Raw genomic sequence first — 115343 nt, forward strand, 5'->3', positions numbered from 1 at the left:
GAACTCGTTTACTCTTTTTTCTCGTTCGCTCTGTTTCCCAAAGCGGCTGCAAATGTACAACCTTTTTTTAACCTGCCAAGCTTTTTTTTGAAAAAAAATGTTTTTTCTTTTTTACCTGGACAAGCGGGACAACATCTCAATGAACACGGTGCCTCTAGCACCTCGCCGCCCTACTTCGCAATTGCTCCGTTAGCGGGGTGCAAATCTACCACCCTTTTTTAAATCCACAAGCGTTTTTTGAAACTTTTTTCGCTTTTTTTTCGCAACAAAACACAACCCTTTAAGTAACAATACATTATGTCTTAAAAAAATCACCACAAATATCTAGCCTAGAATAACAAGATAAGAAATGCTGCAAAAAACATGCACATCATGCCAATCAACAAACCTTTATTGGACATATTAAACAAAAAACACCACCTATATATATTATTGTCCTTTTATAGATACTGCACAACAGGCATAACCAGCAATTACAGCTACCACAACACAAGGCTCTCCCCCTAGACAAAAGAACAATAAGGGCATCCATACAACTAAGCAGTTGGGATAGCGCAGAACCTAGCCAGAGCAAGAAGAGAATCCTCCCCAAAATACTAACTAAAAAAAATGATATCAGGAAAAGAAATTCCACACCAAACCAAATCGTATCACGAAATCCCTATATGGATAGTTGGGTGCAGAATAAAAGTTGTTTTCGGTAAACGCTGAGTTAAAGTGCTCGGCCTTGAGGAATATCCTTGTTTGCTGAACACGGGCATTGATAAAGAAATCCAACATTGGGAATCCACCCAATTCTTCCTGGGATTGGGAATAGAACTCCCCCAAGACCGGATTATAGGCATCTGCCTTATATGCCGTAAAATATTTAAAAGTTACCCCGGTTTGCAGGTACATTGCCTTCTTAAACACAAAGCTGGAAAAATACAAGGTATTCCTAGTTACCAATTCCGGAACATGCAACACATCATTGGTCTGTGAAACATTTTGGTACATAACCGTATTGTTCAGCGCAAAACCTTTCCATTTAAATTCCTTGGCGTATTTAATCTTTATTAAATCTATGGCATTACCCTCCTGGAAGGGTTTAATAAATGCCTGCTCACTCCCCTCCTCTATGGTTGCACTGGGATCGGAAGCAAAATAGGTATAGTTATCCAAAGAAGTATACTTGGCCATTACATCACCTAGGACACTAGACTCAAGGTTAAATTGAAAACCAATGTTGTTCTGCTTATTAAAATCATCCGTATGTTGCCAATTATAATTTTGGTAATCACTTTGATATAATAAAAAATTAAAATCCGGCATTCTTGAAGACGAGTGAACGGAAAACTTAAGCTTGTTGTTCTTATTAATATCATAACTTGCAAAAGCATCCAACAAGCTTCCGGATAAATCCCCGGAGACATTGGCCTGGGCTGATCCGTTTAATTGAAACCCTCCAATTTTCTTCACGTATTTAGCCCCCACGGCAATCTCCTCCCCGCTCAATTGACTTTGGATCAATTGGGTTTCGGTCTGCAGAACCGAGTTAAAGAAATAATTATAGTGATAGTGATTTATATGACCGGTAAGCACACCCAAGGTTTTATTGGCAAATTGTGCACTCAGCTGATTAAAGGTAGTCTTTAGACTGGATTTATCACTAATTGCCGTCTCAAAGCTATCTCCAAAATAATCGTTTTGCCCACTTTGCTTGTACTGGTAATATTTGGTCTCATAACTAAAATCGTGCCCCAAGGTCAGCGAGGTCGTTCTTGCTTGGCCCGTATCGCGTTTTTTACCAAACAAGACATACCTATGATCCATATAATAACGTTTTCCCAATACGCGGTTAGTAGCATCCGAAAAAAGAACATCTATCCTGGAACGATCCGTAAATTCTGAATCCCCTGATTCAAACTGCAACTCCTTATTGGCAAGTCCGCCATTTTCTTCTGACTCCATATTCTGAGCCGCAATATGCGCCCGTAAACTATACCTCTCATCTTTGGTCTGGTAGTTGGAGGTTAGCTTAAAGTTTCCAGACTCAGCTTCATTATATTGATATTTCCCCAGAGACCTAAACCCTTTATATCCCAGCGAAAAGTTTAACCTTCGAGAGGTATTAAAAGCCAGAAGGGCATCTAAAAGCTGCCCTTGTTCAAAGGTTGTTTTAAACATTAGATCGGACATGGGGGTTGCCACATTGTAATATTTTACATCCCGCGCCTCCATGTAATTATAATGTTTAGCACTGGCCCCTATTTTGGGATACATATCCCGTTGATCAAAATTGACCCCCAGTTTATTGTAGGGTTGGCCCACATTGGCAAAAGGCATTAGCTCAAAATCATCCCTTCTTAAAAAGTTGTATTTATATTCCTTCTGTATAGAAATAGTGGTATCCAAAAAGGTGGTGTCCCGCTCATACCCAATAATCTTATAATCTTTAATGGTAATCTCCTGGGTGGCAACCTCTCTATTTTTCTTAGGTGGTATATTTTTAGTTGGGCGATCCACCTCTGAATCATCCCCATCCCTTGATGGAGGAATAGGGTTATCTTGGGCATTAATGGCTTGACTAAAAAACACTATTAAAAGTGTCACTATATATCTCATGCTACAAACTTACATTGACAAAGTTAATTTTTTTGTCCTTAATGAAATGTGAAAGTTTCAAAAACTAAAAAATGACCTTACCGCTGAAGCCACAAGAATCCCCGTAAACGAACATCTCCCTAACAAATGAACGACCCATGACACAGTAACCCCTCTTAGTTCCACAAAAAAAACCTGCAGGTTCCCCTACAGGTTCGCATTAAAGAAATTAAACTTGCTCTAGTTCAAGTCCCAGAACAACTGTGTTTCTGCTTCATCCCCACCTATAGCAGAGGAGGCAGAACTATAATTATCCCCGTTCAGGGACTGCTCAATAATTGGATAAGTATATCTATTTGGAAACCCGGAAACAGCCTCTACCGGAGTGGCCATAAGTGGATAATCCAATAATCTAATGGAAGTCCAAGCCTCTAATCCCCTATTAAAAAGAGCAATCCATTTCTGTGTTCCAATCACTTCTTTCCAAGGCATATCGGCAGTGCTGGCCAATATAGCCAAATCATAATCCACAGTAGGTTCTGCCAAATATGCCGCAGCCTCGGCTTCAGTACCTCCCCAGTCCAAAATGGAAGCTGTAATAGCGGCATCATAATGTTCTTTGGCAGTCCCTCCAACCTCAAATGATCTTGCTCTTGCCTCTGCCAATAAAAATCGTACTTCGGCATAGTCCAAGATTATTCCAGGAAAGGTAGCCTCCTCTATTTCGGCAGATACATGGGTATGTGAAGCGTAACTAGCAGTATTTCCAATTTCCCCTCCAAAATACACCACTTGTTCCACTGTAGGATCTGCATCCACGTTGGGAGCAAAATAATATTTCATCCTAGGGTCTGTAACCGTAACAGATCCCGGTACTACGCTTCGATCATCATCTTCATTGATCTCCCCATCCTCATTGGAATCTTCCAAGTACTCATAACTTCTGGGCTGCATAATATCTATAATAGTTGTTGCCGCAACAAAATCCTTTCTTCCACTTAAAACCAAATTATCATGTATAGGATTTGTATTGGGATCCGAACCTAAATATTCATACGAGGCATTATCCTCATTACCGGTAAACACCCCTGTATCCACAGCACTCTCTACCGTACTTTTGGCAAAGGCAGGATCTACATCAGATAAAAGTATACCCATTCTCAATTTTAAGGAAGCAGCAAATTTTTTCCATTTTACTACGTCACCTCCATAAATCCGATCGGCATCACCAAAACTTCCTGTACCCTCGTCCAAGGCGCCTATTGCAGTGGTTAACCTTGCCACCAAATCCTTATAGATTGTTTCCCCATCATCGTAAACAGGAAGTAGATTATCTATATCCAAAGCCTCTGAATAGGGAACATCTCCAAAAGTTTCCACCAAAAGAGCATAAGTATAGATATTCAAAATCTCAATAACTACAAGCTTATTCGGCTTTAAAGCTTCCAGTTCAGGAGTGCTGTAAGTGGTTGCCTCAATGACATTCTTAGCTTCATCCAAATCCTTTAAAACATCCTTATACAATACACTCCAATGTTTTTCAGGAATGGTTCTAGTAACCTGATCATAGTTACTTTCGTCCGTATAAGTGGTTTCTTGTAAATACTGGGCCCAAAGTTTAGTATTGTTGTTGTTCACATTAAGATCAACCACTTGGTCCACCAAGTTTTTCTGGGCTCCGGTAAACAAACTTTCACCCGGTACAGCCAATGGATCCTTGATATTCTCGTTCAGACTTTCCAAATCACTGGAACAAGAAGCAAAAATCACGGCGGTAATTAATATTGCTAATTTTTTCATATTTATTTTTTTTAAAATTGTAATTTAAGATTGACTCCAAAATCCCTTGTAGTGGGCAACGACCCAACAGAATACCCTTGCAGGTTACCAGCAGACAAACCTCCTTCCGGATCCTCATGTGGAATATTTTTGTTAATTATCCATAAGTTAGATCCAATAACACTTAAACTGGCATTGGTCAAAAAGGTATCGGCCAATAATTTACCGGGAAAGTTATAGACAAGTGCCACTTCACGTAATTTCACGTAGCTGGCGTCATAAACAAATGCACTGTCTGGCAAACCTCTTCTATACCCGAAAGCCCCAAATCTGTCGGCCCTTATCCTAGCCGTGTTTGTAGCACCATCTGGATTTACACCTTCGTTGATAAAACCACCACCATCAGCCAAGGAATTCCTGACGGGGTTACCCAAGTCATTAATAAATACGGTCTCCTCATACAGACCGGTTGCACGACCATAATATTGGTCCAATGAAAATATACTTCCTCCTTGTTGAATATCGATCAAAAAGCTCAAGGAAAAATTTTTGTAGTTGAACTTATTGGATATACCCATTAACCAATCCGGGTTGGTGTCTCCGATAGTCTGATCTGAAGTAGAGGTTTTAATATATTGCCCGTCCGAGGGGTCAACCACTCGCTCTCCATTTAAATATGTATAGTCTGTTCCGTAGATAAGTCCATAAGGCTTACCAACTTCCGCATTGATGGTTACCCCTCCTTGAAAATCTCCCAATTGCAAGGTTTGTATTCCATCTTCCAATGACACCACCTCATTTTTGTTTTTGGTCCAGTTAACACTTGCTGTCCAATTAAAGTCCTCCGTTCTTACCGGATTCCCGGAAATAGAAAGCTCTATACCCTTGTTTTCAATTTCTCCTGCATTAAGAATTTTTTTCTCAAAACCAGTTGCTCTTGACACAGGCACGCCAAAAATTTGATCAACGGAATTGGTTTGATAATAAGCCAAATCAAAACTCAATCTATTTCGCAAGAATTTCATCTCCAATCCTAGCTCAATGCTCTCCGTTCTTTCAGGCTTTAATTCTGGATTCTTTTTTTGATTATCCACAGAAGTACTTGGCGCCCCTGGCGGAATGTTTACATTATAGGTATCATACAGAAAGTCGAACGGCGCACTATTACCTACTTCTGCATAGTTGGCTCTCAATTTACCAAAAGAGACAAAATCAGCATTTAAAAGATTGGTAAACACAAAACTGGCAGCTATGGATGGATAATAAAAAGTACTATTGTCCTCTGGCAAGGTGGAAGAGTGGTCCCTTCTTAGCGTAGCATCAAGATAAAGCATACTTCTATATCCCAGGGATGCACTTGCATAAACCCCATCTACTCCAATTTTTTCATCCCTTTCAACAGGTAACGAAAGCGGACCGGTACTGTTTTGCAGTGAATAAAGCCTAGGAACACTCAGCCCACCACTTGTAGCCGAGTAAATAGATTGAAAATCATTCCTTCTAATATTGGTTCCTAAAATTGCCTTTAAATTAAAATCATCGGATAAGTCTTTTTGAAAATTAAAAAAGAAATCATAATTAGTCTCAGTAACATCCAGATTTCTTCTTCCGTAACCGGAGTCTACATTCCCCCTATTACCTGCGCTATCAGGAATACCAAAGCTTGTTGGAACACTACCATTGGCCCTTCTTTCCTCTTGCAATTCAGAATAGGTATCAGTAGCCACCCTTGCGGTAAAGTTCAGCCAGTCCGCAAACTCATAATTTAATGAAACATTACCTATAAATCTATTCCTACCGTCGTTTTGATAATTCTCGTAACGGGTCCAATATGGGTTATCCCAAAAAATAGGTGCCGAACCAGCATCACTGGTTGCCGGATTCCAGGTAACATTTCTTTTGGTTGCAAAATAAATTTCTTCCAGGTCTTTTATATCCACATTGGTTTGCCACCATTGCTTAAAATTACTGATAATATTATCATTATAACCCGTAGAATTACGACCCAATGCTTTGGTATTTATATAATTGGCATATCCAGTAATGGTTAAACGATCGGTCAACTTAAATGAGCCGCTCATTGAGAAATTATGCTTTTTAATGGAACTGTTCGGCATTAATCCACTTTGATCAAATCGAGTATAGTTCAATCTAAACGATCCATCATCCTCATAAGATCTCGCAAAAGAAACCGAATTAGTAGTTGTTATGGGCGTTTCAAAAAAAGTTATTGGTCCGTTTTTGGCATTTACCCAAGGGGTAGCTGTTCTGTAGTTTGGCGAATCCGGATCAAAAGAATCCCATTGATATACCATTAAATTGGAATCAAAGGGTGCGCCATAGGAAGCATCTTCCGTATATACCACTACCTGATCGTCATTGCCGTCTCCTGTAATATCTTCCTCATACCAGAATCCACCAGGCCCATCATAATAAGCCCCATAACCAGCGCCGTATTGATCTTGATACTTAGCAAAGGTACTTTTGTCTATAGAACCAATCGTGATCCCAGAATTAACGGTTATTCCTATTCCGGCAGCGTCCTTACCTTTTTTGGTAGTAATCATAATAACCCCATTGGCAGCTCTGGAACCATAAAGAGCAGAAGCAGCCGCTCCTTTTAACACGTTTACCGACTCAATATCTTCAGGATTAATATCGGAGGCAGTATTACCATAATCATAATAGTTACCACTTGCCTCGCCTTGATACTCTGAATTGGAATTCGTATTGCTTATAGGCACACCATCAACAACGAACAACGCTTGGTTACTCCCGGTCAAGGAGGCATTACCCCTAATAACCACATTGGTAGACCCCCCCATGTTATTGTTTTTTCTAATCTGAATACCAGCGGCCTTTCCAGAAAGTGCATTTACAAAGTTACCGCTCTTCACCGTGTTCAATTCCTCCCCTTGAACCTCCTGCGTTGCATATCCCAAGGATTTTTTATCCCGGGAAATACCCAAAGCGGTTACTACCACTTCTTCCAATGCTTCGGCATCCTCCTCCATAACTACATCAATAGTAGACGTTAAGCCAATTACCTTTGAGATACTTTTCTGTCCAATATAACTGAACACCAGTGTCTGTCCTTCTGATCCCGTGATGGTATAATTACCATCAAAATCGGTTTGTGTACCATTTGTAGTCCCCTCCACCACAATGTTTACACCTGGTAGTGGCATCCCCATTTGGTCTGTAACCGCACCTTTGATCGTCTTTTCCTGTGCATAGGAAAAACTCATGAACAACCCCAAAACCGGGGCTAAAATCCAAGTTAGCTTTGATTTCATATAGTTAATTTTTATGAATTAGTTAATCACAAACTTGTAAAAAAAATGTTAAAAATCCTAAATTTTATCACATAATATTATTTTTTTGTACCACTAATAACCGTAAGGTCATTGGATATTATCAAATTTTTGCGTATTGAGCCACCTATTTCCTATTCGATAAACTCTAATAAAAATCAATACAGTTTTAAGTGCTATTTCCCTCAGCCAGCATTCCACACCACAACTTATCTAATAGTGTGGGCGCTCCCCACTTTCTACTAGCCTTAAAAAAGCTTCTTTCTTATTTAAGAAAAACTGATAAGAGTAAACTTCCTTACTCTTTACCTCATAATTTGTACGCAACAACCAATCATCGCCATTAAATATTTCTAAATTTGACAAACTCTTAGGAAAGAGTAGGAATAGTGTACCAAAAATAGTCAGGACGGTCTGTTGTATAATTAGTGATTGTTGTTCTGACGACAAAAGAGTGTCCAAAATGTTAAAAGCCTATTACAAAACCCATCTTGAAGCAGGTACGGACGAGGCCGGTAGAGGCTGTTTGGCCGGACCTGTAACTGCGGCTGCAGTTATTTTGCCCAAGGATTATAGCAATGACATGCTAAATGACTCCAAAATTTTGACCGAGATTAAACGCAATAACCTAAAACCCATTATAGAAACTGATGCTGCCACTTTTGGGATTGCCCAAGTATTCCCTGAAGAAATTGACGATATTAATATCCTCAACGCCTCTTTTTTGGCAATGCACAGGGCTTTGGACCAGTTGACCACAACCCCAGAGTATATAATAGTGGACGGCAATAGATTTAATCCCTACCCAAATATACCGCATACCTGCATTGTAAAAGGTGATGGAAAATATTTGAGTATTGCGGCAGCCTCGGTACTCGCCAAAACGTACAGAGATGCCTATATGGAAAAAATTCACCTAGAATATCCAATGTACAACTGGAAAAAAAACAAAGGTTATCCCACCAAGGAACACAGGGAAGCCATAAGGCAATACGGTATTACCAAATACCATCGTAAAAGTTTTAAGCAATTGCCAGACCAACTAAAACTAGACATTTAAAAATATTAAATTTGCTGAAAGTTTTATTTATGAAATATAGATTACTCCTAGTATTTTCTTTATTCATTTTTACAATAGGGTGCGAAGAACAAGGCACCACCACCGACCCACTACTCCATTATGTTCCCCGGAATAGCTCCATAATCATAAAAATAAATGACAAGCCCTCCTTTTCTAGCGAACTGGAGAATAGCGACCTACTAAAAACACTATCCTCTACAACAACGTATAATGCCGTTTTGGGCAAACTAAAGTCGCTACAATACATACACCCCTCTGGAGAAAGTATATTGGCCTTCGTTGAATTGGGGAAGGAGAATTTTGAGCTGCTCTTGGTTGCAGAAAACACTAATGACCTTTTCCAAATATCCGAGGAGCCCAATGTTGTGGTTGAAAGCATAAACTACGAAGGAAAAAGCTTTGATAAATACAATATAAATAATACCAACTTCTTCTCTACCGTAATAGACAACAAAATTATAGTGGGGTCCTCACAAATATTGATTGAAAACCTAATAAGAAACAACAAGGAGCTTAATGTGGCGGAGCCCCTAACCAAGCTCTACCAAATAGCCAGTAGTCAAAGTAGTGCCAACATTTTTATAAATGCCAATAAAAGCAATTCACTACTTCACCACATCTTAGCCGATGCCTTTAAGGTGAAAATTTCTAAATTTACCGATTGGATATCCATGGATTTTAATACCAACAAGGACCATTTAAAACTTAATGGAATAAGTATGGCCCAAGACTCTATTATGAGTTTTGGAAGTCTTTTCAAAAACAACCACGCCCTAACCCCTAGGACTCCAAATATAGCGCCAATGGGGGCCGATGCCATACTGGCCTACACTTTTGACGACTATGAAGCCTTTGCCCAAAATCAAAAAAAATATTTGGACAGATCAACTGTGTTGGATGCAACCTTTAAAGCCGTAGAGGAAGTTGGCCATGTCTTTTTGAACAATGACAAAGCCGTAATACTTCATACATATGGCTCTGAGGATATTCTTAATTTTTTGGACAGCATTAAAAAATCATCCCAGGAATATCAAGGCAATGAAATTATAGCCCTAAGTGAATCGGATTTTTTAGACATGTACTTCACCCCATTGATAAACGGTTACAAGGCTAATTATTATACCATCATAGAAGACGCTTTTGTGTTTGCCAATACTACGGAGACCCTTAAAACCATTATAGGCAATTTTAAAAATGCTTCTACCTTTGAGAAGACCTCCACCTACAATACTGCAAAGGCACAGTTGGCGGATGAGTCCTCCATACTGTTTGTTTCCAAGGCCGAGGGAATTGAATACTTTTTAAATGAGTATTTTAAAGAGGACTTAAGAAAGGATATTAAGATCAAAGATCTTGACGAATATTCTTTTGCCAGCCAATGGGTTGCCGATGATAATTTTCATCATACCAACATTCTTTTTCAAAAAATTGCCCATGAGACCACACTCAATAAAACCATACCGTATTTTACACTACAACTAGAAACGGAAATTGCATCCCTACCCCAGTTTGTAAAAAACCACAGAACCAACAAAGACGAAATTGTAGTTCAAGATAATGACAACAATCTTTATTTAATCTCTACTGACGGCAAAATTATATGGAAGAAAGAATTGAAAGGCAGAATACAAGGACGAATAGAACAGGTAGATCTTTACAAAAATGGCAAACTGCAATTAGCCTTCACAACCAACAACCAATTTTTGATATTGGATCGAAATGGCAAGGAAGTACTGCCTTTCAACCTCACTTTTGATGGCGGCAATTTAAATCCCCTTGCTGTTTTTGATTACGACCGGAAAAAAGACTACCGCTTTGTTGTGACCCAAGGGAACAAAGTGTTCATGTACAATCGTCAAGGGCAGATCGTAAAGGGCTTTAAATACACTAAGGCAGAGCAGCCCATCATTGGAACACCTAAGCACTTTAGGGTAGGAAGAAAAGATTATCTAGTGATGAAACTGGAAAGTGGTGAACTAAAAATACTATCAAGAACCGGGGACGTGCGCGTACAAGTACCCAATAAGATTGATTTTTCCGATAACGAAGTACTCCTTCATAAAAACAAATTCACAGTAACCGACACCAAAGGGCGACTATACCAAATTGATCAAAAAGGAAAATTGACCACTGCCAATCTAGACTTGCTCCCCGATCACGGCTTGGATGCCACCACCAATACCTTGACAGTGATGAACGACAACGTACTAACCATTAGAAGCAAGAAAGTAGAATTGGAACTTGGAGTGTATTCCAAGCCCCGAATTTTCTACTTAAACGATAAGATCTATGTTAGTGTAACAGATATTCAAAGTCAAAAAATATACCTTTTTGATAGTCAAGCTAAGTCTATTTCCAACTTCCCAGTGCCAGGGAATTCACTTATTGACCTTAGCGATATGGATAGAGACCACAAATTGGAACTGGTAGCCAAAGACCAAGATAACGCCATTATTGTTTATAAGATCAACTAACTTTAGAATCTAGCTTTAACACTACTATAAGGTATAGGTTTTTATAATTTTAGAAACTCCAGAGTGGCCGCGTAAAGACCATACACCAGCCCTAATATGCCTAAAACAAACTATTTGTTGGTTTTATAACGATTTGTGATAATATCTTCGAGAGACAACTAAGTAGTCACCGGGGCCATTAATACAATAAACCAAGCCACTTATACACCTGTATAACGATAAACCCCTATTTTTTTTATTTTTAGTATAGGGTTAGTCTACAATAAGTTATAGACACACCCTATAAGGCAACACTAAAAATAAAGATTATGAATCGCTTCAAAATTTTCCCCAAAACACTTCTATCCTTTCTATTCATATTTACATTCTCAACTACAGTTCAAGGACAAATTTTAAAAAAATTGGGAAAACGGGCCCAAAGAGCTGCGGAACGCACCATTGAAAGGCGTGTAGACAAAGAAACTACCGAAAAAACGGACCAGGCCCTGGACAGCATCTTGGAGCCAGGCAGCAAGGGTCCTTCCACCAATCCGCAGGTTGGAGATCCGCTACCTCCATCAGGACAGGGAAATCCTGGGGTTAGCAGTGGTAATAGCGAAGGGACGTTCCCTACTAGTGGTGAAAAAACCATTGAGGTATATAGCAAGTTTGATTATGTACCAGGTGACAAACCCCTTTTTTATGATGATTTCTCCAATGATTTCATTGGCGATTTTCCATCCAAATGGAATACCAATGGAGGTGGGGAGGTAGTATCAACGAATAATTCTGAAGTTAAGTGGCTGGAATTAATTTCTGGATACAACATTTATTTTATTCCAGACGTCCCTAAACTTCCGGAGGATTACACCATTGAATTTGACATCATGGCATTGGGCCTGGACAGACAAACTTCCTCCACTGCAAAGCTAAGGATAGCCCTGAGTGATGACAACAAATTTAAGAATGGCGCTAACTTTGTTCACGCATCCATACCTTTCTGCCAATATTCCCCTATAGGCATTACCATGTCCAACCATATAAACAACAAAAGGGAAATTTACAGTGTGGTCCGGGCCGATCTTAGAGATGAAATAATGGCTGGCCCGCACATATCCATAGCAGTCAACAAACAGCGCTTTAGACTATGGGTCAATGAAGAAAAACATATAGACATCCCAAGGATCGTTCCCCAAGGAGGTATTCTGAGCACTTTAAAATTCAATATGAATAATTTTAAGGACGGTAAGGAGCGTGTATTTATAAGCAACCTTAAAGTAGCGGAAGGAGGACTGGACCTACGCCGTACACTTATTTCTGAAGGGGAAGTATCTACCAACGGTATCCTATTTCATTCCGGTTCTGCAAATCTACAGCCCCAATCCATGGGCATTATTCGGCAAATTTCCCAAGTACTTCAACAAGAAAACAGCATGAATCTTTTAATAATAGGACATACAGATTCGGACGGACAAGAAGACACCAATCTAACCTTGTCCCAAAAACGCGCCTTAGCGGTAAAAGAGGCTTTGGTGAGTGTATACGGTATAGATGGCGGTAGGCTACAGACAGATGGTAAAGGTGAAACGGAACCTGTAGGTGACAATACTACCCCTGATGGCAAAGCACAGAATAGAAGAGTGGTTTTTAAAAAGATATAAGTACTAATAATAATTTTATAGAGAACACATGAACTACCTAAAAAATAACCTAAGAAACTTCGCAATACTTTTAGTTTTTAACCTCTCCGGAGCATCCTTTGCCCAAATGTGCGATACCTTTTTCCCCATGAGGGAAGGCGTGCGTATGGAATATACTCTCCATAACAAAAAAGGAAAAGTTGAAGGCTCCCAATGGCAAGAATTCAGAAACGTACAGAAAACGGCCAACGGAACGGAAGCAGAAATCCATATGGGATTTATGGACGACAAGGGAAAAAATCCGTACGAAATGACCTATAACATGACCTGTGATGGCAATATTATCCGTATCGATTTCAAATCCCTACTATCAACGCAAATGATGGAGCAGTACAGTGAAATGGAAGCGGAAATCACCGGTACGGATATCGAGTTGCCAACACAACTAAAACCGGGCATGGAACTACCTGATGCCGGCGTAAGCATGAAAATTAATATGGGGGCTATGAACATGAAAATGGAGGTGGAGATGACCAACAGGAAAGTTGAGAAGAAAGAAACTATTACCGTCCCAGCAGGCACTTTTGATTGTTATGTGATCTACAGTGACAATCGCTCTAAGATGATGATGGTAGACAAAAATTACCCGAATCGTAGCTGGATTTCGGAAGGGGTGGGCACCGTAAAGACCGAATCCTACAATGGAAAAGGAAAACTTTTGAATTCCACAGTACTCAGTGCTATAAAGGACTAAATCTTGGTCTTTGCAAATAACCGATTCCTAGATTGCAATAAAGAAAATACCAAGTGCCGATTTCTTTTTGGGGTTATGCTTCAAGCATTAAGGCTCCAAAACCATACAGCCTTCAACGGAATTGTCCTGGATACCTAGATGACACTTCATGGGGTGCCCGAAAAATCCACCCTTAGATCCATTTACAGGTGACCTAGAATAAAACTGGGTATAGGATAAGGTTATTTACCTCTAATAAATTCTTGGGTTAATAAGGCCTATCCTGCGTTAACATTTCAGCCTCAAAAAGATGTGAAAAGTGTTTCAACAATTTTTCCTTAACCTCATCCATGGACACCTCTTTCTTCCCTAATTCCACATTCAATGACGTCACGGCTTTCCCCTTAATGCCGCAGGGGATCATCAGGTCAAAATAACCCAAATCGGCATTTACGTTTAAGGCAAAGCCATGCATGGTTACCCATCGACTGGCCCGTACACCCATGGCACAAATCTTTCTAGCAAAAGGGGTCCCTACATCCAACCATACCCCGGTCTCGCCTTTGGAACGTTCCCCTTTTAAACCATAGTCCGCCAAGGTTAAAATAACCATTTCCTCTAAAAACCTCAGGTATTTGTGGATATCGGTAAAAAAATTATCCAAGTCCAAAATGGGATACCCCACAATCTGGCCCGGTCCGTGATAGGTAATATCCCCTCCCCTATTGATCTTATAAAAGGTAGCTCCTTTTTTTTCCAAGAAATCCTGATCTACCAAAAGATTGTCCATATCCCCACTTTTCCCCAAGGTGTACACATGGGGGTGTTCTACAAACAAAAAATGATTGGGGGTTTCCAGTTGGGATCCCTCCCTTCTGTTCCTTATTTTCAGATCCAAAATAGATTGAAACAATTCCTCTTGGTAGTCCCAAGTTTCCTTATAGTCCCGCTGTCCTAGATCTTCTAAGAGAATCCTTTTGTTCATCTTGCAAAGATACAAACTCCACCCGTAAACCAAGTACCCGGAAGCCTAATTTGGATTATTAAGAATGACCAATGCGGCAATCACTCCAGGGACCCATCCACATAGCGTTAGCAAAAAAACAATAACAAAGGAACCACAACCTTTGCCCAAAACAGCCAAAGGCGGGAAAATTATGGCCAATAAGACCCTAAAACAGCCCATTCTTTTACATATTTAATAGTCCATCTATTAATTAGACCCAATTAGAGGTAGATTGTTACAGGTAAATTCAAATAATTGATACGCCCTCACTTTAAAGCCAGATTATTGTTGTTACCATTATATATTATGTGTTGATAGATTAAGCCAGAGTACCTATATTTGCAGCCTTAATTTATAAGTATTATGCAGCTTTCGGAACAAGAAGTAATTAGAAGGGAAAAACTAAATAAATTACGGGAGATGGGGATAGACCCTTATCCCGCCGCTCTTTACCCTGTAGATAGCACTTCTAAAAATGCCAAGGAAAATTATGTGGAAGGTAAAAAGGTTACCCTTTCCGGAAGACTAATGTCCAGAAGAATACAAGGTAAGGCGTCTTTTGCTGAACTACAGGACAGTGAAGGCCGCATTCAGGTTTATTTTAACAGGGACGAAATTTGTACCGGGGAAGATAAGACCTTGTACAACGATGTTTATAAGAAATTGTTGGACATAGGTGATATTATAGGTGTAGAAGGAGAACTTTTCACCACCCAAGTAGGGGAAAAAACCGTAATGGTGAAGAATTTCACCATTTTAAGTAAATCCTTACGCCCTTTACCCCTGCCAAAAGTGGATGCCGACGGAAAGGTATATGACGAGTTTAATGACCCGGAATTGCGTTACCGCCAGCGTTATGTGGATCTAGTGGTTAATCCGGATGTGAAAAAGAATTTTATTAAACGGACCAAGGTAACCAATAGCATACGCCAATTTTTTAACGATGCCGGTTATTTGGAAGTGGAAACCCCTATTTTACAGCCCATCCCAGGTGGAGCTGCTGCAAGGCCGTTTATTACGCACCACAATGCCCTAAACATGCCTTTATATTTAAGGATAGCCAATGAGTTATACCTTAAAAGATTAATCGTTGGTGGCTTTGATGGCGTTTACGAATTTGCCAAGGATTTTAGAAACGAAGGCATGGACCGTACCCATAACCCGGAGTTTACCGTAATGGAACTTTATGTAGCCTATAAGGATTACAACTGGATGATGGACATGACCGAAAGGCTCCTGGAAAAGGTTGCCATTGATTCCAACGGTACTTCAAAAGTTACCGTAGGGGAGAACGAAATTGAGTTCAAGGCCCCTTACCCTAGAATCCCCATTTTAGAAGCCATAAAGACCCACACAGGGTTTGATGTGGCCGGGATGGATGAAGTGGAACTTAGGGAAGTTGCTAAAAAATTACATATAGAGGTTGATGAAAGCATGGGTGTTGGAAAGCTCATAGACGAGATTTTTGGTGAGAAATGTGAACACCATTACGTGCAGCCTACCTTCATTATAGATTACCCAAAAGAAATGAGTCCACTTACCAAGGAACATCGAAGCAATCCGGATTTAACGGAACGTTTTGAACTAATGGTCAATGGCAAGGAATTGGCCAATGCCTATTCTGAGTTGAACGACCCCATTGATCAGCGCGAAAGGTTTGAAGACCAACTTAAACTTTCTGCAAAAGGTGACGACGAGGCCATGTTCATTGATCAAGATTTTTTAAGGGCTTTGGAATATGGTATGCCGCCTACCAGTGGTATAGGGATCGGAATTGATCGCTTGGTGATGCTATTGACCAATAACGCTTCCATACAGGAAGTCTTGTTCTTCCCCCAAATGCGTCCGGAAAAGAAACAACTGGAGTTAAGCGAGGAAGAAAAAGTAATAATGGAATTATTAAAACCAGAAGGAAAGTGGCCATTGGCCGACCTTAAGGCCAAAGCTGGACTAAGTGGCAAAAAATGGGATAAATCCATGAAGGCACTAGCCAAACATGAACTAATAAAAGTGGTTGCCGAAGAAGATATTAAAATGGTGGTGTTGAATAAGTAATAGAGGACTAGGGTAAGTTTCTCTATGGACTGTATCCGAATCAATTAAAAACGCCTGCCAATATAGCCCTATAGGCCAGGATTTGCAGGCGTTTTATTTTTTATCGGCTTTCTTTCTAATCAGTTACCACCTCAAAGCCATTACAATTCATTAACAGCTACCTCATTGCCTAAATAATCATAAAATACAACCTTATCTTCCTCTCCGTATAGAAATAAAGTCCGACTGGATTGAGACAGATAGGAAGAGCCATAATAGAACTCTTGTAGGCGTATTTTCCCGTCCTTATAAGTAATAATAGCCTTTGCTACATTTGGCAAAACATCCATAAAAGTGCCTTTAGTAGGTTGGACTTCTGACACGTACACTTTTGGCCCATTGGAATTCCTGCCAAACAGATATGCCTGACGGTCATTAACCTTAATTGAAACTGCCCCCCTATTATCCCCGTTCAACCATAGTCCACTTTCCCTTGAAGGAACACTCTTAAAGTGGCCCTTTCCATCCCCTTTTAAAAATACCCCTTTAGAGGCATCGTGACGTCCAACTCCAACTTCTGTCCCGTAATTATTTCCGGATAACAGCACATCCAAATATCCATCCCTATCATAATCATTGATAAGAATACCGTACACCGGGGCTATTTGTGCCTGCATGGGAAGACTTTTGATTTCAAATTTACCATTACCATTATTTTGGAGGTAGACAGAAGCAAATAAAAATGCCTTAGCAATATAAGAACTAGCTTTCTCCTGATTAGACAACACATCCGCCATGGTAGCATGGGCATAACTGTCATAATCAGGAAATTTTTTCTTCATCTGTGGAATCTGTTTAATGAGGTCATCCCTTGAATGAACAGGATATTCATTACCATTATTATATGATGACATAATTGGATCTAAACTGCCATTATTGTCGTAATCCATGGCATAAACAGTTAATGGCTCGTTGGCGGAAACGCTATATTTTGTATTCAAACCTATGTTACCCAAAATATAGTCCATATCCCCATCATTGTCAAAATCACCGCCATTTATACTGTTCCACCATCCAGAAGTATAGGTTAATCCAATTTTTCCCGAACTATTCACAAGCTTCGCATTTTGGTTTTCAAAGAATTGGATTGCCATAAATTCACCTACAACTATTAGATCTGTATCTCCATCCAAATCATAATCCGTCCAAAGCGCATCGGTGACCATTCCCACCTTTCTTATAGATGGCGCCAATTTATTGGTGGCATCCGTAAATTTTCCATTGTTGTTCTCCAGCAAATAACTATTGGGCGGCAATGGATACTTTAGGGGTGTTAATCGACCACCTATAAAGAGGTCAAGATCACCGTCCTTATCAAAATCCGCAGCCCTCACGCAAGACCCACTGGCCACAATTTTTGGCAATGCCTGTTTATCCAAGCTAAAGTTTCCTTGTCCATCATTGGCATACAATCTATCCTGATAATATTCCGACCCCTCATAAAACTCATTGCTTCCACTAGTAACGTATAGATCTTGATCACCATCCCCGTCATAATCAAAAAACAATACACCGGTATCTTCCTCATATTTTTCATTTTCATTGGGGGTCAACAATTCTTTTCTAAAGGTACCATCGGCCGTACCGTAAAAAAGCGTTCCACTACTATTGTATCCTCCTCCAACAAAAAAATCATCCCTACCGTCGTTGTTAATATCTCCAACTGCCAACCCAGGTCCTTGATTGGAATGCTTATGAGGGAGTAAAAACTGTCTGTTAAAATCATAGTACACCTTGTCCTCATGTAGATGATCCAACTTTAAATTGGTGCTAATCTCTCTAAACAAACTACTATTTCCTACGGTATTCTTGGAAGCTAAGTCCTCAGAAGCCTCGTCTCTACTTATGGTAATTTCCCGATCTGGTAGTGGATTGAGTACTTTACCCACTGCACCATCGGGCCAACTCACAAGAATACTATCTATCATTTCCGTATCACCCAATCCAAAATGCACTATCTTGTCCACAGATGATTGATACCCCCTTGTTAAGGCCTGTCTTACTGTTTGCTGTTTACCCTTCTGAAACAAACTTACCTGTGTTCCCAAACCTATTGGGTTTAAACTATCGCCTTTTAAATGAATATTCAAGTAGTGATTCTCCAAAACAACATTGGATTTATTTTCAAATAAGAAAGCAGCCTCGTTAATATTGTTCACCACTATATCCAGATCACCATCATTATCCAAATCTGCATAGGCCGCACCATTGGACAGGGATGGTATTTGAAGGCCCCATTTCTCCGTAACATCCTCAAAACTTAAATCTCCCCGGTTCTTGAACAAAAAATTTGACAGTTTTATGGAAGGCATTTCCCTTGCCTTCTGTTTTAAAACGTAATCAAGGCTATCCTTTGAGACATTGGCCGACAAGGATCCGGTGTAGTTAATAAAATCTAGGTCCGTAATATCTCTTAAATACCCATTGGTTACATAAAGATCTTTAAAACCATCGTTGTCAAAATCGGCAAAAAGCGGTGCCCAACTCCAATCCGTTGCATCTATATTAAGCAATTGTCCAACTTCTGAAAATGACGGATGACCATTTAAGGAGGTTCCATTATTTATTTGAAGGGTATTCCTCATGTATTGAGGCATATATCCCTGCTGCAAGGTGCGCTCAAATAAGTCAAAATTTAATGGACCAGACATTTTTTTTTCATGAAAATTGTCTCTGGGGCGCATATCCATGGTAACAATATCCTCCAATCCATCATTGTTAAAATCGGCAATATCGTTACCCATGCTAAAATGACTCACATGATCTAAATAGGTTTTAGACATTTCTTCAAATGTCCCATCTTTTTTATTGATGTAGAGGTAGTCATTGGATATAAAATCATTGGTAACCAAAATATCTTCCCATCCATCTCCATTTACATCGGCAATGCCAAGGCCAAGACCGAGGCCATCGTAAACGATACCAGCTTGTTTACCAACCTCGGTAAAGCGTATCCTTTTACCCCTAGATTCCTCATTGCGATATAACTTATCATTGGCTGGGCCAGTACCGTCTTTTACTAGAGGTCTTACATTATTAGGATCGCGTATTTCATTGGTATGATTAAGCAAGTACATATCCAGATCACCGTCTTTGTCATAATCAAAAAAGGCTGCCTGAGTGGAATAGCCTGTGTCCGCAATGCCATAGGTTTCGGCCTGTTCCTCAAATTTTAGATTTCCCTGATTAACATACAAAAGGTTCTTGCGTTTATCCTTATTGAAATTCCCGGACCTACACACATAAATATCCAACAGTCCGTCATGATTAACATCCACCATTGTAACACCAGTAGACCATCCTGGAATAACGATTCCTGCACTGTCTGAAATATCTTCAAAATTAAGCCCCCCCTTGTTCAGATACAGCCGATCGCCAACCATATTCCCACTAAAGTAGATGTCTGGCAAACCATCATTGTTAATATCTCCTATGGCTACCCCACCTCCATTGTACACATAAAAAAAATCGACCATATTAAACTTATCATTTTCCTCAATATGATTGTTAAAGGAAATGCTGGTAATAGTAGCCGGCACCAATTCAAATAATGGTTTTTGCGTTGTTTCCTTTTCATCTCCAGCCTTTTTATCCACACAGGACGATAATTGAATGAACAAGAAAGGCAATAAGGCTATTTTAACTAACTTTAGCATCATTAAAAATTAAGGATTCTCCTATTAATATTACCATTTAATAATCAAAAAACCTGTCGGTGAGGACAGGTTTTTCTAAAAAATCTCAACTAACTCAAAAAAAACTACTGATATTGAGGATTTTGGGTAACATTGGGGTTACCTAACACCTCGTTTAACGGTATGGGTAGCACGTAATCCTTAGCCTTAAGCGTACGGTCCACATCATAAGTATCTATAAATTCTTGGATATAATCGCCCAAATAGTCCGGCGAACCTCCGAAAGTACTTTTTCTTTTAAGTTCTGGATAAACCTCACACTCCATCGCAAACTCCAATACCCTTTCATTTACAATAGCATCCCTTAAAGCCTCTTGACTAAGCCCTGAAAGAGGAGTTAGTCCCGCTCTATCCCGCACCAAATTTATACCCAAATAAGGGTCTCCGGTACCACTCTCGTTGGCCGCCTCCGAATGGCCCAATAACACATCGGCATATCGCAGATATACTATATTTTTCTCGGTTAGGTTTGCATTGGATATGCCCATTTCTGTGTATTTAGCTGACCAACCATTACCAAAAATAAGTTCATCTGGATTATTGGGATCAGCATCTGCAGAAACCATTCCTCCAAAACGACTTAAATTATACGATGCATCGGCACTCCATTTAACAACTGGTCTTTCACCACTACTATTTGGCCCTACCCTAGTTGTAGGATACTCACTAATAAAAGTACCCGCAATTCTCTTGTCATTTGGATCATATTTTTCCCTGAATGCCTGAGTAGAATTAATCCAATGCCATCCTACGCCTCCAAGATCATTGGGAAGATCTCCTGGAATAAAGTGCTGATGATAGTTCTGGTTTTCACTGGCATTGGCCGAGGCGGAGACTTGTGCTTCAAAAATACGTGCACCTGAATTTTCTTCGGCTACGGCGAAATTTTGGGAAAAATCATCAAAAAGTACCATGCCACTCTCGTTCATAATGGTTTCTGCCGTTACTCGGGCCTCATCCCATTTTTCATCCTGTAGATAAGCTTTCACCAATAAGGCCAACGCAGCCCATTTAGTGGCCCTACCAATATTTCCAGAATCGTAGGATTCCGGTAATAGGGAAGCTGCCATATTTAAATCGGCTTCAATTAAATCCAATGCCAACCTTTTTCCATTTTCATTGGAAGGAAGGTCTTTATCACTCTCGGTCTTTTCCGTGGTTACAGGTATATTGTCAAAATATCGAACCAAGTTATAATAGTAAAAGCCCCTTAAAAACATGGCTTCCGCCTTTACCCTGTCTATCAAGGCGGTATTGGGCGCCCCGTCCGCCTTAAGTTGATCTGCCTTTTGGATAAGAGCATTGGCCCTATTGATATTTTCATATGATATCCGCCAGTAGGCCGCTATGTAATCATCACCCGGGTTTACATTTCCATTCTGAAAATCCAAGGGTCCCTTTTCCCAACCAACTTGATATCCAACAAGACATTCGAACACAAATCGATCGTAATAATGGTTAAACCAATCACTTCCATAACCAATCCCGTCATAAACCGCATTGACTCCAAGCTCCAACTGCTCTGCTGTGGCAAAGAAATTATCCTGAGTGGTAAAGTCGGGATTCTCATCTAAATCCGAACACCCCACAAGCGCTATTGCCAAGGCAAAAAAGAAGAGGAGCCGATTATACCTATTACTTATATATGTCTTCATAATATACTTTTTTTCTTTTAATTAATATACTAAAATTCTAGGTTAACTCCTACAGTTACTGTTCTAGAACGGGGGTAGGCGTCATAGTCATCCCCTCTGTTCAAATTATTCTGCCCTCTATTGTTCACCTCAGGATCAAAGCCACTATAGTCCGTTATGGTAAAAAGGTTTTGAGCACTTACAAAAACCCGGGCCTTACTAATGTACTTTTGGATATTGGGAACAGTATATCCTAAGGAGATATTCTGTAGCCTTATAAAGGACCCATCTTCAATAAAATAATCGGAATCCCTATAAGAATTTGCAAAATCCCTGTTCCCATCTATTACAGGTCTTGAAGCGCTTGTATTGGACGGTGTCCAAGAATCAGTCAATATATTTGCAAGCTGATTTATTTTCTGCACCCCATCTCCTATTTCCGAAGCCTGTAGGTTTCTTACATCAAAACCTTGCGACCCCCTAAAGAAAATACCCATGTCAAAGTTCTTGTAATTTAAGGTCGAATTTAGGCCCCATGTAAAATCGGGATTGGGATCTCCCGTAATTACATAATCATCCGGGGTAATTTCCCCATCACCATTCACATCCCTATATTGTGGATACCCAGGCTTATCACCAGATCTAGAAGGATTACTTGCGATTTCCTCCTCAGATTGAAATATACCGATGTAATCATAACCTTTCCAAACACCAATAGGATTACCTGCTTCTACCCAACTGCCGTCAACACCTAGGTGACCACTGGTAGAGCTAGAGAAAAATGGGGTGCTATCCCCAAGATCTAGGAGTTTATTTCGCAAAATGGAAATATTTCCTGAAACGTTCCATTTAAAATCATCACTGTTAATTACATAACCATCCAGACCAACTTCAAATCCTCTGTTTTCCAATGAACCAGAATTTTTCAGGATAGATTCGAAGCCTAAACTACTGGGGATGGTCACAAAAAGTAATAAATCTTCTGTTTGATTGTAGAAATAGTCCAAGGTTAGGTTTAACCTGTCATTAAAGAAGGAAGCATCCAAACCAATATTGGTCATGGTGGTAGATTCCCACTTTAGGTCTGGATTTCCCAATCTGCCATCTGCAAGTCCCAAAACCAAACCACCATTGAACACGTAATTGTATTCGTTAAGGTTGGCCAAGGAATTATAAACGGGAATTTCAGAGTTACCCGTTAATCCCCAACTACCTCTTAACTTAAGATTGTTTATACTTTCGGATAATTGGGAATCCTCAAAGAATCCTTCGTTGGCAATATTCCAACCTAATGCAACTGATGGGAAATTTGCCCACTTATTTTCCTTACCAAATCTGGATGATCCATCCCTTCTAAAGGTAACAGTGGCCAAATACCTCCTATCATAGTTATAGTTCACTCTTCCCAACAAGGATTCCAACAACCATTCCCTTCTATTAGAAAAAGGTGTTAGTATATCCGGTCCTCCCTGCAGTGTAGCCTGGTCAACAGATGCTGCAGTTATACCCCTTGTGGTGGTACTCGTATATTTATTAACTTCTTTTTGAAAGGTATACCCAACAACGGCATCAATGGAATGCTTCTCGCCAATTTGCTTATTATAGGTAAGAATATTCTCATTCAAGAAATTGGAAGAATTTCTACTTGCCAAGGTAAGCTCTCCGGCATTATCCCTACCCAACCTTGTGTTGACGGAAGGAAAGAAACTGGTACGATTTACATTAAGGATATCGGCCCCAATACTAGTCTTAGCCTTTAAGCCTTCCAATATATTAAAGGTAAAACCAGTATTACCCAAAATTCTCGTAGTAATATCCTGATCAGTGGCAAATTCCAATTCCTGCAAAGGATTTATAGAAAAACGTCCGTCGTAAGAAGCCAAGGCAAAGGTTCCGTCCTCATTGCGCACGGGAACGGTAGGATCTAGCCCCAAAGCCGTGATAATAATACCGCCTGGACCTCCACGATCTGTAGGGGCATTATTGGACTCCGTACGGTTAATTGCCCAACTGGAGCTTATATTAAGGAAATCGTTCAAGGCATTGTTGTCTAAATTAAGCCTAATACCATACCGCTGGAAATCGGTATTTTTAACAATACCGTCATTCTCGTGATAATTTCCTGTCAAGGCATAACGAGAGTTCTCGTTTCCTCCAGAAAAAGTAAGTTGATGATTTTGAATGATTCCAACCCTTGTAACTTCGTCCAACCAGTTGGTCCCCTCTCCAAAAGCATCTATCTCCTCTTGTGAATATATAGGCGCACCTCCTTGACTGGTTTCAAGTGTATTTAAATAGGTCGCGAATTCAGAACCGTTTAAAACGTCTATGGAATTGGTAATTGTCTGAGTGGAATAGGACCCTTCATAACTAATTTTTGCCTTTCCTTCCTTTCCTCGTTTTGTTGTAATAAGAACCACCCCATTGGATCCCCTTGAACCATATATTGAAGTCGCCGAAGCATCTTTCAACACTTCAATGGATTGTATGTCATTTGGATTTATAGAGGAAAGTGCATTGGAAGCCCTTCTATTACCCCCAGCACCATAGGCATCGTTGTCCGGGTAAATTGGAAAACCATCTATTACATAAAGAGGTTCACTCCCACTATTGATGGAGTTTGAACCACGAATTCGAACAGATACCCCCCCACCTGGAGCGGCAGACGCCTGGGTAACCTGTACACCTGGTGCCCTGGCCTGAATAGCCTGATCTACGGATGTAACCGGAAGTTCCTTAAACGAGTCCCCATCAATAGAGGAGACTGACCCTGTAAGATCACTTTTCTTAACGGTACCATATCCCACAATCACCACCTCGTCCAAGGCTTGGGATTGTGGCTCAAGAGTCACATTTATGACGCTACGTCCATTAATAGCAACCTCCTGGGACGCAAAACCTAAAGAGGAAAAGACCAAGATGTCAACCCCTTCGGGAATATTCAATTCGTAATTCCCATCAAAGTCCGTGATTACACCAGACGTTCCGGCTATTACGTTTACCCCAGGCAGCGGGGTGTTGGTTTCTCCATCGGTGACCGTTCCAGAAACTGTATCCTGTGCCACCGCGGCAAAACCAATTAAGAAAAAGGCCACGAATAAATATCCGCGCCTTAAATACAATGATTTGAGCAAAGTGTACTTCATTTGAGTTGGTTTTTAGTTGTTAGTTAAATTTAGGTTTACCAGTAACCTATACTGTAAATAAAGAATGTTGAAAAGTAGAGAACCTTAAAATAGAATTGGACTTCTACACAATTTGGAACAATAGTAATAGGTTTTGTCAATTTTATAAATGGACAATTTTATTTTGATATGGATTATTTTATTATTAATTGCGAATATATCAATTATAGACTGCCCATCTTAACAAAATACCACTACACCTCACTATAAAATACCATTTTAATACACCCGTAAAAAAGACTGAGTACCCTTTGTGGTCATTTAAACCTATTTTTAAATTAAATGTCTTGGCTTTTTTTAGAACCGGATGCACTATTATTGTTTTATTTTATTGAAAAAGTACCCTCTTGGCAAAAGCGTACAAAATGTTGATCGGGTTAGTATTTCCTTGTAAATAGTATAAAACCCAGACGGATTTTCAGCCATTCTGTTTAGACTTGTAAGCCTTTGGGGAAACACCGATGTACTTTTTAAAAAGTCGAGAAAAGTATAGTGGATCTTCAAAACCCATTTTAAAGGAAATTTCTTTGACACTTAAATCCGTATAATTAAGATACTCACAAGCTTTTTGGGCTTTTTTTAAATTGAAGAAATGAATAAGGGAATATCCCGTTCTTTTTTTAAAAAGGTTGAAAAGATAGGATGATGAATAATTAAACTCTTTGGCAATATCATCCGATTTTAGTGATCTATCCAGATTTTCACTCAAAAAATCTATAATATTATCTACAAGGTCATTCCGGTCATTCACTTGAAGTGATCGGTCAATTTCTAAATAAACAAAAGAAGTTAAAAAGTTCAATCCCAAAATATTCGCATATTCCAGCCTTGGCATTACGTAATTGCTACTTAGAATATGGAATATTTGATTAAACTGTTCAATCCGACTGCTATCGAATGGCACAATTTCATATCTATTAAGATTGGACCGGTATCTATCAACTAGACTTTGGGCAATAATCCCGTCAAAGTGCATCCAATATATACTCCATGGATTAAGTTCATCGGCCCTATATTTATGCGCAGTTTTTTTAGGTATTATATAGAAGCGATTCGGAAGAACAAGGATTTGTTTACCAGAAATTGTCAACTCCCCCTGTCCTTCCGTACAATATATTAAGATAAATTCATCGGCACCTTTTTTCCGTATTCTGTGATGAAAACTGGCTTTTGGATAATACCCTATATCCGTTATATAGAAATTTTTCGTGATGATATTCGTTTTCAGCCCCGTTTTTATACTTTCAGGAAGAACAATCATCTTCTGCCCCATAAACCCATCTTTTATAGTATAATTATCCATGTTTTAATATAGTTTGTCTATGTTCTCGCCTTTCGAAAATAACTAATATTGAAAATCAAAGACACTGATACACAAAATTACTATTAAAACTTAATTAATGTAGGTATAAATTGGATTATTATGTTTTTTGGACAAAAAACATAACATTAAATAAATGTCCATTATATAAATTAACATCCATGCTTTCATAAAGCATTTACAAGAATGTAAAAATCTAAATGGACAGTGGAAATAAAAAATGGAACCCAACAAACGACAAGTATGAAAACAAAAATCGGAAAATCTTAGCTTTGAAATTACCAAAGAGCATGAGTAGCTTTAAACTACTGACCCTATGCTTCCTGTCAAAAGATTTATTGGTCTAGGTTTCACCCAGTTCATACCTAGTCTCCTTATCATTAAACAAGGAAAATTGTAAATAGTGACTCAACATTTAACAACCCCCAATCTGGAGTAAAATCCTAGTTATTGATTATAGGGATAAATAATATGAAATTAAAAAATTTATTAAAACTAACTTTACCCCTTATACTTGCAACCTTAACAAGCTGCAAGGGTAAGAAGTTGATCGACCATAGTAAAAATCCTAATATAGTCTTTATTCTTGCTGATGATCTAGGGGCTCATGATTTGAGTTACGCTGGCAGTGAATATTATGAAACACCAAATATAGACGCCATCGCAAAGGAAGGCGTCAACTTCACTCAAGGTTATGCGGCCGCCCAGGTCTGTAGTCCGTCCAGAGCCAGTATTATGACCGGACAAAATACGGCACGTCATGGAATAACGGATTGGATTGGGGCAACAACAGGGGAAAAATGGGGCCAAACACACAATACCAAAGTATTGCCACCAGAATATGTACATGCTATACCTGAAAACAGCATTACCTTGGCCAAAGCGCTAAAAGCGGGGGGATACAGAACCTTTTTTGCAGGAAAATGGCATTTGGGAGATGAACCCTATTCCCCGGAAAATAACGGCTTTGAAATTAATAAGGGCGGATGGGAAGTTGGCACTCCAAAAGGTGGATACTACGCCCCATGGAAAAACCCAAAACTGGATTACAAGTACGAAGGGGAAAACCTAACAATGAGATTGGCAGAGGAAACAGCCAATTTTATTTCAGAAAGCAAAGATGAGCCATTTTTCGCCTTTCTTTCTTTTTATGCGGTACACGGCCCCATAGAAACCACTGAGGAAAAGTGGAAAAAGTACCGAGATAAAGCGGAAGCTCAAGGTATTCCCGATAAGGGCTATAAAATGGAACGTATCTTGCCGATACGTACGGTACAGGACAACCCAATTTATGCCGGTCTAATTGAAACTATGGATGACGCAGTGGGAGTAGTACTAACCAGCCTAAAGGAACTTGGCCTAGATGAAAATACCATTGTAATATTTACATCGGATAATGGTGGTGTGGCTAGCGGAGATGCATTTTCAACCACAAACTTTCCGCTGAGGGGAGGTAAAGGCTATCAATGGGAAGGAGGCATCAGGGAACCTTACCTAATCAAAGCCCCTATGTTAAAAAATAGTCCAAAGTCAATTGACTACCCTGTTTCCGGAATTGATTTTTATCCCACCCTATTAGATCTTGCAGGTATTGAGAAGCCCCAAAACCAATTGTTGGACGGAATAAGCTTAGTGCCGCTACTGAAAGGGGAAACCATTGGTAAAAGACCATTGTTTTGGCACTATCCACATTACGGAAATCAGGGTGGCGAACCGGTTAGCATTATTAGAAAGGAAGACTGGAAACTCATACATTATTGGGAAGACGGACGTGATGAACTTTACAATTTATCAGTCGATCCCGGAGAAAAGAAAGATGTACACAGCAGTAACAAATTGTTGGCCCAAAGTTTAAGAAACGAACTTGACACCTATTTAAAAGAAGTTGGGGCCAATCTTCCTTCCAAACACCACAATTACGATGCCACTGCAGCCAAAGCACTTTATGCAAAACGAAAAGCTGAGATGCTTCCAAAATTGGAAGAACAACGCAAAGATTTTTTAACAAAGGATTTTCAACCTAACGAGAATTGGTACGATAGTAAGTTAACTAAAGATTGATTGAACATGAAAACAAGTAACTTATCCCTAAACTAAAGAATTATGGAAAGTGCAAAATTTAATTTTCCTTATTTACTCTTTTTAGCATTGGTATCTGCCATGGGAGGGTTCTTATTTGGATATGATTGGGTAGTTATAGGAGGGGCAAAACCTTTTTACGAGCTTTATTTTGGCATTAGCGCTATGCCAACCCTGCAAGGTTGGGCCATGAGCAGCGCTTTGATTGGGTGTATTTTTGGAGCCGTACTATCTGGATTTGTTGCAGACCGTTTTGGTCGTAAAATACCCTTAATACTCTCGGCAGCACTTTTTACTATATCTGCATTTGGTACTGGATATGTAGATAATTTTACACTGTTTATAGTTTATAGACTCATAGGCGGATTGGGTATTGGCCTCGCTTCTACCCTATCCCCAATGTACATAGCGGAGATTGCGCCCGCCAAATACAGAGGCCAGTTTGTGGCCATCAATCAACTAACCTTGGTCATCGGTATCTTGGCCGCCCAAGTTGCCAATTACTTTATCGCAGAAGCTATCCCCAATGGCAGTACTCCAGAGGTTATTTTAAATTCTTGGAATGGGCAAATCGGCTGGCGCTGGATGTTTTGGGCAGAGCTGCTTCCCGCAGTGCTCTTTTTTGCACTAATGTTCATTGTTCCAAAAAGTCCTAGATTTCTAGTGAAAATGAATAATAATTCGGCAGCACAAAAGGTATTATCTAAAATTGGTGGAGTACAATATGCAGAGCAGGAGTTAAAAAACATAAGCCTAACCCTAAAGGCGAGCAGTGCCAATAAAATTAGTTTTTCCGATTTCAAAAGTCCTAAGGTAAAACCCATAGTGTTAATAGGAATTGTACTGGCCATATTTCAGCAATGGTGCGGTATCAATATTATCTTTAATTATGCCGAAGAAATTTTCACGGCCGCGGGATATAGTGTTGGGGATATGCTATTTAACATCGTGATCACGGGCAGTGTTAATTTAATCTTTACCATTGTTGCCATGAGAACCGTTGATACATGGGGACGCCGAAAATTAATGCTGTTGGGCTCTATGGGGCTGGGAATAGTATATGCCGTTTTAGGAGCGGCTTACTATATGGAGTTTACTGGTTGGCCAGTATTGCTTTTAGTGATTGCCGCTATAGCCATTTACGCCATGTCATTGGCACCAATAACATGGGTGGTATTGTCCGAGATATTTCCTAACCGTTTAAGGGGTGTGGCCATGTCCATAGCCACCTTTTCCCTATGGGTAGCTTCTTTTATACTTGTGTTTACCTTTCCCATTATGAACAGTACTCTTGGCTCTTATGGAACTTTTTGGGCCTATAGTGTAATATGTGTAGTAGGTTTCATATTTATTAAAATGAAATTACCCGAAACCAAAGGGAAGAGCTTGGAAGAGATAGAAACCGAACTAACAAAAGCAAAATGAAAACACATTACATCCTTTTTCTGCTGATCGTAATCAACTCCCCAAGATCTAGCGCACAAATTATTGAGGATTCAGTTACTTACTTGAACCCAATAAAAACCGAACTGCAAAAAAAATGGCCAGCCAACAGAACTATCAACCTAGTTTTTCATGGGCATTCCGTGCCATCGGGTTATTTTAAAACACCTCATGTAAGCACCCTGGATTCCTACCCTTACTTGACCCTGAAAAACGTTAAAGACATATACCCCCATGCCGTAGTCAATTCCATAACCACTTCTATTGGCGGGGAACAGTCCGTACAAGGGGCTAGACGCTTCAAAGAGGATGTCCTAAGCCATAGACCAGATGTACTTTTTATAGATTACGCCCTAAACGATCGAGGAATTAGCCTAAAAAGTGCCAAGGAGGCCTGGGAGAAAATGATTCAGGAAGCAATAGCCTATGGGACCAAGGTCATTTTATTGACCCCTACTCCAGATCTAAATGAAGACATTCAATCCCCTAATTCCCCATTGGCTAAGCATAGTGTTCAGATCAGGCAATTGGCCAAGAAGTATAAAATAGGATTGGTAGATAGTTATAGGTTGTTCCAGGAAATAGCCAAAACAGAAGAATTAAATACCTATATGGCCCAAAGCAATCACATCAACAAAAAAGGCCATCAGGTGGTTGCCAAGGCCATATTGGATCTTTTTAATTCAGAATCAAAATAATTATCCTAATAACACAAAAAATGAAATTCAAACTTTTAATTCTACCTATTATATTTCTAGTATTTTCTTCCTGTGAGCAAGAGCAAAGTCAAGAAATAGATCTATCCGGGGAGTGGCAATTTCAAATTGATTCATTGGACCAAGGAGTAAAGGAACAATGGTACACCAAAAAATTAATAGAAAGCGTTCAATTACCCGGCTCCATGGCCGAAAATGGCAAAGGCAACGATATAACTGTAGACACACATTGGACAGGCAATATGTGGAACGATAGCCTGTGGTACAAAGATCCAAAATATGCCAAATACCGGCAGCCTGGCAACATCAAAGTATCATTTTGGTTAAGCCCCGAAAAAGTGTATACCGGGCCCGCGTGGTACCAGAGGAAAGTTAGCATTCCCAAATCTTGGAACACCCAGCACATCAATCTACATTTGGAACGTGCTCATTGGGAAACTACCGTTTGGATCGATCAACAAAAGATAGGAACGCAAAATAGCCTAGGAACTCCACACGATTACAATTTAGGGGACTATTTGACTCCTGGCGAACACACCATTACCATACGAGTGGACAATAGGGTAAAAGACATTGACCCTGGTGTTGATGCTCACAGTATTTCAGACAATACCCAGACCAACTGGAACGGTATTGTTGGTGACATTAAATTGACCGCCACATCGTCTATTAACTTTCAAAACATAAAAATCTTCCCAAATGTGGCCCGCAAAATGGTTACCGTTAAGGGGGAACTGAGAAATTATTCAGGGAGTGCCCAAGAGTGTAAAATTATTCTGCAAGCCCGCGAAGTGAACGGCTCGCAAAAGAATTTACCAGAAACAATCAAGAAGATTGATATCGATTCCGAGGGGCGGTTTGAAATAGAGTATCCAATGGGCCATTCTCCTCTACTCTGGGATGAATTCAATCCTAACTTGTACACCATGCAGTTGCGACTGGAATCAAAACTAGGGATTAATCAAAAAAAGGTCACCTTTGGAATGCGTGATTTTAAAGTTGATGGTAAGCACTTTTCCATGAATGGCCGTCCTGTCTTCCTGCGCGGAACCTTGGAATGTTCCATATTTCCATTGACTGGGTATCCGCCCACCAATGTGGAGGAGTGGAAGCGCATTCTAAAAACTATCAAGAATTATGGATTAAACCATATGCGATTTCATTCCTATTGCCCACCAGAGGCTGCTTTTGAGGCCGCTGATGAAATGGGCGTCTATATTCAGGTAGAAGCTTCGGCCTGGGCCAACATCGGTGATGAAAAACCAATAGACCAATGGATTTACAAGGAGGCCGAGGCTATCATAAATGCTTATGGCAATCACCCATCCTTTGTAATGATGGCATATGGCAACGAGCCTTCCGGGGATAACCACGCGGCATACCTAAAAGATTTTGTGGAGCATTTTAAGAATATGGATAACCGCAGGTTATATACCAGTGGGGCTGGCTGGCCTTTATTGGATAATTTGGATTATTACAATCATAAAGGGCCCCGCATCCAAGGATGGGCACAAGAACTTAATAGTATAATCAATGCGGAACCACCACAGACGGAGTTCGATTATGATCAATTAATCCAAGAAACGCCAATGCCTTATGTAAGTCATGAAATGGGCCAATGGTGTGCGTACCCCAATTTCAAGGAAATGTCAAAATACACTGGGGTCTTAAAACCTAAAAACTTTGAGATATTTAAAGAGACCTTGGAAGATAATCACCTGGGGCACTTGGCAGATAGCCTATTGCTGGCCTCGGGTAAATTACAAGTACTTTGCTATAAGGCCGATATTGAAGCCGCCCTACGTACCAAGGAAATGGCAGGTTTTCAGTTATTGGATCTCCATGATTTTCCTGGTCAAGGCACAGCGCTTGTTGGTGTTTTGGACGCCTTTTGGGAAGAAAAAGGATATGTAACAGCCGATGAGTTCCGGGAATTTAATTCCGAAACAGTGCCGTTGGCCAGACTTGCCAAACGCATATTTTTGAACAACGAAACTCTAAAAACCAACATTGAAGTTGCCCATTACGGAGCAACACCATTGAACGATATCACCCCAACCTGGGAACTATCCGATAAAAATGGCGTTTTATATGCCAAAGGGGAATTTACTAAAACAAACATCCCTATAGGAAACGGATTTAATTTGGGCGAAATTTCGGTGGATTTGAACAAATCCGATCGTGCCCAAAAATTGGTGTTGACCGTTCGCGTTGGGGAGCACAAAAACAGTTGGGACTTATGGGTATATCCGGCCCAAAACAAACCTATTGCGAAGGTGGACCAAATTATGGTAGTTCAAAAATTTGATGAACGTACCATCAACCATCTGAAAAATGGAGGCAATATACTTCTAAACATCACCAAAGGCGATATAGCGCCCAAAAAAGGTGGCGATATTGGTGTGGGCTTCTCCAGTATTTTTTGGAACACCTCATGGACCAATGGCCAAAAACCACATACCCTGGGAATTCTTACTAATCCTGAACATCCTGCCTTATCAGAATTCCCAACCGAATATCACAGTAATTGGCAATGGTGGGACGCTATGTCCCATTCCAATGCCATTGTATTGGACGACTTTACTCCAGATCTAGTACCTATTGTACGTATTGTAGACGATTGGTTTGAGAATCGCAGAACAGCCTTGCTTTTTGAAGTAAAGGTAGGAAAGGGCAAATTATTGGTATCCGGTATTGATTTGCACTCAGATCTAGCGCAAAGACCAGAAGCCCGTCAGTTATTATATAGTTTAAAAAAATATATGAGCAGTGACCAATTCGATCCAGCGATCACAATGGAGTCTGATGATATAAAAAGTTTGTTCACTTATTAAAAAGATGTTTTAATGATTCGACACTTTGTGTCGAACTAAATGAAATGCAGATATGAGTACAGTAAAAGCCTGGGGAGAGAAAGTAGTAATTCCTACCTACGAAGTGGGGGAACCTGAAAAATATCCCGTTTTTTTGGAGAAACGTGTATATCAGGCCAGTAGTGGATCTGTTTATCCACATCCAGTGGTTGAACAGATTAGTGACGAAAAAATAGATAAAGAATGGGATGCGGTCTTTCTGGAAAACGACTACATCAAGATAATGGTACTACCAGCCTTGGGTGGTAGAATCCAGATGGCTTATGACAAAATACGAGAACGTCATTTTGTCTATTACAACCATGTTATAAAACCTGCATTGGTAGGCCTTACCGGGCCTTGGATCTCCGGTGGTATTGAATTCAATTGGCCACAGCACCATCGCCCCAGCACCTATGATCCCGTAGACTTTTCCATTGAGGAAAATGAAGATGGGAGCAAAACGGTCTGGGTTAGTGAAGTGGAACGCATGTTCCGCACCAAGGGTATGGCCGGTTTCACCTTACACCCGGACAAGGCCTATTTGGAAATAAAAGGTCAACTATATAACCGCACTCCGCATCCGCAAACGTTTTTATGGTGGGCAAACCCCGCTGTTGCAGTCAATGACCATTACCAATCTGTTTTTCCGCCAGATGTAAATGCCGTATTTGACCATGGAAAAAGGGATGTTTCCGAATTCCCAATTGCCAAAGGGGAATACTACAAGGTAGATTACTCCCCTGGCACCGATATTTCCCGATATAAAAATATTCCGGTACCCACATCCTATATGGCCATCACTTCCGAATATGATTTTGTAGGGGGGTATGAAAACGATACAAAAGGCGGGTTGTTGCATATTGCCGACCACCATGTATCCCCAGGTAAAAAGCAATGGACTTGGGGCAACGGTGATTTTGGACAAGCTTGGGATCGAAATCTTACCGATGCGGATGGACCCTACATAGAATTGATGTGCGGTGTATATACTGATAACCAACCCGATTTTTCATGGCTTCACCCCTACGAGGAAAAGAGCTTTAAACAGTATTTCATGCCCTATTACAATGTGGGCGTAGTCAAGAATGCTACCAAGGAAGCTCTGTTGAACCTTGAATTGGAAGCAGGACAGGTAACCATTAAAATTTATGTGACTTCTGTTTACCCAGACTGCACGGTGCACTTATCACATGCCAAAACGGAGATATTGGATAAAAAAGTAAGCCTAAGTCCAAAAGACGGGTTTGAACAAACCATATCTGTGGATAAGGCCGTGTATAAAGATCTAACAGCAACCCTAAAGGATCAAAATGGCCACGTCTTGGTATCATGGTCCCCAAAGGATTATTCCAATCAAGAAATTCCGGAACCTGCCAAGGCAGCAAAACAGCCTGGTGAGATTAAAAGTATAGAACAACTATACCTGAGAGGGCTGCATCTAGAACAGTATAGGCACGCTACCTATGACCCTACGGCATACTACTTGGAGGCATTATCAAGGGAGCCCAATGACGTACGAAATAACAATGCAATGGGACTTTGGAACCTAAAACGAGGACAATTCAACAAAGCAATCCCCTATTTTGACAAGGCTATTGCAACCCTAACAAAACACAACCCGAATCCATATGATGGCGAACCCTATTTCAACAAAGGGCTTGCCCTAAAGTATTTGGGTGAAAACAACAAAGCGTACGATGCTTTCTATAAAGCTTGCTGGAATGCTGCTTGGCAGGATGCCGGTTATTTTCATCTTGCCCAAATAGATTGTGAACGAGGAAATTTCACAAAAGCTTTGGAATTGACAGACAAGGCATTGATTAAAAACTGGCACAATCACAAAGCACGCCATCTAAAGACCATATTACTAAGAAAAATGAACAGAAGGGATGAAGCTAAGCAGTGTATTGCTGATTCCTTGGCCATTGATGGATTCAATTTTGGGGTGTTATATGAAAAATATTTGTTGAGCGGAGACATGGAAGATTTAGCCTCTTTCAAGGAATTGTTGCGAAACTATGTACACAATTACATCGAATTTTCATTGGATTATGCCCAAGCAGGACGCTATGAGGAAGCCATTTCCCTAATGAAGATCTTTACCGACGGGCAAGAACAATCATACCCAATGGCAGTTTACTGCCTGGGATGGTATTATGAACGAAATAACGACCTTTCAGCAGCAAAACAACAGTACGATTTAGCACAAAGGATGCCGTCCGATTACTGTTTCCCCAATCGCTTGGAGGAAGTGGTCGTCTTAAAAGCAGCCATGGCTTTAAATCCAGAAGATTCAAAAGCTCCATATTATCTAGGTAATTTCTGGTACGCCTGTAGACAGTACGGCAATGCTGAAGAGTGTTGGGAAAAATCCTTGGAACTTGATAGCAAAAACCCTATCTGTCAGCGCAACCTAGCCCTTTTATATTACAATAAGAAAGACCAAAAAAAGTTGGCCCGAGATATTTTGGAACAGGCATTTGAGTTGGACTCCAATAATGCACGCTTGCTAATGGAATTGGATCAACTATATAAAAAAATAAACGTTTCGGAGAATGAGCGCCTTGAGCTTCTGGAAAAGAATATCGATTTGACCAACTCCCGAGACGATCTTTATTTGGAACGCATTGCTCTGTATAATTATAAAGGCAACTTTGAGAAGGCCTTGTCAATACTGAATCAAAGACAGTTTCATCCTTGGGAAGGCGGAGAAGGCAAAGTTCCCTTTCAGTATATTACCATTCATACAGAATTAGCTAAAAAAATGCTACTATCTGGGAGTACCAAGAAAGCCATAGAGCACTTAGAAGCGGCCCAGATGTATCCTATTAATTTGGGGGAGGGAAAATTGTTCGGATCTCAGGAAAATGATATTTTCTATTGGTTGGGATGTGTATATGAAAAACTTGGCGAAGCACAAAAAGCGAAAGAAAACTGGGAAATAGCGTCCCAAGGGCTAAGTGACCCCAGTCCAGCATTATTTTATAACGACCAACAACCTGACAAAATATTTTACCAAGGACTTGCCCTAAGGAAATTGGGAAGAAACGAAGAAGCAGAACATCGGTTCAAAAATTTGATTTCGTACGGCAAGGAGCATATAAATGACAACGTTAAATTGGATTATTTTGCCGTATCCCTACCAGACCTATTGATCTGGGACGAAGATTTGAATGTGCGGAACAAAATACATTGTAAGTATTTAATAGGTCTTGGAGAATTGGGACTAGGAAATACCGAAAAAGCTATTTCTGCTTTTACAAAGGTCATGAACGAAGACAATTATCATTTGCCAGCATTTATCCATTTAAAAATGGCCGAAACATGGAATCAGCAATATCAAGATTTATAAAAAATGAGAAAATTATATAAATTATCCTTATATACTATTGTCCTACTGCTTCATGGTATGCTAATTGGGCAAAAAACAAATCAGATTTCTCTAGCCGGAAATTGGAGCGTAAAATTGGACTCATTGGATAAAGGCTCACATGAAAATTGGGCGTCCCAAAATTTTGAGGGTTTAACCATAAAATTGCCGGGCACTCTGGACGACGCTGGCATAGGACACCGTAACACCCTTAAACCAGCCCTTAACAATTACGTTCTTTCCAACCTCACAAGAAAACATCAATACATTGGAAAAGCATGGTACCAAAAGGAAATTAATATCCCCAAATCCTGGAAGAAAAAAGAAGTAAAACTGACCCTTGAACGGGTGATATGGGAATCCCAGGTTTTTGTAGACGGTAAATTAGCAGGGAGATCAGAAAGCCTTGTTGGAGCCCATGAATACAATTTAACCTCCTTTTTGTCTCCCGGGAAGCACTTACTTACTATAGTTATAGACAATTCTAACAAATATCCCTTTATAAATGTTGCAGGTAGTAAATATCCAGACCCGATAAACCAGGACATGGCCCACGGCTATACCAACCATACCCAGATTAAATGGAACGGTATTATTGGCAATATACTGCTAGAAGCATCCACATACAATACACCTGAAAACCTACAAATTTTCCCGGATGTTGAAAATAAAATACTAATGGTAAGCTTTGAACAGGCCAAGCCAGTGTCAAAAAAAATAATATTTGAACTTTCTGATCAAGATGGAAAAATTATTTATACCGAAATTGTCAATAATGCCATAATTCAAGGGAATCTTGTCTCTTTTAAAATTGATAAGCCAGAAAAACTTGAATTCTGGGACGAATTCCACCCTGTACTATACCAGGCCAAGGTTATAAGCCAGGGGCAAGACATTCAAACTAAGTTTGGTTATAGAAAAGTAGAAAATACCAATGGTGTTCTTAGTCTTAATGATGAGCGTATTTTTCTTCGTGGTAATTTGGAATGTGTCATTTTTCCGTTGACGGGATATCCGCCCATGGAAAAATGGGGCTGGACCAAACTTATTGAACAGGCCAAAAATTACGGGCTCAACCATCTTAGGTTTCACTCCTGGTGCCCTCCCAAAGCAGCTTTTGAAGCCGCCGATGAAGCTGGCTTCTATTTTCAAGTAGAACTACCACATTGGAGCCTTAAAGTTGGTGAGGACGAAAATACAACCCTATTTTTAAGAAATGAAGCAGCAAAGATTTTAAATGATTACGGAAATCATCCTTCATTTATTTTAATGGCCCTGGGCAACGAGTTGCAAGGCGACATAGGACTGCTAAACCGCATGACAGCTGAACTAAAGAAAAAAGACAGCAGGCATTTATACGCTACTACTTCCTTTTCCTTTCAAAAACCCACAGGAACAAGGCCAGAAAAGGAGGATGAATTTTTTATCGCCCAATGGACGGACAAGGGTTGGATTAGAGGACAGGGTATATTTAACGACAAACCCCCTCATTTTAATGCCGACTACTCTGCCAATAGCGATCATATTCAAGTTCCTTTGATCTCCCATGAAATTGGGCAGTATTCAGTTTACCCGGACTTGACCGAAATACCGGATTACAGCGGTGTTTTGGAGCCATTGAATTTCCTTGCCGTTAGGAACGCCCTGCAAAAAAAGGGAATGTTGGATCTTGCGGGTGACTTTACTCAAGCCTCTGGCAAACTGGCGGCCATGCTTTACAAAGAAGAAATAGAAAGGGCATTGAAAACCAACAGTTTTGATGGTTTTCAATTGTTACAATTACAAGATTTTCCTGGACAAGGAACTGCCCTAGTAGGTTTGCTCAATGCTTTTTGGGAATCTAAAGGAATCATATCTCCAGAGGAATTTAGAAAATTCAATAGCCCCTTAGTACCCCTAATTAGATATGAAAAGGCGATTTACGTTGAAGGAGAAAACTTCTTGGCAAGTATAGAAGTGGCCAATTATCTGAAAAAATTAGAGAATCAAACCATTGAATGGCAAATAAACAATGAAGAAGGTAACGTTCTATTCAAAGGTGCCATCAACAATTTAGACTTGACTATTGGCAACAACATGGAGTTGGGAAAAATAGCTATTCCCATCAAAATTGAAAAGGCCCAGGAATGGAATATTGAGATTAAACTCAAGGGAACAGCATACCAAAACAGTTGGCCAATTTGGGTGTATCCATCTTCAAAATTACTCCATCCAAAGAATATTATAATCACCTCCTCCTTTGAGGAAGCTAAAAAAGCTTTGGGCAAAGGGAAAAAAGTATTCCTTAACCCCGACCTAAAACAACTAAAAGGAAATGACGGAAGATTTACACCCGTCTTTTGGAGCCCCGTTCATTTCCCCGATCAACCAGGGACCATGGGACTCTTAATAGATAATGAACATAAGGCATTGCAAGATTTCCCTACTCAATCCTATACCCAATGGCAATGGTGGGATCTCTGCATCAATTCAAAAGCATCGCCTATAGATACCTTACCCGTGAAGCCCATTGTACGGGTCGTAGATAATTTTGTAACCAACAAACATTTGGCAAATATTTTTGAGGTCAAGATTGGCAATGGAAAACTTTTATTTTCTTCAATGGACCTCCATTCAGATTTGGAAAATAGACCAGCAGCACGCCAACTAAGACAAAGTCTATTAAACTATATGGAGAGTGAAGCCTTCGATCCAGTTTCGACTATAACTGCCAACCAACTAGAAACGTTGAAATTAGAGTAAAAGACAATGTAGGCTGTAGAATAAAGGTTAAAATATTTATAAGTAAATAGGATTTTTACTTATTAGGTCTTAATTTAATTATAATGGCCTGCAATAATAGGCAATAGTGCTGGATAAGCACTGTAACAAAAGTAAAATCGACAGTATGGACAGTTTTGTTTAAGAAACAAGCCCCACTCTAAAGCAATATACGATATAAAGTAAGTTTTATTAAAAACTGGGATAGCCAGATTTCATATTCAACCAAAACTACTTATTTCCAACAATAATGTAGCATTTTACATATAAACAGCAAAACTGTCCATAGTTTTTTATAATTATTCTTATTATTATTGATCTTTTATTAAGAAAAACAAAAAAACATGAAAAATAAAGCATATTTATTCCTGTTGATTTTGGGAGCACTTGTGCTTATTGTTTCCGTTTGGAACCTTCTCAAACCTTCGGACACCGTAGATTTTAGTGCCGATATAAAACCCATCTTAAACAAAAACTGTATCACCTGCCATGGAGGGGTTAAGAAGAGTGGTGGGTTTAGCCTATTATTTGAAGAGGAAGCCTTTGCTAATACCGAATCCGGGCAACCTGCCATAATACCGGGCAATGCCGCCAAAAGTCCGTTTATACAGCGATTGACCGAGAAGGACCCGGAATTGCGCATGCCCTATAAAAAACCACAACTTTCCAAGGAAGAAATTGCACTACTCACAAAGTGGGTAAACCAAGGTGCCAAATGGGGCAAACACTGGGCTTATTCTTTGCCCGAAAAAGTAGCTATTCCGGAAGCCGTTCAATCCGCAGGTCTTGCCTCGGACGATTCTGACGGATTTATCAAAAATGATATCGATCATTTTATCTTAAGAACACTTGAGCAGCACGACCTACAACCCAGTCCCACTGCAACACCAAATGTATTGGCCAGAAGGCTCTCTATGGACCTCACGGGATTGCCTACGGACAGGAATCTTTTTGAGAATTTTACCGCAGGCAACATATCCTATGAAAATATGGTAGACACCCTGTTATCCAGAAATTCCTATGGTGAAAAATGGGCCAGCTGGTGGTTGGACCAAGCTCGGTATGCCGACACCAAAGGATATGAAAAGGATTTGGGAAGGACCATGTGGCAATATCGCGACTGGGTCATAAGGGCCCTGAACAATGACATGCCCTATGACCAATTTACCATTGAACAATTGGCAGGCGACCTTTTGCCCAACCCTTCTGCCGATCAATTGATCGCCACGGCATTTCATAGAAATACGATGAACAATGACGAAGGCGGTACAGATGATGAAGAGTTTAGGGTAGCATCCGTAATAGATAGGGTAAACACCACATTTGAGGTATGGCAGAGCACAACCATTGGCTGCGTACAATGCCACAGCCACACCTATGACCCTTTTAAGAATAAAGAGTACTATAACCTTATGGCCTTCTTTAACAATACCAGGGACGAAGACACTTCCGAGGATGAGCCCAACCTTAAGTTCTATGATGAAGTTCAGCAGGAAGAAAAGGATAAAATTTATGAATGGATTTCCAAGCATGAGAGTAAGAATGTTGCGGAAGCCTATAACAATTTTCTTAAATATACCGAACCGGTCTACCATGCCCATTTGGCCACGGACTACACCAACGGAAATTTGGCAGACACCAAATGGTTAGCCCTGCGCGACAATGGTTCCTGTTACCTTAAGAACGTATATACACAAGGGGCCGACTATATGTACCTTAAATATTCCTCGGGTATAGATGGTACCAAGGTCACTATTAGAAAGGACAATGCAAAAGGTGAAATACTGGCCCAGTTTACCACCAATAAAACCAAGGGAAGGGAAATACAAAAGTTCCCCTTCAAAAAAAGTACGGAAAAATTAAATCTGTACATTGAGGCCAATAACGACAAGATTTCCCCAAAAAGTCCTACCAGTTATATTTCTTGGTTTGCGTTCCTTCCTGAAATAAAGGCCGATAAAAATTATGAATATCCACAGATTGATGACAGTTTTATGAAACTGTTGAACGTCAATACCCCTACACTACCGATCATCATAGAAAATCCGGACTTCCAAAAGAGGACTACCCAAGTTTTTGAACGAGGAAATTGGCTAATGAAAACCGATACCGTACAACCAGGGACACCAAGTAGTCTTAATCCATGGAACGATGCCTGGCCAAAAAACAGATTGGGCCTTTCAAAATGGATCGTTAGCAAGGAAAATCCATTAACGGCCCGCACCTTGGTAAATAGGGTATGGCATCAAATATTTGGCAGGGGAATCGTAGCCTCCCTAGAGGACTTGGGATCCCAATCCGATCCGCCATCGCATCCAGAATTACTGGATTGGCTGGCCTTGCGATTAATGAACGAGCACAATTGGAGCATAAAGGCCTTGATAAAGGATATTGTTATGTCTGGCACCTACAGACAGAGTTCCAAGAACAACGCAGAATTATACAATTTGGACCCTGAAAACAAGCTGTATGCCAGAGGCCCCAGAATAAGGCTTAGTGCGGAACAGATACGGGATCAGGCATTGGCCGTTTCTGGACTGTTGAGCAACAAAATGTATGGCCCAAGTGTAATGCCACCACAACCCGATGGTATTTGGCAAACCGTTTACAACGGTGGAAATTGGGTTGAAAGCAAAGGAGAGGACAAATACAGGAAAGCACTTTACACCTATTTAAAAAGAACGAGCCCCTATCCATCATTCTTAACTTTTGATGCCGGCAGTAGGGAAGTATCTACGGTGAGGAGGACAGTGACCAACACCCCTTTACAGGCGCTGGTAACCCTAAACGATCCCGTATACTTGGAAACGGCATACCATTTGGCCAAATATATGAAACAGGACCTAGATGTGGATACCAGTATAAAAAAAGGCTATAAGAAAGCGGTACTCATGGATATCAGCGAAGAAAAATTGAAGGTATTAAAGGAATTGTACACCAATTCGGTGAGCGATTTTAAATCTGAACCGGACAATATTAAGGAGTTTGTACCTTATGATACCAATGTAGGACCGGAGTTGGCGGCATTGACCGTAGTAGCCAATGCTATCATGAATTTGGATGAGTTTTTAACAAAATCATAGCGATGAACAGTTTAGACCGATTAATAAAAGAAAAGCTACAGCGGGACATACAGGCAAAGACCCGCCGACATTTTATAAAGGATTGTGTGGCCGGTATGGGCGGATTGGCCCTAGGGTCCTTATTCATGGGCTGTAATTCATTTGTAGGCGATAACAAAAAGGGCAAGATCGCCCTTACCGAAAGGGACATCAACCCCTTGGCTTCCATGGCCCCTCCCTTTCCTGCCAAGGTAAAATCGGTTATATACCTGCATATGGCCGGTGCTCCTTCACAATTGGAAATGTTTGATTACAAGCCTACCTTGCAAAAATTGAACAACCAGGCCTGTCCACAATCCCTCTTGGAAGGTAAAAAATTTGCTTTCATTAGGGGCGTACCCAAACTGCTGGGACCACAGGCAGAATTTAAGCAACATGGGGAGTCTGGCAATTGGGTCTCTAACTTCTTGCCCCATTTTTCCAAGGTTGTGGATGAAGTAGCTTTTTTAAAAGCTGTCAACACTGACCAGTTCAACCACGGGCCCGCACAGCTGTTTATGCATACGGGAAGCCCCAGATTGGGCAGGCCCAGTATAGGTTCATGGGTCACCTATGGCCTAGGTTCGGAAAATCAGAATTTACCGGGTTTTGTGGTACTTACCTCAGGAGGTAAAACACCCGATGCCGGTAAGAGTGTATGGGGAAGTGGTTTTTTGCCCTCCGTGTACCAAGGAGTGCAATGCCGATCAAAAGGAGATCCTGTACTTTATATTGAAGACCCCAAAGGCATTAGCCGTAATCTTAAAAAAAGTACCATTGATGCCATAAACAACATCAATAAGAAAGAATTCAACGAATATTCAGACCCGGAAATACTGGCTAGGATCAATCAGTATGAAATGGCTTACAGAATGCAAACGGCAGTCCCAGAGGTAATGAACATCAATAACGAACCGGAACATATAAAGGAAATGTACGGGGTAAAGCCGGGGAAGGAATCTTTTGCCAATAATTGCCTTTTGGCCAGAAAACTTGTCGAGGACGGAGTACGTTTTGTCCAGTTGTTCGATTGGGGCTGGGACAGCCACGGAACCGGCCATGATACGGCAGTTGACCTAGGGCTAAGAAACAAATGTACCGAAATAGACCGCCCTATGTCCGCCCTGCTCTTGGACCTAAAACAAAGAGGGCTGTTGGATGAAACCTTGATTGTATGGGGTGGCGAATTTGGCCGTACCCCCATGCAGGAAAACAGGGAAGGACAGGAAATGGCCTATAAGGGAAGGGATCACCATGGGGATGCCTTTACCATGTGGATGGCCGGTGGTGGTATTAAAAAAGGTGCCAGCCATGGCCTTACCGACGAGATAGGATTTTCGGCCCTGGAAGGACAGGTTTCGGTGCATGACGTACATGCCACAATTTTACATCTTTTGGGCTTTGACCACGAACAGTTCACCTACGACTTCCAAGGAAGACCTTTCCGTCTTACCGATGTGGAAGGACATGTAATTCATGACATACTTGCCTAAAATACAACCAACCAAACCATGCGAATACTACTATTACTTTTTGGATCTATATTACTCTCCTATGGACAGGAAAAAGTCCTGTTCTTTCAAACTGATTGGGGCAATCAATTGTCTTGGAACGACTTCTGTGAAAGGGCAAAAACCTCTGGTTATGACGGTCTGGAAATATGGCTGCCCTCGGGTCCTGATGATCAAAAAGCCTTAAAGGCCGCTTTAAAAAAACACGGGCTACTACTAAACCTTCTTCATGGCACCCACAAAGGACTGCCATTCCAAGAGAGTCTGGAACTATACAAAAAGGGGTTGGAGGCCTTAATGCTGTGGAAACCCGTGCTGATCAATTCCCAAACAGGAAGCGATTTCTTTTCCTTAGAGGAAAACAAGGCATTTATCGAGGTTGCCAATACCCTTAGTTCCCAATACAACATTCCCGTGTACCACGAAACCCACCGTGGCCGTTTTAGTTATAATCTACCGGACACCAACACCTATTTAAATCTTATTCCCGACCTAAAACTTACCTTGGACATTAGCCATTGGATGGTTGTCCATGAATCGCTTTTGGAAGGAAAAGATGCGTTGCTCTCCACTGTCAAGGATAGGTCGCACCATATCCATGCCCGTATAGGCCATGCCGAGGGGCCACAGGTAAACGACCCCCGAGCACCGGAATGGAATAAGGCCCTGGAAAGGCACTTGGGTATCTGGGAGGAAGTAATCCGAAACAACTGGAAAAAACACAAAGGCGTTTTCACGGTCACTACAGAATTTGGCCCTGCCGATTATATGCCCACCCTACCCTATACACGCATCCCGGTAACCGACCAATGGCAAGCAAATGTTTATATGATGGAACGTTTAAAGAAACGCCTAAAACTGAATAAATAGTTGATCAATGGAAGTAATTCAGCAATTAATAGGGCGCTTGCATCCCCTTGTAGTCCATTTGCCAATTGGTTTTATCATTACAGGATTGTTGCTACAGTGGTATGACCGTAAGAACCATGAATGGTCCAAAATAATCACCATGGTCTTTTTATGGGGATTTATTTCCGCAACCATAGCCAGTGTAAGTGGGTATTTATTATACAAAGGGGAAGGTTATTCCTTTGATACGGTGAAATATCATTTGTGGTTTGGAATTGCTACGGCAATTTTCTCTTTGCTCATGTATTTTAGGTTATTGCCGCCCACCAAAATGGACTTTATTAAACGAATGCCAGTAGTACTAATGTCGTTCTTGCTGCTCTTCCTAATTTCCTTTACCGGGCACCTGGGTGGAAATATCACCCATGGATCGGATTATCTTTTGGAGCCCTTGCCCAACAACATAAAAACCTTTTTGGGGCTAGGCCCGGAACTGTATGAAATGCCAACCCTAGACGAAGAAAACTGGGAGGAGGCAGAGCTTTATACCGATGTGATCCAACCCATTTTGAACAACAAATGTGTAAGTTGCCACAATGCAAAAAAGGAAAAGGGCCAACTGCAGTTGGAGGAAGAAAATGGAATCCTTAAAGGGGGAGAAAACGGTGCCATTATAGAAACCAATGACCCAGAAAACAGTTCTTTGTACTCAAGGTTGATACTACCTTTGGAGCATGAAGATCACATGCCTCCAAAAGACAAGACCCAGCTTACCCAAGATGAGATAGCCGTGATAAAAGCTTGGATAGCCCACAGCAACCCCTTTGACAAAAAAATTGGGGAACTTGGACTAAAAAAGAATTTGTTCCAAGCCTTTTTCCCAAAGGCAGAGGACCAAACCTACCCCGATGTGGAGGTTGCCAAAATTGCCAAGGATACCATTTCAGCACTTAAGAAAATAGGGTTACATGTAGAGCCAATTAGTGAAAACAATAATTTCATTAAGGTATCCTGTATAAATAAACCTACTTTTTCGGATTCGGATTTTGATTTGCTACTCCCTATCAAGGACCAGATAGTATCCCTTGACCTGGGTGAGACTCAAATAAGTGATGCTATTTTTGAAAAATTGGGATCCTTGCCACACCTTACCTTTTTAAAGTTGGACAATAGCGATATTACGGGAAGGAATATTGAAAGCTTGGAAGGTTTGGAATATTTAAAAAGCATCAACCTGGTTGGCACCAATTTCCAAGAAACCCATCTGCCAAAATTAAAAAAGTTCAAAACTTTACAGACAGTGTATTTGTACAACACCCCAATCCAAAAACCGCAAAAGGTTGAAAAACGAAAGCCCGGCGAACTGTTTTTTGACTATGGGGGCTATGACCTACCGGCTATAGCTACCGATTCTATTGTCTATTAAGTAAACACGGAGACCAAACATTTATACCGCCCCCCCTTCTTAAGGGTGGGCCTATCGTATAATGTATTCCATAAACAACCGCTCCATTGTTATGATCAAGTAGGGAGCACAAAATTGGCAGTTATCATTTTCATTTTAATAACTACCTAAAATATCTTAGCTTAGGTACCCATAAACCTAAGGCATGGACATTAGCAAAAAAGTAGGTCTCCTACTAGGCCCAATTTTCTTTTTTCTTTTAATTAATTTACCAACTGCCCTTATATCGGAAAAAGCCGATGCCGTAATTGCTGTAGCTTTATGGATGGTAATTTGGTGGATTACCGAGGCTGTGTCCATTTCCGTGACTGCCCTCTTGCCACTAATACTGTTTCCTACTTTGGGTATAATGCCCATAAACCAGGTAGGAGCCAATTACGGAAGCCCTATCATATTTCTTTTCTTTGGCGGTTTTGTCATGGCCTTGGCACTAGAAAAGGTAAATCTACACAAAAGGATTGCCCTGAATATCATAAAAATTACGGGAACCACCCCCAATAAAGTGATACTTGGCTTTATGATCGCTACAGCTTCCTTAAGTATGTGGATCAGTAATACCGCCAGTACGGTAGTGATGCTGCCCATTGCCTTATCTGTCATTGGGTTATTGGTCAATGATGCCGATGGTTTTACCAAGCATGACCGCAATTTTGCCTTAAATGTTATGTTGGGGATTGCCTTCTCTGCCAATGCCGGGGGTATAGCCACCGTCATTGGAACCCCTCCCAATTCTATCCTCATTGGCCTATTGGAAAACGAATACCACATTGAAATCTCTTTTTTAAAATGGATGGCAATCGGATTGCCATTCTCCATTATTATGGTTGCCATAAGTTACCTAGTACTGGTAAAGTGGCTATTCCCCAATAAGCAGCTAAAATTCACTGGATCCAAACAAATAATCCAGGAAGAATTGCAAAAATTAGGCCCCACCAGTAGGCGGGAGAAAATGGTACTTATCATATTTGGAATTACCGTCTTCCTATGGATCTTTAGGACCCTTATTAACAGTATATTTCCTCAATTGGGACTATCTGATACCATAATAAGTATGGTAGCGGCCGTAGCGCTCTTCTCTATCCCTTTCAACCTAAAAAAAGGAGATTTTATTTTACGATGGAAGGATACCGAAAAACTCGCTTGGGGCATTCTGGTATTATTTGGTGGCGGACTGGCTCTTGCAGAAGGAATGTCTTCCAGTGGTATTGTAGATATGGTAGCCAACGCAATACAGAACAGTGAGATTAGCATCCTCTTTACCGTAACCCTTTTGGTAATCTTGATGCTTTTTATGACAGAATTAATGAGCAATGTTGCATTGGTGGCAGTACTTGCCCCCGTGGTAGCAGGGATAGCCATAGGTCTGGAAATCCCCGTATTGTATCTATTAATACCGGTAACCATGGCCAGTAGTTGTGCCTTTATGCTCCCAATGGCCACCCCGCCCAACGCTATTGTTTTTGCCAGTGGATATGTAAAAGTGTATCAAATGGCTAGAATAGGCATTCTTCTCAACCTAATTTCGGTTGCTTTATTGGTCTTGATGTATCTATTTGTGATTCCCCTAATATTCTAAATGGCCTACCTCAAATTTAAATGATAATAAAAAAGTAAGGCCCTGCATTTTGTATGCAGTGGCCTTACCAATTGCCAATTCAAATATTTCTTAAAAAGAAAATTCCCTAACATATAGACGATTACAAAACAAAATTGTTACATAATCTTGATAATTATCCTCTTTTGCTCAAAAAAAAATAAGCAAGCTCACGTAGAAACAAATAAAATCGTTAAAAAAACAACAAAAACCCAATTGTCCTTTTGTATTTCCGCATCTTACTTTTTTTTTGGTTCTTTGAAAGAATTCATGCATTCATCTAAATAAATTCAAATATGATTAATAACTTACTAACAAAAGCGTTGCTCGCATTTTTGTTTTTGGGTTGCTTCCCTACTGCCGAAGCACAGATCTTTAAAAAGAAAAAAACAGAATCTGAACAGACCAACTCCAAAGATAAATCCAAAAAAGGGGGAATAGAACCCTATGAAAAAGTCATAACCAAAGAGGCCAAAACAGATAATGGCTTGTTTAATATCCATGTGGTAGACGACAAACAATATTACGAAATACCCGATTCCCTGTTCAACAAAGAAATGTTGATGGTCAGCAGAATTGCCAAGACTGCAACCGGTATTGGCTTTGGGGGCGGAAAAATAAACACCAAGGTTCTCCGCTGGGAAAAGAAACCCAAGCAGGTTTTACTAAGGGTGGTAAGCCATGACATTGTGGCCTCTGATTCCCTGCCCGTTCATGAAGCGGTAGTAAATTCCAATTTTGAACCTGTACTTTATTCCTTTGATATTAAGGCATTTAAAAAAGACTCTTTGAATCCGGCTACCGTCATTCAAATCAATGAGCTTTTTGAAAAGGACGTAAATGCATTGGGCATGCCAGATTATTACAGAAAAAAATACAAGGTTTCCCGTTTGGACGCCGCTAGAAGCTATATAGATACCCTAAAGAGCTTTCCCTTAAATATAGAGGCAAGACATGTAAAGACCTACCTTGCCGGAAACCCTCCATCCAATGGTAGTATAGGATCTATCTCTATAGAAATCAATAATTCCATGATTCTACTTCCCAATAAACCTATGAAACGACGTTATTTTGACGAACGGGTAGGATGGTTTGCACGTGGCCAAGTAGATTATGGCCTTGATGCCCAGGAAAGCAAGACGGTTCGCTATCTAGACCGATGGCGATTGGAAGTAAAGGATGAGGATATTGAGAAATTCAATAATGGGGAGCTCGTAGAGCCCAAGAAACCCATAGTATATTATGTTGATAGGGCCACCCCAAAAGAATGGGTTCCCTTTATAAAACAAGGTATAGAGGATTGGCAGGTTGCCTTTGAAGCTGCTGGGTTTAAAAATGCCATAATAGCCAAAGACCCGCCAACACCCGAAGAAGACCCGGACTGGTCCCCCGAAGATGTACGCTATTCCGTTGTACGTTATTTGGCCTCCCCAATCCCAAATGCCAATGGCCCACATGTAAGCGATCCCCGAAGTGGTGAGATATTGGAATCTGATATTAATTGGTACCACAATGTGATGACACTATTAAGGAACTGGTATTTTGTACAAACCGCTGCCATTAATCCAGATGCCAGAGGCGTAGCATTTAAAAAGGAAGTCATGGGGCGTCTAATTCGCTTTGTATCCTCACATGAGGTAGGACACACACTTGGACTACCACATAATATGGGAAGTAGTGTAGCCTATCCAGTAGATTCGCTCCGGTCGGCCTCTTTTACCAAAAAATATGGTACCGCTCCCTCTATAATGGACTATGCACGCTTTAACTATATTGCCCAGCCAGGCGATGAGGGCGTAGCGCTAATGCCAGAAATTGGGGTGTACGACAAATATGCCATAAATTGGGGGTACCGACCAATATTGAACAAAACCGATAAGGAAGAAAAGCAAATCCTGGATAAATGGATCCTGGAACATGCCGGAGACCCACTTTACCGTTTTGGACATCAGCAAGTAGGCGATGTGGTAGACCCTAGCTCGCAGACAGAGGATTTGGGTGATGATGCCATCAAGGCCAGCGCATATGGAATAAAAAACCTGAAACGAATAGTACCTAACCTTATTGAATGGACAGCCGAGCCCGGTAAGAACTACGATGACCTAAACACCCTTTACGGACAGGTGATTTCCCAATTCAATAGGTACATGGGACATGTAAGCAATAATATTGGTGGGGTATACGAACACTACAAGACCTACGACCAAGACGGACCTGTTTATACACCGGTGAGCAAGGAACATCAAAAAAATTGCCTTCTATTTGTACAGGAGCAATTGTTCACAACTCCGGAATGGCTTATAGATCAAGATATATTTAACAAGATTGAATACTCTGGCGGCGTGGAACGTATTAGAAGTCTCCAAGTAAAAACACTGAACAATATATTAAGTCTTGGCAAACTGGCCAGATTAATTGAAAACCAAACTGCCAACGGCAAGCAAGCCTACTCCCTTTTAAGTATGATGGGCGACCTTAGACAGGGTCTTTGGTCTGAGGTTAGAAGCGGAAAAAGCATAGACACCTACCGAAGAAACCTTCAAAAAGCCCATATAGAAAGGCTAGCTTATTTGATGACCGCCAATAATGAAGGGAAGAAACCAGAATCTGGTGGATATCAAAAATCGACCCCCGTAAATATTGGTCAATCAGACATACGATCCGTTGCCAGGGCCGAGCTGAACATCCTTAAAAGGGATATTAAAAATGGCATTGGCAGAACATCCGATAAAATGAGCAAATATCATTTGCAGGATGCCGTGGTACGTATTGATGCCATTTTAGACCCTGACAATAATTAAGAATTAGTGGTAAACTGTTACCACAAAAAAGCCTTGTTCTTTAGTCTTTCTAAAAGAACAAGGCTTTTTTTATATACCAAAATTGTAGTTTCAATTTCCCAAAAATACCGTTAAACGGACGCATTTTATCGATTAAGTACAAATTTTAACATTTTTTATTCATGATTGTTTAGTGTTTTTCCTACATTTAACCCAAGAACAACACCCCGGAATCATGTCTTATAAAATTAAAAGCCTCCTCTATTTTATTTGTTTTGTTGCCTCTGCCGTTCTATACCATACTTTGGAAATGGAATCTGAGCAGAAAGAATCGGCGGAAATACTTCAATTGGAAACCGCTCCATTGGAAAATGATCAAACCATTGCGGAGTTAAAAGAAATACTGGAATAGCTGTAATTTTTATGGAACGTTTTTGTTCCTACCACAACTTTTGGACATTTTACAACCTTATTATGTCTGTTTCACAACATTCATTTACTACAAGTCAGTAGTTTGTATATCTTAGGGACATCTTTAAAGCCCAAATCTATGTCCTACAAAATAAAAAGTCTACTATATTTTATTTGTTTTTTAGTATCCATATTAGTTTACAACAACCTATCTGAGGATACAGTAACCGAAGAAGAATTATTAACCACGGAACCTTCAAAGGCCAATGTGGAATCGCTTGCCCACCATACGGATGGCGAACTTATTAGCGTACAATAAAAGATAAACACTGAATTGCTTAAAAAAGGCTGATGTACCTAGGTATATCAGCCTTTTTTTCATGAAAACTTCTTTAATACCCTACCCCTTCTCCTCCCATATTCCGGACTCCCAATACTAATTCCCTGCCCAGATCATAATTGTTAAATTCCCGCCAAAAAATAACCCCAGTTAAACCATAGGTTCTTATAGCCGTCCTATATACAAAATCGATAAAAATAAATATTATGAGAAAATTAGTAGTACTATTTGCTGTAATGGTTGGAGTAGTTGCCACAGCACAAAGACGTGGTCACGAAAAAGGGGAACCCGGAAACATGAAAGACTTGACCCTTGAACAAATGGCCACTCTGCAAACGAAGCGTATGACATTAGCCTTGGATCTCACGGATTCCCAACAGAAGCAAATTCAAAGTGTTAATCTAGAGAATGCTGCCCACAGAATGGAGAAAATGGATGAAATGAAGGAAAGAAGGGAAAGTGGAGAACGCAAAAAATTAAGCACTGAGGAGCGTTACTCCATGCAAATAGCTATGTTGGACAGGCAGATAGCGCAAAAAGCAAAAATGAAGCAAATTTTAAATAAGGATCAATATGCCAAATGGGAAAAATTGAAACTTGGGGAAGGCAAAAGAAAAGGAAAGAGAACGGAAGGCCGCAGGGAAAGAGGCAAGAGAAAATAATTAGATTTACATGCGTTGATATAAGAAGCTGAAAAAGCGGTGACACCACTTTTTCAGCCTCTTTAATTTAAGCTTTTAGATCCTTGGCAATATTGGATAATGCTGCTATGGTATCATCCAAATCCTGATAACTCAGAGCATCGTTCAGGAAGTAGCTCTCAAACGCACTTGGCGGAAGGTAAACACCTTCTTTCAACATGCCATGAAAATACTTTTTAAACGTATTGTTGTTCCCTTTGGCCGATGTTTCAAAGTCCACAACGGCTTCGTCCGTAAAATGCACGGAAATCATGGAACCAAATCTGTTCATCTGGAAAGGAATATTGTTATCTTTCAGAACCTGAGCCAAACCTTCGCCCAAATATTTTGTCTTATCGGCAAGGCTACTAAAAATTTCAGGCCTATTGTTGAGTTCGGTCAACATTGCCAAACCTGCACTCATCGCCAACGGATTTCCACTTAAGGTCCCTGCTTGATATACTGGTCCGTCCGGAGCCAAATGACCCATAATCTCATCCCTTGCAGCGAAGGCGCCCACGGGCAATCCACCTCCTATGACCTTACCAAAGGTTACAATATCCGCATCAATCCCCAAAACCTCTTGGGCGCCACCCTTGGCCAGCCTAAATCCGGTCATAACCTCATCAAAAATCAGCAAAATACCCTCTTGGGTACACAGCTCCCTCAGTCCTTTAATAAACCTTTCATCAGGAATAATACAGCCCATATTACCGGCTATCGGTTCTATGATAACGGCGGCAATACCCCCTTTGTTGGCTGCAGTCAAAGCCTTTACACTTTCCAAATTATTATACTGCGCCAATAAGGTATCCTTGGCCGTACCTTGTGTAACACCGGGACTATTTGGGCTTCCAAAAGTAACCGCCCCACTACCGGCTTGGATCAAAAAAGAATCGGAATGGCCGTGGTAACAGCCGGCAAATTTAATAATCTTATCCCTTCCCGTGAATCCCCTGGCCAAGCGCACCGCACTCATACAGGCTTCTGTTCCACTATTTACAAATCTGATCTTATCTATATTGGGAACCATGGACACCGCCAATTCTGCCAATTGGGTCTCTATTTCTGTGGGCATTCCAAAAGAGGTTCCCTTCTTTGCCTTTTCAATAACAGCATTGATTACAGGCTCGTAGGCATGACCTAAGATCAATGGACCCCATGAAGCAATGTAATCTATTAATTTGTTACCGTCCTCATCATATAGATATGCTCCTTTGGCTTCCTTAACAAATATAGGGTTGCCCCCAACGGCTTTAAACGCCCGAACAGGCGAATTTACACCCCCGGGAATATAACGCTGCGCCTCAGCAAACAAGGCGCTGCTTCTCTTATAAATCATAAACTATTTAATTTTCTCAGATTTTACGGTCAATTTTTGACCTATGGCCAAATTGCTATTTGGCATTTTATTCAATTTCATTAGTTCCGGAATGGAAACAAAATAACGTTTGGAGATAGAATAAAGGGTATCCCCTTTTTGCACTACATGAATTTTATAGTCGTACTCTTTAGGCTCTTTCTTTACAATTTTCCCTGTGCCCAGCACTTTCTTGTCGTACTCATCCAACTGATAACGATCTATTAGGGCCAACAATTTCTGCGGATATTTCCTATCGGTTGCATAGCCAGCCTTCCTTAATCCATAGGCCCAGCCCTTATAATCATCGTGGTCCAGATTAAATAAAAAAGCGTAACGCGCCCTGGAGGTAAGAAAGATACTGTGGTCCCTAAAGGAATACATGGGATGATTGTATTTCCTAAAACACTCACCCTTTGCATCGTCGTCGTGAAAATCATAGTCACCCCCCCAATCCGTATGGCATTTTATCCCAAAATGATTATTGGTCTTAGAGCTTAGCTCTCCTCTTCCGGCCCCACTTTCCAAGATGCCCTGGGCAAGGGTAATACTGGCCGGAATGCCATAGGCCTGCATTTCAAACATGGCAATATCGGCAAAGGTATCTATATACTCCTCTACACTATTTACGCTAAATCTTTTAAATTTACCTGTATCCTCCGGTAAGGCGTATTCCCCTTCATCCTTGGTCCCACTGCTAGTATGAGATTGTGACTTATTAGTAGCAACCGTTGTTCTTTGCTTTGGTTTTTTAGCATATGTAGTTCTCTTTTTTACACCACAGCTAAATAGGAACATTCCTAAAATTGTTGTTACGGCAATTCTTTTTATCATACTTTTATTAATGGTAGATTCTTCTTTTTTAAGACCAAATTCATTCCTTCAACTCCTTGTAAACCTCCTGTGTGTACTGCCAATATTTTAGTTCCGGGAGCAAAATAATCCTGCTTCACCAAGTCTAAAATACCATATAACAGCTTTCCCGTATAAACGGGATCGGTAGGAATATTGGTCATTTCCTTAAAATGATTTATAAAGTCTATTAACTCCTTGGAGACCTTGGCATATCCCCCAAAATGATAATTCAGGTTCAATTCCCAGTTTTCCTTGGCCACAAAATTACAAATATCTTTTTTTAGAAAATCACCTTTCAGTGAAGGAAACCCTATAACTTGTTGATTCTCTTGTGAAGCATTAATAATACCCGCTATGGTACCACCGGTCCCCACACTGCTACAAATAACATTAAAATCCTTATCCTCCCTGCTCAAAATTTCCTCACACCCTTTTATGGCCAAGGCATTGGTACCCCCTTCGGGAACCAAATAAAATGGTCCTTCCTCCACTTGTAACGCTTCCAAATATGAAATATTGGACCGCTGCTTATAGAGGCTTCTATTAACAAACCTAAATTCCATACCATGCTCATGTGCTTTGGCCAGGGTAGGGTTTAGCCTCCAACTTTCAATTAGCTCCTCGCCCCTTATAACTCCAATGGTACGTAATCCATATTTTTTTCCAGCATAGGCCGTAGCCGCAATATGATTGGAAAATGCTCCTCCAAAGGTTAATAATGTATGCTGATTTTGTTCCTGTGCCGCAAGGATATTGTACTTCAATTTACGATACTTATTGCCAGATATAAAGGGATGTATCAGGTCTTCCCGCTTAACGAAAAGGGTAAGCTGCTTTTCTTTTAGAATAGGAAGATGTACTTCTTGATTAATTCCTTGCACTCTTATGCGTTTTAGCCCCAAAGATATTTAATAAAGCTAAAAGGCCTTCTCTGCTGAAGATAATATAAATTGGATTCACAATGATAGGCCTCACGTTCAAAGCTAATATTTCTATACGCTTTATAGGCGTCAAAGTATATCAGGAACCTAATAATTCCTTCCAGGATATAGAGAAGATAAAAAGGGACAATAAGCAATTCCCGCTGTTGCTTGAGGTGAATCCGCTCATGATTTATTAGAATAGCATCCTTCCTAAGCGAAGCACTCTTTAGTATGATGAATGGCCAAAGTGAAAGCCCAACGTAGTTCTTGTAAAAAAAATGTTTAAAAACTAAAATCATATCAACGCTATTCCGTTACTTTAAATATATAACCTCGATTTCAAAAGTTGTACCATAATCGACTTACTACCAACATAATAGGTTTAAGAGCATCATTTACAGCCATTTCACATAAAAAATAACACAATAATGCCAATAGCGAAAGAAGATTGGCACAAATCCTATAAATTTACACAAATGAAAAAAATAATACCAATAGAGAAGGGTGATTATTATCTTTCCCGAGAAGGCTACAAGGTTTTCACACAACAATATCACCTAAAAAGAGGATATTGTTGTGAAAGTGGATGCAAACATTGCCCTTATGGCTATAACAGTAAAACTAATCACCGACGCCAAGACTAAAGTGTTCGGCATGATTTTTGAGACTAAATAATAGGAATATTAGTACTAATTCAAAAAAAATAGCTATGAAAAAAATTAGATTTTTAGTCGTTCCGGTAATGGTATTGCTTTTCTTAAGTTCTTGTACCTCGGTTCGTGTATTATCGGATTATGATAAGGACGCCAATTTTAATTCGTTCAAAACTTATGCATTCTACAAGACTGGTATAGATAAGGCACAAATATCCGATTTGGACAAGAAAAGAATCCTGCACGCCATAGACAACGAGATGAACTCTAGAGGCTTTGTAAAATCCGAGAATCCAGATATTTTATTAAGCATCTTTACCAAAGAAAGGCAACAGGTAGATGTATACAGCAACTATTGGGGAGCTGGATTCTATGGCTGGGGCTGGCATCCTTTTTACTGGGGAAATCCGTATCCCGGGAACAATGTAAGCACAAGGACCGAAGGTTCTTTATATATTGATGTAATCGACGCCAAAAACAAGGAATTGGTGTGGCAAGGTAGAGGGGTTGGCACCTTAAACAATATTAGAAACATTGAAAAAAAGGAAGAACGAATCAAGGAATTTGTTTCTGAAATTTTAAAAGCCTATCCTCCAGGAACAGCTTTAAATTAAACACCCTTTTGACATAAGACCTCCTCGTGGCCAATACAGTTAGGAGTTCATAGCATATTTAAGATATACATTCTCTGTTGACGCATTGCCCAACTTAAATGTTTGTACTTATACATAGGACAATTTAGATTAAAATCCCCCAAGAAATCCCCTATCACTTTTTCGGTAGGGGATTTTTTTTTGTTGTTCTTGGCAAAAAGAAGTCCGTCTCTTTCCCAGAACAAGCGTCATATCCTAGTTGCCTAAACATGTTGAACAATACCAAATAGCGGAACCAGGACATCAAAAATAGACCCTATCCTACGATAAGAATGTACAAGATTTGTTTACCACTTCTACCCGTTTCATAATTAATGATACCCCTTGGGGAACATAGAGGCATTTTGTATCTTTAATAATGTGAGTATGATGATACTAAATGTCAATAAATTGGGTAGAACAAGGTTATTTGAGCAAGAAAGGCAACCTCAAACAGTAGTAATGGGAAGCTTGAGACAACTGAATAAAAACCACTCTTCTACACCTTAAACAACAGAAGCCTTAACATTTACAGACCCGTCTTCTGTCTATTGAATTATCTTTTAAATAAAATCCATACTAAACAAACCGAGATGACTTTTAAGAGCAACTACATATTGGATAGGCTTCCCAAACACCTGAAGCAATATATTAAACCTCAGAATTATGAGGACTATACTTCCATAGACCAGGCAGTATGGCGCTATGTAATGCGAAAGAATGTAGATTACCTCAGCAAAGCGGCACACAAAAGCTACATGGATGGCCTAATAAAGACAGGAATTTCTATAGATTACATTCCCAATATGTACGGCATGAACCGTATTCTAAAGGAAATAGGTTGGGCAGCCGTAGCCGTAGACGGCTTTATACCCCCCTCAGCTTTTATGGAATTCCAGGCCTACAATGTACTGGTTATTGCATCGGACATTAGACAATTGGACCATATAGAATATACACCTGCACCAGACATCATCCATGAAGGAGCTGGGCATGCGCCTATCATCGCCAATCCAGAATACGCAGAATATTTAAGGCGGTTTGGAGAAATAGGCTCTAAAGCCATATCCAGTGCCAAGGACTATGAACTATATGAGGCAGTAAGACATTTGTCCATTATAAAAGAAGCGGAAGGCACCCCCCAAGACCTTATAGATAAGGCCCAAAAGAAGATTGAGGCATTACAGGAAGATATGGGAGAACCCAGTGAGATGGCCCTTATAAGAAACCTACATTGGTGGACGGTGGAATACGGCCTTATAGGCAGCCTGGACAAACCTAAAATATACGGCGCTGGCTTATTATCCTCAATTGGTGAAAGTGCATGGTGTATGAGCAACAAGGTTCTTAAATTACCCTATTCCATCAAGGCGGCACATACCTCCTTTGATATTACGCAACCACAACCACAACTTTTTGTTACCCCAGATTTTGCTTACCTCAGTCAGGTATTGGAGGAATTTGCAAATACCATGGCCTTGCGAAAAGGTGGCCTTAGCGGCTTACAAAAACTAATCAACTCCAAGGAATTGGGCACGGTAGAACTTAGCACGGGCCTACAAATATCCGGGCACCTAAGCCATGTAATTGACTATGAGGGCAAGCCCATTTACCTACAAACCAACGGAAACACTGCCCTTTCATACAGGGAAAAGGAGTTAATAGGCCACGGCACCCAACAACACCCCAATGGATTTGGCTCTCCCATAGGCAAACTAAAAGGCATCAATTTGGCCATTGAGGATATGAGCCCTCGCGATTTGCAGGCATATAACATTTATGAGGGAGAGGCTGTTTCCCTAGAATTTGTTGGCAACATCAAGGTTCAAGGAAAAATCATTACCGGGACCAGGAACCTAAAAGGGGAAATTATCCTTATTACACTGGCCAACTGTACGGTAAGCCACCATGATACTATACTCTTTAACTCGGATCAAGGTCTTTATCATATGGCCGTTGGGGAACAGGTAGTATCCGTATTTAACGGTCCGGCAGATTTAAGAAGTTTTGACCTGGTAACCCACCAGCTTAGTGAACCCACCATTAAAGCCACTAAAACCAAGGAAAAACAGCAATTGGAACAATTGTACCAACAGGTCAGGGATTTTAGGGAAGGCACCAATACTACCATATCCAGAAACAAGGTGTTCCGTGAACTTAAAACCCATTTCCCTCAAGACTGGCTGTTGGCTATTGAGCTATATGAATTGGCAAAAATCAATGGGGATGAAAGATTTTCAGAAGCTCTAATACTACACTTGGAAAGTGTAAAACAGCACAAACCAAAAGTTGGAAATTTAATTGATGATGGCCTAGAACTGGTGAATAAAAGCTTGGTAAGCTAACTGCCAATAAACTTTCAAGGGGAATCACTATATTTATGATCCGACCATAAACAAACCAAAATGAAACGCCTTATAAGTTTTAGCTTCATCATTTTCATGTTATCCATGAGTATCGTACAATCCCAAACCGTCTATGACGAAAGCAAGGTCCCTAATTTTAAGGTACCCGATGCGTTATTGACATTTAAAGGGAAAAAAATCAATTCCGTTAAAAAATGGGAAAAAGTAAGAAGACCGGAATTACTGCATTATTTTAAAAACAAGGTGTACGGCAGGATACCAAAAACCCTCGAGATAGACTCCTATACCGTTTTAGAAGAGGATAGCAATGCCCTGAATGGCAAGGCCAAACGAAAACAGATAGCTCTCAGTTTTAAGCACAACAACAAATCCCTTAGTTTTACCATCCTCCTCTATCTACCTAAAGAGGAACAAAATCCCCCATTATTTTTGGGATATAACTTTTACGGAAATCACACCATTACCAATGACGAGGCTGTCTTAATTTCAACGGCTTGGACCCGTAACAACGAATCCTTTGGCATTAAAAATAATAGCTTGGACGAGGCATCCAGAGGCAAGAGAACCCATCGCTGGGCCATTGAAAAAATTCTGAAAGCAGGCTATGGCCTAGCTACCATTTATTATGGGGAGGTAGACCCGGACACAAACGATTTCTCAGACGGCATCCATTCCCTTTTGTACAACAAAAACCAAACCCAGCCAAAACCGGACGAATGGGGCAGTATTGCTGCATGGAGCTGGGGAATGTCCAGGGCATTGGACTATTTTGAAAAAGACAAGGATGTCAATGCAAACAAGGTCATTGCTTTTGGCCATTCCCGTTTGGGAAAAACATCTTTATGGGCTGGAGCCACAGATCAGCGATTTGCAGGGGTTATCTCTAACAATTCCGGATGTGGGGGCGCCGCCCTCTCCAAGCGTAAATTTGGGGAGACCATCGAGAAAATAAACCATTCCTTTCCGCACTGGTTCTGTGATAATTTTAAGCAATTTAATAATAACGAGGAAGCCCTGGTAGTGGACCAACACCAATTATTAAGCCTTATTGCCCCACGACCCCTATATGTGGCCAGCGCAGAAGAAGATCAATGGGCAGATCCCAAAGGAGAATTTCTTTCTGCCTACTATGCGTCTCCGGTGTGGGATCTGTATAATAAACAAGGCATAGAGCACATGCAAATGCCCAAGGTCAATGAACCTATCCACAGCACGGTTTCATATCACATCCGCAGCGGTAAACACGATGTTACCGATTATGATTGGGAAAATTATATAAAATGGGCAGATACCTTTGTAAAGTAAGTAAGGACAGCCGTGTCTAATCCAAAAACCGAAAGGCATCCAAATTATCTATGTTCCTATCACCATACACCAATGTCCAACCCATGGAATTGGTAATCAACAAAAATTTGGAAAGTTCACTCAACAACCGGTTTTCTGCATTGGATCTAAGGGAAGACGACTCTACCTTTTTCAGAAGGGAGGCATTAACATTATGCTTAATCTTGTTATAGTCATCGGCATTGAACTGATTTAAAAAATCCGAACTTACATCGTAATACTCAAAATCCGGGTTTATTTTTATTTCGGGCTTTGGAATGTTCAGGATTCTCAATGTTTTGGTTTTCTCGTCCATTTCAAACTCAATCAGGCTTAGGTCATAGGCCACGGTCACTTCTGCATTAACCACCACCAATGCTTTTTTATCGGCCGTTAGCAAGGGTCCGAATAATTGTTGGGAGTCCTTGTAATTGTACACTTCTGCAAAATGACCTTCGGAAACTATAAGTTTGGAAACCTTTTTTATCTGCTCTTGGATGAGCATGGAATTTTCTTTAAGTATCGACTGTTCTTCCCTCCTTTCTATACAAGAACGATAAATGAACAGTACGGCCAGGGTAAGGACTACCCCTATCAGTATTTTCTTCATGCACTAAAATTTCATATAAGGATACTGCTTCTGAAGGTACGCAATTTTTTGGTCAAGCTTCCTTAAGAATTGCCGGTGCTTGTCCGATTCCGGATTAAAAGGCCTATGGTTCAATCCGTTTTGCACAGCTGCCACCTTATCCATTTGGGGCAATACCTCCTTGGCTACCCATACCGATATAAACTTCTCCCAAATATAATCAATGGCCAATGAATTGGGGTGTACCATATCCCTATCGTAATAGCGATAATCCCGCAATTCGTCCATCATAATCTCATATGCCGGAAAATAGGATGCCTGGGGCAATTTGCCCAGCACCTCATGGACAGCGCTAATTAAATTGGCCTTACTACGCTGATTTTCCACAAATCCATCTTTTAAGTGGCGTACGGGAGAAACAGTAAGGATAACCTTAACCCCGGGAACCCTGCTCTGTAGCAAAGAAATAGTATCCAACAAAGCGTTGGCTATAGAAGAAGTGTCCAGCAATATTTTCTCAAAATTCTTCTGGGGCACTTTATGACAATTGGCAATAATACAGTTGGTTTGTTTATACTTGTAAGCCCAAGCCGTCCCCAGAGTAATTATTACATGGGTTACCCCGTTAAGGCAATCAGTCGTACTGCTCGAAGCATTTTCTATGGCCTGCAAGGTTTCGGTTTTTTCCGATCTACTTAGGTCTGAATGCACATCCAATGCTTGCCATTTTTCATTGGAAAACACCAAATGTTCTTCTGGAAATTCAGTTCCGGAGACCACTTTTTTGGCAACCTTATGTATAGCCGTTGCTTGGTAGAGGATCCCAAATGGGTTTACGAGCGATTGAAACTTATAATGCTGAAACCTATCCCCAATATTCTCCGCAAAACAGGAGCCCAACAAAAGTAATTTACTATGGTAATCTATTTTGGGACCTTCTTCAGATAAAGGTATTTGGGTCTGTAACTTCATCATCTTCTCAATTTCTTTGATATATTCGTTTGCCGTTGAACTATAAAGCTACTGTATCACCATATTGTTTAGTTGATACAGTGCCATATCATTTAAAATTGGATACCGCATCCCAATATTCTACATACTTCCCAATAACAGGGACAGTCTAGCCAAGATAACTCTTTGCATTTTCCAAGGCTTCCATTATCCCGGCAGGGTTCTTACCGCCGGCAGTAGCAAAAAATGGCTGACCGCCACCTCCACCTTGGATAAATTTCCCCAATTCCCTAACTATGGTCCCGGCATTTAACTTTCTGTCACCCACCAATTCCTTGGAAATATAACAAGACAAAATAGCCTTTCCGTCCTTTTCTGAGGCAAAAAGCAAAAACAGGTCATCCCTATTTTGGCCCATGTCAAAGCATATATCCTTTATTCCTTGGGCATCCAAATCTACCTTCTTGGCCAAATATTGGATTCCGTTCACTTCTGTAAGTTCCTTCAACAGTTCTCCCTTAACATTTTTGGCCTTTTCCTTAAGGAGGTTTTCTACCTCTTTCTTCAATCGCACATTCTCTTCTTGCAAGGAGGCCACGGCTTTTACTGGTTCTTTGGCATTGTTCAATAATTCTTTTATCTCCAATAGGGTATTGTTGCTCTCTGCATAGAAATCCTTTACCGCATCCGAGGTTATGGCTTCTATCCTCCTGATCCCAGAGGCCACGGCTCCTTCCGATCTAATCTTAAAATGCCAGATATCGGCGGTGTTCTGTACATGGGTACCCCCACAAAGTTCAATAGATTGCCCAAAACGGACAGTTCTCACCGTATCCCCGTATTTTTCCCCGAACAGGGCCATAGCCCCTTCTTCCAAGGCCTTTTCCATAGGCACGTTGCGCTGTTCTTCCAAGGGCAGGCCATTACTGATCCTGGCATTTACAAAACTTTCAATCTGTTGCAGCTCGTCTACACTTACTTTGGCAAAGTGCGAAAAATCAAATCGCAGGTACTTGGAATGCACCGCTGAACCTTTCTGCTCTACATGTTCTCCCAATACTTCCCGTAAAGCCTGATGCAATAAATGCGTAGCGGTGTGGTTGCTAGCCGTTCTTTTGCGTTGTTTCTGATCTACTACTGCCTTAAATTTCTCCTCTAGGTGAGTGGGCAATTCCTTGGCAAAATGCACTATTTCATTATTCTCTCTCTTCGTATCAAGAATATAGAAAACATTACCATTAGAGGCCTCCAAATATCCTTTATCACCTACTTGCCCCCCACCTTCAGGGTAAAATGGCGTTAGGTTAAATACTAATTGATATTGCTCACCTTCCTTTTTGGAAGTTACTTTTCTAAACTTTACAATTTTTACGGTGGTTTCTAAATTGTCATAGCCTACAAACTCCTGTTGAAGGTCGTCTGCCAATACCACCCAGTCTTCTTTGGACACCTCGGATGCCGATCTAGAGCGATTTTTTTGCTCCTGCATAGCCTTTTCAAATCCAGCCTCATCCAATACATATCCCCTTTCCCCCAAAATTAGAGCGGTAAGATCTATAGGAAATCCAAAGGTATCATAAAGCTCAAATGCCTTTCTACCGTCAATCTTTTTATCCTTACTCCCCGAAACTATATTATCTAGCAATAGTAACCCTTGGTCCAAGGTCTTTAAAAAGGAATGCTCTTCCTCCTTTACTACATTTTCTATTAGCTGACGTTGGTCCTTAATTTCTGGAAAGGCTTTCCCCATAGTATCGGACAGTACTTTTACCAAACGGAACATAAAGGGTTCCTTGGTGTCCAAAAAAGTAAACCCATAGCGGATGGCCCTTCTCAATATTCTTCGGATCACGTAACCTGCACCAGTATTACTGGGCAATTGTCCGTCTGCAATAGAAAAGGAAACCGCCCTAATATGATCTGCTATGACCCTAATGGCGATATTTATTTGCTCATCCTTCCCATAATCGGAATTGGTTATGGTCTCTATTTCCCGGATCAAGGGGGTAAAGACATCGGTATCGTAATTACTTTGCACGCCTTGCAGCACCATACAAAGTCGCTCAAAACCCATACCGGTATCAACGTGTTTTGCCGGAAGGGCTTCTAGTTCCCCATTGGCCTTTCGGTTGTATTGCATAAAGACCAAATTCCATATTTCCACCACCTGTGGATGATCTTGATTTACCAAAGACGCTCCAGAAACTTTGGCTTTTTCCGAAGCAGAACGAATATCCACATGTATTTCTGAACAGGGACCACAAGGTCCTTGATCGCCCATTTCCCAAAAATTATCCTTTTTGTTCCCAAACAAGATCCTGTCCTTGTCCACAATTTTACTCCATAGTTTCAAGGCCTCCGAGTCCTGTTCCAGTTTATCGGGGTCCGTGCTACCCTCAAAAACGGTAACATACAAACTATCCTTGTCTATTTTACATACTTCGGTCAAAAACTCCCAGGCCCATGAAATAGCTTCCTCCTTAAAATAATCCCCAAAGCTCCAATTGCCCAACATTTCAAACATGGTATGATGGTAGGTATCCTTCCCCACTTCTTCCAAATCGTTATGCTTACCACTTACCCGCAAGCATTTCTGGGAATCGGTTACCCTGGTATGTTTGGGTACTGAGTTTCCAAGAAAAAACTCCTTGAATTGATTCATTCCTGCATTGGTAAACATCAAGGTAGGATCGTCCTTGATCACCATAGGTGCGGAAGGAACAATTTTATGTGATTTTTCCTTAAAAAATTCTAAAAACTTGGTTCTAATTTCTTGGGATTTCATGTATATTGGTAAGCTTTTTATATATTTAACAGTTGGCAGAAAGCATTTTACTTAATTGCCAATTAACTATATTTGTAACCACAAAAATAGGATAAATTAGATACATGTCTAAGGTAAAATATTATTACGACCCTGACACTCTATCTTATCGCAAGATAGAACCCAAAAAATCCAGAAAATACCGGAATATTTCCTTGTTTTTTCTTGGATCGTTTCTCTCTGGCTTTTTGGGACTTATTTTGCTCCTAAACACAAACTTGGTCAACACCCCCAGGGAATTATCTTTGGCGAGGGAGGTAAAGAACTATGAGCTTCAATTTGAGCTGTTGAGCAAGAAAATGGAGCAGATAGAACAGGTATTGGCCAATATTGAAGATCGGGACAATAATATATATAGATTATACTTTGAAGCCAATCCCATTCCGGAAGAACAACGAAGAGCTGGTTTTGGAGGGGTAAACAGGTATAAATCCTTGGAGGGCTTTAATAATTCCGAAATGATAATTGCCACTACCAAACGGCTCGATATCATACAAAAACAAATGGTCATACAGTCCAAATCCTTGGATGAAATTACCAAACTAGCAGAGGAGAAAGAAAAATTATTGGCGGCCATACCAGCTATACAGCCCATAAAAAATGAAGACCTTACACGTATGGCCTCTGGATATGGCTGGCGTTCGGACCCTTTTACCAAAGCCAGAAAAATGCACTGGGGAATGGATTTCACCTCACCCAAGGGAACACCGGTATACGCCTCAGGGGATGGCAAAGTTATTAGAGCGGACAATAATTCATCCGGGTACGGAAAACATATTAGAATAGACCACGGTTATGGCTACCTTAGCCTATACGGTCACCTCAGCCAATACAACGTTAAGAGAAACCAAAAGGTAAAAAGGGGAGATCTCATTGGCTTTGTGGGCAATACGGGGCGCTCAGAGGCCCCACACCTACACTATGAAGTATGGAAGGATGATCAGCGAATTAACCCTATCAACTTCTACTACGGCAGTTTGTCTGCCGAAGAGTTTGAAAATATGTTGAAATACGCAAATCAAGAAAATCAATCCCTGGATTAATGCATATAGATCTCCCGGAAAAAAGGTATTATGGTATTGGTGAGGTGGCCGATGCTTTTGATGTAAACGCCTCCCTTATCCGTTTTTGGGAGAAAGAATTTGACGTATTAAAACCAAAAAAAAATGCAAAGGGCAATAGAAAATTCACGCCTCAGGACATTAAAAACCTTCAATTGATCTACCACCTGGTCAAAGAGCGCGGTTTTACTTTGGAAGGTGCCAAAATACATCTCAAGGAAGACAAATTAAAAACCCTATCTACCTTTGACGTAATACAAAAACTTGAAAAGGTAAAGGCAGAGCTTATCAAAATAAAGAACCAACTATAAATAACACTAAATTCACCGATCATGAAAAAATGGTTAATTCCAGTAATAATTCTTGCAGTTTTAGGAATAGGTTTGTACCAATGGGCTGTTGGTTTCAACAATACCGCCATTAAACTTAAAGAGACCTCTACCCAGGCATGGGCCAATGTAGAAAGCGCCTACCAGAGGCGAAACGATCTTATTGGCAACCTTGTTAAGACGGTTCAAGGTGCAGCGGATTTTGAAAAAGGAACCCTTACCGCTGTGATAGAGGCCAGGGCCAAAGCCACTTCGGTCAGCATAGACCCTAGCAATATTACCCCTGAGCAACTGGCGCAATTCAATGAGGTACAAGGCGGACTTAGCGGTGCCCTGAAAAGTCTTTTGGTAACCGTAGAGCGTTACCCTGACCTCAAGGCCAATCAAAACTTCCTGGAACTACAAGCACAATTGGAAGGCACTGAAAACAGAATTAATATAGAACGAAATCGCTTTAACGAAAGCGTCTTACCCTATAACAATCACATAAAAACCTTCCCAAACGCTGTTTTGGCTGGTTTATTTAATTTTGACGAATTAGCCTACTTCAAATCGGAAGCCGGGGCGGAGCAGGCTCCAGACGTGAATTTCGAATTCAACTAAAACAAGATGTCCAAGGTAGAAGATTTTTTAACGCCCCATGAGGAACAGGAAATTGTTGAAGCCATAGTTGAAGCGGAAAAAAATACTTCCGGGGAAATAAGGGTACATATTGAACCTATGTCCAATAAACCCCATTTTGAACGTGCCCAAGAAGTATTCCACTATTTAAAAATGGACAATACCAAGGAAGAAAACGGGGTATTGATCTACATTGCCGTACATGACAAGAAGTTTGTGATTTATGGTGATAAGGGAATAAACCGGGTAGTACCCGATAATTTTTGGGACAATACCAAAACTATTCTAGAAAATCATTTTAAGAAAGGAAATTTTAAACAAGGTATCATAGAAGGTATACTCATGGCCGGCAAAGAATTGGAGGCCCATTTCCCATGGCAACATAATAACACCAACGAATTAAGCAATGAAGTATCTAAAGGGTAGTCTCTTATTCCTGGTATTATGCAGCTTCTCCATAACTGTTGCCCAATTTAAAATTCCCGAAAAACCAAAACTTCAGGATCAAACCAGTGTTTATGATTATATAAACCTCCTTTCTGCCGAACAAAAAACTAGCCTGGAACAAAAATTGATCCGTTATTCGGACAGCACTTCTACACAGATCGTAACGGCCATTATCTCCTCTACCCAAGGAGAAAACATCAACTTCCTAGGTGCAAACTGGGGACATGCCTGGGGAATAGGACAAGCCAAGGAGGACAACGGCATTTTAATCTTGTTGGCAAGGGATGACCGTAAAATTGCCATCAATACAGGCTATGGCATTGAACCACTATTGACCGATGCACTATCCAAACGGATTATAGAAACCGTCATTATACCGGAATTCAAGAAGGGTAACTATTACGACGGACTTAACCAAGGAGCGGATGCAATTTTTAAGGTGCTCAATGGAGAATTCAAGGAGGACCGCAGTTTTGACAAAAGTCCTGGTTTTCCATTACAGACCTTACTCCCATTCATCATATTTATAATAATTCTCATTATACTTTCCAATAAGGGAAGAAGAGGTGGCGGCAAGGGAGGCAATCGCAGGGGTGTAGATCTTTGGGATATTATTGTACTCAGCAATATGGGCCGTGGCGGCTATAGATCAGGTTCTTCTGGCGGAGGCTTCGGAGGAGGCGGAGGTTTCGGAGGAGGCTTTGGCGGCGGTGGCTTTGGCGGTGGCGGTGCTTCCGGGGGTTGGTAGTTTTTATATTTACCAGTGTAATAATGGATCAATGTAACAATTTATTAATTTGAGGATTAGCTAATTTGGAAATGTATTAATGCAGTAATGAGTCAATTTACAAATGTGCTAATGTAATGATGTATCAATAGGTTAATTTTCCCAAGACATAACTGGGACCCTAAATCCTACATAGCTAAAACGGGATGGTAGCTGAAATCAGAAACAAACCGGAGACTTTAAAATACGATCATCGACTAAGCAAATACCTCTTAGACCACGTTATTAATTATAATAACGTCTTCCCCTTGAACCCGTATTAGGTTTTTTACCACCAAACTGATCAAATTTATAGGTAAAGCTCGCCATAAAATACTGCTGTAGTACGGTACCCTGATAGTCCTGAATAAAATCTTCCCCAGTTGTCCTTCTAGTATTAATATTCTGATCCAATAGATCATAGGCCAAGACCTTTAAGGTACCTTTATCCTGCATTAATTGAAGACCTAGGCTCATATTCCAAAAAAGGGCATCCTTTTTATACCCCGGCCCCACATTACCATTATAAGTATACCTTAGATCATTGCCCCAAATTAAATTATTGGGCCAGAACGAGGTTAACCTAAGGCTGGCATTTTGGGAAGTATATTCTATATCCTCTATATTATCTAAATTGTACTTAGTGTTATTAAACGTTATACCATAGCCAGGTTCTATTTCCAAAAGCTCCTTGTAATTATAGGTAGTGGAGAAGAAGGGCGACACGTCAAAAGTCTTTGCCTTAAGCTCCACCCCGTTGGTAAAACTCACCTGTCTCCCGTAGTTTAATCTTGGTCTTAGGTTAAATTTAAGGGTAAAAAGACTATCTTTTTTAATCTGCTTGGAAAAACCAATACCTCCATACCCCCTGTAATTACCATCTATATTGGTATAGCGTGTGGTCCTTAAAAAATTCTCATCGGTGGTAGAAATCGCAGAAACCTTATCTTTTTGTATGTCAAGTCCTGTATATATAAATACCCCACTGCGTTCCTTCCAATTATAATTGCTATAATTCAAATCCACTCCGTGATTTACACTGGGCAACAAATTAGGGTTACCAATTACCACATTTAAGGGATTATTTACATTGGGTACAGGCTGCAACTGATTTACCGAAGGAATACTAAGCCCAGAATTATACCTCAGGTACAAGCGCCTGTTCTTGCCCATGGTATATCTTATACGACTTCTGAACAATAAATTTTTATACGAATTGGAAAAGGAAGTTCCCTGAAGGAAATCCTCATTTTTAAGATCGGTAAGCACATAGGAGGCATTTACCCTTAGGTTCAATTTATCACCATTGTGCCGTAGGCCGATAAAAGGTGATTGCTGAATATTACCAAAATTAAAATCGGAACTCAAGCTTTCATTGAATTGGGTATAACCATTGCTGTCCTCATCATAGTCCATCACATCTTTGGCGTTGTCCCTTTGGTCATTTTTATATTCATAGCCAACATCCAGGAACAATTTAGTAGTTAACGGATGCCTATAGCGCGCCTCCAATTCATAGGAATTCCTCCTATTATTGATGTCGGACAACTGATTTACCTCCTCCACACTGGGATCATCACCAAATACTTCTCTAGTTGAGTTAAGGTTGGAAGTACTTCTGTTCTGGGAATTGTCATTGGAAAAAGAGAAGCTGATCAATTTCCCTATGGTGTCCAACTTTTTCATAATCCCCATACGATTGGAAAAATTCCGCTGAAAACCATCGTTCACCGTAGTACGATCGTTTGTATTGATAAGGTCCCCAGTCTCATCCATGGAGACTGTACTGTTTCTATTTATAGAATTGGTCCTATTAACACTAAGAGAGGGCTGCACCGTAACGCGAAGGGTTTTATCCACATCGTACTCAATATTTGCCGCCCCGCGGTTAGAATTGGTAGACCCATCAAAATTAGATTCGTTTTCTGTAAAATACCTGCTATCTGGCAGGATATTTTCCCTGGATGTTTTTTGGTCATTATAGGAATCACTATATCCAAAAAAGTAATTGGCATCTATCTCATACACTCCTTTTTCAGAATTGGCATAGCTGGCCCCTAGGTTGGAAGAGGTGGTAATTCCATTGCCAAAATTGTTGATCAGTCCAGATTCCTGTGCCCCGGAATAGCCTCCACTGGTATTGCCCACCATGTCATAAATTTCATCAAAGGAAAACCCAGAGTTATTTATATTATTGGAACTACCTATAAAACTCAACCTCTTTTTATTATTAAAGTAGTTGAGCAGGGCATTTACCTGATACCTTTCATCCGTACCGTATCCGGCCGCCAATCTTCCCAAATAGCCTTTATTCTTATCCTCTTTTATAGTTAAATTAATGGTCTTACTCTCTCCGTCCCCGGCCTCACCGGAAAACTCCTGTTCTTTGGTCTTGGTATCGGAAATTTGAATTTTATCAATAATATCCTTGGGCAAACTTTTGGTGGCCACCTTGGGATCGTTACTAAAAAATACCTGACCGTTAACCAATACCTGGTCCACCTCTTTACCGTTTACCGTAATTTTGCCATCGCTGTCAACTTCTACGCCCGGCAGTTTTTTAAGTACATCCTCTACAGATGCATCTGGCTTGGTTTTAAAAGAATCCGCATTAAATTCCAGTGTATCCTTTTTTATGGTAATTGGAACCCTGTCCCCTACAATCAATACCCCTTCCAACTCCTCTGCCATTTCTTCCAATTGCACTTGACCAAGGTTCACGTTTTTTTTAAGCGAAACGTTCATCACCAACGGCTTATATCCGTTGTAGCTAAAAATTACGTTAACTTCCTTGAGACCAGTTTCGCCTTCCAATTCAAAAGCCCCCTTCTGATCTGATATGGTGTAGGACACCAAAGTACTGTCCTTTAAGGACTCGGCATAAATTGTAGAGGCCTCCAAGGGCTCCTTGGTAGTGGCATCAATGATTTTTCCGCTTAAACTAAAGTCTTGGGAATAGGATACAATAGAAAATAAAAATAGGATAGAAAATAGAATTTTCGTCATTTGGTTAGTGTGTCTAGTGTTTTGATACAATGGTAAGTGTTCAAAAATATATCAACAGATACCAACACCCCAAATGGTTAACAGAACTTTAAGACCCTAATGACCAGAATATTCCCAAGGCCAATTTCCCATCCTATTTCTTTCTCATAAATACTGTTACCGGAACTCCACTAAAATCAAAATGCTCCCTAAGCTTATTCTCCAAAAAGCGCTTATAGGGCTCCCTTACATATTGCGGTAGATTACAAAAGAAGGCAAACTGCGGATATGGCGTGGGCAGTTGGGTACAGAATTTTATCTTAACGTATTTATCCTTATAGGCCGGTGGAGGATAATTTTCAATTATGGGCAGCATAATATCGTTGAGCTTCCTAGTTACCACCTTTCTAGACCTATTTTCATAGACTTGGACTGCCGTTTCAATAGCTTTATAGATACGTTGTTTTGTTAAGACCGAAACAAAAAGAATAGGCACATCGGTAAAGGGAGCAATAGCCTCCTTTATCTTTTGTGTGTATTGTTTAATGCTATTGGTTTCCTTTTCCGTTACCAAATCCCATTTATTTACCAATATTACGATGCCTTTATTGTTTCGTTGTGCCAGCCAAAAAATATTTTCTACCTGACCGTCAAAACCACGGGTAGCATCCAACATTAATATACAAACATCCGAATGCTCTATGGCCCTAACAGATCGCATAACGGAATAAAACTCCAAGTCTTCCCGCACTTTGGACTTACGACGGATACCGGCAGTATCTACCAAATTAAATTCGAATCCAAATCTGTTGTATTTGGTATCTATACTATCCCTAGTGGTACCTGCCACATCGGTAACAATATATCGCTCCTCCCCAATAAGGGCATTTATAAAAGAAGACTTACCTGCATTGGGTCTCCCCACGACGGCAAAACGCGGCAAATTATCTTCTTCCTTTTCTTTTTCCGGCAATACTTTTACCAAATCATCGAGTAAATCGCCGGTACCGCTACCATTAATACTGGCTATGGTATAATAGTTACCAAGGCCCAAGGAATAAAATTCCACCGCATCTTCAGCCCTTTTGTTATTATCCACTTTATTGACTACCAGGAATATGGGCTTATCTACCCTGCGCAATAGCTTGGCAACATCCTCGTCCATACCAGTGACTCCAGATTCCACGTCTACCATAAAGATTATGGCATCGGCCTCCTCTATGGCCAGCTCTACCTGTCGGTCTATTTCTTTCTCAAATACATCATCACTCCCCAACACATACCCTCCGGTATCTATTACGGAAAACTCCACTCCGTTCCAATCACTCTTCCCGTAATGACGGTCGCGGGTAACACCGCTCACGGCATCTACAATGGCCTCTCTTCTTTGGATAAGTCGATTAAAAAATGTTGATTTTCCAACATTAGGTCTTCCCACTATGGCTACAATAGCACTCATACTTTTAATTTGATGCAAAAGTACTATTTATATCCGAAGAAAAAGCAGTATCTTTTATCCTTATTATCAGCAGCATAGTTTGAAAGCCCTACCAAATGACATTGTTTTACGGCCCAGGTTCCAAATAAGGGCAGAGGGCCCCGCAGAATCCCTGTTGGTATTGTTTAAAAATGCTGACGCCCCTCCTTTTATTGTTAAGATTTCCGACCATCACATTTTTATAAAATTCAACCCATCAACATCCCACTTTTGGTCCCCTCAATTACAACTGGAAATCGTGGACAATGAAGGCAGTAACAGCAGCACTATCTACGGTTTATTTGGCCCCAATCCTACCCTATGGACTTTTTTTATGTTTGTCCATTTTATGGTAGCCACCCTTTTTATCATTTTTGGGGTTTGGGCCTATTCCAACAGTGCCTTGGACAAGCCAATTGGCCTACAAATTGGTTTAATGGTTTTTATGGTCCTAACTTGGATTGCCCTATACATCTTTGGAAGATTGGGCAAAAAAAAGGGCAAACCCCAAATGCACCAATTGCATGAGTTTATGATGCAATATGTCAGGGTTGATAACCAGATATAGGTAGGAAGCTACTGAAATAGAAAGCAGCTTAACTTCATGTGGATTTTTAATGTGTCTCGGTAGTACTTAAAACCACACCTAATTCCTATTTCCACCTTTCATTTCTTTTGCTTGCCCAAAGAAACTTACATAGGAGGTTCATGAATGTCTTATGATAAAACAGACAGGCAATTAATAAAGAAAACAAAGATAAAGGTGCCTTATCCGAGGATTTTTTTTCCACAACTAGGTGAAAAAACCATATCCAAAACTCCACCTCGCTTGGTGCCTTCGCTTCTGTTTTGGAGTTTAGGAATACTATTCTCCAGATAAGGTTTATAGCTGCGCTGACACCAAACGTTATAAAACACCATTTTAATCTATTGCCATAAGATTTTACTCATTGACCGAAACTTTCAACCAAAGGCTGGAGACAATAAGAATTAAAAACTAACATTTGCGCATTATTTAGGTTTCTATATACCTTACTGCAGACAAATACCCTAATGAAGTAAAGAAAGGCTCCTTCCTCTATTAAGGGAATAAGGATTCTCCGGCAAACGACGGAGGAGACGGAAGTGGGCAACTGCTGATAGCTGGCAGCAAGGCTAGATGCTAGAAATAATAAAAATCCCTGAGCATAAAAGATGCCCAGAGATTAATTTCAGTAAATATTTTTATATACTATTTTATTTCGTAGATCGCCACGGTATTGGAAACCTCATTGGTAATAATCAATAAATGTTCTCCAGTTGGACTATCCGTTTTTGAAATAGCCAATAAGCCTTCCGGGGCAACATCCACCTCATCAAACAACCAAGTTACATATTCCGGACTGTTTGGATTGCTAATGTCGTACACCAAAACTCCTCCGCTACGTTCCAAACCAACGAACAACAAGGTGGCATTACCCACTTTTAAGGTAACAACAGACTCGGGCTCCGCCCCTTTATCATCACTACGGCCGTCGGCCTCCCCTTCATCGGCATTAAAATAAGCAGGATTCACCTCCAAGGTCTTTTTTCCAATCCCATCGGCACTATCATAAATCAAATCACCTGAGGTAGACCAAATGGAAAAAGACCTTCCTCCGTAAGCATATATTTCATCAAAATCACCATCGCCGTCTGTATCTCCATTGGCGGTGGTAATTTTTAACCTTCCTAAATTTTCATCCATCTGCAAATCGGCGGCATTTGGAAATACTGATGGGTCCAGGATTACATCCTTAACCCTTTCCTCTTCGGAATATCCGTCGTAATCCCTGGAATCGCCCTCATTTGCCGAGATGATATAAGCCGTACCGTTAAGCTCTGTATAAGCAATGGCATCTGGCATATACAAACCAGAAACTGGCCAATTCTGAAAGTTACCTGCCATATCGTCCCTATCACTGGCATCTATCTTATTACTAGGCTGAGAGTAATCTTTTACCCCAAGACCAAACACACTGCTTATGGTCATTGACTTTAAATCTACCACGGCCATCCCGTTATTTTCCTGTAAGGAAACATAGGCATACTTACTATCCTCTGAAACCGCAATATACTCGGGTTCCACATCTTGGGCAAAATTTGCATTTGGTCCAAATACCCTAAAACCATTTCCCACAGAGGCTTCAGTAAATGCGGTAAAATACAGGGTGTTAATTTCGTTTCCATCTACCTCAATTACAGAAACCGACCCCTCTGGGTCTACAGTATAATCATCATTGGGCTCCCCCTCATTGGCAGAAACAATATACTTGCCATTTGGGCTAAAGGTAACCATATCGGGCAAAGCCCCAACATTATAGGTATTGATCAATGTCTGTGTTGCGGTATCGTAGGTTTGAACGCTACCATCCATTTGCTTATTGGTATTTTCAACGGCAACTGCCAATACCCCATCATGAACATCCACACTGTTGGGTGTCCCGGTCAAAGGTATAGGACTTAATGTAAGTGGAGTGCCCGGTACTGATATGTCCCAAACAGAGACTTCATCTTCCACGGGATTTACAATAAATAATTTCTTACTTTCTGGATCATAAGCGCTAATCTCGGCAAAACCTTCCTCCCCGGTCCCATTGGAGAAACCGCCTATTTTTGAAAAAGTTAATTGTGAGACATCCACATATTCATCGTCGCCCGCATGGCCAACATGATCTTTAATACAAGAGGTGAACAACATTCCAACTACTACTAATGCTAAGAGTGATTTTTTCATTTTCTATGGTTGTTTATTTAATAAACCAAAGATGAAAACCACTTATAAGCTAAGCGTAAATAAAAGAATAACTAATTGTTAAAAGAAACCAATCCGTTTAATACTTCAATGGTCAGCCACACAACAGTCCTATGACACAAATAACAGATTGCCGCACCATGACGCCAAAGTCCAAAGCAGACGCTCCCAAGGATGGAAAAGCAGAAGCACGACTCCTAGCCAAATAAACGGCAGGGCCGGGATAGTAGTCCCAAGTTATAGAGTAAACAGATTATCCTTTTACAAGTTGATAAAATTCTCTTGGTCCTGAAAAAGACCAAGGCTACCCCTGGTTGTACCCAAAGCGTTTTAGCTGATTGGGATCACTTCTCCAGTTTTTGTTGACTTTCACATAAAGCTCCAAGTGCACCTGTTTATCGAAGAATTTTTCCAGATCTTTACGGGCTTCCACCCCTACTCTTTTTAAGGCGCTTCCTTTATGGCCAATAATGATCCCCTTTTGGGAGTCGCGTTCCACCATAATAACAGATCGCATGCGGATAATTTCCTCATCCTCAAAAAATTCTTCCGTGGAGATTTCTACGGAATACGGAATTTCTTTTTTGTAGAATTGTAATATTTTCTCCCTGATGGTTTCATTTACAAAAAAGCGTTCCGGCTTATCGGTCAATTGATCTTTGGGATAATAGGGAGGGGCTTCGGGAAGCAACTCCAAAATACGCAAAAACACTTCCTTTACGTTAAAGTTCTGAAGGGCCGATATAGGATGGATCTCGGCCTTAGGCAACATTTCCTGCCAATACTGTACCTGTTCTTCCAATATGCCCTGTTCGGAAACATCAATCTTGTTCAATAAAAGCAACACTGGAATATCGCTGTTTTTGATCTTTTCAAAAAAACGTTCGTCCTTTAATGCCTTTTCCCCTATTTCTACCATATAGACCAGCACATCAGCGTCTTCAAAAGCCGATTTCACAAAATCCATCATAGAGGATTGCAATTCATAGGCAGGCTTAATAATCCCGGGGGTATCTGATAGTACCACCTGAAAATCCTCTCCGTTGACGATCCCCAAAATACGGTGACGGGTAGTCTGTGCCTTGGAAGTAATTATGGATAATTTTTCTCCAACAAAGGCATTCATCAATGTGGACTTCCCTACATTGGGATTTCCTATAATATTTACAAAACCAGCTTTATGCGCCATCTTCCCTATTTAACTTTTACAATTGCAAAGGTAAAGGAATACTTTCACCTAAATCAGCATTAGCCCTAAAATTACGTAAAGGAGCAGTGTAAGCAGGCCTCCGATCATGGCATAGGGCAATTGGGTGTTAATATGGTCTATATGGTCACTGGCCGAAGCCATAGAGGATATAATTGAAGTATCCGAAATAGGAGAACAATGATCACCAAAAATTCCACCCCCAAGGGTAGCCGCCACTACCAAGGCCAAGGGCGCACTGTGGATTTCTGCCATGGGAATGGCTATGGCCATCATAATGGCAAAAGTACCCCAGGAAGTTCCGGTAGAAAATGCAATAAACGAACTAATAATGAATATAATAGCCGGTAAAAATGCGGGCGACAACCATTCTTTGGACCAATTGGCCACAAATTGCCCTGTTCCCAACTCATTACAGGCATCTCCAATAGCAAAGGCCAGTAGCATTAACAGGGCCAAAGGCATTAATTCACTAATCCCTTTTAAAGTAAGATCTATCATTTCCTTAGTCTTCATAATTTTTTGGGACCTATACAGAACCATGGCAACCAAAATTGCCGTAAGCACCGAATATAACACTGATGAAGAGCCCGATCCCTCCCCTATTGCCTTAAAGATATGATCTCCAAAAGAGGTGGCACCCTCTACCGCATCCCAGCCAGTATAGGCCAAATTGATGGGCATCATGAATACCATGGTTGCCAGGGGCACTATCATATTATAAGCTTTGGCCTGGATTCCTGCTTTGGGCTCAAAGGAAGTTACCTCACTGGACAGCATAGGCTTGGCCGTATCATTCAGCAATTTCCCAGTTTCCCTAGTGCGCTTTTCGGCCTTGGCCATGGGACCAATATCCTTTTTACCAATGATTACCCCAAAACCAATTAGTATGGCCAGTATGGGGTAAAAATTATAAGCCATTGAAGAAATCATAGTGCCAAAAGGGTTGTCTATACCCTGTGTAAGTAATAGCCCCATAATAAAAGCACCCCAAGCGTTAAAGGGAATTAGGATAGAAGAGGGCGCCGAACTGGAATCGGCGATATAGGCCAGCTTTTCCCTGGGAATTTTTAATTTATCAAAAACTGGCCGATATAGGGTTCCCACTGTAAGTGAACTGATACTGGTTTCCACAAAAAGCAAAATCCCGGTAAGCATGGCCATAAGTTGCACCACTACCCTGCTATACCCACTTTGTTTTTTTTCAAAATAAAGGATCACCTTGTTGATCTGATTAATAAAACCCTCTACCCCTTTGGAGTATTGAATAAAAAGCAGCAAAGCCCCTACCAGTGCACTGAACATTATGGTTCTGGTATTGCCCGGGGACTTAAAAACGTTTACCAAGCCTTCTATGGCAGCCAAGGTACCGGTGAGAAAATTAAAATCGTTGATGATCACCCAAGAGAACCAAATACCAAAAAGAAGGGCTATATATACTTGTTTGGTCCTGAGGGCCAATACTATGGCAATAACAGGGGGCAAAATGGAGAGAAAACCGTAATTATCCATATCTGATAGGAAGCATTAAATTTAGACTGTGGTATATTAAAAATTTACAAAATAGGAAGATTTTAGACAAGGTAGCCTACTGGGACGCATTTTTTAATACAACTCATCGTTATGGTATTCCTGTTTGAGGTAATATTCGCTCGCCAAGTTTAACTTTCCAAATAAATAGTCGGGGTGTTCCGCAAGAATCCACTTATTGATCTCGCACATCTAAGTTTCGTTCAGTTGGCCGTACAGTACGGATAAATAGTTTTTCAACTACGGATTATTGGGATAGCGCTCTATAGCGTCCAGCAATTTTTGCATAAACACTATAATTGGTTATGATCCTTTTACTCCAAAGCCAATGCAGGCATCGCTTTTTCGTAAAATAAAAAAACCAGCTATTTCTAGCTGGTTTTCTTTGTAGCGGGAACTGGACTCGAACCAGTGACCTTCGGGTTATGAGTTTTTGATACTATAATATCAATTTAACTTAAAAACGCTATAAATCAATGTTTTATATATGATTTAATATATTTTGACAGCAAATAACATCAAACAAAACCAACAAATGTTGTACCTATGTTGTACCTAAAATGATTATCTTTATAATCCAAAAGTAATTATTATGGCAACAGTAAGAGTGGTTTTAAGAAAAAAGAAAAATAAAGCCGGAAGGTTTCCTATTGCTATTCGCATAACTAAAGACCGTAAAAGTTCTTACTTAAATACAGGTCAATATATAGATGAAAAATTTTGGGACGAGAAAAACCGCAATGTTAGGAAATCGCACCCTAATTCAAAGATGCTGAATAATTTTATTTCAACCAAGGTTGCAGAAGCCAACGATAAGGTTTTGAAATCTGAAATGAATCCAGAGTATCAAACCGTATCGGATATTAAAACGAAAATTATTGCTACAAAGGGACTTGATTTTTTTGCCGTAGCTGAAATGCACCTTCAAAACTTAAAAAACAGAAATAAACATCATCAGTATGACACTGAACTTGGGCGAATAAAAAAGTTCAAGGAATTTCTTGATAAAGATATTCTTCCGTTCAACAAACTGAATTCAACAGTTCTTAAAAAGTTTGAAACTTTCCTGCTTCACAAGAAAAAACTTGCGCCCAGAACAGTCGTGAATTATTTAATCCTTATTAGAACGATATTCAATCTTGCAATTTCTGAATCAATTGCAGATAGAGGATTATATCCATTTGGAAAGGGTAAAATGACAATCAAAATCCCAGAGGCTCAAAAAATAGGATTTAGCGCTGATGAAATACAAAAGTTAGAGAATGCAGAGGGTTTAACTGAAGCCCAACAGAAAGCCGTTCACATATGGCTTGTCAGTTTTTACTTTGCTGGAATACGCGTTGGCGATGTTTTAAAATTAAAGTGGTCAGATTTTAATGATGGGCGCCTACTCTACCGAATGAACAAAAACAGTAAACTGGTTTCACTCAAAATTCCTGATAAAGCCATCGAGATTTTCAATCATTACAAGGAAAACTCAAATTATAATGGCCTCGTGTTTCCTCAACTGAAAGGTGTAAATCTAAATAACACCGAGGAAGTATCAAAAAGAACCCAATCCATTACCCGCAATTTGAACAGACGATTAAAAATTGCAGCAAAAAGCCTCGGAATACAGAAAAATATAAGTATGCATATTGCTCGGCATAGCTTTGGAAATATTTCTGGTGACAAAATCCCGATACAGATGTTGCAAAAATTATATCGCCACTCTTCTGTAACTACAACGATAAGATACCAAGCAAACTTTATCCACAAAGATGCCGATGATGCGTTGGACAGTGTAGTAAACTTTTAAGCAGAATGTTTACCAGCTGTGAACATCTTCCATAATAATTTTAACATTTTAGAATTTCATTCTTCTACCTTTATAAGCTAAAATTTTTGCTTATGGTTTTAAAGGTCAAATGGGTAGATTTCAAAAGTCAAATCGATAAATATATAATTGAGGGCGAAGATCTGGTTGAAAAATATAAATCTTCAAGAACTGAAGAAGAATTTGCCGAGTTAAAAGCTTCAAAGCAGTCTTGGGAAAATGATGTGATAGAATTTGTAAAAAAATCCTTCGAACCAGAACACCTTAATTTCGCTTATGAATTCAAAGCCCAGAGAGGCTATAATCTGGGAATGAAGTTAGGCATTGACCAAAAAATTAAAAATGTCATCCAAGCTCTAAAAGATGAAATCAATGGCCTCGAATATTACCTGAAAATACTCTTCATTTCTGATGTTATAATTCGTGCTGATGAAATTGACTTGGAAGAGCGACAAAACCTTGATACAGAAGGCAAGCTCGACCTTATTCTATCCAAACTTTACGACCTGTATGATGATAGAAAATACCATTCCATTAAATGGATTCTTGAAGGTAATGGCGTGAACTTAAATAATCACGGTGAAGATTGGGATTATGCCAAAATGCTTGAAAACAGAAATCTTATTGATACCATTACCACAAAGGATACTGGTGCCAGGCTTACATTAGAAGGAAAATATGCTATAGAGCAGGCAAGAAAAGCCCAAGTAACAGACTATTCAAAAATTAGTAGTTCTGAAGAAGAGCTGAAAGCACTTATAGAAAGTGTTCTAAAAGAAGTCAAGAAATTGGGAATTGGCCAACAAATCATCTTTGATGAATTTGATGAGCTAAGGGATGATATTCCGAAGCTGAGTAAAAAATCTTTCGGTCAACTATTAAAATCTAAGTTGTATGATTTGGTAACTGCCAAAGCCTTAGATAAAGCATTAGCCAGCGAAATATTCAAAGAATTTACAAATCAGGTATTGCCATTTTAATCTATGAAGTTATTTGCAAGATTCAGGAACAAACTCAAAAAACTATTTCAGAAAAATAAACAACCTGAATATGAGGTAACGCAATTTGTGTTTTCGGACAGACAGCGTATTGATGATAAATCGACTATTTCCTTTTTCTTAAACAATCCTAAGCCAGATGTTAGCGTAACACGAACTTTTGAGAGCGAAGATGCGACCGTTAATTGGCTTATGGACAATAACGATTTTCGAAAAATGCTATTTGAAAACTTATTTCCCGCATCCAATTCTGTAAAATACCATTGCGGTATTAAAGAGCCCGTCACAGTTCCTAATAAAATGCCTGGCGATATTGACATTCTTCTTTTTGAAGATGGGAAACCAGAAAATACCATTGGTATAGAATGTAAAATTGTAAAGTCAGAATCTTCAGAGAATAAACCACCAAAAATAAATAAGGTAAACAGCGTACAGAAAAAAGGGACTCAACAAGCTAATGGATATGGTGAAATTGGTTTTAGTAGGGTCTATCTTATGGTTATACTACTGGACGATGGGCGCCATTATAAAAACCCGAATGTAATGTTTAGAAGTACACCGACTGAATGGTTGGATGAACTTTATGGATTTGATTGGGACAGCCGGTTAGATAGTGATATAGGTATCATCTATACACACGTAAATCAATTTACTTCAAACCATATTAATCAGACCAAGGGCTTAGGACTACGTGTTGAACGTAAAGCTGTAACTAAACAACAAGATGAAGGTCTAACCGAAAAAATACAAAGCCTTACTTGACACGCGAGGGTACTTGCAGAATATGCGGCAAATTTGGCAAACTAACGTTCGAGCACGTTCCGCCTCAGAGTGCATTCAACACTAACCCCGTATTTTTTCAGAAATCAGTACATCTTCACGATAAGAAAAGTCCCTTGTATGGAAAGCGAATTCGCAGTAATCAAGGCGCTGGCGGCTATTATCTTTGCAAATCCTGCAACAACTTAACAGGCAGTTACTACGGCGAAAGCTATAAGAAGTTTGCATATATGGGAATGATGGCGCTGACAAATCGAATTTGGGCATCTAAGGTTATAACTTTTGAATACGCCATTCAACCTCTCAACATCCTAAAGCAAGCATTGTCAATGTTTATGTCGATTGATACAAGTGACCAACTTCTAAATTTAGAAGGGCTATCAAAATTTCTATTGGATAAAGATTCCCAGGCATTACCAGAAAAAATAAGAGTTTTTGTATATCATACTGCTACAAAACAAGTCAGAAATGGTTGGGGAATGGCAAGAACGGAAAAAGGATTTCACACTCTTGGTGAGATTACCTATCCGCCATTTGGTTTGGTTTATGCTTTAGATTCTGAACCTACCCGTGATGATTTTTTTGAAATTACGGATTTTAAAAATTATGTTTTCAATCAAACTGTTCAGGCGAGATTGACCATACCTTTTTTGACGCCTAAAACATATATACCAGGTGTTTATATATAATTCTGTTCAAATTCATAATCGCAAAAATTGACTACTTTGTACGTGATTAAAACATAACCGATAATAGATGTCAATACCAATAGTACTCGATAAATCAACATTTCAAGGACTCAACTATGAAGATATAATTGAACTTCACAAATATTATATCGTGAATGTTACACCCTTGTTGGTTTCAGAGATTTTGGGCAATCTTGCGAAAGAGGAAGAAGATGATAGAAAACTACCTAAAGACCAAGTTACGGACTTAGCTAAAAAAATGTTTCCGTACAATGCTTATGTAAATATGAATTACAAAGTACTGGTCGAAAAATCTCTAACTGGCGAATTTACAACTGCTGATAACAGACCGTTTTTAGAAGCTAAAAAATCAATAAATACACCTACCAAAAAGGGGATGACTTTTGAGGAAACGGAAGAAGAACTTTCTATAAAACGATGGAAAAAAGGCGAGTTTGACACAATGGATGAAATCATAGCTGATGTATGGCGCACCGAATCCAAAGATGAAAGTGTAGTAAAAACATTCAAAACCAAATTCGACCATCTCAAAGACATTAAAATAAAAGGCCATAAAGCTTCTAATGAAGAAAAGTTTCTTAATCTGAAAGAACGACTGCGCGAACGCCTTTATGTTGAAATTGAACCAATAGACACATTAAACCTCGTAATGGATTATTTTGAGATAAATCCAGATTTGCGCACTACGATTGAATCCAGATGGAAAAATGAATCACATCCGGATTTAAAAAGTATGGCAGACTATGCAATGTATTGTTACGAAATAGTCTGCTTATATTTTATAGGAATCAATAATTCTTTGTTTGGTGAGCGATTGACAAATCTTTTGGATTTAGAATACTTGTTTTATGCACCGTTTGCGAGAGTATTTAGTACTCACGACAAATTTTTAAGAAGGTTGTTTTTTGCTGTTGAGCCAAAAGACGTCTTTTTTATCACGTTACCAAATCTAAAAGAGGATTTCAAAAAGTTTAAAGCGTTGAATAAAGATGGTGAGGTATTTGATGAGCCACCCGTTAAAGACTCAGAAACGTATCGAATTTGGGATAGTGTATTTGATATGAGACTTACGCGAAGACTTAAACCTTCAGCCGACGAACTAAAAAGAAAAGAAGCCGAGTTAGAAGAAATACTAAATATTGCCAAAACTGGTAAAGAAGGAAAATTTGAAGGGGAAGCAGATTTTGTGGTCAAAGAAATGTTTATGTCGCCAGATGACCCTTGTCCTTGTAAAAGTGGTAAAGCTTTCAAAGATTGTCACTTAGCTGAAACTAAAAAATAAGATGAAATAGTTGAGTATAATACTTTGCAACACAGTTGCAGCAAAATTCTGTTATCTTTGTAACGTGAAATTTTTAGCAATCATATTATCCTTTTACTTCTTGGCACTTAATACTGTGCCTTGCAGCGACTCGGCGAATAATGAAAGTGATTCCCAAGTTGTTACGGTAATCGACTTTGATGGCGAACACGACCAAGATTGCGAGTTATGCTCGCCTTTCTGCCAATGTCATTGCTGCCACGTTCACACCATAAATTTTGGGCTTGTTGCTTTTGAACCGTTACAGCCTGCAATTCCACACGAATTTTTTGCCCATTTTGATAATCTCGGCAAAGATATTCCCCTTTCCCTTTTACAACCCCCACAGGTATAATTCAGTTTTCATAGGATAGCTATATCCTGTTTTGACGTGTCTTTATTTAGCATTTGTCAATATAGTGCGTTGCATTTCTGCATTGCGCTCACAGAGAATTTAAACTGAATTAACACCCTTATCTATGATTAATAAAATCATTGATTTTTCAATCAATAACAAATTTATTATTGGTCTGCTCACGCTTGCATTAATTGGTGCTGGCATTTACAGTATGACCCAAGTTCCTATTGATGCCGTGCCAGATATTACCAATAATCAGGTACAGGTCATTACACAATCGCCCAATTTGGGAACAGAGGATATTGAGCAATTTGTAACCTATCCTGTCGAGGTGGCAATGAGCAACCTGCCCAATGTCAAGGAAATACGTTCGGTTTCCCGCTTCGGACTTTCCGTTGTAACGATTGTCTTCGACGACAATGTAGGAACCTATTTGCCCAGACAGCTTGTTGCAGAAAAACTGACAGAAGTACAGGAACAAATCCCGATGGGTTTTGGCAAGCCGGCAATGGGTCCTATTTCAACGGGATTGGGCGAAATCTACCAATATACCCTTGAAGTCGATGATGAGCACCAAGGCGAATATTCTGCAACGGAACTGAGAACGATTCAGGACTGGATAGTCCGCAGACAAATGGCAATGGTTACCGGCGTTGTGGAAGTCAATGCTTTTGGCGGAAATAAAAAACAATACGAAGTAGCCGTTGACCCTGACGAACTTCGCGCCATCGGAATTACAATATCTGAAGTGTTTTCGGCTTTGGAAAACAATAATCAGAATACGGGCGGTGCCTATATCGAGCGAAACCATCAAGCTAATTTTATCCGTGGCGAAGGACTTGCCAGAACCGTTTCGGATATCGAAAATATGGTCGTAAAAACGGTCAATGGTATTCCCATTAAAATAAAGGATGTAGGGAATGTGAGTATAGGAAGTGCCGTGCGCTATGGTGCGCTGACCAAAGATGGTAAGGGTGAAGCCGTAGGCGGAATGATTTTAATGCTCAAAGGCGCAAATTCAAACGAAGTCATCGAAAACGTAACCCAACGGATGGAACAAATACAGCAATCCCTTCCAGGTGGGGTAACTATAAAACCTTTCCTCGACCGAAGCGAATTAATTGCCGAAACTACGGGAACAGTGACCGGAAACCTTTTGGAAGGTGGCCTCATAGTAATCTTTGTTTTGGTTTTGCTCTTAGGGAATTGGCGTGGTGGTCTTATCGTTGCATCCACTATTCCCCTATCGCTATTGTTTGCGTTCATACTTATGAACGTCTTTGACGTGTGGGCAAACCTGATGAGTTTGGGGGCGATTGACTTCGGAATCATCGTGGACGGTGCGGTCATTATTGTGGAAAGCACTGTATTCCTGATGTACTCTTATGTAGTCAAAAAGAAAGCTGTGAGTTCTGAAACACGAGATGAAATCGCAGCGAAGTCATCTAAAAAGATGATGAATGCCGCTTTCTTTGGCCAGCTTATCATTCTAATTGTTTTCCTGCCAATTTTAGCTTTGGAAGGTGTCGAAGGTAAGATGTTTCAGCCTATGGCATTGACCTTCATCTTTGCTATGATTGGCGCAATGTTGCTGTGCTTGACTTATGTTCCAATGATTTCGGCATTATTCCTTAGACCACCAAAATCAGAAAAAAAGTCTTACGGCGATAATTTTGTCTATTGGATTGAAAGAAAATACGAACCGCTGTTGACCAAATCGCTCACTAAAGGGAAGATGGTTATAGGTATCGCTATTGCTCTTTTTGCAGTTGCCATATTTGCCTTTACCAGAATGGGCGGCGAGTTTATCCCACAGTTGGATGAAGGCGATATTGCCTTTCACGCTATTCTGAAACCGGGTAGTTCTCTTACTGAAACCATTGAGACCACGACAAAAATCGAGCGTATTGTAAAGGCAGAATTTCCAGAAGTAGAAACTATCATCAGCCGTATCGGTGTGGCCGATGTGCCTACCGACCCTATGCCAATGGATATTGCAGATGTTTTCGTCATTTTAAAACCAAGTGATGAATGGACATCTGCCGAGAGCAAAGATGAATTGGTGGAAAAAATGAAGGAAGCCATAAGCATAGTTCCCGGTGTCAATTATGAATTTACCCAACCCATAGAAATGCGTTTTAATGAATTGCTTACAGGTGTACGTGAAGATGTTGCTATCAAACTGTTTGGGGAAGATTTAGATGTTCTGGCAAGCAAAGCGGAAGAAATGGGTAAAATTATTGCGACCGTTCCAGGTGTTGCCGATATGAAAGTAGAGGCTACAGACGGTCTGCCACAAATTACCATCGACTACAACCGCAATAAACTGGCACAATACGGTCTGGAAATCAACCAACTCAATAGTGTGGTACAGGCTGCTTTCGCAGGTGGTAAGGCAGGTGTGATTTTCGAAGGTGAAAAGCGATTTGACTTGGTAGTAAGACTGCAAAAAGAAAATAGGGAAAGCATTGCCGATATCCAAAACCTATTTATCAATTTGCCCAATGGTTCACAAATTCCGCTAAGGGAAATTGCGAATGTGAGCTACGAACCCGGCCCGATGCAAATAAGCCGGGACAATACAAACAGACGAACGTATGTAGGTATCAATATTCGTGACCGTGATGTTAAATCGGTAGTCGAAGAAATTCAGGATAAATTGGAAACCCAATTTGAGCTACCCGCAGGCTATTACATTCGTTATGGTGGTGCTTTTGAAAACCTTGAACGTGCCAGCAATAAGTTACAGACCGTTGTCCCAATTGCTTTATTGCTCATTTTCATTCTGATTTATTTCGCCCTAAAATCCTTTCCCCAAACCTTGATGATTTATCTGGCCATCCCGATGGCGACCATTGGCGGTGTGTTTGCCCTGTGGCTAAGGGATATGCCGTTTAGCATTTCCGCAGGGGTAGGTTTTATCGTGCTCTTTGGTGTGGCGGTACTGAATGGATTGGTAATGATTAGCGGTCTAAATGAATTGAAGGAAGAAGGTGTGACCAATTTAAAAGACCGCATAGTGGAAGGCACAAAACGAAGGATCCGCCCTATTATGCTTACTGCCTTAACCGATATTCTTGGTTTCCTGCCTATGGCCATTTCAGCATCCGCAGGGGCTGAAGTGCAACGACCCTTGGCAACCGTGGTCATTGGTGGATTGCTAACTTCAACGCTCTTAACACTTTTTATCCTTCCTATTTTTTATCAGTGGGTCGAGAAACGTTCGGAACGTAAGATGAGATTCAATCCAAAATTTGTTACGGCAACTGCGGTAATCTGCTCGCTGTTCTCATCCTCTTTCGTTGAGGCACAACAGGTGCAGCAGAATAATCCCCTGCCGGTAATATCATTGGAAAAAGCGGTAGCAATTTCTAAGGAAAACTATCCGCTCTTGAAAACGAAACAGTTGGAAATTCAAAGGCAAACTGCTCTTAAAGGCACAGCTTACGATTTTGGAAACACCCAAGTGTTTACGGGTGGCGAGGAAATATCGGATGGTCAGGGTATTTATACATTGGTTGGTTTAGGGCAACAGAATATCAACTTATTCGGCATAGGTGCGAAAAAGCGACTGCAAAAGCAACGTATCGCTTTGGCCGAAACCGCTCTTGACCTTTCTGAACTTCAAGTAGAACAGGAAGTTAAAAAGGCGTGGTCGCAAGCTTATCAGCAACGGCAGAAATTTGAACTGTACAGAGAGCTGGATTCTATCTATTCACAATTTGAAAAAGCCATTGCGCTCAATTATGAGGTGGAAGCCATTTCACGATTGGAATATTCATCAGCGACCAATCAAGCTTTGCAAATCAGCAATAAATTGCAACAGGCTGAAAGCGATTATTACATTGCCCTACAAAAACTCAACTTATGGCTGGTCTCGGACATTTTCTATACTGTTCCCAAATCGCTTGACGAAAGTGAAGTTGCCGTATTGGGCATACCCGCAACAGTAGAAAATCATCCCGAACTGAAGCTTTCGCAAAAGCAAATTGATGAAGCTGAGGCAAATTATGATGCAGCCCGTTCTGACTTGCTTCCTAAGTTTAATCTTCAGGGCGGACTTCAAAGAGTGAACGGCAATAGCGGGTTTTACAGCTATCAAGCTGGTATTTCCATTCCTTTATTTTCTGGAACGGAACGTAGCCAAGCGAAGGCCGCTAAAATCGATAGCGAAATCGCAAGGACTAATGCTGATTATACACAACGCCAATTGCAATCTGAATATCAGCAGGCGGTACAATCCTATCAAAAATGGGAAGCATCCTGGCAATTTTATAGGGATAAAGCCTTGCCGCTTGCTGAAGAGCAACGCAAAGGTGCGCTGCTTGCCTACAAGGAAGGCGCGGTGGACTATGCAGCGTTCACGCAAATCATACGGGATGCCATAAATACCGAAATGGATGCGCTGGACGCGCTCGACAATTATCTAAAATCAGTTTTCGAACTACAATATTTCAAACAATAATGAAAAATCTATCTAAATATACAAACATAGGATTATTGACGATACTCTTAGCGTTGACCTCTTGTGGTGATTCTAAATCAGAATCAGCTGAAAATAATGAGGGAAATCCTGTAACGGAAGAAGCCCACACAGAAGGCGATGCTGAAGAAGTGATGCTTACTGCAAAACAGTTTGATGCATTACAAATGGAAATCGACACCTTACAAATGCGAAATATGAGCGGGTATGTGGAAGCGAATGGCCAGTTGGAAGTCCCACCACAAAACGAAGCAACCATCACAACGGTTGTAGGTGCAAACGTAGTTTCTATAGAAGTTATAGAAGGTGATAAGGTCAATAAAGGGCAAACAGTCGCTTACCTCTCGCATCCCAACATTATCCAAAAACAGACCGACTACCTGAACGCGTATAGCAACAGTCAATTTTTAAAGAAGGAATTTGAACGACAAAAAACCCTCTACGATGCAGGTGTAGGAAGCGGTGCTAATTTTCAAAAGGCAGAAGCCGAATACCAAGCATCCCGAAGTATGGCAAATGGTCTTGAAGCCCAACTGCAACAGCTAAATGTTAGTGCATCGGGCGTAAGAAACGGAACGATTTACCAGCGTGTTGCACTGCGAAGTCCCATAGAAGGATTTGTACAAAAGGTAGAGGTCAAAACAGGGCAGTATGTAGAACCGCAGACAGACCTAATGGAAATCGTGGACACACATCACGTTCACGCAGATTTGATGGTCTTTGAAAAGGATGTCTATAAGGTTAAAGAAGGTCAGAAAGTGACGTTCAATGTTCAATCCATTCCAGGGAAGGAACTTACTGCTGAAATCTATTCCGTAGGAAAGACTTTTGAGCAGAACCCGAAAGCAATACACGTGCACGCAGAAATTGAGAACAAGGAAGGCAACCTGATACCCGGAATGTACATCCAAGGGCGCATACAAACGGACAACAATAAGACGTTGGCGATACCCGAAAGTGCCATAGCCGCTGATGGTAACCGATTTTTTGTGTTTTTAGTTGAAAAGGAAGGTGATGACTGGTCTTTTACACCTAATGAAGTAACAAAAGGGGCTCAAGATGGTGAATGGATTCCCATTGATTTTCTAACAGAACAAAAATCGAATGTGAAGTATGCTTTTAACAATGCTTACTATTTAATGGCAGAAATGAAAAAAGGCGAAGCGGAACATAGCCACTAATCGTATGGAAAACGAGAGAAAACAAAATTTAAAGGAAGCACGCACACTTCAAATCTGGAATGTCATCTATGATGTCATCGAAGTGGTTGTATCGCTTATCGCAGGATTTACAGCAAACAGCTCGGCTTTGATAGGTTGGGGTCTTGATAGCACCATCGAGGTGATAAGTGCCGGAACATTGGGCTGGCGGTTGCACGGCGAAATCAAAGGCATTGATGAAAGGCGTGTAGAGAAAAGAAAAATGATAACGCTCTACGTCATTGCGATATCCTTTGCGCTTATCTGTGCCTTCATATCCTATGATTCCATATCAAAACTGATTAGTCAAGAAACGGCTTCCTGGTCCACGATTGGCATTGTGATACTTATGGTATCATTGGTTGTAAATCCCATTTTGATTTACTACAAAAGGAACTATGGAAATAAACTGGATAGTCCCGCGCTGTTAGCGGATGCCAAGGACACTTTTATCTGCCTGTACCAAACCGTGGTAGTCCTATTGGGTCTGCTGCTCGTGAAATGGTTGGGCTGGTGGTGGGCCGACCCTGTTGCGGCATTATTAATTGTCCCCTATGCGGCAAAAGAAGGCTGGGAAGCCTTTACCAAAGCAAAAAACATTAAAAAGAATCTTGATAAATAATGAAAGAAATAGAAAAAACATTGGAAAACAAAAGTGTGCGTCCTACGGCTATGCGCATTTTGATTTATAAGTATATGGCCGAGAAAGAAATTGCTGTTGCATTAACAGACATTGAGAACGCTTTCGCGAAAGCGGACAGAACTACGCTCTATCGAACCTTAAAAACTTTTGAAGAAAAAGGAATCGTGCACCAAATAGACGATGGCACTAATATTTCAAAATATGCGCTTTGTGAACCTGGGTGCAATTGTGAAATCGAACAAGATTTACACCTGCATTTTCATTGCAACAACTGCGATGAAACCGTATGTCTTACAGAACATAAGATACCGCAGGTTAATCTACCAGATGGATATGTGGCTGAGGATGCTAACTTGGTTATAAAAGGTATTTGCGAAAAGTGTAGCGGGCAATAAATGCACTTCCGTTGCACGGTTTAAACCTGTACTTTGAACGCTGAAAAATAAGAACTTATGATACAGTTTATAGATACGAATAAAGAGAGCCTGATTGCCGCAAAGCTTTCGGGTAAATTGAACGAAGAAAATTTAAAGACCATTCACAAACAAATCCATCGAATCATCGACAAGGGTCACAAAGTGGACTTCTATTTTGAAATGGAAGATTTTGAAGGCTATACTATTGAAGGGTTTTGGGAAGACATCAAGACTGATGTAGCCCATATCAAGGATTACGGGAAAATAGCATTCGTGGGAAATGAAAAATGGCAGGAATGGGCAGCAAAGGCAACCGACTTCTTCACAAGCTCGGAAGTAAAATACTTCGATTTAAAAGATAAAGAACAATCAAAAATTTGGATCTCAAAATAGATGAAAAAGAAAAAAGTAAATTTACGCGACATAGACCCTAAAGAACATAAGGGCGAGCACAGCCACGATGACGGACACAATCACAGCAGTCCGGAAGAATTGTCCAACTTCAGAACTTATTTGCCTGCCATTTTCAGCTTTGTGATGCTGATCGCTGGTATTGCCATTGATTATTTTGATGCCTTTCCCTTCTTTAAAGGTTGGATTCGCATAGTCTGGTATACTGTGGCTTATATTCCGGTGGGATTTCCTGTCATACGGGAAGGTTGGAACAGCATCTTAAAAGGCGACTTCTTCACGGAATTTTTCTTGATGTCCATTGCCACTTTGGGGGCATTTGCCATAGGCGAATATCCCGAAGGTGTGGCCGTAATGCTCTTTTATGCTGTGGGCGAGCTGTTTCAAAACGCAGCTGTAAATCGAGCCAAAAGAAACATTAAAGCACTACTCGACGTGCGCCCTAACGAAGCATTGGTCTATCGTGATGATGATTTTGTCTCTGTCAATCCTGAAACCGTCGAGATTGGCGAGAAAATTCAGGTACGCGTGGGCGAAAAAGTACCACTCGATGGTATTTTACTATCAGATAAAGGGTCGTTTAATACCGCAGCGTTAACGGGCGAAAGCAAGCCCGATACGATTGCAAAAGGCGAAAAGGTTTTTGCGGGAAGCATCAATCTCGATGGTGTCATCGAAGTTGAAACCACCAAAGAATTTAAGGACAGTTCCATTGCCCGTATTCTGGATATGGTGCAAAATGCTACTGCCCGCAAATCAAAGACTGAATTGTTTATCAGAAAGTTTGCAAGGATTTACACACCTATCGTTGTATTTCTGGCTATTGGTCTGACTTTTCTTCCTTATTTCTTTATTGATGATTACGTGTTTCGTGATTGGTTGTACAGAGCATTAATTTTCTTAGTTATTTCCTGTCCCTGTGCATTGGTTATTTCCATTCCTTTGGGCTATTTCGGTGGTCTGGGTGCAGCATCACGTAACGGTATTTTATTCAAGGGCGCATCCTTTTTGGATGCGATGACCAAAGTAAATACCGTGGTAATGGACAAAACGGGAACTGTTACCAAAGGGGTCTTTAAGATTAAGGAAGTGGTCAATAATTCCGCTTTCGCGGAAGCAGAATTTATGCAATACCTAATGGCAATGGAAGAGCAATCCACCCATCCCATTGCAAAAGCAATACTGGAATATAAAGCTGACGGTGCCGACTTGGAAGCAACCGAAGTTTCCGAAGTCGCTGGAAAGGGCTTAAAAGGAACTGTCAACGGAAAAACCGTTTTGGTCGGTAACAAAGCACTAATGACTTCGAACAGTATCGAAGTTCCCTCTGAAACCGATAGCATTGTAGAATCCATAGTAATGGTTGCCATTGAAGGAAAGTTTGCAGGTTATGTAACCATTGCCGATGAACTGAAAGAAGATGCCCACCAAGCTATTAAGCAAATAAGGGAAGCTGGAATTTCAAAAATCATAATGCTTTCGGGCGATAAAGATTCCATTACGCAACAGGTTTCCAAAGAATTAAATATTGATTGGGCAAAAGGTGGCCTACTACCGGAAGATAAGCTGAACGAGGTAGAAGAACTCAAAAAACAACCTGAAACGAAAGTAGCCTTTATAGGCGATGGTATAAATGATGCGCCTGTGTTGGCAGCAAGTGGTGTAGGTATCGCAATGGGTGGCTTGGGTAGTGATGTTGCCATTGAGACGGCGGATGTTATCATCCAAACCGACCAACCAAGTAAAATTGCCAGGGCAATTAAAATTGGGCGTTCTACCCGAAAAATTGTTTGGCAAAATATTGGCTTGGCATTTGGGGTGAAAGTAATTGTGCTTATTCTTGGTGCAGGTGGTCTTGCCACAATGTGGGAAGCGGTGTTTGCCGATGTGGGTGTGGCGTTGCTTGCTATTTTAAATGCGGTTCGGTTGCAACGGATGAAATGGCAATCATAATGTTTCAAAGTTCTCATAAGGTTGCTGCTAAAGATTTACCGATAAAAATCCGCTATCTTTATAGGTCACAACACGTCCTATTTTATGATACATATTCTTACAACAGGTGGCACCATTGAGGGACTGGATTATGTAGATGGTCAAGGTATTGCCCAATCAAATATCAGTATTCAGGGCTTTCTTGACAAAGCCAATATTGGTTTTGATTACACCATAGAAAGTGTTTTCAAAAAAGATAGCAGAGCCATAACGGATGATGACCGAGAGCAGTTGGTTTGCAAGATTAAGGAATCAACTGCGACTAAGATTTTAATAACACACGGTACTTTCACAATGGAAGATACCGCAAAATATATAGGAAGGCTCAATCTGAAAAAAACCATTGTTCTGGTCGGGTCTTTCATTTTAGGCTCATCTGAGAACACAGATGCACCATTTAATTTAGGATATGCAATCAGCTCGCTACAGCTTCTAAAACCGGATGTTTATATTGCTATGAACGGACAAATTTTTCTTTGGAACAATGTTTCAAAAAATTTAGAAACCAACAAATTTGAGCGCAATGAGTAGGAATATAAATGTTTGGGACATCAATACATTGGACAACGTTCTTCTATCTTTTAGTAGATACGTTCATTGTGTTGCTTACCCTTTATTTTTCAAGAAAGAAAACTCGCAGTAGTCTGAGGCGATTTCTTTATCTCGGAATTTTATTTATTGCCTATAATGCCACTGGCGGGTTTCTACCCGTAGAAAACTTCCCTGGACCTTTTATCCTTCAATACATCATCACTTACGGTGTGGCCATTGCGCTTTGCGTTTATATTGTTTACTACCTTTATAAAGAGTATGATATCGTAGTATTAAAGTTCAACTCATCCATTAGAAATCTCGCTATACTGGCAAGCGTTAGCTTTGTAGTTTTATTTTTGATTCCCTATTTTCTGACAGAATCACTGAAATCGGCACGTTTTCTTTTTACCATTCCCATTTCTATAATAGCCTTTATTTTTCTGTTTATTTTTTACCGCAGAATTGCAAATCCCAGCAACCCAAATACCTTTATAGTAAGGCGAAACAAGCTGTCGATGGTTAGTGTGGCAAGCATAGCCTTATTACCCATTTGTACGGTTATAGGCGACTACCAATGGATAACTTTTACAGTAATGAACTTGGCTTTTTTTGCGATAACCGCTATTGAAGCAGATAGGTATTTATACTTTATAGAAAACAATAATCGAATGTATGAGGTATTCGCCCTAAAGAAAAAACAACGGGATGAATCTGTAGAACGCAAAATCATCTATGAAGATTTAACCCGAAGGGAAATCGAGGTAGCCTTGTCAATTCTGAGCAATTTGAGCTATAGAAATATTGCCAAAGATTTATTCATCGCTGAAAGTACCGTATCGAAACACGCATCCAATATCTTCAAAAAGACAGGCGTAAAGAATAGGCGTGAATTTTTAAAGCGATTCAGGAAGAAAAAGTAAGCAAATTCAATTCTTTACAAAACCCACTATTGGCAATGCCTCACAAGTTATCCGTAGAAAAATACGGACTATTCCGTAATTATATACGGTACGTTTTCCTTGTAAAAATCCCAAGGTAAAGTTACTTTAGATAGAGTTCCCTAAAATACATCAATGAATCACAAATTTTATGAAGCGTGACTTTCATTTATACCATTTTGCAGGACTATGACATCATTTAACCAACCTTATCAACTAAATCCCATTTCTATGGTTTACATCATTAAAGTTCCTGCTTATGAACTCACAATTGCTATCTCAAAAACTTTTAAAGGATCTGGATGAAATCAAAATTCAGAATGGAAACATTATAGAAAGTGCCTACCTTTCCATAAAGGCCTGTCGCAAACTACTGAGCGCCTACAAAAAAGAAATAATTAAAACGAAATTTAAGACAGTTCAAGATGAGATAAATTTCTTCAAGAACACAAAGCAGATTCCACTCATTAAACTCATCTACTTTTCTGAAATACATTCATTTGAGATTCAACTTCCCAAAGGCGATAAGGATGCTCAACTAAAATCGATAAAGAAAAAAATCAATAAAATAAATCGATTCTTCCTTTACAATATTGACTTTGGACGTTATGTGAATTCTGGGGCTACCCATTTTGACAAAGAGTATTACACACGGGATTATCTGGAAGCCTTTCATATCACAACATCCAAATTCTACTTCCAAGACCCTGAATTTTGTACACCAAGAGATATGCTTTTGGGTAAATACAAGGCGTACGATTATTTAGTGACCTATTTTGATGAAAAGAAAGATAGGGTTCGCAAAGGATTAAACGGAAAACACAAGAGCATCAAACCAATGGAAAAAATTGATTGGCCATTTTCAAATACGGATTACGTAGAATTGCTCTATGCACTATGTTCAAAAGGATTGGGAAAACAAAACAATCAAGGCATTATGCAGGTTTCAAAAAAGTTGGAACAACTATTTAATATTGAACCAAAGGACATCTACAAAACCTATCAGGACATTAAAAACAGGAAAAACAGCCGAACACTTTTTCTCGACGAACTTTCTACATCACTACTCATTGAAATGGATAAAAGCGAGGAATAGACCTTCATTTCCCTCTATAAATAGTACACTTTAAACTGTTAAAAAATGACCGTAGTACGGTTGACCTACGGTAATCGAGTTCCGCATCAATTTACCATAAATTTTAGAGTGATTTGATAGCATCATTTCATAAAAATTATCTCAAAACAGTATAAAACACACCAAATTTCAAGATGTTAAATTTTGACCGTACTACGGTCGTACTGGGGAATAAAATCCAATAAACCTATTCAAATTTGTAGAACGAAAGTCAAATTAGGTCAGGGACTATCAATTAAAAGTATGAACCCAGATAGTCCCTTTCTATTAAAACCGTTCTATTATGCCGACAAGTATTATTACCACAGACGACCTTCGGGAATTCAAAATGGAATTGCTCGATGACATCAAAAAACTACTTACCAGACAAGCCAGCGGGAAACTAAAAAAATACCTCAAATCTTCAGAGGTTATGGATTTGCTTCAAGTGAGTCCGGGCACTTTGCAAAACCTACGCATCAATGGCACATTACCATACACGAAGGTTGGTGGCATTATTTATTACGATACAGAGGAAATACAAAAAGTGATGGATGCCAACCGTGTGCACCACGGTCTAAATTCTTAAGCGATGAACTATATAAAGCTACTTAATGCGGCTTTTGAAAAGTTCTATTTTGATGACCGCCTAAATCCTACCCATATCAGTTTGTATATGGCGCTGTTCCAAGAATGGAACAGCTCTCGGTTTATGGATGAATTCTATGTAAACCGTAGGGAACTGATGCGCGTTGCCAAGATTGGTTCAAAATCAACATACCATAGATGTATTGTGGAATTAGATTCTTGGCAGTACCTATCCTACTTTCCTTCCAACAATCCCTACAAGGGCAGCAAAATCAAGATGGCCATTATTGGGACAAGTGATGAACCAGTTGTGGGACAGTACAATCCCATTTTAGAACAGCTTGCGGAACAGTACCATCCCAGAGGTGTACCGCTTGAGGGACACCACCATCCCAAAAACGGACAGGTTGTGTACCAACACCGTCCCATAGATGGACAAGCATTGGTATCTAATACAAACAATATCAAACAAGAAAACAATATAAAACAGCCAAAGGGCAGGCAGGCTGTTATTTTATTTTTTGAAGAAAAAGATTTTGATGCTGATGAAGCAAAAAAATTCTACGAGCATTATGCCGACCGGGAATGGAAAACAAGCGACGGAAAACCGATACGTGATTGGCGCTCATTGGCCACAAACTGGATGGATAGAACTGAGCTTTTCGAAGAAGAAAACAAACCAAACAAAAAAGAAGTGTCCCAAATCAAGGACAACTTGCGAACCACTAAAAACAAGGACTATGGACAACCCCTCTAAAATTATCGAAGGTGGCGTGGAATATTCGCTGGGAAAATTTGATGGTAAAAGTGTGCTCTACGACTTTCCTAAAATTCTGATTTACTTGAATGCCAAAGGCAAACTATTGTTCGGAAAAAAATTTAGGATTTACGATGAGGACAAGGATATTCTACTGAAGCTCTGTTCTTACTTCATCAAGGACAAGGAAAATTGTAATACCTACGGAATTGATATTGACAAAGGTATTTTACTTTCTGGACCAGTAGGTTGTGGGAAAACCAGTTTGATGAAATTGCTACGACATTTAGTTCCCTTGCAACGCCCGTATGAAATGATTCCGTGCCGTAACGTAACATTCAGCTTTAACCATCTTGGTTTTAAAACGGTTGAGGAATATGGCAACACCAAATTCTATTGTTTTGATGATTTAGGCGTAGAACCATCTGGAAGATTTTATGGCAAGGATCTCAATGTGATGGGCGAAGTACTCTTGTCTCGGTACGAACTTTATCTCGATACCAAACGCAAAATCAAGACACACGCCACTACCAATCTCAACGCCGAAGAACTGGAAGAACGCTATGGTAATCGCGTCCGTAGCCGGATGCGGGAACTCTTTAATTTGATTGCATTTGATAAAGGGGCTGGGGATAAGAGGAAGTAGCTCAATTTCTGAAAGACTTATATAGCAGAATCACTTCTGAGATGAATTGTAACACAATATCCTTTAAGCTCTTTGTTAACTCTAAAAATAGTTCTTTCATAGTTTTAATGTTTTTGAAAGGTTTGTAATATGGCCAATGCAATAGGTTGGATGCTATTGGAATCTGAAATAAATTTGCCCTCATCCTTATTACTCAAAAACCCCAATTCCAAAAGAAGCGAGGGACAATCATCAATAGTTTCCCGAAGCACTTGAAAGTTGGCAAACTTTACCCCTCTACTTTCATATCCCAATTCTTTATTGAGTGCAGCTTGCATTTGAAAAGCAAGCCAAGTAGCATCATCTGAATATACAGATGTTGCACCTTCCACATAAACTTCCACGCCTCTTGCATTTGGATTATCCGAATGGTTGCAATGCAAGGACACGAATAAATCAGCTTTTAGGACCTTGGCCAGTTTCGATCTATCCGATAATGAAATAAGTGTATCGGTGTACCTGGTCAAATAAATGTCCAAAGGCTTTTCAGCTGTACTATTAAGCTTCAAGATGGCATTTGCAATATTGAGCGCAACATCCTTTTCTTGGATTCCATTAATACCTATTGCGCCCGAATCTTTTCCACCGTGTCCGACGTCAATTACAATTCGTTTTTGGATTGCAGTTTCCTGACCAAAAATGATACATATTTTTAGAAGCAAAAAGACAAAACTGACGTTTTTGAGGACTTTTTTCATTTTCAATTTTCGAGTTATCAACAACTTCACTTCAAAATTTCATAAAATTTGATGCCAAATAATAGCAACGGAATTCAAACAAAACCAAATAATATTTTATTCACAAATATTTGATTTTCAGTTATTTATATTCAAATATATGTAAATTTCCCATAACGAAAACAACACAAAAATTTAAACTGTTACGTTATGAAAAAATCACTCTATTTAGCATCCTTTCTTTCGCTCTTATCCACTTCGCTATTTGCTCAAATTGGTGGCATTGAAGATTCCGTTAACGATGTGGGCGATACTATAAGAACCGTATTTCCCATTTTACTTGGTGTCATCTTTCTTGTTGGTTTCCTCTTTAATGCAGGACACTTCTTTGGCGAAAATGCTGACCTTAAAAAAGGGATTACCAGAGTACTCGTATTCGTTTTGATTGCCGGTGCAGTAGTCGGCATCTTCACTTACCTCATAGGAATTGTTGTGTAAATGAAGCGGTTCGAGGTCTATAAAAACATCAGGAAACGGGCGGTCATTTTTGGGCTGCCCATTTCCCTGTTTGCCTTAATGATGGTTTCCATTCTCGTATCCCTTTTGGTCATTATTTTCTCTTTCAGCTTCGGGATAATTATTGGCGTACTGGTTTTTAATGCTGGACTCTATGTGGCATTGACAAGAATAACCCATAACCCTCAGCTATTTCAAATTGCCAACGCATTCCCTAAAATCGTCAGCAACAAAAGAAATTCAGGTTTCGACTATGAATAAGATTAACCTTTCTAAATATCAACCCATTGCAGATATCCAGGACAATATCGTGTTTGCCAATAATGGCAATGTCGTTCTGTGCTATGAAGGGAATCTACCCGAAATTTATTCGTTGTCCGAAAAGGATTTTGAGGATATGCACGGTGCTTGGTTTCAGGCTCTGAAATCATTGCCCGTGGGGACTGTGGTTCATAAACAGGATATCTACCTGAAGAAATCTTATTCTTCAGAACAGCTTCCGAATAAAACTTTTTTAGAGAAAGTAACGCACGAGCATTTCAAAGGGCGAGGACACATTGAGCATAAATGCTATCTGTTTTTCATCCTGACCAAGAACAAAGCACTTAACAATTCAAAATACGTCAATCCCTTTAGGAAAGTTTCAAAAGGAATCGTGCAAGAACTGAATGACAACGTTAAGGGCTTTGTCAATTCGGTAAGTGATTCTGTTTCCTTCATTAATAATAGCCGAAAGATGGAATTCATTTCGCTTAACGCGAAAGAGATTCAGCAACTCACAAATGGCTATTTCAATGGTTTCAACGAAGGCTTTGATACCGACATCATCTTAGATAAAAAAAGCGTCAATATTGGCGAAAACCATTTTGATGCCCTGGCCATCAATAGCGAACTGTGCTTTGGCGAAAGTGTACAGAGTAGCAAGACCAATGAGAAATTCACATCTGACGATTTTGTGTTTCATCAAGGGTTTATTGATGGCTTAGGGCTTACGCTTAACGAGAACCATATTGTCAACCAAATACTATATCTCGATGACAAACAGAAGTGGCGTAAGCTTCTGGATAAGAAAATTGAAGAACTGAATAAAAGTTCCAATTTCGGGTCGCAGAACAAAGTGGTACTGGGTAAAATTCAGCACATCCTGGACCAAATTAATGCCGATGATAATGCCAGAATCATTCGTGGTCATCTCAATATTGTGTATTGGTCTAAAGATGCCAATGCGCTCGATAAGATTACCTCAAAAATCAAAACCGAGTTCAAGGAACTGGATATCATCCCTTACTATCCAAGAGGCGAAGAACGAAAAAACTATATCCTAAATAGTTACTGCTGTTTTTCATCCAATTTCTCGAATAACGATTTATATGTTACCGACTTAAAGCACGCCCTGTGCCTGTTCATAAATAACACGAACTACAAGTCCGATGCTACTGGCATCATCTTCAACGACCGTGAGCATAACATTCCCGTGCTGAAGGATGTTTGGGACGAGCGCAAGAAGCGCATCAAAGCTCGGAACTTCGCCATCTTTGCACCAACAGGTGAAGGCAAATCCTTTTTGGCCAATAATATATTGCGCCAATACTTTGAAAGTGGCGTTCGTCTGGTCATTATCGATTTGGGTGGTTCTTACACTAAGTTTGCCAAACTCTACCCAGAAAAGTATACCGTATTGCGGTATGAAAGCGGAAAGAATCTTGGAATCAACCCATTCTACATAAGTAATACAAATGACCTGACACCAGAACGTTTGGAAGACTTGTCGGTTTTCCTTTTTGAGCTGTTCGCGTCGGATTTGAAAGTAACCAAAGCACAATCGGTCTCGGTCAAAAAGATATTGCGCCATTATTATGACAGCACTTCAGAAAACCACTCTTTAGATGGTTTCTACAGCTTTATAGAAAGGAACCAGAAAGACCTTCTGAGCACCCTTAAAATCCATCCCGACTATTTCAATGTTACGAGCTTCTTGCACGTGATGTCCGAATATGTCGGCGATGGTCTATATAGTTTTCTATTCGAGGTCAGCGAAGACCAGACTTATAAAATTGAGGACAAAAGATTGATTGTTTTTGAACTTGATGAAGTCAAGGACAATAAGGAAATCCTATCCGTGATGTTGAAGTTGATTAAGTCCGCCATCCAAAGAACTATTTGGAAAAACAGAGCTGAAAAAGGCATCATCCTATTTGACGAGTTTGCCAAGCAACTGAAGTTTGACAATGTATTGGAAAGTGTGGAATTCTATTACCAAGCCATTCGTAAACAAAACGGTGCGATTGGTATTATTCTACAATCCATCAATCAGCTTCCCAATAATTCTACTTCAGCAAGCATACTCGAAAACACACAGGTCATCTACAGTCTAAATAATGAAAAAGGCTATGATGAACTGGTCAAACGGCTGAACCTTTCAAGCCACGACCTGAATCAATTAAAATCCATCAAGAACAACCTTACCGGACCACGGAAATACACCGAAATGTTCATCAAGATCGGTAGAGAAAGTAACATTTTCCGTCTCGAAGTTCCGAAGGAAGTCTATGCCGCTTACCTCACAGACGGTAAGGAAAATGAGGAAATAATGAAGCTCTACAACGAGCATCAGGATATGCAAAAAGCAATCATTCAATTCACATCTAAAACATAAAATTATGAAGACAAAAATCAAAACAATGTTATTCGGGCTAATCTTAGCGGTTGCCCTTTTAATGCCGAAAGATGCTTCCTCTCAGGGAATGCCGGTTTATGACAATACCAACTTTATCAGCTTGGTAAAGCAACTTTTGGAATCGGGCAAACAGACGGCAGAAATGATAAAGTCCGTAAAGTTCTTGAAGGATGCCAAAGAAGCTATTGAAAAAGTATCGAGTGTTGTCCAACAGCTTAGGGCGGTTGAGGAAATCGCACAGAACAATCAACGCCTTATCAATGTAATGCAAAATGATCTTCAGGATATTCTGAATTCGCCCTATATCAAACCCGAGGAAATTGACAGGGTTGTGGCCTCATTTGAAACCATTGTCCAAAATTCACTGGACACGGTTGATTTTATAGACGAAGTCCTCTCAAGCGATTACCTAAAAATGAGCGATGCCGAACGTGCCGAAATACTGAAAGCAAAGGAACTGGAATCCAAACAAATGGTTTCCAATATCACTACAAAAACAAAACGTTATCGTGATATTATTTCTTTCAGAAAAATGCAGGATAAAGTCAATAACCGAGAAACAGAATATTAACAATGACAGCGACCATCATTTTAGGAATTGGGTTGGAATACATCGATGCGGTTTTCCAAACGATACAGGCCAGCGACTTTTCGCAATATACCATTGCCGGAATGAAAACGCTTGCCGTCCTATTCTTTTTGGTCAACATCCTTAAAAAATACAATGAAGGCATTGCAGACAAGGACGGTTACACTTGGGGATTGAGTCCGGGCGAACTGGCCAGGAACTTCGCCATTGTCCTTTTAGTCATATTTTCAACGCAGGTGTTAGGATTCTTTGATGGGATATTGGTAGCCATCGAGGGACAATATAGGGGCACGGCACCTGCTTTACTTCCATTGCAAATGCAGGATATTCCATTAGAGGAAGATGTAAGCCTATTTGATGCCGCAAGTTCCGCAATGACGCTTTTGTATGAGGCGTTGGTAACGCCACTTTACGGTTTCAAGATATTGGCCTTCATCCTAAGTACCATCCTCTGGATATTGGATTTGTTCATCTATCCGCTATTCTTGGCAGAGCGTTTTTTCCTTTTGGGAATAATGCAGGCATTCTTCCCATTGGTCATTAGCCTTGCGGTTTTTGAAAAATTCCGTTCGCTTGCTTATACCTTCTTTAAGTTGTACGCCGCCGTTTATATGCTCGTGCCAGCGTTTTTTCTGGTCAATGTGTTTATCAATGCCATCTATACGGAAATCAACACCAATTTCTGGGTCAATCTCTTCGGAACCGATACAGGTCAAGGCTTTTTTGCGCCTGTGGTTCAATTAGGATCTGTTGGCTTTATCGTGTTTCTGAAATTCAAATTGTACAAACGTGCCACATCCTTTACGCTCAGACTGTTTACTGCCTAAGGCAGATTAAAAATAAAATTATGAAAACACCATATAAGAATATTTACAACGTCCTAAAACTGAATCGGTTTATCGTTTTGGCAGTCGTTGTCTGTGCGCTGCTGTCCAGTACCTTTTCAGTTTGGATGGTATTCAACACCAATCAAAAGGCACTCAATAGTGCATTTGCCATCAATACTGATGGCAGCATCATTCCGCTGAAGCTCGTTACCCAAAAAGAAAATTTCAGGGTGGAAGCTTTGGCGCATCTGGAATTGTTTCACAACTACTTCTATAATATCGATGCCAGCAATTATGAACGGAACTTGGAAAAGGCGCTTTGGTTGGGCAATAGTTCTGTGGACAATCTGTACCGTCAGAAAAAGGCTGATGGCGTTTATAACAGATTGCTTCAGTATTCCTTGGTTCAAAAAGTTTTAATTATTGATTCTCAAATCGAGGAACAAAACGGAACCTATGTATTTAAAACCGTTACGGTATTTGAAATAAATAGAGGCTCAATTATTGACACCTACGAATTGGTTTCCAGCGGAAACCTCATAACGGTTGACCGGAACTTTCCAAACAATCCACACGGATTGTTGATTACAAACTATTTCGAGAACACCTTAAAAAAATTAAACGATGAAGGTAGAAAAAAATAAAATCGTCTTTTCAGCAGTCTTAGCTGTGATTTTTATTTTCCTGATTTCCTATTCCGCTCTAGTGATGGGCGATGATGAGAGTGAAAATGAAAATCTTGAACAGACCTTAGTTCCAGAATTGGAAGAAAATCAGCAAGAGTACGAGTCTAAGCTAGATGCTATTAACGACCTAAAGGAAGTGCGTGAAACCAATGCACCAAGTATCTATGATGAAAAACTAATTGATTCCTTGGGCTTTTACGACCCAGATTTACCGGAACGTGAAAAAGAACGCATCGTTGACAGTATCTATGATGCTGGCAAGATTAAGTATTCCGAAAAGCGGTATCAAAATTTAGGGCAAAGGCGAGCTGTTCAACAAACAGTACCAAAGGTGGATTCCGCTGAAGTTAAAAGAGAACAAAAGATTGAAGCTAAGGAACTGGGCTTGGAACATCAACTATTCTTTGCCGCTGCGCCCAAACCCAATGAAGTTTCAATTATCGGCAATACAGACGAAACGATTTATGTAGTCGTGGATGGCGACCAAATTGTTCAGGCAAATACCCGATTACGGATGCGCCTTACCAAAGCTGCTACCATAAATGGCAAACTGATGCCAAAGAACACACCGATTTTTGGGTTTATCAGCTTTCAACCCAATCGTGCATTGATTGAGATTGAAAACATAAAGCACCATCCCACCAAACTCAAAGCATTCGATTTGCAAGACGGTAGCGAGGGCATCTATGTTGAGAACAACTTTAGGGAAGAAGCTACGAGAGAGGTGCTCGATGATGTTATCGGTGATATAAATATCACGAGTGTCCCACAAGTTGGCGGACTTACACAAGTATTCAGGCGTTCTAACCGAAGGGTTAAAGTAACCGTACTGAACAATTACAGATTAATTCTAAAACCCAAGTTATGAAAGTGACAATTTCCATATTAACCGTATTTATTTTCGCTTTCGCGAAAGCGCAAACAACTATAAAATTAGATACCATATATGCCAACGATACCAAGAATGTTGCACTATTCTTTCCAGAACCTATTCGGCAAGGCATAACTGGTTCAGATAATTTTGTCTTTACCTACAATCGTGAAAAAGAACAGTATTTCGGCCTATTGCAAGCCAAGCCAGGAAAGGAAAGTAATTTGCTGGTAGTCAACCGAAATGGTTCGATTTTTTCGTATATTGTAAGGTATAAAAAACAGCTTTCTAAGCTCAATTATTTCATTCCGGCATCCAATAGTATCGGGAATGAAAAACCGATTGTGACTGATTCAATTCTTGCTGAATCCTCTGAAGAGCGTGTAGATAACAGAACCTATTATTACCAAAAATTCTGCTCGTATCTTCTCAATAGAAAACAGCGCATAGGTCGAATCAAAAAGCGAAATGAGGGCATTGTATTAAGTGTTGAGAATATCGTTTTTGATAAAGAAGAGCTGTACTTCGTTATCCAGATTGAGAATAATTCCACCTTGGATTACGATTTGAATTTCTTGAATCTTTCGATTGAAACACGACAGAAAGGAAAAAGAAAATCGCTACAACGTTTGTATCAAGAGCCGATTTATAAACATAATCTGCCTTCAAAAATTGTAGAAGGCCAAACGGCACGGTTCGTTTATGTGTTGCCCAAGTTTTCATTATCCAATGACCGTAGGGCAATTTTAGAACTGAATGAAAAGGATGGCGAACGGAATATTGAAATGAAACTATCGCACAGATATATTAATAACCCAAAATAATACTGTTATGAAAAAAATTGTTGTTTTCTCGCTCGTAGTACTGTTTCTTTCTTGTGGTGATTCCACAACTAATGTTTCAGGACCAAGTGCTACAGCCCAAGTTGTTATTGAAAGCTTTTATGAAAAGGATGAAGAAACCTTAAAAGCCAACTCGACACCGCAGGCATATTCAAACTATATGAATACCATAAATATGTTTAATGCTACGGTAAAAGATGACTCAAACTTTACGGTTTTGCAGGATACGATTATGGGTGACGTGGCTTGGGTAAAATATACCACAGCTTACGACAAAACGCCTGGTGTTTTTAAACTGGTTAAACAGGATGGCAAATGGTTGGCAGATGCGAGAGGTTCAAAGGATAAATCGCCTTTTTGATGAAATTTGTTTTTTAGTTTTTCGGTAACTTTATTTCCCAATAACCTTGCGTGCCACCTTGACGAATTAGGACGCCCTTGTTTTTTATAGCTGTTATATGTTTTCCAACAGCAGATTCATTGATACTTAACGCTTCGGCTATTTCATTGTAGGTTATAGATGGATTTGCAGCAATAAGTTTAACAACTTCTTTTTGTCTTTTAGTAAGTGCATCTATAGCATCTATTACACCACCTGTTACACCACCTATTGCACCACCTTTTTGACCACCTACTTGACCACCTTCTTCAACAGCAGTTTCTTTGGCCATAAATGTCATTCTAAGAAAGTTATCTGAAAAATTAAAGCTCTCTTTGCCATAGTGTTCCAAAATACGAGGGATGCCAGAACCTAATTGTTCCACCAGTTCCAAATCCTTAAAAATTCGCATCAGTTCTTTATTCCGTGGGACTGAAAAGCCTTCGAAAAATTCTTGCTTGCTCAAACCTTCGGGCACCTTCACGGTAGTTCAGAAATGCAATTACCTCTTTTTCAAGTCCATCGGACAGTTCTCGTTTGAATTCTATGCGGTTTGTTTCTGGCATTCTAGTAAAAAAATAAATTTAAAATCCTATTGGCATCTATTGTGACATCACATTTTTTTCTAAAATCAAATTTAGAAATGAAGTCGGTTGCAAGAAATAATTTGGATTTTCCTCTAACTTTTCTTTAATAAGGATAAGACCTCCATTTGTGTACGATTCCATTGTTTTAAGAATTAATTTGATTGCTTGATCTTCATCAAGCTCACCTTTCTCTAGATCTACCAAGCTTATATTGGTTTTTGCAATAAGTGCAATAAATATATTCTCTTGTAGATTCGTAAAATCCTTACGTGTGGAAATTGTTGTTTTACTTCCCCAGTGCTGAATATGATGGCTAAAGTCTGTTTTCTTTTCCTTATCAGGAATGGGACTATATTCATCGTTATAGAGACCTAAAAAAAAGGCATAGGTGTACAGCTCGTAGTTAGTACTGAAATGCTTCCCCAGATTAATTTTCTTTTCCCCCTCCGCTCCAAACTTTTGAGAGAGTGAAGCAAACAAATCTTTATGCACCTCACTGTATTTTGGAATTTTAGTTTTCCATTTTTCAAATAAATTATTCATATCATAATGTTATTACCTGCGAGTTAATTGTCTTCAAATTATTTGGATCAAACGGTCTTTCTAGTTTTACCCAAAAAGCTTTATCTCGTCTAATGCTCTCAAATTCGTTTTTGATTGATAGTGTTTTTGACGCTTTGTCGGTGTGAAGGAAATCTTTAATGAGCAAGATTTTCTGGTTATCGGTTTCAAAAATTAAATTCAAGAACTGTGCAGTTTTATTTTCACCAAATGACGATGTTGGCGCATCAAAGATCATTGGAAAATTTTCTTCTTTTGTCTCTGTGGCTAATTCTGAAATAGCAAAAAGAATTGAGATATGCATTGATGTCAGCAAGGATTGATTTGGCTTATAAAAAACTCTTTCATCTTCTTGCAACTCAACTTCAACAATAGTACGATTTACCTTATTTCGCCTTATAAACACAATTGTACCAGTGAAAGCATCAATGTTAATTTTCTTGAAAAAGCTATTAGACTTTGTTTGTAGCTTTTCAATAAACTCATCAAACTTTTTCTCTTTGGTATCCAAAAAAATAGTTTCAATATCTCGTAATATATTTCTCGTTTTAATCAAAAATGAATTTGCTGAATCAGTATCAATTTTGTCTTTTTCCTCTTTTTTTGTTTTTAATTGGGCCTCAATTTTCTGGTATTCTGATGTATATCTAAGTTGATCTTCATTCTTGTTTTTTAAGTCCTTTTGCCAAGCATTATAATTTTTAAGTACATCTATTAATTTTTCCTCTGCAATGCTAGAATTACCCAAAATTCTCTCTCTTTCTAATTTTTCCTTTTCTAACTGCTCATTAAGATCTTCAATCTCCCTTTTTCTATCGTCATTAAACTCAAAGAGTTCTTTAATTCTAGTTCTTATTGATCGTAGATTTTTCAAATTGTCTTCGTGGCTAATACTCAAATTTTCAAGCCTATTCGTATAGTTTAGCTTGAAAAGAGGCTCATCTTCTTCATCTTCAGTTTCATCGACAACTTGACTCTCTAGATATTTCTTAAGTCTTTCCATCATAAATTCATAAGCATCAGAACCTTTTTTTGCTTCACGATTACATACTTTACATATTTCATCATTAAGCATTTCTTCCATATGTGATTTTGAAGGTACACCGGTAGGAAGTGGAACCGCATTATTAAGTAAATCTGCCTTTGCCTTTTTCTCGCCAAGTTTAATTCCCTTTTCTTTGTCAAAATCAGATTGAAGTTCTCTACGTTTTTTGCTGTGCTCGGATATTTTTTTAGCAAATTCTTTGTGGAATGGTTCGAAATTTACAAGAATCCAATTTTCATCAAACAGGGATGTTGTGTAATTTTCGTCAATTCTTCCATTAAGAAAAGAAATTTTTTGTTCAATCTCTTTAATCCTTTTATTTAAAGTTTCTAAAGCATCTGCGTTTTTAACGTGACTTTCTGCTAATTGCAAATTCCCTTCAATTTTCCTTATTTCCTCATCTGTAGAGTTTAAGTGAACTTCGTATTTATCCTTCTCTTTTTGAAGAAGCAAAATTTCTCCCTCAAGCCTGTTGTATAGGTTTGCATTTTTCTTGTCAAGCTTTGCTGAATCTTCTACTGCCTTTTCAGCTTTCTCTCTAAGAAAAGAACCTTTCTCTGAATATTTATCATAGTGTTTTGCCTCTGAAAATAAGTTGATAAGGTTGACCAATGCATTATCGCTTTCAAAAATGTTCAAATCAGCTTCACCCTTGAACATAGAATATTTTCGAATTTGAAAAGGAAACACCCTATCAAGAAGAGCTGTGCCATCGACTTGACTACGCTCACCTGAACTATTTTCTTCAATACCTTCAATCATAAAGCTTGAAGTCGTACATTGGTTTTCTTTTTCCTTTAAAGCTACAAAGGATCTGGTTATTATTTTACTATCGCCATACTGTTCAACAGTCATTGAGACCCTAACCCTAAAGCTTTCACCAATTTCAGTTTCACTTAACTTTTTGGCCGAAACAAGTAATTCTAAATCTTCATTCTCACCATTGAACAGCCAATCGACAGCTTCAAAAAATTTCGTTTTCCCTTCACCGTTTTCACCGAGAATAATATTCAAACCTTCCGACAACAGAAAAGTATTGGTGTCGTAGTAACATAGATAATTGTCTATTTGTATTTTTCTGATAATCATAAGGCCTCGTTTAGAAATTGTGTGACTTGATTCCTTAGAACTGAGTCAGTAACTGGTGACGTACCATCTAATCCTTCTACTATCAAGGCAATTGCTTTAATAACTGCTTTGTCAGAAGATAGTGCTTCTCTTACTGTAGATGGTAAATCAGTTTTGTCAAATTCATATTTAGATTCAAGTAAGTGGTGCGTCAAAAAACTTTTAAGTATAGTATCTTTTCTTGCCATAAGAGTAATTTTATAAATCGTTAAGGTTCAAACTATAATAGTCCAAAATATTCTTCAATGTTTCATAAGTGTCAGACTTATTCATAGCGAGATTAGCGAAGTCAACAACTCTCTCCAGTTCTTTCCTTACCAATCCTTTTTCCATCTCAAAAGTATTTTCTTCCGAGCCAACCTCTGGGACTACTACTAGATCGTGAATTGTTGCGTGGGTTTTATCATCGTGCAAGCGTAAAACTCTTCCTCTGCGTTGAATGAACTGTCTTGGGTTTCCCGTACTAGCGCAAAATACTGCCAACTCGGAACGAGGGACATCTACACCTTCGTCTAAACACTTCATTGATGTTAATACGTGAACATTCCCAGATTCAAAATTCTTCAATATGTTTTCGCGATTAATCGAGTTAGAAGTGAATTGCTTGACCATAATAGAGTCGTCCGTTCGGCTCACAGCTTTAGTATATTCATTTATCAATCTATTTTCATCTTCCGTTTCAGTACTAAAATCCACATTTTCAAAATTTGATTCCACGCCCTCTGGCACATACACCAATGTATATTTTAAATCCTTGCGCTTATCATATTCATTGCTTAGTATATTTTTAAAAGCTTCAAGTTTATTTGCCGCTTTATGAATGATGCGTTTTCTTTGAAGAAGCAACCTCTCGATTTCTGGACTGCTTTTAAACGCACCCGTTTCTTTATCAAACATTCCCATTCTTAATAATTGCAAGGATAATTTTCTATACTCCTCTAATTCCCGATCCGTGAGTTTAACCACGTGTGGGTAATACGTATAGCTGCATAACCATCCTATTTTTAAAGCTTCTTCCATAGAATATGAAACTATGTAAGGCGGTTTGTCATTGAAAAATTCTTGAATGGCTGTATTTCCAAGTTCGTCGAATTTTCTGTGCGGTGTAGCGGACAATCCTATTCTCTTTTCTAAATGTATTTCTGGTAAAATCTTTAAGAGTCCTTGTGAACCTAGATTATGAGTCTCATCTGCAATTAAGATAGTGTCAGTAGGAAGTTGAGTAAAATAACTCTGAAATTTCTTTCTTGGTAAGGAAGCATAAGTAACGATGACAATAAATGATGCATCAATAAGTTTTGACGCTGTGTTAAAGAAAGCAAGATTATTGTCCCAATTTTCCTTAGAACTTACAGTAATGATATTTTTGAAGTTAAACTTGGCACATTCTTTTTTCCATTGCTCTACTAGTGCAGTTGTGGGTACAGTTATAATGGCTCTATAAATGTTTGTTGCTTTATATTCGTTCAATAAGCAGTTAAGAGAGGTAATTGTTTTTCCCGTCCCTGTCGCCATTGCGAAAATCCCTTTGTAATTATTGCCAACCCATTCTTTATATGCATTAATTTGATATTCTCTAGGGCCTTCCTTATAAGGAAATTTAGGCGATCTGCGAATGAGGTCAATTTCATTGAAAAGTTTGGTAATCGTTTTTCTTAATTTTGGGTTTGAAATTAGGCTTCGTTTCTTTTTTAAGAGTTTTTCTTCTTGAACAAGTAGTTCATTAATATCTTTTTTGCCGAACTTATCTTTAAGTACAACTTCTATTTCATCTACAGGAATATATTCTACATCTTCATCTTTTTCAGAAAAATAAGCATCAATCAGTTTCCGTTGTTTTTTTATTAACGTGTTTGATCGTCCATTTTCCCAACTTAGAAAAGCTTCTAGCTCCTCTAAATTTTCTGATAATCCATACAGTGTAAAATTGCAGGATGCCTTATAGGCAACTGAGTCTTGTCCATCACTAAAAACTCCCGATTTATAATGGGCTATTCCTTTTCCATTTTTCGGCTTAATCACTTTGATTTCAATTCGTTTTTCAAAAATGAGATAAGTTAAACACTCAAAAAAGTGCGTATCATACTCATCCAGAACTTTACCTAAGGAAACGACATCCATTAAATCAAAAACCTTTCCGTGAGGTTCATTACTGGCCTTTGTAATCGCCTCTTTGTCTTTTGAAGAGAGCAAGTGGTTTATAACCATTTTCATTTTACCTCCTTTACTTATAAAAGTGGCAAAGCCAACGGAAAGCAAGTTTATAGCAGAAGAACTGAAGTAACCTAGTAATAAATTAAATTCTTTACTATTGGCTAATCCATCTAGATAAAATTGTAAAGGTTCATTTTCAGAACCTGTTTTATAGTCTCGATCTTTTGACCAATCGCAATCTTTAAGCATATTATTATTGAGGTTCAGTTAGCTTTTTTATTTTTTCCACAACAAGTTTGACATCCTCAATTGTATTATATTTTCCAAGTGAAAAACGTAACGAAGCGAGTGCGTCATCATCAATAAGCCCCATTGATTTGAGCACGTGAGAAGGTTCAAAAACAGCTGATGAACAAGCTGATCCATTCGATACTGCAATGTTCTTCATTCTACCAATTAGTACATTGGCATCTTGACCTTTAAAACAAATATTAGTTGTATTATAAATTCTTTTAGTTAGATCACCATTCAGTGATGTATTTGGGATTTTTAACAATTCATATTCCAATGTGTTTCTTAAATCAGAAATGATTTTGCGATTCCTTTTCATTTCTTGGCTAGAGATTTCACAGGCTTTCGCTAAAGCAATAATCCCAGGAACATTTAGTGTTCCACTTCTAAGACCAATTTCGTGACCACCACCGTGTGTTTGGGATGTGAGATTCACTCTCTTATCGCTTTTTCTTACAAACAGAGCACCGACACCTTTTGGGGCATACATCTTGTGTCCGCTAAAACAGAGTAGGTCTATACCTAAATCCCGAACATCAACTTCAATTTTACCCACCGCTTGTGTAGCATCTGTCATAAATAAAGCTCCTTTCTCGTGAGCTATCTCCGCAATTTTTTTGACAGGTTGAATTACTCCTGTTTCGTTATTGACAAACATAACCGAAACAAGAATTGTATCCGTCCTTATGGATTCTTCTAAAAGATCTAAGGATAGTAGTCCATTTTCTTTTACAGGTAGAAAAGTTACCTCGAACCCTTTTCTTTCTAAATCTTTGCAAGTGTCCAGAACTGCTTTATGTTCAGTCGAGACGGTAATGATGTGGTTGCCTTTAATTTTATAACTTTCTGCTACTCCTTTAATCGCAAGGTTGACTGCTTCTGTTGCACCACTAGTGAAGATTATTTCACTGGATTCTGAATTTATAAAATGAGCAACTTGGCTCCTAGCCTGCGTTACACTTTCATTTATGATTTGACCAAAATGATGGGTGCTGCTTGAGTTACCAAAACTATTCTTTAAAAAGGGTAGCATTGCATCTAATACCCTTGAATCAATTGGCGTAGTTGAATTGTAGTCTAAATATGATATGTTGTGTTTTTGAGTCAATCAGATTTCTTGTAAAACGTTATCTAAATCTTGTTCATATGAAATTTTAGAAGCATATCCTTCTTTCAGCCTTTGTAACTCATTTCCTTGAATTAATTCTCTATTATATAGGTAAATCAATAGCAAATAGGTCAACGAAGTAGAATTCATCAACATTCTTTTTGCAATAGGGTTCCAAACAACATAATGCCAAGGTTTACTATCGATGTTAAAATTGATGTCATTAAACCTCTCTAAAATCTCATCAAATGATTTTTCTTCTCTTTTATAGATTGTTAAGCACGCTTTGATAAATGGTATTAAGCCAATTGGACGGAAAAGAAGATTTCCTCCTGTTTCACTATTTCTAAAAGGCGCGGCAGCATTCGCTTCTAGGTTTAGGTAGTCCGATATAAATGAAAGATTATTTTTAAATGCATCCCAATATTGAATGCAAAAGGATTTAAACTCTTCTATTTCTTCGTCTGATGGTCTAAATTTGAGATATTCAGCAACCTTACTTTTAGTTGGTTTTTTATTGAATTTGTTTTGAAAATAAACATTAAACAGCTCAACATTAGCTTGATACAAAGTTATTATAGATGTTATGGCTTCTTTGTTGCTATTAGGTATGGCCTTTTGTTTTGCATAAACCACTCTTTTGTCGGTAAATAAATCATACTCTTCTAGCATATATCTAGTTACTATTGCTACAGAGTCGTCTTCGTCTAACGCAATAATATCATCCAATTTCACTGGTTTTGCATATCGATTCAAAGTTGTAAATAACCTTCGTGTTCGTTGTTTTCCTTCCGGATCATTTTTATGACCAATAAAAATTGCAGCTATTTGGTGAGTCTTGAATTCAGGGTTCTCTTTTAAGGCTGCTTTAATACCTTCTACTCGATGTTGACCATCAACTGGAAAAATTTTATGATTACTTGGAAAATCTAGCAAGCCCATTTTATAGGTTTCCATATCATCATATTTAAACTCAATTTCCTGCCAATCGGGATAATCGTCGTAAACTGCTAACACAAGGGAATTGAAAAAGACAGAAGGTTGATTGAGAATATAACTTTTAATGCTCAAAAAATTATTCGTAATACTTCTTTGAATCAAATCTTTAAGGGAATCTGATTTATGCAATTGCTCATCAATTTTTGAGACGTACTTACTCACTTGTTCAAAAGTCAAGGTGGTTACATAATAATCCCAATCTCCTATTTTCGATTTTAGTGCAGGTATTTTCATTATTGGAATGCTTTTATTGCCTGTTTAACTTCGGTATCAGGAATTTCAGTATTCATAGGTAAGAGTAACGAGTTTATGAATTGATTTTCAATACTAATCACATCCTCGTTGTCGTCTAACGGAAAATAAGCTAAATACAAATCATTCTTCCAATAATTGAACATTCTGGTTAGTTTTGGCCTTTCGTTGTTCTTACTATATTTCTGAAAATATTCTTTCACTCGTTTTCTAAGGTTTTGATTTTCTGTTATTTGCGCTCTTCCAACATATAGGGGATATTCAGTTATTCCTGAAATTATATTACATTTTACATAAAACATATAAAGTCCACCTTTATCATTTGGAACATCAAGAACACCACCATCAAAATCATCTGCATTTTCATTCAAGTACTTTAATTTTATCCAATTCTCAAATTTCAAGTCAAAATCAGCGCAAGTAAATTTCTTCCACAGCTCTCCGTGAAGTTTGTACTCGACTTTTCTTAACTCTACTTCTTCTCCTAAGGAAAATGCGCTGCCTGTCATAGTGCTAAAAACATATTATCTAGATGAAACAAGCTGCACATCCTTCATCCTGGTCATCTCCCAAAATATCTACTAAATAGGGGGATTTCACTTTGGATTTTCTTTCCATCCTTTTGATATATTCCTCTTTGATTTTTTCTATCCTTTCAGGCTGTATTAATTCTTCTAAACTTTCGTTTTGTCCCCACGTATAACCATCTTTCTCATACTCCATTGCCTTTCTATATAGTTCAGGGTGTTGTTCATATAACCAAACCCATTCTATTTTTTGTTGGAAAAAGCAAAAGAAACATCCTGACCGACTTCTTGCATATTCGCCTTTTTTGCCATTAACTTCAAATTCAATCTTATTATAATAGGCAGGTACACCAACACCGCTTTCTTCTAATATTCTAAAAATATCTGCTTTAACCAATATTTCGTCGTTCTCTAAAAGCGGAAACGCTTCTTGTTTGGCTAAAGGATAATCTGTTGTTTTCAAAAAATCGAAAACTAGGTGATTAAAGGCTTTAACATTTGAATCCAACAAAGTGTTAAGTTTCTGATCAAGCGTAAAGTCAGGGGTTACTCGCCTGGACAAAACCTGATGCACTTTTACTTGATTTTGGCCAAAATCTGTATTTTTCAACATCGGAACTAGTTGCTCTATATTTTGGTTAGAAAGCATCTTTGTCACTACATCCTTACTCCATATATTCTTACGAAAAGGGAATATAGATTGAATGTTGTTTTTGGTAGAAATATAACCCTCCCTCTCTTCATCCCCCCTGATGCCTACA

87 protein-coding genes and 1 pseudogene (1 of these 88 running past the window's edge) are annotated in these 115343 nt (G+C 39.6%); 58 read left to right on the top strand and 30 right to left on the bottom strand.

Translation table 11 applies throughout. The annotated features are described in order from the left end of the window. Positions 1–222: hypothetical protein (locus tag EHW67_RS20635; RefSeq protein WP_238389832.1), on the top strand; the 222-nt coding region annotated here is incomplete at its 5' end. Between the two features lie 393 nt (positions 223–615). On the opposite strand, the gene EHW67_RS03130 is transcribed toward EHW67_RS20635, so the two are convergent. The 3 genes from EHW67_RS03130 to EHW67_RS03140 form a co-directional block, all read right to left on the bottom strand. After that, entirely contained in the window at positions 616–2604 is a 1989-nt protein-coding gene (locus EHW67_RS03130; protein WP_126160908.1) for a putative porin, read from the bottom strand. 219 nt (positions 2605–2823) lie between these two features. Next, positions 2824–4383 carry a SusD/RagB family nutrient-binding outer membrane lipoprotein gene (locus EHW67_RS03135; protein WP_126160909.1) on the bottom strand — a complete coding sequence of 520 codons (1560 nt, stop codon included), beginning with the start codon at positions 4381–4383 and terminating at the stop codon, positions 2824–2826. A gap of 11 nt (positions 4384–4394) precedes the next feature. Next, a complete protein-coding gene (locus EHW67_RS03140; protein ID WP_126160910.1) occupies positions 4395–7658 on the bottom strand; it encodes a SusC/RagA family TonB-linked outer membrane protein in 3264 nt (1087 codons plus the stop codon). Between the two features lie 481 nt (positions 7659–8139). On the opposite strand from EHW67_RS03140, the gene EHW67_RS03145 reads away from it, so the two are divergent. The 4 genes from EHW67_RS03145 (at position 8140) to EHW67_RS03160 (ending at position 13604) form a co-directional block, all read left to right on the top strand. Continuing rightward, positions 8140–8736, top strand: coding sequence for a ribonuclease HII (locus EHW67_RS03145; protein WP_126160911.1), 597 nt, complete (start codon positions 8140–8142; stop codon positions 8734–8736). A 29-nt stretch (positions 8737–8765) separates the two neighbouring features. Further along, positions 8766–11231, top strand: coding sequence for a PQQ-binding-like beta-propeller repeat protein (locus EHW67_RS03150; protein ID WP_126160912.1), 2466 nt, complete (start codon positions 8766–8768; stop codon positions 11229–11231). A 308-nt stretch (positions 11232–11539) separates the two neighbouring features. Next, complete coding sequence (locus EHW67_RS03155; protein WP_126160913.1) at positions 11540–12871, top strand: OmpA family protein; 1332 nt, start codon at positions 11540–11542, stop codon at positions 12869–12871. Between the two features lie 28 nt (positions 12872–12899). Then, a complete protein-coding gene (locus EHW67_RS03160) occupies positions 12900–13604 on the top strand; it encodes a TapB family protein (protein WP_126160914.1) in 705 nt (234 codons plus the stop codon). A gap of 247 nt (positions 13605–13851) precedes the next feature. Here EHW67_RS03160 and lipB read toward each other — a convergent pair whose 3' ends face one another. Together lipB and EHW67_RS03170 are read right to left on the bottom strand one after the other, a co-directional pair. After that, positions 13852–14568, bottom strand: a complete 717-nt coding sequence (lipB, locus tag EHW67_RS03165; protein ID WP_126160915.1) for a lipoyl(octanoyl) transferase LipB — start codon at positions 14566–14568, stop codon at positions 13852–13854. Positions 14569–14613: 45 nt separating this feature from the next. Then, positions 14614–14769: a YqaE/Pmp3 family membrane protein gene (locus EHW67_RS03170; RefSeq protein WP_126160916.1), complete on the bottom strand. Its 156-nt coding sequence runs from the start codon at positions 14767–14769 to the stop codon at positions 14614–14616. 183 nt (positions 14770–14952) lie between these two features. On the opposite strand from EHW67_RS03170, the gene lysS reads away from it, so the two are divergent. Continuing rightward, entirely contained in the window at positions 14953–16644 is a 1692-nt protein-coding gene (lysS, locus tag EHW67_RS03175) for a lysine--tRNA ligase (RefSeq protein ID WP_126160917.1), read from the top strand. Between the two features lie 140 nt (positions 16645–16784). Here lysS and EHW67_RS03180 read toward each other — a convergent pair whose 3' ends face one another. The 4 genes from EHW67_RS03180 to EHW67_RS03200 all read right to left on the bottom strand — a co-directional run bounded on the left by EHW67_RS03180 (position 16785) and on the right by EHW67_RS03200 (position 26500). Further along, entirely contained in the window at positions 16785–20342 is a 3558-nt protein-coding gene (locus EHW67_RS03180; protein WP_126160918.1) for a VCBS repeat-containing protein, read from the bottom strand. 101 nt (positions 20343–20443) lie between these two features. Beyond that, the gene (locus EHW67_RS03185; RefSeq protein ID WP_126160919.1) at positions 20444–22033 is read right to left on the bottom strand and encodes a RagB/SusD family nutrient uptake outer membrane protein; all 1590 of its coding nucleotides are present in this window, start codon (positions 22031–22033) and stop codon (positions 20444–20446) included. Positions 22034–22062: 29 nt separating this feature from the next. Further along, positions 22063–25158: a SusC/RagA family TonB-linked outer membrane protein gene (locus EHW67_RS03190; RefSeq protein WP_126160920.1), complete on the bottom strand. Its 3096-nt coding sequence runs from the start codon at positions 25156–25158 to the stop codon at positions 22063–22065. 457 nt (positions 25159–25615) lie between these two features. Beyond that, complete coding sequence (locus EHW67_RS03200; protein ID WP_126160921.1) at positions 25616–26500, bottom strand: AraC family transcriptional regulator; 885 nt, start codon at positions 26498–26500, stop codon at positions 25616–25618. A gap of 489 nt (positions 26501–26989) precedes the next feature. Here EHW67_RS03200 and EHW67_RS03205 point away from each other — a divergent pair, with 489 nt between their 5' ends. The 15 genes from EHW67_RS03205 to EHW67_RS03270 all read left to right on the top strand — a co-directional run bounded on the left by EHW67_RS03205 (position 26990) and on the right by EHW67_RS03270 (position 52454). Next, positions 26990–28579: a sulfatase gene (locus tag EHW67_RS03205; RefSeq protein WP_126160922.1), complete on the top strand. Its 1590-nt coding sequence runs from the start codon at positions 26990–26992 to the stop codon at positions 28577–28579. A gap of 42 nt (positions 28580–28621) precedes the next feature. Next, positions 28622–30022 carry a sugar porter family MFS transporter gene (locus tag EHW67_RS03210; RefSeq protein WP_126160923.1) on the top strand — a complete coding sequence of 467 codons (1401 nt, stop codon included), beginning with the start codon at positions 28622–28624 and terminating at the stop codon, positions 30020–30022. Next, positions 30019–30738 carry an SGNH/GDSL hydrolase family protein gene (locus EHW67_RS03215; RefSeq protein ID WP_126160924.1) on the top strand — a complete coding sequence of 240 codons (720 nt, stop codon included), beginning with the start codon at positions 30019–30021 and terminating at the stop codon, positions 30736–30738. Before EHW67_RS03210 ends, EHW67_RS03215 begins: the two co-directional genes overlap by 4 nt. A gap of 20 nt (positions 30739–30758) precedes the next feature. Beyond that, positions 30759–33590 (top strand): sugar-binding domain-containing protein, encoded by a 2832-nt coding sequence (locus EHW67_RS03220; RefSeq protein WP_126160925.1) that lies wholly within the window; start codon positions 30759–30761, stop codon positions 33588–33590. 52 nt (positions 33591–33642) lie between these two features. Continuing rightward, complete coding sequence (locus tag EHW67_RS03225; protein WP_126160926.1) at positions 33643–36963, top strand: DUF5107 domain-containing protein; 3321 nt, start codon at positions 33643–33645, stop codon at positions 36961–36963. Between the two features lie 3 nt (positions 36964–36966). Then, complete coding sequence (locus tag EHW67_RS03230; RefSeq protein ID WP_126160927.1) at positions 36967–39723, top strand: sugar-binding domain-containing protein; 2757 nt, start codon at positions 36967–36969, stop codon at positions 39721–39723. A gap of 362 nt (positions 39724–40085) precedes the next feature. Further along, a complete protein-coding gene (locus EHW67_RS03235; protein WP_126160928.1) occupies positions 40086–42824 on the top strand; it encodes a DUF1553 domain-containing protein in 2739 nt (912 codons plus the stop codon). A gap of 2 nt (positions 42825–42826) precedes the next feature. Further along, positions 42827–44335 carry a DUF1501 domain-containing protein gene (locus tag EHW67_RS03240; protein ID WP_126160929.1) on the top strand — a complete coding sequence of 503 codons (1509 nt, stop codon included), beginning with the start codon at positions 42827–42829 and terminating at the stop codon, positions 44333–44335. 18 nt (positions 44336–44353) lie between these two features. Further along, complete coding sequence (locus EHW67_RS03245; RefSeq protein ID WP_126160930.1) at positions 44354–45223, top strand: sugar phosphate isomerase/epimerase family protein; 870 nt, start codon at positions 44354–44356, stop codon at positions 45221–45223. A 7-nt stretch (positions 45224–45230) separates the two neighbouring features. Further along, positions 45231–46628 (top strand): c-type cytochrome domain-containing protein, encoded by a 1398-nt coding sequence (locus EHW67_RS03250; RefSeq protein ID WP_126160931.1) that lies wholly within the window; start codon positions 45231–45233, stop codon positions 46626–46628. A gap of 184 nt (positions 46629–46812) precedes the next feature. After that, the gene (locus tag EHW67_RS03255) at positions 46813–48243 is read left to right on the top strand and encodes an SLC13 family permease (RefSeq protein ID WP_126160932.1); all 1431 of its coding nucleotides are present in this window, start codon (positions 46813–46815) and stop codon (positions 48241–48243) included. Positions 48244–48557: 314 nt separating this feature from the next. Beyond that, positions 48558–51062 (top strand): zinc-dependent metalloprotease, encoded by a 2505-nt coding sequence (locus EHW67_RS03260; RefSeq protein ID WP_126160933.1) that lies wholly within the window; start codon positions 48558–48560, stop codon positions 51060–51062. 214 nt (positions 51063–51276) lie between these two features. After that, the gene (locus EHW67_RS20315; RefSeq protein ID WP_158285062.1) at positions 51277–51453 is read left to right on the top strand and encodes a hypothetical protein; all 177 of its coding nucleotides are present in this window, start codon (positions 51277–51279) and stop codon (positions 51451–51453) included. 138 nt (positions 51454–51591) lie between these two features. Beyond that, positions 51592–51771 carry a hypothetical protein gene (locus tag EHW67_RS03265; protein ID WP_126160934.1) on the top strand — a complete coding sequence of 60 codons (180 nt, stop codon included), beginning with the start codon at positions 51592–51594 and terminating at the stop codon, positions 51769–51771. 227 nt (positions 51772–51998) lie between these two features. Next, a complete protein-coding gene (locus EHW67_RS03270; RefSeq protein ID WP_126160935.1) occupies positions 51999–52454 on the top strand; it encodes a hypothetical protein in 456 nt (151 codons plus the stop codon). A 67-nt stretch (positions 52455–52521) separates the two neighbouring features. On the opposite strand, the gene hemL is transcribed toward EHW67_RS03270, so the two are convergent. From hemL to EHW67_RS03285, 3 genes are read right to left on the bottom strand one after another with little or no spacing between them, the layout of a single operon-like run. Then, complete coding sequence (gene hemL, locus EHW67_RS03275; RefSeq protein WP_126160936.1) at positions 52522–53814, bottom strand: glutamate-1-semialdehyde 2,1-aminomutase; 1293 nt, start codon at positions 53812–53814, stop codon at positions 52522–52524. Between the two features lie 3 nt (positions 53815–53817). Continuing rightward, positions 53818–54666, bottom strand: coding sequence for a glucosaminidase domain-containing protein (locus tag EHW67_RS03280; protein ID WP_126160937.1), 849 nt, complete (start codon positions 54664–54666; stop codon positions 53818–53820). After that, entirely contained in the window at positions 54663–55559 is an 897-nt protein-coding gene (locus EHW67_RS03285; RefSeq protein ID WP_394343579.1) for a 1-aminocyclopropane-1-carboxylate deaminase/D-cysteine desulfhydrase, read from the bottom strand. Before EHW67_RS03285 ends, EHW67_RS03280 begins: the two co-directional genes overlap by 4 nt. Before the next feature lie 527 nt (positions 55560–56086). On the opposite strand from EHW67_RS03285, the gene EHW67_RS20320 reads away from it, so the two are divergent. From EHW67_RS20320 to EHW67_RS03305, 4 genes are all read left to right on the top strand, one after another. Continuing rightward, entirely contained in the window at positions 56087–56254 is a 168-nt protein-coding gene (locus EHW67_RS20320; RefSeq protein ID WP_158285063.1) for a DUF5522 domain-containing protein, read from the top strand. A gap of 65 nt (positions 56255–56319) precedes the next feature. Next, complete coding sequence (locus tag EHW67_RS03295; RefSeq protein WP_126160940.1) at positions 56320–56877, top strand: DUF4136 domain-containing protein; 558 nt, start codon at positions 56320–56322, stop codon at positions 56875–56877. Positions 56878–57488: 611 nt separating this feature from the next. Further along, positions 57489–59240: an aromatic amino acid hydroxylase gene (locus tag EHW67_RS03300; protein WP_126160941.1), complete on the top strand. Its 1752-nt coding sequence runs from the start codon at positions 57489–57491 to the stop codon at positions 59238–59240. A 60-nt stretch (positions 59241–59300) separates the two neighbouring features. After that, positions 59301–60566 carry a glucuronyl esterase domain-containing protein gene (locus EHW67_RS03305; RefSeq protein WP_126160942.1) on the top strand — a complete coding sequence of 422 codons (1266 nt, stop codon included), beginning with the start codon at positions 59301–59303 and terminating at the stop codon, positions 60564–60566. 16 nt (positions 60567–60582) lie between these two features. Here EHW67_RS03305 and EHW67_RS03310 read toward each other — a convergent pair whose 3' ends face one another. The 3 genes from EHW67_RS03310 to alaS form a co-directional block, all read right to left on the bottom strand. Then, a complete protein-coding gene (locus EHW67_RS03310; RefSeq protein ID WP_126160943.1) occupies positions 60583–61194 on the bottom strand; it encodes a DUF4230 domain-containing protein in 612 nt (203 codons plus the stop codon). A gap of 3 nt (positions 61195–61197) precedes the next feature. Then, positions 61198–62148 (bottom strand): GSCFA domain-containing protein, encoded by a 951-nt coding sequence (locus tag EHW67_RS03315; RefSeq protein WP_238389833.1) that lies wholly within the window; start codon positions 62146–62148, stop codon positions 61198–61200. 145 nt (positions 62149–62293) lie between these two features. Next, positions 62294–64909, bottom strand: a complete 2616-nt coding sequence (alaS, locus tag EHW67_RS03320) for an alanine--tRNA ligase (protein WP_126160944.1) — start codon at positions 64907–64909, stop codon at positions 62294–62296. A 104-nt stretch (positions 64910–65013) separates the two neighbouring features. Between alaS and EHW67_RS03325 the strand changes: the two genes are divergently transcribed. Genes EHW67_RS03325 through EHW67_RS03345 form a run of 5 tightly spaced genes read left to right on the top strand, consistent with a single transcriptional unit; the run spans position 65014 to position 68154 of the window. Next, positions 65014–65991: a M23 family metallopeptidase gene (locus EHW67_RS03325; protein ID WP_126160945.1), complete on the top strand. Its 978-nt coding sequence runs from the start codon at positions 65014–65016 to the stop codon at positions 65989–65991. After that, positions 65991–66320 (top strand): MerR family transcriptional regulator, encoded by a 330-nt coding sequence (locus EHW67_RS03330; RefSeq protein WP_126160946.1) that lies wholly within the window; start codon positions 65991–65993, stop codon positions 66318–66320. The genes EHW67_RS03325 and EHW67_RS03330 overlap by 1 nt, the downstream gene beginning before the upstream one ends. A gap of 21 nt (positions 66321–66341) precedes the next feature. Next, positions 66342–66941, top strand: a complete 600-nt coding sequence (locus EHW67_RS03335) for a LemA family protein (protein ID WP_126160947.1) — start codon at positions 66342–66344, stop codon at positions 66939–66941. A gap of 6 nt (positions 66942–66947) precedes the next feature. Then, positions 66948–67385, top strand: a complete 438-nt coding sequence (locus tag EHW67_RS03340) for a TPM domain-containing protein (RefSeq protein WP_126160948.1) — start codon at positions 66948–66950, stop codon at positions 67383–67385. Further along, positions 67366–68154 (top strand): TPM domain-containing protein, encoded by a 789-nt coding sequence (locus tag EHW67_RS03345; RefSeq protein WP_126160949.1) that lies wholly within the window; start codon positions 67366–67368, stop codon positions 68152–68154. The genes EHW67_RS03340 and EHW67_RS03345 overlap by 20 nt, the downstream gene beginning before the upstream one ends. A gap of 264 nt (positions 68155–68418) precedes the next feature. On the opposite strand, the gene EHW67_RS03350 is transcribed toward EHW67_RS03345, so the two are convergent. Both EHW67_RS03350 and der read right to left on the bottom strand, forming a co-directional pair. After that, on the bottom strand, positions 68419–71178 hold the full coding sequence (locus EHW67_RS03350; RefSeq protein ID WP_126160950.1) for an outer membrane beta-barrel protein: 2760 nt from the start codon (positions 71176–71178) through the stop codon (positions 68419–68421). 133 nt (positions 71179–71311) lie between these two features. Next, positions 71312–72616 carry a ribosome biogenesis GTPase Der gene (gene der, locus EHW67_RS03355; RefSeq protein ID WP_126160951.1) on the bottom strand — a complete coding sequence of 435 codons (1305 nt, stop codon included), beginning with the start codon at positions 72614–72616 and terminating at the stop codon, positions 71312–71314. A 79-nt stretch (positions 72617–72695) separates the two neighbouring features. Here der and EHW67_RS03360 point away from each other — a divergent pair, with 79 nt between their 5' ends. Further along, positions 72696–73202: a GTP-binding protein gene (locus EHW67_RS03360; protein ID WP_126160952.1), complete on the top strand. Its 507-nt coding sequence runs from the start codon at positions 72696–72698 to the stop codon at positions 73200–73202. Positions 73203–73865: 663 nt separating this feature from the next. On the opposite strand, the gene EHW67_RS03365 is transcribed toward EHW67_RS03360, so the two are convergent. The 3 genes from EHW67_RS03365 to EHW67_RS03375 all read right to left on the bottom strand — a co-directional run bounded on the left by EHW67_RS03365 (position 73866) and on the right by EHW67_RS03375 (position 78126). Further along, positions 73866–75389, bottom strand: coding sequence for a choice-of-anchor I family protein (locus tag EHW67_RS03365; protein ID WP_126160953.1), 1524 nt, complete (start codon positions 75387–75389; stop codon positions 73866–73868). Between the two features lie 322 nt (positions 75390–75711). Then, complete coding sequence (gene era, locus EHW67_RS03370) at positions 75712–76596, bottom strand: GTPase Era (protein WP_126160954.1); 885 nt, start codon at positions 76594–76596, stop codon at positions 75712–75714. Between the two features lie 48 nt (positions 76597–76644). Beyond that, a complete protein-coding gene (locus EHW67_RS03375; protein WP_126160955.1) occupies positions 76645–78126 on the bottom strand; it encodes a Na+/H+ antiporter NhaC family protein in 1482 nt (493 codons plus the stop codon). A gap of 610 nt (positions 78127–78736) precedes the next feature. Between EHW67_RS03375 and EHW67_RS03380 the strand changes: the two genes are divergently transcribed. The 18 genes from EHW67_RS03380 (at position 78737) to EHW67_RS03465 (ending at position 97827) form a co-directional block, all read left to right on the top strand. Next, positions 78737–79942, top strand: a complete 1206-nt coding sequence (locus tag EHW67_RS03380; protein ID WP_126160956.1) for a site-specific integrase — start codon at positions 78737–78739, stop codon at positions 79940–79942. Between the two features lie 92 nt (positions 79943–80034). Further along, positions 80035–80940, top strand: a complete 906-nt coding sequence (locus EHW67_RS03385; protein WP_126160957.1) for a hypothetical protein — start codon at positions 80035–80037, stop codon at positions 80938–80940. 3 nt (positions 80941–80943) lie between these two features. Further along, positions 80944–81720 carry a hypothetical protein gene (locus tag EHW67_RS03390; RefSeq protein ID WP_126160958.1) on the top strand — a complete coding sequence of 259 codons (777 nt, stop codon included), beginning with the start codon at positions 80944–80946 and terminating at the stop codon, positions 81718–81720. 134 nt (positions 81721–81854) lie between these two features. After that, positions 81855–82427 (top strand): hypothetical protein, encoded by a 573-nt coding sequence (locus tag EHW67_RS03395; protein ID WP_238389834.1) that lies wholly within the window; start codon positions 81855–81857, stop codon positions 82425–82427. Positions 82428–82494: 67 nt separating this feature from the next. Then, positions 82495–83730: an SEC-C metal-binding domain-containing protein gene (locus tag EHW67_RS03400; RefSeq protein ID WP_126160960.1), complete on the top strand. Its 1236-nt coding sequence runs from the start codon at positions 82495–82497 to the stop codon at positions 83728–83730. Positions 83731–83794: 64 nt separating this feature from the next. Beyond that, complete coding sequence (locus EHW67_RS20880) at positions 83795–84103, top strand: DUF6660 family protein (protein ID WP_126160961.1); 309 nt, start codon at positions 83795–83797, stop codon at positions 84101–84103. A 124-nt stretch (positions 84104–84227) separates the two neighbouring features. Then, a complete protein-coding gene (locus EHW67_RS03410) occupies positions 84228–88571 on the top strand; it encodes a CusA/CzcA family heavy metal efflux RND transporter (RefSeq protein WP_126160962.1) in 4344 nt (1447 codons plus the stop codon). Next, positions 88571–89770, top strand: a complete 1200-nt coding sequence (locus EHW67_RS03415; RefSeq protein WP_126160963.1) for an efflux RND transporter periplasmic adaptor subunit — start codon at positions 88571–88573, stop codon at positions 89768–89770. Before EHW67_RS03410 ends, EHW67_RS03415 begins: the two co-directional genes overlap by 1 nt. 4 nt (positions 89771–89774) lie before the next feature. Next, positions 89775–90410: a cation diffusion facilitator family transporter gene (locus EHW67_RS03420; RefSeq protein ID WP_126160964.1), complete on the top strand. Its 636-nt coding sequence runs from the start codon at positions 89775–89777 to the stop codon at positions 90408–90410. Then, positions 90410–90826 carry a Fur family transcriptional regulator gene (locus tag EHW67_RS03425; RefSeq protein WP_126160965.1) on the top strand — a complete coding sequence of 139 codons (417 nt, stop codon included), beginning with the start codon at positions 90410–90412 and terminating at the stop codon, positions 90824–90826. Before EHW67_RS03420 ends, EHW67_RS03425 begins: the two co-directional genes overlap by 1 nt. A 57-nt stretch (positions 90827–90883) precedes the next feature. Then, positions 90884–91240: a SpoIIAA family protein gene (locus EHW67_RS03430; protein WP_126160966.1), complete on the top strand. Its 357-nt coding sequence runs from the start codon at positions 90884–90886 to the stop codon at positions 91238–91240. Next, positions 91241–93211, top strand: a complete 1971-nt coding sequence (locus EHW67_RS03435; protein WP_126160967.1) for a heavy metal translocating P-type ATPase — start codon at positions 91241–91243, stop codon at positions 93209–93211. Between the two features lie 84 nt (positions 93212–93295). Beyond that, positions 93296–93781 carry an asparaginase domain-containing protein gene (locus EHW67_RS03440; RefSeq protein WP_126160968.1) on the top strand — a complete coding sequence of 162 codons (486 nt, stop codon included), beginning with the start codon at positions 93296–93298 and terminating at the stop codon, positions 93779–93781. Positions 93782–93849: 68 nt separating this feature from the next. Next, entirely contained in the window at positions 93850–94704 is an 855-nt protein-coding gene (locus EHW67_RS03445; protein WP_238389835.1) for a helix-turn-helix domain-containing protein, read from the top strand. A gap of 277 nt (positions 94705–94981) precedes the next feature. Continuing rightward, a complete protein-coding gene (locus EHW67_RS03450; RefSeq protein ID WP_126160970.1) occupies positions 94982–95818 on the top strand; it encodes an RteC domain-containing protein in 837 nt (278 codons plus the stop codon). Between the two features lie 322 nt (positions 95819–96140). Continuing rightward, a complete protein-coding gene (locus EHW67_RS03455; protein ID WP_041495894.1) occupies positions 96141–96425 on the top strand; it encodes a helix-turn-helix domain-containing protein in 285 nt (94 codons plus the stop codon). A gap of 3 nt (positions 96426–96428) precedes the next feature. Then, the gene (locus EHW67_RS03460) at positions 96429–97181 is read left to right on the top strand and encodes a hypothetical protein (RefSeq protein ID WP_126160971.1); all 753 of its coding nucleotides are present in this window, start codon (positions 96429–96431) and stop codon (positions 97179–97181) included. Beyond that, on the top strand, positions 97165–97827 hold the full coding sequence (locus tag EHW67_RS03465) for a P-loop NTPase family protein (RefSeq protein ID WP_126160972.1): 663 nt from the start codon (positions 97165–97167) through the stop codon (positions 97825–97827). The genes EHW67_RS03460 and EHW67_RS03465 overlap by 17 nt, the downstream gene beginning before the upstream one ends. A gap of 104 nt (positions 97828–97931) precedes the next feature. On the opposite strand, the gene EHW67_RS03470 is transcribed toward EHW67_RS03465, so the two are convergent. Then, on the bottom strand, positions 97932–98564 hold the full coding sequence (locus EHW67_RS03470; protein ID WP_126160973.1) for an N-acetylmuramoyl-L-alanine amidase family protein: 633 nt from the start codon (positions 98562–98564) through the stop codon (positions 97932–97934). Positions 98565–98753: 189 nt separating this feature from the next. Here EHW67_RS03470 and EHW67_RS03475 point away from each other — a divergent pair, with 189 nt between their 5' ends. Genes EHW67_RS03475 through EHW67_RS03515 form a run of 9 tightly spaced genes read left to right on the top strand, consistent with a single transcriptional unit; the run spans position 98754 to position 105912 of the window. Further along, the gene (locus EHW67_RS03475; RefSeq protein ID WP_034260587.1) at positions 98754–99041 is read left to right on the top strand and encodes a hypothetical protein; all 288 of its coding nucleotides are present in this window, start codon (positions 98754–98756) and stop codon (positions 99039–99041) included. Beyond that, positions 99042–99320: a hypothetical protein gene (locus EHW67_RS03480; RefSeq protein WP_126160974.1), complete on the top strand. Its 279-nt coding sequence runs from the start codon at positions 99042–99044 to the stop codon at positions 99318–99320. Further along, the gene (locus tag EHW67_RS03485) at positions 99313–101715 is read left to right on the top strand and encodes a TraG family conjugative transposon ATPase (RefSeq protein ID WP_126160975.1); all 2403 of its coding nucleotides are present in this window, start codon (positions 99313–99315) and stop codon (positions 101713–101715) included. The genes EHW67_RS03480 and EHW67_RS03485 overlap by 8 nt, the downstream gene beginning before the upstream one ends. A 4-nt stretch (positions 101716–101719) precedes the next feature. Continuing rightward, complete coding sequence (locus tag EHW67_RS03490; protein WP_126160976.1) at positions 101720–102307, top strand: conjugal transfer protein; 588 nt, start codon at positions 101720–101722, stop codon at positions 102305–102307. Between the two features lie 2 nt (positions 102308–102309). Then, entirely contained in the window at positions 102310–103152 is an 843-nt protein-coding gene (locus EHW67_RS03495; RefSeq protein WP_126160977.1) for a hypothetical protein, read from the top strand. A 20-nt stretch (positions 103153–103172) separates the two neighbouring features. Beyond that, positions 103173–103796, top strand: a complete 624-nt coding sequence (locus tag EHW67_RS03500; protein ID WP_126160978.1) for a conjugal transfer protein TraK — start codon at positions 103173–103175, stop codon at positions 103794–103796. After that, positions 103777–104706, top strand: coding sequence for a conjugative transposon protein TraM (gene traM, locus EHW67_RS03505; RefSeq protein ID WP_126160979.1), 930 nt, complete (start codon positions 103777–103779; stop codon positions 104704–104706). The genes EHW67_RS03500 and traM overlap by 20 nt, the downstream gene beginning before the upstream one ends. Further along, entirely contained in the window at positions 104703–105533 is an 831-nt protein-coding gene (locus EHW67_RS03510; protein WP_126160980.1) for a DUF4138 domain-containing protein, read from the top strand. The genes traM and EHW67_RS03510 overlap by 4 nt, the downstream gene beginning before the upstream one ends. A gap of 7 nt (positions 105534–105540) precedes the next feature. Beyond that, positions 105541–105912, top strand: a complete 372-nt coding sequence (locus EHW67_RS03515) for a hypothetical protein (protein ID WP_126160981.1) — start codon at positions 105541–105543, stop codon at positions 105910–105912. 13 nt (positions 105913–105925) lie between these two features. On the opposite strand, the pseudogene EHW67_RS20975 reads toward EHW67_RS03515, so the two are convergent. From EHW67_RS20975 to EHW67_RS03560, 9 genes and pseudogenes are all read right to left on the bottom strand, one after another. Next, positions 105926–106408, bottom strand: a pseudogene (locus EHW67_RS20975) (ATP-binding protein); the annotation flags it as partial. 124 nt (positions 106409–106532) lie between these two features. Continuing rightward, on the bottom strand, positions 106533–107060 hold the full coding sequence (locus EHW67_RS03525) for a hypothetical protein (RefSeq protein ID WP_126160982.1): 528 nt from the start codon (positions 107058–107060) through the stop codon (positions 106533–106535). Position 107061: 1 nt separating this feature from the next. Beyond that, complete coding sequence (locus EHW67_RS03530) at positions 107062–109212, bottom strand: AAA family ATPase (RefSeq protein ID WP_126160983.1); 2151 nt, start codon at positions 109210–109212, stop codon at positions 107062–107064. Then, positions 109209–109439 carry a hypothetical protein gene (locus tag EHW67_RS03535; protein WP_126160984.1) on the bottom strand — a complete coding sequence of 77 codons (231 nt, stop codon included), beginning with the start codon at positions 109437–109439 and terminating at the stop codon, positions 109209–109211. The genes EHW67_RS03530 and EHW67_RS03535 overlap by 4 nt, the downstream gene beginning before the upstream one ends. Before the next feature lie 10 nt (positions 109440–109449). Further along, positions 109450–111654 carry a DEAD/DEAH box helicase family protein gene (locus EHW67_RS03540; RefSeq protein ID WP_126160985.1) on the bottom strand — a complete coding sequence of 735 codons (2205 nt, stop codon included), beginning with the start codon at positions 111652–111654 and terminating at the stop codon, positions 109450–109452. 4 nt (positions 111655–111658) lie between these two features. Beyond that, the gene (locus EHW67_RS03545) at positions 111659–112804 is read right to left on the bottom strand and encodes a cysteine desulfurase family protein (protein ID WP_126160986.1); all 1146 of its coding nucleotides are present in this window, start codon (positions 112802–112804) and stop codon (positions 111659–111661) included. Beyond that, positions 112805–114037 (bottom strand): DNA sulfur modification protein DndB, encoded by a 1233-nt coding sequence (locus tag EHW67_RS03550; RefSeq protein ID WP_126160987.1) that lies wholly within the window; start codon positions 114035–114037, stop codon positions 112805–112807. After that, a complete protein-coding gene (locus EHW67_RS03555) occupies positions 114037–114564 on the bottom strand; it encodes a GIY-YIG nuclease family protein (RefSeq protein WP_126160988.1) in 528 nt (175 codons plus the stop codon). Before EHW67_RS03555 ends, EHW67_RS03550 begins: the two co-directional genes overlap by 1 nt. Before the next feature lie 19 nt (positions 114565–114583). Then, on the bottom strand, positions 114584–115343 hold the 3' portion of the coding sequence (locus EHW67_RS03560) for a phosphoadenosine phosphosulfate reductase family protein (protein ID WP_126160989.1). 344 nt of this gene lie beyond the right edge of the window; 760 of the gene's 1104 nt are visible here — the last part of the coding sequence; its start codon lies beyond the right edge, outside the window; its stop codon occupies positions 114584–114586.

The sequence above is a fragment of the Arenibacter aquaticus genome, assembly GCF_003957295.1.
In the GTDB taxonomy this organism is placed as follows: domain Bacteria; phylum Bacteroidota; class Bacteroidia; order Flavobacteriales; family Flavobacteriaceae; genus Arenibacter; species Arenibacter aquaticus.

Coding starts and splice junctions, on each gene's coding strand:
- EHW67_RS03130 (WP_126160908.1), bottom strand. CDS start 2,604: ATGAGATATATAGTGACACTTTTAATAGTGTTTTTTAGTCAAGCCATT.
- EHW67_RS03135 (WP_126160909.1), bottom strand. CDS start 4,383: ATGAAAAAATTAGCAATATTAATTACCGCCGTGATTTTTGCTTCTTGT.
- EHW67_RS03140 (WP_126160910.1), bottom strand. CDS start 7,658: ATGAAATCAAAGCTAACTTGGATTTTAGCCCCGGTTTTGGGGTTGTTC.
- EHW67_RS03145 (WP_126160911.1), top strand. CDS start 8,140: ATGTTAAAAGCCTATTACAAAACCCATCTTGAAGCAGGTACGGACGAG.
- EHW67_RS03150 (WP_126160912.1), top strand. CDS start 8,766: ATGAAATATAGATTACTCCTAGTATTTTCTTTATTCATTTTTACAATA.
- EHW67_RS03155 (WP_126160913.1), top strand. CDS start 11,540: ATGAATCGCTTCAAAATTTTCCCCAAAACACTTCTATCCTTTCTATTC.
- EHW67_RS03160 (WP_126160914.1), top strand. CDS start 12,900: ATGAACTACCTAAAAAATAACCTAAGAAACTTCGCAATACTTTTAGTT.
- lipB (WP_126160915.1), bottom strand. CDS start 14,568: ATGAACAAAAGGATTCTCTTAGAAGATCTAGGACAGCGGGACTATAAG.
- EHW67_RS03170 (WP_126160916.1), bottom strand. CDS start 14,769: ATGGGCTGTTTTAGGGTCTTATTGGCCATAATTTTCCCGCCTTTGGCT.
- lysS (WP_126160917.1), top strand. CDS start 14,953: ATGCAGCTTTCGGAACAAGAAGTAATTAGAAGGGAAAAACTAAATAAA.
- EHW67_RS03180 (WP_126160918.1), bottom strand. CDS start 20,342: ATGATGCTAAAGTTAGTTAAAATAGCCTTATTGCCTTTCTTGTTCATT.
- EHW67_RS03185 (WP_126160919.1), bottom strand. CDS start 22,033: ATGAAGACATATATAAGTAATAGGTATAATCGGCTCCTCTTCTTTTTT.
- EHW67_RS03190 (WP_126160920.1), bottom strand. CDS start 25,158: ATGAAGTACACTTTGCTCAAATCATTGTATTTAAGGCGCGGATATTTA.
- EHW67_RS03200 (WP_126160921.1), bottom strand. CDS start 26,500: ATGGATAATTATACTATAAAAGATGGGTTTATGGGGCAGAAGATGATT.
- EHW67_RS03205 (WP_126160922.1), top strand. CDS start 26,990: ATGAAATTAAAAAATTTATTAAAACTAACTTTACCCCTTATACTTGCA.
- EHW67_RS03210 (WP_126160923.1), top strand. CDS start 28,622: ATGGAAAGTGCAAAATTTAATTTTCCTTATTTACTCTTTTTAGCATTG.
- EHW67_RS03215 (WP_126160924.1), top strand. CDS start 30,019: ATGAAAACACATTACATCCTTTTTCTGCTGATCGTAATCAACTCCCCA.
- EHW67_RS03220 (WP_126160925.1), top strand. CDS start 30,759: ATGAAATTCAAACTTTTAATTCTACCTATTATATTTCTAGTATTTTCT.
- EHW67_RS03225 (WP_126160926.1), top strand. CDS start 33,643: ATGAGTACAGTAAAAGCCTGGGGAGAGAAAGTAGTAATTCCTACCTAC.
- EHW67_RS03230 (WP_126160927.1), top strand. CDS start 36,967: ATGAGAAAATTATATAAATTATCCTTATATACTATTGTCCTACTGCTT.
- EHW67_RS03235 (WP_126160928.1), top strand. CDS start 40,086: ATGAAAAATAAAGCATATTTATTCCTGTTGATTTTGGGAGCACTTGTG.
- EHW67_RS03240 (WP_126160929.1), top strand. CDS start 42,827: ATGAACAGTTTAGACCGATTAATAAAAGAAAAGCTACAGCGGGACATA.
- EHW67_RS03245 (WP_126160930.1), top strand. CDS start 44,354: ATGCGAATACTACTATTACTTTTTGGATCTATATTACTCTCCTATGGA.
- EHW67_RS03250 (WP_126160931.1), top strand. CDS start 45,231: ATGGAAGTAATTCAGCAATTAATAGGGCGCTTGCATCCCCTTGTAGTC.
- EHW67_RS03255 (WP_126160932.1), top strand. CDS start 46,813: ATGGACATTAGCAAAAAAGTAGGTCTCCTACTAGGCCCAATTTTCTTT.
- EHW67_RS03260 (WP_126160933.1), top strand. CDS start 48,558: ATGATTAATAACTTACTAACAAAAGCGTTGCTCGCATTTTTGTTTTTG.
- EHW67_RS20315 (WP_158285062.1), top strand. CDS start 51,277: ATGTCTTATAAAATTAAAAGCCTCCTCTATTTTATTTGTTTTGTTGCC.
- EHW67_RS03265 (WP_126160934.1), top strand. CDS start 51,592: ATGTCCTACAAAATAAAAAGTCTACTATATTTTATTTGTTTTTTAGTA.
- EHW67_RS03270 (WP_126160935.1), top strand. CDS start 51,999: ATGAGAAAATTAGTAGTACTATTTGCTGTAATGGTTGGAGTAGTTGCC.
- hemL (WP_126160936.1), bottom strand. CDS start 53,814: ATGATTTATAAGAGAAGCAGCGCCTTGTTTGCTGAGGCGCAGCGTTAT.
- EHW67_RS03280 (WP_126160937.1), bottom strand. CDS start 54,666: ATGATAAAAAGAATTGCCGTAACAACAATTTTAGGAATGTTCCTATTT.
- EHW67_RS20320 (WP_158285063.1), top strand. CDS start 56,087: ATGAAAAAAATAATACCAATAGAGAAGGGTGATTATTATCTTTCCCGA.
- EHW67_RS03295 (WP_126160940.1), top strand. CDS start 56,320: ATGAAAAAAATTAGATTTTTAGTCGTTCCGGTAATGGTATTGCTTTTC.
- EHW67_RS03300 (WP_126160941.1), top strand. CDS start 57,489: ATGACTTTTAAGAGCAACTACATATTGGATAGGCTTCCCAAACACCTG.
- EHW67_RS03305 (WP_126160942.1), top strand. CDS start 59,301: ATGAAACGCCTTATAAGTTTTAGCTTCATCATTTTCATGTTATCCATG.
- EHW67_RS03310 (WP_126160943.1), bottom strand. CDS start 61,194: ATGAAGAAAATACTGATAGGGGTAGTCCTTACCCTGGCCGTACTGTTC.
- EHW67_RS03315 (WP_238389833.1), bottom strand. CDS start 62,148: ATGATGAAGTTACAGACCCAAATACCTTTATCTGAAGAAGGTCCCAAA.
- alaS (WP_126160944.1), bottom strand. CDS start 64,909: ATGAAATCCCAAGAAATTAGAACCAAGTTTTTAGAATTTTTTAAGGAA.
- EHW67_RS03325 (WP_126160945.1), top strand. CDS start 65,014: ATGTCTAAGGTAAAATATTATTACGACCCTGACACTCTATCTTATCGC.
- EHW67_RS03330 (WP_126160946.1), top strand. CDS start 65,991: ATGCATATAGATCTCCCGGAAAAAAGGTATTATGGTATTGGTGAGGTG.
- EHW67_RS03335 (WP_126160947.1), top strand. CDS start 66,342: ATGAAAAAATGGTTAATTCCAGTAATAATTCTTGCAGTTTTAGGAATA.
- EHW67_RS03340 (WP_126160948.1), top strand. CDS start 66,948: ATGTCCAAGGTAGAAGATTTTTTAACGCCCCATGAGGAACAGGAAATT.
- EHW67_RS03345 (WP_126160949.1), top strand. CDS start 67,366: ATGAAGTATCTAAAGGGTAGTCTCTTATTCCTGGTATTATGCAGCTTC.
- EHW67_RS03350 (WP_126160950.1), bottom strand. CDS start 71,178: ATGACGAAAATTCTATTTTCTATCCTATTTTTATTTTCTATTGTATCC.
- der (WP_126160951.1), bottom strand. CDS start 72,616: ATGAGTGCTATTGTAGCCATAGTGGGAAGACCTAATGTTGGAAAATCA.
- EHW67_RS03365 (WP_126160953.1), bottom strand. CDS start 75,389: ATGAAAAAATCACTCTTAGCATTAGTAGTAGTTGGAATGTTGTTCACC.
- era (WP_126160954.1), bottom strand. CDS start 76,596: ATGGCGCATAAAGCTGGTTTTGTAAATATTATAGGAAATCCCAATGTA.
- EHW67_RS03375 (WP_126160955.1), bottom strand. CDS start 78,126: ATGGATAATTACGGTTTTCTCTCCATTTTGCCCCCTGTTATTGCCATA.
- EHW67_RS03380 (WP_126160956.1), top strand. CDS start 78,737: ATGGCAACAGTAAGAGTGGTTTTAAGAAAAAAGAAAAATAAAGCCGGA.
- EHW67_RS03385 (WP_126160957.1), top strand. CDS start 80,035: ATGGTTTTAAAGGTCAAATGGGTAGATTTCAAAAGTCAAATCGATAAA.
- EHW67_RS03390 (WP_126160958.1), top strand. CDS start 80,944: ATGAAGTTATTTGCAAGATTCAGGAACAAACTCAAAAAACTATTTCAG.
- EHW67_RS03400 (WP_126160960.1), top strand. CDS start 82,495: ATGTCAATACCAATAGTACTCGATAAATCAACATTTCAAGGACTCAAC.
- EHW67_RS03410 (WP_126160962.1), top strand. CDS start 84,228: ATGATTAATAAAATCATTGATTTTTCAATCAATAACAAATTTATTATT.
- EHW67_RS03415 (WP_126160963.1), top strand. CDS start 88,571: ATGAAAAATCTATCTAAATATACAAACATAGGATTATTGACGATACTC.
- EHW67_RS03420 (WP_126160964.1), top strand. CDS start 89,775: ATGGAAAACGAGAGAAAACAAAATTTAAAGGAAGCACGCACACTTCAA.
- EHW67_RS03425 (WP_126160965.1), top strand. CDS start 90,410: ATGAAAGAAATAGAAAAAACATTGGAAAACAAAAGTGTGCGTCCTACG.
- EHW67_RS03430 (WP_126160966.1), top strand. CDS start 90,884: ATGATACAGTTTATAGATACGAATAAAGAGAGCCTGATTGCCGCAAAG.
- EHW67_RS03435 (WP_126160967.1), top strand. CDS start 91,241: ATGAAAAAGAAAAAAGTAAATTTACGCGACATAGACCCTAAAGAACAT.
- EHW67_RS03440 (WP_126160968.1), top strand. CDS start 93,296: ATGATACATATTCTTACAACAGGTGGCACCATTGAGGGACTGGATTAT.
- EHW67_RS03450 (WP_126160970.1), top strand. CDS start 94,982: ATGAACTCACAATTGCTATCTCAAAAACTTTTAAAGGATCTGGATGAA.
- EHW67_RS03455 (WP_041495894.1), top strand. CDS start 96,141: ATGCCGACAAGTATTATTACCACAGACGACCTTCGGGAATTCAAAATG.
- EHW67_RS03460 (WP_126160971.1), top strand. CDS start 96,429: ATGAACTATATAAAGCTACTTAATGCGGCTTTTGAAAAGTTCTATTTT.
- EHW67_RS03465 (WP_126160972.1), top strand. CDS start 97,165: ATGGACAACCCCTCTAAAATTATCGAAGGTGGCGTGGAATATTCGCTG.
- EHW67_RS03470 (WP_126160973.1), bottom strand. CDS start 98,564: ATGAAAAAAGTCCTCAAAAACGTCAGTTTTGTCTTTTTGCTTCTAAAA.
- EHW67_RS03475 (WP_034260587.1), top strand. CDS start 98,754: ATGAAAAAATCACTCTATTTAGCATCCTTTCTTTCGCTCTTATCCACT.
- EHW67_RS03480 (WP_126160974.1), top strand. CDS start 99,042: ATGAAGCGGTTCGAGGTCTATAAAAACATCAGGAAACGGGCGGTCATT.
- EHW67_RS03485 (WP_126160975.1), top strand. CDS start 99,313: ATGAATAAGATTAACCTTTCTAAATATCAACCCATTGCAGATATCCAG.
- EHW67_RS03490 (WP_126160976.1), top strand. CDS start 101,720: ATGAAGACAAAAATCAAAACAATGTTATTCGGGCTAATCTTAGCGGTT.
- EHW67_RS03495 (WP_126160977.1), top strand. CDS start 102,310: ATGACAGCGACCATCATTTTAGGAATTGGGTTGGAATACATCGATGCG.
- EHW67_RS03500 (WP_126160978.1), top strand. CDS start 103,173: ATGAAAACACCATATAAGAATATTTACAACGTCCTAAAACTGAATCGG.
- traM (WP_126160979.1), top strand. CDS start 103,777: ATGAAGGTAGAAAAAAATAAAATCGTCTTTTCAGCAGTCTTAGCTGTG.
- EHW67_RS03510 (WP_126160980.1), top strand. CDS start 104,703: ATGAAAGTGACAATTTCCATATTAACCGTATTTATTTTCGCTTTCGCG.
- EHW67_RS03515 (WP_126160981.1), top strand. CDS start 105,541: ATGAAAAAAATTGTTGTTTTCTCGCTCGTAGTACTGTTTCTTTCTTGT.
- EHW67_RS03525 (WP_126160982.1), bottom strand. CDS start 107,060: ATGAATAATTTATTTGAAAAATGGAAAACTAAAATTCCAAAATACAGT.
- EHW67_RS03530 (WP_126160983.1), bottom strand. CDS start 109,212: ATGATTATCAGAAAAATACAAATAGACAATTATCTATGTTACTACGAC.
- EHW67_RS03535 (WP_126160984.1), bottom strand. CDS start 109,439: ATGGCAAGAAAAGATACTATACTTAAAAGTTTTTTGACGCACCACTTA.
- EHW67_RS03540 (WP_126160985.1), bottom strand. CDS start 111,654: ATGCTTAAAGATTGCGATTGGTCAAAAGATCGAGACTATAAAACAGGT.
- EHW67_RS03550 (WP_126160987.1), bottom strand. CDS start 114,037: ATGAAAATACCTGCACTAAAATCGAAAATAGGAGATTGGGATTATTAT.
- EHW67_RS03555 (WP_126160988.1), bottom strand. CDS start 114,564: ATGACAGGCAGCGCATTTTCCTTAGGAGAAGAAGTAGAGTTAAGAAAA.